Raw genomic sequence first — 113862 nt, 5'->3', positions numbered from 1 at the left:
CAGGTGCTTCACCCCTTCCGGGATCTCGTAGAACGTCGGGTGCCGGTAGGGCTTGTCACCGGCCGGCTCGAAGAAGGAATCCTTCTCGTCCGGCGAGGAGGCCGTGACCTGTGCGGACGGGACCACCCAGATGGAGACTCCCTCGGAGCGGCGCGTGTACAGATCGCGTGCATTGCGCAGGGCCATTTCCGCGTCCGGGGCGTGCAGGCTGCCCGCGTGGGTGTGGGACAGCCCGCGGCGCGAACGCACGAACACCTCCCACAGCGGCCATTCGGTCGAGCTGTTCATGCCGTCGCCTCCCCGTTCCTCGGTGCTGTGTGCTTCTCGGCGTACGCGGTCGCCGCGTCCCGGACCCAGGCCCCCTCCTCGTGCGCCCGGCGGCGCTGGGTGAGGCGCTGCTCATTGCAGGGGCCGTTGCCCTTGAGGACTTCCTGGAACTCCTTCCAGTCGATCGCTCCGAAGTCGTGCTGCGCGCGCTCCTCGTTCCACCGGAGATCCGGGTCAGGAAGGGAGAGTCCCAGCGCTTCGGCCTGTGGGACACAGATGTCCACGAAGCGCTGCCGCAGTTCGTCGTTGGAGTGCCGCTTGATCTTCCAGGTCATCGACTGCGCCGAGTGCGCCGATGCGTCGTCCGGCGGACCGAACATCATCAGGGACGGCCACCACCAGCGGTTCACCGCGTCCTGCGCCATTTCGTGCTGTGCCGGGGTGCCGCGGCTGAGGGCGAGCAGCAGCTCGTACCCCTGGCGCTGGTGAAAGGACTCCTCCTTGCAGATGCGCACCATCGCCCGGGCGTACGGGCCGTAGGAGCAACGGCAGAGAGGTACCTGATTGGTGATCGCGGCGCCGTCCACCAGCCAGCCGATCGCTCCGACGTCCGCCCAGGTCAGCGTCGGGTAATTGAAGATCGATGAATATCTCTGGCGGCCCGCGTGGAGCTTGTCGAGCAGCTCCTCACGGCTGGTGCCGAGTGTTTCCGTGGCGCTGTACAGATAGAGCCCGTGTCCGGCCTCGTCCTGAACCTTGGCCATGAGGATCGCCTTGCGGCGCAGCGAGGGTGCCCGCGAGATCCAGTTGGCCTCCGGCTGCATTCCGATGATTTCGGAGTGGGCGTGCTGGGCCATTTGCCTGACCAGCGAGGCACGGTACGCATCCGGCATCCAGTCACGGGGCTCGATGCGCTCGTCCGCCGCGACCGCGGCGTCGAAGCCCGCCTCCAGGGCCTCGTCCGTCCCTTCGGGCCCGCCTGCTCCCGCCTGCGCCGCCTGGCTCGCAGTCACTGCCGTCATCCCGGACTCCCTACCGACCGACCGATCGTTCGGTTCAATGTCTTCAATGGTGAGTCGGCGGCCCGTAGGGTGTCAACCCTGTGGATGACGGACCGGGGATCGACGGGGATCGGGGCGGGATGGATTCGTACGACGACAGGAGCGTCGAAGACGGGAACGGGAGCGCCGGGCCGGGGTCGGGGCGGGGCGAGAACACGGCGTCCGACGTCGTTCAGGGGCAGACGCAGACGCAGACGCAGACGCAGACGCAGGCGCAGGGTGCTCGCGCCGGTATGGCCGCCCTGTCGCTTCCGTACCAGATAGCCGCCGCGATCGCGCTGTCCGTCATCGGGCTGGTCGCCTGCGTTCAGCTGGCCATGGTGTTCCTCCATGTCGCACCCTCCAACACGCTGACGAAACAGCACGGCGAAGCGGTCGACGAATGGATCTACCCCGAGTTCGAACAGAACTGGAAGCTCTTCGCTCCGAATCCGCTTCAGCAGAACGTGGCCGTTCATGTGCGGGCCGAGATAGTCGGCGCCGACGGCCGCCGCACCACACCCTGGATGAGCCTTTCTGCCGAGGACGGCCGCGCGATACGCGGCAACCTGCTCCCCAGCCACATCCACCAGAACGAGCTGCGTCGCGGCTGGGACTTCTACATCGGCTCCCACGACAACGAGAACCGGGCGAACGGCCTGCGCGGTGAGCTGTCCGAGCGCTACATGCGCCGAATAGCGATGGCGCGCCTGAGCGAGCACGACTACGGCGGCACCGTCGAGCGCATCCAGATCCGTTCCGAGACGCGGTCGGTGGGGGCGCCCGACTGGAGCGAGGAGAAGATCAGCACGAAGCCGTCCTACCGGGTGCTGCCCTGGTGGACCGTGAATCCCGCCGACCTTCCCGAGAACGCCGAGGGGGCGGGCAAGTGAGTACATTCGCCTTCGATCGCAAGCTCGCCCGCGGTATCCAGCGCATCACCTCCTCGGCTCTCGGCCCGTACCAGAGCGCCGTCATCCGGATCGGATTCTCCGCCACCTATCTGCTGTTCCTGCTGCGCGAAGTGCCGCATCGCCACGCGATGTACGGCCCCGACGGCCCATGGGGCTGGGACATGGCGAAGCAGCTCATATCGGGCAATCAGTCCTTCACCGTGCTCATGTGGTCGGACGGTGCGGTCTGGTTCGAGATCGTGTACGCGGTGGCACTGCTCTCCGCCGCGCTGCTGATGGTCGGCTGGCACACCCGTGCCACGTCGGTCCTGTTCATGGTCGGTGTGCTCTCCCTCCAGAACCGCAGCATCTTCATGGGTGACGGCGGCGACAACGTCATCCATCTGATGGCGATCTACCTCGTGCTGACGCGCTGCGCACAGGTCTGGTCGTTGGACGCCCGGCGCGCGGCTCGTGCGGCCCGTGCGGCGGAGACGGACGGCGGAGCGGAAGCGGGTGAGGACGCGGAAGCGGCAGTGGACGTCGTTGATCCTCGGCGCTCGGTGCGGGGGGACGTGGCCGGTCCGGTTCTCTGGGGGCTGCTGGGTCTGGTCCTGATCGTGGCCACCGTGACGGACGGTCTCGGCGGCACCTGGTGGCTGCCGGTTCTCTTCTGGATCCTCTGGGTCGGCCAGGGCGTCTGGTGGGCCGTGAACCGCCGCGCGCCGCACAGCGAGGCGCGCACTCTGCTCGACGTCATCGCCAACCTCGCCCACAATGCGACCCTCGTCGTGATCATGGCTGAGGTCTGTCTGATCTATGCGACGGCGGGTTGGTACAAGATCCAGGGGTCGCGGTGGCAGGACGGCACAGCGCTGTACTACCCGCTCAAGCTCGACTACTTCACGCCCTGGCCCGCGCTGTCGGACATCCTCGCCTCCAACAGTGTGATGGTGATGCTGCTGACGTACGGCACGGTCGTCGTGCAGGTCGCCTTCCCCTTCACGCTGTTCAACCGGCGGGTCAAGAACATCCTGCTCGTCGTCATGATGTGCGAGCACGCCGGAATCGCCCTGCTGCTCGGGCTGCCCTTCTTCTCGATGGCGATGATCGCCGCCGACTCCGTCTTCCTGCCGACCGTCTTCCTCGTGTGGCTCGGCGGCCGGGTGACGCTCGGGCGGGAACTGCTGTTCTCGCGCGAGGGCAAGGTGCCCGGGCCGCGGCGGGCCGTCGATGACGAGGAGGCCCCGCAGCACAGCGGCGACGGGGGCCATACGCTCGTCGGGTGAGTAGTGAGAGCGGCAGCAGCACTGGTGGCATCGGCGGCCCCGGCGGGAAAACGTCGACCGGGGAGTTTGCGGGGTTGGAACCGTCCGGCACATCCGTTCCGACGGCAGATCCTGGTCGGGCCGCGGAACCGATGCAGTACGACGAAGGATTCGGAACGGAGATCGGCGTCGGGCCGCACCCGCTGCCTTGGCCCGCGGACGAGCGGTACGACCCCGAGCTGCTTGCCGACGGCGACCGGCGCAATGTGGGCGACGCCTACCGGTACTGGACGCGGGAGGCGATCGTCGCCGATCTGGACCTGCGGCGGCATGACTTCCACGTGGCGGTCGAGAACTGGGGCCACGACTTCAACATCGGCTCCGTGGTGCGCACCGCGAACGCCTTCCTCGCCAAGGAGATCCACATTGTGGGGCGGCGGCGCTGGAACCGGCGCGGCGCGATGGTCACCGACCGGTACCAGCATGTGCGGCACCACCCCGACACGGAGTCGCTGACGACGTGGGCGGCGGCGGAGGGGCTGCCGATCATCGGGATCGACAATCTGCCGGGGGCGGTGCCGCTGGAGCGGACCGAGCTGCCGCGGCGGTGTGTGCTGCTCTTCGGGCAGGAAGGGCCCGGACTGACCGACGAGGCCCGCAAGCACGCGGCCATGGTGTGCTCCATCGCTCAGTTCGGGTCGACGCGGTCGATCAACGCGGGGGCCGCGGCCGCGATCGCCATGCACGCGTGGGTGCAGAGGTATGCGGCGATTCCGGGGGACGGACGGAAACCGGGGGCCTGACGCCGGCGGCGCGGTAAGGGTACGGGTACGTGCACGGACGGGGCATTGGGCACCCGGTCGCGTGCTGTCCCCGCCACCCGCCCCTTCACATGGGCGAGGGCCCTGGGGCCGGGGCCCCGCCCCGGCCCCAGGGCGCGGATATCCGGCGCGGACGGGGAGGGGCGGGCCGATGGCTCGGAACGCGGGCTACGCCTGGCGGCGGACTTCCACCATGCGGAAGCGGTTTGATACGAAGGCCCCGTCGCACAGGGCTGCGTTCGCAGCCGGGTTGCCCCCCGAGCCGTGGAAGTCGGAGAACGCCGCGGTCTGGTTGACGTACACCCCACCGGTCAGATTCAGCGAGAGCTGGGCCGACTCGTCCAGGCAGACGTCCTCCACCGCGCGCTCCACCTCCGGTGAGGTGGTGTACGCGCCCACCGTCATAGCGCCCTTGTCACGGATCGTGCGGCGGAGCAGTTCCACGGCGTCGGCGGTCGAGTCGACCGCCACCGCGAAGGAGACCGGCCCGAAGCACTCCGACAGGTAGTGCTCCTCGTCGTCCGGCTTGGTGCCGTCCAGTTTGACGACGACAGGGGTGCGGACCACGGCGTCGGGGAATTCCGGGTTGGCCACCTCGCGGGAAGACAGGGCGACCTCCCCCAGCTCCGCGGCCGCGTCCAGACGGGCCTTCACATCGGGGTTGACCAGGGCGCCGAGCAGCGCGTTCGCCCGGGAGTCGTCGCCCAGCAGTCCGCTGACCGCGGCCGCGATGTCGTCGACGAGCTCGTCGTACGTCTTGTCGCCGGCATCGGTGGTGATGCCGTCCCGGGGGATCAGCAGATTCTGCGGGGTCGTACACATCTGGCCGCTGTACAGAGAGAGGGAGAACGCCAGGTTGGCGAGCATCCCCTGGTAGTTGTCGGTGGAGTCGAGAACGATCGTGTTGACTCCGGCCTTCTCGGTGTAGACCTGGGCCTGGCGGGCGTTGGCCTCCAGCCAGTCGCCGAAGGCGGTGGATCCGGTGTAGTCGATGATCTTGATCTCGGGGCGGACCGCCAGGGTCTTCGCGATGCCCTCACCCGGTCGTTCGGTGGCCAGAGCGACCAGGTTGGCGTCGAAGCCCGCCTCGGCGAGCACCTCGCGCGCCACCTGCACCGTGAGCGCCAGCGGGAGCACGGCGCGCGGATGCGGTTTGACCAGGACCGGATTGCCGGTGGCCAGGGAGGCGAAGAGCCCGGGATAGCCGTTCCACGTGGGGAACGTGTTGCAGCCGATCAGGAGCGAGATGCCACGGGGTGCCGCGACGAACGACTTGTGCAGCCGGAGCGGATCGCGCTTGCCCTGGGGCTTGGACCAGTCGGCGCTTTGCGGAGTGCGGATCTGCTCCTCGTACGCGTACGCCACCGCTTCCAGGCCGCGGTCCTGGGCGTGCGGGCCGCCCGCCTGGAACGCCATCATGAAGGCCTGGCCGCTGGTGTGCATCACCGCGTGGCCGAACTCATGGGTCCGGGCACTGATGCGCGCGAGGATCTCCAGGCAGACCAGGGCCCTGGTCTCGGGGCCCGCCGCGCGCCAGGCGGCCATGCCCGTACGCATCGCGGGAAGCAGGACGTCCAGGTCGGCGTGCGGGTACTCGACGCCCAGCTCGGGCCCGTACGGAGAGATCTCTCCGCCCGTCCAGCCGTCGGTGCCCGGCTGGCCGAGGTCGAGCCGGGTGTGCAGCGCGGCGTCGAAGGCGGCCTTGCCCTCGGCGGCGCCCAGACTGCCGGGGGCACCGCCCTCGCCGTACGCCTTCGGGTGCTCGGGGTGCGGGGACCAGTAGGCGCGCGTACGGATCGCGTCGAGGGCCTGGTCGAGCGTGGGGCGGTGCTTCTCGGACAGCAGGTGCGGGGAGAGCTCGGCGGCCATGACGGACCAACTCCTCATCGAGCTGGGCAGGGACGGGCGGACAGAGTTAGAGTAACCGAACGATCGGTCGGGACAAGGGGGCCCGCCAAACCTGTGGACAACTCGTAGGGGAGGATCGCGGACATGACCACGGCCAAGCGGGACACGTACACCCCGGAGACTCTGCTCACCGTCGCCGTCCGTGTCTTCAACGAGCGCGGCTACGACGGCACGTCCATGGAGCATCTCTCCAGGGCGGCGGGCATCTCCAAGTCGTCCATCTACCACCATGTCGCGGGCAAGGAGGAACTGCTCCGCCGTGCGGTGAGCCGGGCGCTGGACGGCCTCTTCGGGATTCTCGACGAGCCGGGGGCGACGCAGGGACGTGCGATCGAGCAGGTCGAGTACGTCACCCGGCGTACCGTCGATGTGCTCATAGCCGAACTGCCCTACGTCACGCTGCTGCTGCGCGTAAGGGGAAACACGAAGACCGAGCGCTGGGCCATGGAACGCCGCCGCGAGTTCGATCACCGGGTGACCGATCTGCTGCGAGCGGCGGTCGCGGACGGCGATCTCCGCTCCGACGTGGACATACGGCTGGTGACACGGCTGCTCTTCGGAATGGTCAACTCGCTGGTGGAGTGGTACCGCCCGCAACCGGACGGTGGTTTCGACGGGGAGCGGCTGGCCGACACGCTCGTCCGGGTCGCCTTCGACGGGATGCGGTCCAGCCGCTGAACGGTTGTCGCCGGGAGAGGGCCGGGGCACCGTCCTGCGGCGCGACCGCTTTGCTGCGTTCGCCCGGGTTCCTGTCCGTCGGCACGGCTTCTGAAGGGATTCCGTGCGTGAGCGGGTTGCGCGCGTGAACGAGCCCCGCGGCGGGGCGAGTTGTGTTCCCGGTTCGGATTCCGGTTTCCGTCACGTGAGCTCGGTCGGCCGGTCCGGCCCCGGGGCGAGGTCCGTCTCCTCGAACACCAGGAGTGTGCGGGTGGAGAGCACCTCCGGGATGGCCTGGATCCTGGTCAGGACCAGCTCGCGCAGTGACCGGTTGTCCGGGGTGTGCACCAGCAGCAGGACGTCGAAGTCGCCGCTGACGAGCGCGATGTGCGTGGCCCCCGGCAGCGCTTGGAGCTGCTCGCGAACAGTGCGCCAGGAATTCTGGACGATCTTGAGCGTGATGTACGCGGAGGCGCCCTGCCCCGCCCGTTCATGGTTCACCCGCGCGCTGAAACCGCGGATCACGCCGTCCTCGACGAGCCGGTTGATCCGGGCGTACGCGTTGGCCCGGGACACGTGGACGCGATCGGCCACCGAGCGTATCGAGGCGCGGCCGTCCGTCTGGAGCAGCCGCAGGATGTCGCGGTCGATGGCGTCGAGCGGGCGCGCGGGCGGAACCTGGCCGGAGCCCTCGCCCCCATCGGCCATTTGTTCAGCTGACATGTGCCCGCGCCTCCCTGTCCTGGACGACCTGCCCCTATCCCAGGCTGTGGAGAACCGTTTGTCCACAGGCTGAAGGCGCCTGTAGCCAAAATGCGCTCGCGACCGAACAATCGGTAGGTGAGGCACACCACATCCGTGCCTCGGACAGCGCTCGACATTTCGATGCATTTCGACACCCTCGGCATCGGACGACCCCCGATGCCGCCAGACGCCGCTCGAAACCCTCGATGCCAGGAGGTGCTTGTCATGACGGTCCAAGAGCTGCCCGGCGCGGCTGCTTACCGGCCCACGCCGCCCCCGGCCTGGAAGCCGCTCACGGATCCCGCGCCGCTGCTCCCGGACCCCGAGCCGTACCGCGTGCTCGGCACGGACGCCGCGGCCGATGCCGACCCCGAGCTTCTGCGGCGGCTCTACAAGGAGCTGGTCCGCGGCCGGCGGTACAACGCACAGGCGACCGCTCTCACCAAGCAGGGCCGACTCGCCGTCTACCCGTCGAGCACGGGGCAGGAGGCCTGCGAGATAGCGGCCGCCCTGGTGCTGGAGGAGCGGGACTGGCTCTTTCCCAGCTATCGCGACACGCTGGCGGCCGTGGCGCGCGGCCTGGACCCGGTCGAGGCACTGACCCTGCTGCGCGGTGACCGGCACACCGGTTACGACCCGCGCGAGCACCGCATCGCACCACTGTGCACGCCCCTTGCCACCCAGCTGCCGCACGCCGTGGGCCTGGCGCACGCGGCGCGTCTGAAGGGCGACGACGTGGTGGCGCTGGCCATGGTCGGTGACGGCGGGACCAGTGAGGGCGATTTCCACGAGGCGCTGAATTTCGCGGCTGTCTGGCGGGCCCCGGTCGTCTTCCTCGTACAGAACAACGGTTTCGCGATCTCCGTACCGCTGGCGAAGCAGACCGCCGCGCCGTCCCTCGCGCACAAGGCCGTGGGGTACGGGATGCCGGGCCGGCTGGTGGACGGCAACGACGCGGCCGCCGTGCACCAGGTCCTCGGCGAGGCGGTCGCGCGGGCCCGGAGCGGTGGCGGTCCGACGCTCGTCGAGGCGGTGACGTACCGCATGGACGCCCATACGAACGCCGACGACGCCACTCGGTACCGCGTCGAGAGCGAAGTGGAGGCATGGCGTGCGCACGATCCGATCCAGCTCCTGGAGCGGGAGCTGACCGGGCGGGGGCTGCTCGGCGACGACGTGATCGAGGAGGCGCGCGTGGCCGCGGAGCGGATGGCGGCGGCTCTGCGCGAGCGGATGAACGCCGATCCGGTGCTCGACCCGATGGATCTCTTCGCCCATGTCTACGCGGAACAGACCACGCAACTCCGGGAGCAGGCAGCGCGGTTGCGTGTGGAGCTGGACGCCGAGCAGGAGCAGCACGGCCACAACGACGTGGAGGAAGGGCGATGACCACCGCAGCGGCGCCGGCCGGAGAGCGTACGGCGAAGGCCAAACCCGCCACCATGGCGCAGGCGCTCGGGCGAGCGCTGCGCGACTCGATGGCCGAGGATCCGACGGTGCACGTCCTCGGTGAGGATGTCGGCACACTCGGTGGCGTCTTCCGGATCACCGACGGCCTGGCGAAGGAGTTCGGCGAGGACCGTTGCACGGACACCCCGCTGGCCGAGGCGGGCATTCTCGGCACGGCTGTCGGCATGGCGATGTACGGGCTGAGGCCCGTGGTGGAGATGCAGTTCGACGCCTTCGCCTATCCCGCGTTCGAACAGCTCCTGAGCCATGTGGCCAAGATGCGGAACCGGACGGCCGGTGCCATGCCGTTGCCGATCACGGTGCGGGTGCCGTACGGCGGCGGGATCGGCGGGGTCGAGCACCACAGCGACTCCTCGGAGGCGTACTACATGGCGACGCCCGGCCTTCAGGTCGTCACGCCCGCCACCGTCGAGGACGCGTACGGGCTGCTGAGGGCCTCGATCGCCTCCGACGACCCGGTGGTCTTCCTGGAGCCGAAACGGCTCTACTGGTCGAAGGCCGACTGGTCGCCCGAGACTCCGGTGACGGTGGAACCGATCGGACGCGCCGTCGTCCGTCGACCCGGGCGCAGCGCGACGCTGATCACATACGGCCCGTCGCTGCCGGTCTGCATGGAGGCCGCGGAAGCGGCCGTCGAAGAGGGCTGGGATCTCGAAGTCGTCGATCTGCGCTCACTGGTGCCGTTCGACGACGAGACCGTGGCCGCTTCCGTGCGGCGTACGGGGCGCGCGGTGGTCGTCCATGAGTCCTCCGGTTTCGGCGGTCCGGGCGGCGAGATCGCGGCCCGGATCACCGAGCGTTGCTTCCACCATCTGGAGGCGCCGGTGCTACGGGTCACCGGGTTCGACATTCCGTATCCGCCGCCGATGCAGGAGCGGCACCATCTGCCGGGCGTGGACCGGGTGCTCGACGCGGTTGCCCGTTTGCAGTGGGAGGCGGAGAGCTGATGCCTCAGGTACTCGAATTCAAGCTGCCGGACCTCGGCGAGGGGCTGACCGAGGCGGAGATCGTGCGCTGGCTGGTGGAGGTCGGTGATGTCGTCGCCATCGACCAGCCGGTCGTCGAGGTGGAGACGGCCAAGGCGATGGTGGAGGTGCCGTGCCCGTACGGCGGCGTGGTGACCGCGCGGTTCGGCGAGGAGGGCGTGGAGCTTCCGGTCGGGGCGCCGCTGCTGACGGTGGCGGTGGGAACCGAGGGAGTCGTGGGGTCTGAGGGAGCCTCGGGGTCCGGGGGAGCGGCGGTCGCGGGGACGGGCACGGGCTCGGGTTCGGGCTCGGTCACGGGGGCCGGGGCCGCGGTGGCGGCGTCGGCTGCGGGGCCGGGATTCGGCTCGGGCGGGGCGGAGTCGTCCGGGAATGTGCTGGTCGGGTACGGGACGAGCGCACCATCGGCGCGCCGTCGGCGGGTTCGTCCCGAGGCGATGGGGGCGCCTGCTGCCCCACCTGCGACGGCTGAGGCCGCGAGTTCCGCACCTGTGCCGGACGCGGACCCGGTGCGGGGGCCGGTGGCCGTGGTCTCCCCGCTGGTACGGAAGCTGGCGCGGCAGCACGACCTCGACCTGCGGCAACTGGCGGGGTCCGGGCCCGACGGGCTGATCCTGCGGGCCGATGTCGAGTCCGCGATCAGGGCGAAGGACGAACAGAGGGCGGCTCCTCCGCCGACCACGGTCCCGGTCTCGGTTCCGGTGCCGGGATCGGTGCCGGGGGCGGTTTCGGAACCCTCGTTGCGGCCCCCGGTGGCGCGGGGGGTGGCCGGCCCGGCCGTGGAGCGGATCCCGTTGCGTGGGGTACGCGGCGCGGTGGCCGACAAGCTGGCGCGCAGCAGGCGGGAGATCCCCGATGCCACGTGCTGGGTCGACGTCGACGCCACCGAGCTGATGGCCGCCAGATCCGCGATGAACAGCACTGGTGGTCCGGCCGCCGGCCCCAAGGTGACGGTGCTCGCCCTGCTGGCGCGTATCTGCGTCGCCGCGCTGGCCCGCTTCCCCGAGCTCAACTCCACGGTGGACGCGGAGGCGCGGGAGGTCGTACGGCTGCCGGAGGTTCATCTCGGGTTCGCGGCCCAGACCGACAGGGGCCTGGTCGTTCCGGTCGTCCGGGATGCGCACGCCGGGAACGTGGACTCGATCGGTTCCGAGATCGCCCGGCTCACCGAGGCGGCCCGGAACGGCAGGCTGACCCCGGCGGAGCTGACCGGCGGCACGTTCACACTGAACAACTACGGGGTGTTCGGGGTCGACGGTTCGACCCCGATCATCAACCACCCGGAGGCGGCCATGCTGGGCGTCGGCCGGATCGTGCCCAAGCCGTGGGTGCACGGGGGCGAGCTGGCCGTACGCCAGGTCGTCCAGCTCTCGCTGACCTTCGACCACCGGGTCTGCGACGGCGGGACGGCGGGCGGTTTCCTGCGCTACGTGGCCGACTGCGTGGAGCAACCGGCGTTGCTGCTGCGCACGTTGTAGGCGAGATCGGCCGCGGGCTCTCGTTCTCTCCCCCGTCGATCCGCCGGATTGGGGACCGGGCGGATCGACGGGAGGCCGCGGCCCGCATACTCGGATGCATGACCGCGTATGACGCCATCGTTCTGGCCGGAGGAGCTGCCAAGCGGCTCGGCGGCGCCGACAAGCCGGGGATCCTGGTCGGTGGCCGTGCGCTGCTCGACCGGGTGCTGGCGTCCTGCACCGATGCCTCGGCCACCGTGGTGGTGGGTGGGCGGCGGCCCACGGTGCGCACAGTGATCTGGGCGCGCGAAGAACCGCAGGGCGGCGGCCCCTTGGCTGCGCTCGACGCCGGGGTTCGGCGTACCACCGCGGAGTGGGTCCTCGTCCTCTCGGCCGATCTGCCGTTCCTGGGGAAGGGCACCGTCGGAGCTCTGTTGGCCGCCGCCGGTGAAGGACAGCGCGACGGGGCCCTGTGCACCGATCAGGACGGTCGCGATCAGCCTCTCGTCGCCGTCTACCGTGCCGAACCGTTGCGCCGCGAGCTCGCCCTGCTCGCCGCCGAGCACGGCAGCCTGTCCGGGCTTCCCCTGCGGTTGCTGACGAATGAGCTCGACCTCGCCCGGGTGGAGGCCGGTCCTCTCGCCTCCTTCGACTGCGACACCTGGGAGGACATTGCGTCGGCCCGTGCCCGCATCAGAGAGCATGGAACCGTGCTGGATGAATGGATCACCGCAGTCAAGAGCGAACTGGGTATCGACCTCGACGTCGACACCGACGTCCTGCTCGACCTGGCCCGTGACGCCGCTCACGGCGTCGCCCGGCCCGCCGCGCCCCTGACGACCTTCCTGGTCGGCTACGCGGCGGCGAAGGCGAGCAGCGACGGTGATGGCCCGGCGGCGGTTGCCGAGGCCGCTCGCAGGGCCGCCGCGCTCGCCCTTCGGTGGGCTGACGAGAACGAGACGCAATGACGGCCGACGACAGCAGATCCGACCTGCCTCCTGCCGTCGACGTCGCGTCGACGGGCGCCGGTCCCTCAGCGAGCGCCGATCCCTCGATGGGGGTCGGTCCCTCGGCGGGGGTCGGGGCTTCGGCGGGTGTCGGGTCCTCTGTCCGCGACCGTCCGGCTTCGGCCGATCGTGGATCGGAGTCCGGCGACAGTTCTCCGGCGGCTGATCCGTTCTCGGCGGTCGGGGTGTCTCCGGCGGGTGGGGCGTCTTCGGAGGGCGACCGGTTTCTGTCCGCGCGTACGTCTTCGGCGGGCGGTTCGTCCTCGGTGGTCGGCTCACCCTCAGGAGGCGGACGCTCTCTGTCGGCGGATCGGGGACCGACCCCGGAGGAATTGCGGGCCGCCGAGGAGGAACGGGCCGTTGAACAGGCGCTCGCGCTGGTCGGGCGCCGGTCGCCGGCCGAGCCCTGGTCCACCACAGGGCGCTCTCATTCTGCGGACCAGTCCCACCTCGCCGGCCGGCCTCGGCCGGCGGACGAGCCCCACCGCGCGGACTCCCGTTCGTCGGAGCAGCCGTGTTCCCCGGACCGATCCCGCGCACCGGGGCAGCCGTATTTCATGAACCCGCCCCGGCCCGCGGAGGAGGGTGCGGGCACAGCTGCGGTCCCGCCCCCGGACCAGAGCGCCGACCGGCCCCGCGGACGTGAGCGGCACAGCCGGGCGACGCCCTGGCGAACGGCCCGCGCCCTGGCCGCACGTTCGGGCCGCGACGTCCCCGTCCGCGCCCGGCGGATCCCCCTCGATCAGGCAGTCGGACGCGTACTGGCCGAGCCGCTCGTGGCACTCACCGATCTACCGTCCTTCGACACCTCCGCCATGGACGGCTGGGTCGTCACCGGGCCGGGGCCGTGGATCATCCGCGAGTTCGACGAGCCCGGGGGCAGAGAGGGAGCCGGGAACAGGGACGGAGCCGACGACAGGGCGGGAGTCCGGGCCAAGGAGGGAACCCGGGACGGGAGTGCCGGCTCGTGCCCCGGCCAGGGTTTCGGCATCCTCGCCGGACACGGCGCCCCCGCCGTGCTCCCCGACGGGGCTGCCGTACGGATCGCCACCGGCGCGCGCATCCCGGCGGACGCCAACGCCGTGATCCGCAGCGAACACGCTCACGTGGACGAGGCCAAAGGGCTGCTTCACGCGAAACACCAGGTACTTCCCGGGCAGGACATCAGGCCTCGTGGCCAGGAATGCCGTTCCGGAGATCAACTCCTTCCCGCCGGAACCCTGGTGACGCCCGCCGTCCTCGGTCTGGCCGCCGCTGCCGGGTACGACGAGTTGCTCGCTGTCTCCCGCCCTCGTGTCGAGGTCCTCGTCCTCGGTGACGAACTGCTGACCAGCGGCCTGCCGCACGACGGGCTGATCCGTGACGCGCTCGGCCCGATGATCGGCCCCTGGCTGTCCGCGCTGGGCGCCGAGGTGTCCGCGCCGCAGCGACTCGGCGACGACGTGAACGCCCTCCGGCGGGCTCTCACCACGTCCGGCGCCGATCTGGTCATCACCACCGGCGGTACGGCATCGGGACCCGTCGACCACGTCCACCCGGTCCTTGCCGAGATCGGAGCCGAATTGCTGGTCGACGGAGTTGCCGTCCGCCCCGGCCATCCGATGCTGCTGGCCCGACTCAGGACGAAGGACTCCGACGCGGGCCCGTATCTCGTCGGGCTGCCCGGCAACCCCCTGGCCGCCGTATCCGGGCTCCTCACGCTTGCCGAACCGCTGCTCCGCGGGCTGACCGGACGGGCACTGGAGACATCGCACCGGGTCGTCGTGCGCGACGAGGTGCATGGGCACCCGCACGACACCCGTCTGGTGCCCGTCGTCCACCGAGCGGGCAGAGCGAGTACCGGCGCCGGCGGCTTCGGCAGCATGGGAGGCGGCAGCGGCGCCGAGCATGTCGTACCGCTGCATTACAACGGTCCGGCGATGCTTCGGGGGGTTGCTGTGGCGGACGGGCTGGCCGTCGTGCCACCTGGCGGGGTACGGTCCGGCACCGAGGTGGAGATCCTCGACCTACCGTGGGCCTCGGCGACGCCGTGGACGGAAGGGTGTTTCACGTGAAACTTCCCGGTCACGATGCGATGGCCAGGCGTGCCGACGAGTATGTCGCGCCCACGCGGGTGCTGCTCCCGCGCAGGGTCGTCCAGGGGCCGGCGCGTCAGGTGGCCAAGCGGCTGTTGATGGCCTTGATGGTGCTTGCCGTCACCGTGCTGATCGTCTGGCTCGACCGCGGCGGATACCACGATGCCGCAGATGACAACGTCGACCTGCTGGACGCGGTGTACTACGCGACGGTCACCCTCTCCACCACCGGCTACGGCGACATCACCCCGTACGGGGACGTCGCCAGGCTCACCAATGTGGTGCTCATTACACCGCTGCGGGTGCTCTTCCTGATCATCCTGGTCGGTACCACTCTTGAGGTCCTTACGGAACGGACCCGCGAGGACTTTCGGCTGAAGCGTTGGAGAACCAACTTGCGTGACCACACCGTTGTCGTCGGCTTCGGCACGAAGGGACGTTCGGCCATCCAGACCCTGCGCGCCACCGGCCTGAAGAAGGAACAGATCGTCATCGTCGACCCGGCGACCAAGGTGATAGAGATCGCCAATGCCGAGGGGTTCGTGGGAGTGGTCGGCGATGCGACCCGCAGCGAGGTGCTGTTGCGGGCCGAGCTCCAGAAGGCGCGGCAGATCATCATCGCCACTCAGCGCGATGACACGGCGGTGCTGGTGGCTCTGACGGCGCGACAGCTCAACCGCGGGGCGAAGATCGTCGCCGCGGTGCGCGAGGAGGAGAACGCTCCATTGCTGCGGCAGTCCGGTGCGGACGCCGTGATCACCAGCGCCAGCGCGGCGGGCCGGCTACTCGGCCTCTCCGTTCTCAGCCCCAGCGCGGGCACGGTGATGGAGGACCTGATCCAGCAGGGCAGCGGTCTCGATCTCGTCGAGCGGCCGGTGATAAAGGCCGAGGTGGGCAAGAACGTCCGGGAGACCGATGATCTCGTGGTCAGCGTGCTGCGCGGACATCGGCTGATCGGCTACGACGACCCGGCGGCCAGCCCACTGCAGTTGACGGACCGTTTGATCACCATCGTGCGTGCCTCGAACGAGCCGCCGGTGAGCAACCCGGTCACGGGGGGCCCGCTCTCGTAGGGGTGTCGCTCCGGTGCGGTTCGCCCCCGTCGCCGCGGCCCTTCGCTGCATGAGGTGGGCTCACGGCGTCCCGACGCCCCGACGCCCCGACGTCCCGGCGTCCCGACGCCCCGGTCATGGCCGTTCCGACGCCACGGCCGTCCGGCCCGCCGCCCGTCCCGCCACGGCCGTCCGGCCCCCTCCGCCGCCTCCCGGCTCACCGCCGCGACGCCGTCGTCCGGCCCGCGTCACGGAGTAGCCTCGCCGCCATGTATGCGATCACGATCCCCGAACCCGGTGGCCCCGAGGCGCTCGTATGGGCCGAGGTGCCCGATCCGGTAGCCGGCGAGGGCGAGGTCCTCATCGATGTCGTGTCCAGCGCGGTCAACCGCGCCGACGTGCTGCAGCGACAGGGGTTCTACAACCCGCCGCCCGGTGCGTCCCCGTACCCGGGCCTGGAGTGCGCGGGCCACGTCTCGGCGGTCGGGCCCGGTGTCACCGGCTGGTCGGTCGGCGACGAGGTATGTGCACTGCTCGCCGGCGGCGGTTACGCGGAGAAGGTCGCCGTACCCGCCGGACAGCTGTTGCCCGTACCCGCCGGTGTCGATCTGGCCTCGGCCGCCGCGCTGCCCGAGGTGACGGCCACCGTCTGGTCGAACGTGTTCATGGTGGCTCACCTTCGCCCCGGCGAGACGCTGTTGGTGCACGGCGGGTCCAGCGGCATCGGCACCATGGCGATCCAGCTCGCCAAGGCCGTGGGCGCACAGGTCGCGGTGACCGCCGGTGGCCCGATGAAGCTGGAGCGCTGCGCGGAACTCGGCGCCGACATCCTGATCGACTACCGGGAACAGGACTTCGTCGAGGAGCTGCGCAAGGCGACGGACGGGGCCGGCGCGGATGTCATCCTCGACATCGTCGGCGCGAAGTACCTGGACCGGAACGTGAAGGCGCTCGCCGTCAACGGCCGGCTGGCCATCATCGGCCTCCAGGGCGGCGTCAAGGGCGAGCTGAATCTGAGCGCCCTGCTGAACAAGCGTGCCGCCATCACCGCGACCTCGCTGCGCGGTCGCCCGCTCGTCGAGAAGGCCGCCATCGTCGCCGCCGTACGCGAGCACGTCTGGCCGTTGATCGCCGACGGCGTGGTCCGGCCGATCGTGGACCGCACGCTGCCGATGGCCGACGCCGCCGAGGCTCACCGGGTGCTGGAGTCCAGCGCGCACATCGGAAAAGTGCTTCTGCAGACCCCCGCCGGCTGACGCGCCGCCTGCCCGCTCCACATCCTCGCGGCACACGCTCCACGCCACATCCCGGCCCGTGCCTCCCGCATCGTGCGGGAAAAAGCCCGGCGCACAGGTCGTCGACCATGTGCGCCGGGCCCAGGACCTCTCGTTCGGATCACGCCGGGCTCGCGTGTCCCGGTGCCGCGCCTCGCCCCGGCACCGGAGAAGCGGCCCTAGTGCTGTGGCCGGAAAGGTTCACCGGCTCGCGGCGCCCGGTACGGCACCTCGCCGCGTTGTCGCATCACCCGAGTGCATCCAGCACGAGGGCGATCCTCCGCCTTGCGACGCACCACACCGGACGCCGCGAGCCTCCCGGCAAACCTTTCCGGCCACAGCACTAGAGATACGGGCCGGTCCTGATGGCCCCGTGCTGGTCCCCGCTGCCGTTCTCGTCCTCGTGACCGCTCCCCGGCGGAAGGGCGCGCCGCATCTGCTCCAGCTGTGCCCGCGCCGCCATCTGCTGGGCGAACAAAGCCGTCTGGATGCCGTGGAAGAGGCCCTCCAGCCAGCCCACCAACTGGGCCTGCGCGATCCGGAGTTCCGCCTCGGACGGCACCGACTCCTCGGTGAACGGCAGGGAGAGCCGCTCCAACTCCTCCACCAGCTCCGGCGCGAGGCCGTCCTCCAGCTCCTTCACGGAACTCGCGTGGATCTCCTTGAGCCTGACCCGGCTCGCTTCGTCGAGAGGAGCCGCCCTGACCTCTTCCAGGAGCTGCTTGATCATGCTGCCGATGCGCATGACCTTCGCGGGCTGTTCGACCATCTCCGTCACCGGGACCTCACGCGATTCGTCGTCAGTGCCACCGCCGCCGATCGCCATGCCGTCCTGCCCCACCACGAGGACTTGGGGGTGCTCCTGCGACCGTTCATTCCTCGGCATCTCCATGGCGTCATTGTCTCGCACACCTGCCGTACAACACGGTGGTGCCCCCGCAAACGGTTGATCCACCGTTCGCAGGGGCACCGAATCAGCCGGTCAGGCCGTTCACCGCACCGCCAGCGCGCTCATCCGGCCCGCCGCGCCAGCACCAGGCGCGACCGTGTGAACGCCGCCGCGAGCGCCCCGGCCAGCAGCGGAATGCCCACGACGAGCAGACCGATGGTCGCCCAGGGCAGCACGATCGGCGTGTACGCCGACTGTGTGGGGTCGATCTGCATCGCCTGCAGGGCCTCCCGCAGGTCGACGAAGCGCAGCGCCACCGCGGGCACCAGGCCGGCCAGGGTGCCGAGCACCACACCGGTGAGTGCCACCACCAGGCACTGGAAGCCGGACAGCTTCCGCCGTACGCCCGGAGGCGCGCCCACCGCGCTGAGGGTGTTGAGATCGGCCTCCGCGTCCGCCTTGGCGAGGCCCGTCGTGATCGCGGCCGCGCCGAGCGTCACCACGCCGGCGAACAGGGTCAGGATCAGCAGTACGGTGTTGTCCTGCCCGCCGAAGCCGTATTCGGACTGCACCCAGATTCCGCCGCCGGCCTGCGCGATGGTGCCGGAAACCCGCTGCTGCTCGGCGTTCGTCGGGGCATGGGCGACGGTATACACGCTCCCGGACAGCCTGGTGTGCAGGCCGAGCCGCTCCGCCGTCCCCTTCGGAAGGATCAGGCGGATTCCGGGGGTGGACGCGTACTTCGCCGGGGCGACGTACACCTTGAGCTTGTCCAGGGTGGTCCGTGCCTTGCCCGGGTGCAGCTTCCAGTTCTTCTTGTCCTTCTCGCTGTACCGATGGACCGACTTGACGGTGACCTCGCCGTTCTCGGCGTACACCGGGTTGAGCAGGACCGGTGTGCCCGCGGCCAGTGCCCTGGCGGCCGCGGGGTCGTGGAGCTTCACGTACGTGTCCAGCAGGGCCGCGTCCGCGACGACGATGTCGCTCCCGCCGCTGTTGAAGACTCCCGATGACATCTGGTCGCCGAGGCAGGCGGGGGAACGCATCAGCTTCTTGTGCTCGTCGGCGGAGAGCCGCGCGGCGAGTTCCTTGGCGCCTTGGCGGTTGAGCGGGCACGTGTGGGCCTTTCCGCCGGGCCTGACCAGTTCCAGCGAGCCGCACTGGTTCTCCTCGTAGCCGTAGCAGTCGGTTCCTGCCCAGACCCGCCGGAAGTCCGCGTGTCCGCTGGTGACGGCCATGCTCCGCTCCGCGGCCGCCCGCGCCCGCGGGAGCTCTTCGGCCGACTTCTCGTCGGAGGCCGAGACGATGATGGTCCCCGGGATGAGCGAGGGAGCGTAGTTGTACTCGGCCTGGGCCGTACTGCTGGCCATGTACGTGGCGATGCCCACCGAACCCGCGACGGCCGCCATCACCGCGGCGACGGCGGGAGCGGTACGGCCGCGGTTGCGGGCCGCGTCGCGCAGCGCCATCCGGGGCGCGAGAGGCAGCCTCCTGCCGAGCCGCCCGAGGAGGCCGACGATCACCGGGATGCAGCCGAGCAGACCGAGTTCGGCGACCATCGAGCCCCCGGCGACGAGTGTCGCGTTCCCGCTGGTGCCGCCGTAGAGGGCGGTCGCGGCGCCGAACGCCAGCACGCAGGCGCCCAGGACGGGCAGCACGCGCGAGGAGCGGCGTACGCCCCGGCGGCCGGTCAGCGACTCCAGTACGGACTGCCGGCTTGCCACGATCGCCGGGGCGAACGCCGCCAACAAACCGGTGATCAGACCGATCGCGGCGATGACCAGCAACTCCAGCGGCGCGATCGTCAGAGAGCCGAAGCGGTGTCCGGCCCAGTTCTCGATCATGGGCTGGAAAGCCGCGGTGAGCCCGAGGCCGAGCACGACACCCGTCACCGCTCCGATGCCGCCGAGCACCAGACCGCCACCCAGCACCACAGCCCTGACATGGCGTTTGTCTCCGCCGCAGGTGCCGAGGAGGCCGAGTTGACGGCGGGAACGGCGTGCACCGACGGCGAAGGCCGGCCCGGCGAGCAGCACGATCTCCAGGACCGCCATGGCGATCACGGTGACGAGTGCCGTGCTGAGCTCTCCGGAGCCCCCGTCGGCCATCCGCGGGTTCCTGGCCATCAGCGGGACCTCGGAGTCCGGCGGCGGGTCGAGGGCGACCTGCCGGGACGTGACGAGCACGCCCGACTTGTTGGCCTCCATGACGTCCGGCCAGGTCACACCGACCCCGGCGGGGCCTTTGACCAGCCAGTCCGTGGTCCCGGCGTTCGGCGGAAGCACCTTCTTGTCGTGGTCGGCCCTGTCCTGCCACGGCGCGATGACCGCACCGGGGTCGGCGTAGAGCGCCTCGGCCCTCAGATCGCCGGGCAGTTCGACCGCGCCGGTGATGGTGTACGTCCGACCGGTGTTGCGCACGGTGGTGGTCGAGCCGACGTGCAGCCCGGTCGCTTTCAGGAACGGTTCGGTGGCGGCCATCTCGGCCCTGCCGTGCGGGTAGGCGCCGCGCACGAGGTCGATCTTGCCGCGCGCCATCGCGTCCGACGTCCGGAACTCGACGATGTCGGTGTTCGTGACGCCGTACCGGGTGGTGACACTCGCCGGGACGGACTGGATGCTGATCGCCCGCGAACCCTTGGGGAATGTCGTCCTGATGTCGAGCGGGTCGCCGTTCTCCAGGGACGGTGCGTCGTCCACGCCCATGTAGACGTGGCTCACCGCCCCATCGGGGAGTTGCTCGATGGGCCCCATCATCTCGTCGCTGAACAGCGCGTCGGCGGAGCCCATTTCGCTGGTCAGCGTCTCGGCGACGGACGGATTCTCGCTGCGGTACGTCACATCGAGGGCCGTGACGCCGAGTACCGGTATCGCGATCATCGCGACCACCAGTGCGCTGCGGCCCTTGGCGCGCATCGCGTCGCGCCTGGCCATGCGGAGGGAGGCGCGCCAGCCCGTGAAGACGCTCACTCGGCGCCCTCGGCGGCCAGCAGCGAGTCGGCGTCGGAGGCGAGCGTCTGGTCGACGAGCGATCCGTCCCGGAGGAACACGACCCGGTCCGCCCAGGCCGCATACCGCGGCTCGTGCGTCACCATGACGCCGGCCGCGCCCTGGTCACAGCGCTTGCGCAGCAGCGCGAGCACGGCCTCGCCGGTCTCCGAGTCGAGCGCCCCGGTCGGTTCGTCGGCGAGCACGAGGCGCCGGTCCCCCACCAGCGCGCGGGCGATGGCGACACGCTGCTGCTGGCCGCCGGACATCTCGTCCGGGAACCGGTCGGCGATCTCCAGGAGCCTCATCTCCTCCAGCGCCGCCCGCGCCTCCTTGCGGGCCGCGCGCACGGAGACGCCGTCGAGCTCGCGCGGCAGGGCGATGTTCTCGGCGGCGGTGAGCGCCGGGATCAGGTTGTAGTCCTGGAAGACGTAGCCGATGCTGCGGCGGCGCAGGGCGGCGACGCCCTTGCGGCCGAGACCGGAGATGTCCTGGCCCTCGATGACGACCTGGCCGCTGGTCGCGGTGTCGAGACCGCCCGCGATGGTCAACAGGGTGGACTTGCCGGAGCCGGAAGGGCCCATCACGGCGACCAGTTCACCGGTGTGCACGGAGAGGTCGATGCCGCGCAGGGCGTGCACCTCGGCGATGCCGGTGCCGTGGGTGCGGGTGAGTGCTCGGAGTTCGAGCACCGGTGTGTCCGCGGCCGGCGGTGGGCCGGACGCGGATCGGGACGGGGCGCGCGAGGACATGGTGGTGGTTCCCCCCTTGGAACGGGTTCTGGGGCCGACGTCGGGGCGCCGAGGCGGTCCGACGCCGGACAGGGCGGGTACGCGGTGGTCCGTCGTGGCGACGGAAGCCGGGATGCGTACGCGCGGTGGTATGTGGTCAGCGCCGGCCGTGCGGGCGGGCGGCGCGGGCAGGAGTGCGGGCGGCCGGGGTGCGCCCGGTGGCGCGTACCCCGGGCTCCGGCTCCGTGGCGGCGGCCTCGGCGAGGCGGATCAGCCGGGACTCGCAGTGGTCCAGCCAGCGGGCCTCGGCCTCCGCCTGGAAGATCAGCTGTTCGAGCACGAGCAGCCAGGCGACCTCGTCGCGGTTGGCCGGGGCATCGGTGAGCGCCTGCGCCTTCAGGCGGGTGTAGTCCTGCATCGCCTTCACGGTGTGGCGGCGCTGGGACTGGATGACGGCGCGGATGTCCACACCGGGCGCGCCGACCGCCATGGCGAGCTTGATGGCCAGCTCGTCGCGCGGCGGACTGCTGCGGTCGACGGGCGTCTCGAACCAGCTCTGCAATTCGGTACGGCCGTCGTCGGTGATGGCGTAGAGGGCGTGCCCCTGGTCGTCCTCGTCGTCCTGGACGACCAGGCCGTCGCGCTCCAGCCGGTTCAGTGTCGTGTACACCTGACCGACGTTGAGCGGCCAGGTGGAGCCGGTGCGCGACTCGAATTCGGTACGGAGCTGGGAGCCGTATCTGGGGCCCCGCTCCAGCAGGGCCAGCAGCCCATGACGGATCGACATACTGAGTATGTATACCGAGTATGCTGGTGGACGCAACTGCCGGCCGGAGCGTGTGGGGGCTGCTGGGGAGGGGTGCGGGGCGTCTCAGTTCGAGCGGCGCATACGGAGCGCCAGGAAGCCGAGCCCCAGTCCTATCAGTGCGATTCCGGCGCCCAGCGACACGTGTCGGACCTGCCGCACGACGGGGCCGTCGAGGGCCTGGGGTGCGAGCCGGCCGGCTGCGGGGGACGTGTTCGCCGCCGGTGTCACGCTGGGTGCCGGCCCCGGATCGCTCGCCGCGGGGCGTGTGTCGGTCCCGTCGGGAGAACTGTCCGCGTGCGCGAGGTCCCACGGCGCGAGCGGCCGCCCGGGGCGCGGTCTGCCTTCCCCGGCCTCGCGCCCGGCGAGCGGGGGCTGGGCGTCGGGGGGCGCCGCCCCTTCGGCGGCCGAGGTGTCGGGGGGTGCGGAGGCGGGGGCGGGCGGATCGACGGAGGCGGAGGCGGAGGCGGAGGCGGAGAGGGAAGGGGAAGGGGGTCGAGAAGAGGGCGGGGAGGGCGCCGGGGGTGCGGGGGCGACCGAGGCGCCGTTTGTGGATATCGCCGAGGGTTCGGCCGAAGGGGTGGCAGAGGGGGTGGCCGAAGCATCGGCTGACGGTGTGGCACCGGGGTTCGTGGGGCGGGCGGAAGGTGTGTTTGGTGCGGCCGGGGGCGGCGTCATCGAGGCGCCGACCGCTCCGGGCGATCCGCCGGGTGCGCGCTGTTGGGCGTGCGCCTCGACCGGGGCGGCCCCCAGCGCGGCGCCCGCCGAGAATATGAGACCGACCACGCACCTCGTGGACCGTGAAGGGAGAAGTCCTGGAGCCATGAGGGCAGCGTCACATGTGACGATATGTCCGGCATCTCGGGTGTACGGCACCAACTGTGCTCGCGACACCCTCCTTGTGCTCGCGTCGATCCTGGGTCGTATCGATCCCGGGTCGCGTCGATCCCGGCTCGTGCCGATCTCGGTTCGCGTCGGTCCTGGCTCGTGTCGATCCTCGTTCGGGTCGATCCCTCAGAGCCACTGCTATGCGTACGTGGCCCGGAGAGCCGCCCTCACAAGTACCGGGCCGTCACTCGCGCCCGTTTCCTGCCCATGCCCCGGGTACCTCTGCCCCCGGGCGCCCGCGCATCCATGCCCCGCGCGTGCGCCCGCTCAGGCCGGGTCGCCCGTCGCGACGCGCAGCTCGAAGTGGGCGCCCGTCTTGTCGACGGCCGTCCCGGAGGTCGGGAACTGGTCGATGACCTGGTCCTCCGCGTACGCGTTCCCCGGCACCTTGATCTTCTTGAGGGTCCAGCCCGCCGCATCCGCGCAGGCCTTCGCGGAGAGGAAGTCCTTGTACAGGAACTTCGGTGCGTCCACCTTCTCCGGGTCGTTCGAATCCTCCAAGGCGTCCGTGCAGTCCTCGGTCCTCATCGTCCGGTTCCGCTCCGGATCCTTGTGCTCGCTCGCGGCCGGCGACTCGTTCGCGGAGGAGCCGCCCGAGGGCGGGTCCTCCTTCAGCGAGAGAACCGTGATCAGGCCGCCGATCGCGATCAGCGCGACCACGATCGCGCCGACGATCACCGGTGTGTTCCGCTTGGAGCCGCCGCCGGAGCCGCCATGCGTCTGTGTCCGGGACTGGACCGTGTACGGCGGGGTCTGCTGCTGCATCGGCGACATCGGGGCCTGGCCCTGGTACGCCGGAGCCGACTGCGGATATCCGTACGCCGGAGCCGGTGTGGGGGCCGGGGTCGGCGCACCGTACGGCCCCGACTGGTACGGGCCCGGCTGGTACGGCGTCTGGACGTTCTGCGGCGCCGGGATGGACTGGTCGACCGGCGGGAAGACTGCGGAACCGACACCCGAACCGCTGTTCGACGGTGCGCCGCCACCTGCGACGATCACCGGGGCGCCGGTCTGCCCGCCCGCGCTCAGCACGCGCGCGATCTCGTCCTGCATCGCCGCGGCGCTGGGAAAGCGCTCGTTCGGGTTCTTCCTCAGCGCGCGGGCCACGAGCGCGTCCATCGCCGGGGTGATGGACCGGTTGATGGTGGAGGGCGCGACCGGCTCCTCCTGGACATGCGCGTACGCGATGGCGAGAGGCGAGTCCGCGTCGAACGGGATGCGTCCGGTCAGCAGCTGGAACAGCATGATGCCGACCGAGTACAGGTCGGAGCGCGCGTCCACCCCGCGGCCCAGGGCCTGCTCGGGGGAGAGGTACTGCGGGGTGCCGACGACCATGCCGGTCTGCGTCATCGACGTGACGCCCGACTGCATGGCGCGGGCGATGCCGAAGTCCATGACCTTCACGACACCGCGCTTGGTCACCATCACGTTGCCGGGCTTGATGTCGCGGTGGACCAGCCCCATCTCGTGGCTGGTGTCCAGCGCGGCCAGCACGTCGGCCGTCACCTTGAGCGCCTTGTCGGCCGGCATCGCGCCGTAGCTCTGGACGTCCGCCTGGAGCACCGAGCCGAGCGGCTGCCCCTCCACGTACTCCATGACGATGTACGGCATCAGCGCGCCGCCGAGCTCGTCCTCACCGGTGTCGAAGACCGAGACGATGTTGGTGTGCTGCAGTTTGGCAACGGCCTGCGCCTCGCGCCGGAACCGCTCGCGGAAGGACTGCTCGCGTCCCAGCTCCGTGTGCAGCGTCTTGATCGCGACCTGGCGGTCCAGTGCGGAGTCGTACGCCAGGTATACGGATGCCATCCCGCCTTCGCCGAGCAGGTCGCGCAGCTGGTACCGGCCGCCGGCGACCGAACCGCCGGCATAGCGCCCCTGAGCGCCGTGTGCGCCGTCCTGGCTCATGACTTGCTTCCCCCTCGGCGCGCGACTGACGCGGTGATCCCTATTACGCGCCAAGTCTGCCCGAGGGGTACGACACGTCAAGCCAGGTGCCCGTTCCGTGACCCTACGCACAAGAAGCGTCTCGGAAGCGTTACAGGAAGCCCATGGAATTTGCGCGCGCGGCACGCCGGCCGGTTGGATGGCCCGTCCCTCTCGGAAACGGTGTGTCCGGCGGAGGCTGTAGCGTGACGTGGCAATGCAGCTAGACACCGTGAGAACCCGCGGACGCGCGGACAGATACGACGGCGAGGACTGATGGCACCCGATTCCGAAGCAAACGGCGGCGGAGTTTCGGATGGCACCGACTCCTGGGGCATCGGCGGCGTCGTCGGTGACGGGCGCTACCGGATGACCCACCGGCTCGGCCGGGGCGGCATGGCGGAGGTCTTCGCGGCCGAGGACGTCAGACTGGGACGGACGGTCGCGGTCAAGCTCCTGCGTTCCGATCTCGCCGAGGATCCGGTCTCCAAGGCCCGGTTCACGCGCGAGGCACAGTCGGTCGCCGGCCTCAACCACCACGCGATCGTCGCCGTGTACGACTCCGGCGAGGACGTCGTGGGCGGCCAGACCGTCCCCTACATCGTGATGGAGCTCGTCGAGGGCCGCACCATCCGCGATCTGCTGCTCAATGCCGAGGCCCCGCCGCCCGAGCAGGCACTGATCATCGTCTCGGGTGTGCTGGAAGCCCTCGCGTACTCGCACCAGCACGGCATCGTGCACCGTGACATCAAGCCCGCCAACGTGATCATCACGAACTCGGGTGCGGTCAAGGTGATGGACTTCGGCATCGCCCGTGCGCTGCACGGCGCGCAGTCGACGATGACGCAGACCGGCATGGTCATGGGCACGCCGCAGTACCTCTCCCCGGAGCAGGCGCTGGGCAAGGCCGTCGACCACCGCTCCGACCTCTACGCCACCGGCTGTCTGCTGTACGAGCTGCTGGCACTGCGGCCCCCGTTCACGGGTGAGACGCCGCTCTCCGTCGTGTACCAGCACGTGCAGGACATTCCGGTTCCGCCGTCCGACGTGCTGGAGGCGGCTCCGCCGGAGCTGGACGGGCTGGTCATGCGCTCGCTCGCGAAGGACCCGGACGACCGGTTCCAGAGCGCCGAGGAGATGCGCGGGCTCGTCCAGTACAGCCTGCAGATGCTTCAGGTGCAGGGTGGCCACACGGGTACGTGGAACACCGGCCCCGTAGCGATGCACGAAGGCGGACACACCCCGCCCATGGGCGTCGGCGGCGGCACGATGGCGATGGGGCACCCGCCGCACGGGGACACCTCGCAGGGCCCGATCCTGCCGCCGATGAACCCGGACGACGGTGGTTACGAGGGCGGACATCAGGGCGGCGGCGGCCGGGGCAAGCTGTGGCTCTTCGTCGTGCTCGCGCTGATCGCGATCGGGGTCGGCGTCGCCATCGCCGTCAACGCGGCGGGAAGCGACGACACCGGGCAGCAGAAGAAGCCCACGGAGACATCCAGCTCGTCGCCGTCGCCCGAGAGTTCGCCCTCGCCGAGCGACCGGCAGAGCGAGCAGGACCAACAGCCGGAGAACTCCACCGGCAACCAGCAGAACACGCCGCCGCGGCACTCCTACTCCCCGTCGCACACCCCGAGCCAGCCGGTCGAGCCGCCGCCGACCGAGCCGTCCACCCCGGCCACCGGCGGCACGTCCGACGGGGGTACGGGCACGACCGACGGCGGTACAGGTACGACCGACGGCGGCACGGGCACGACCGACGGCGGCACCGGTACGACCGAAGGCGGTACCGGGAACCCCAGCGGCGGCACGGGTACGGCCGACGGCGGTGCCGGTGGCGAGGCCGCCGGAACCACCACCGGCACGTCCACGGGGACCGGCAATGTGGCGGGCACCACCTCGTGACCGGCGTTGTGCGCCCCGTGCGGTGGCCCGCACGGGGCGGGCTCACCCCGTGAACGCCTCGCACACCGCCCGGTACTCGCGCGTCCACCAGACCGCCAGGGCCGACACCGCAGGGAACTGCGGGTCGGCCCTTCGGTCGTCCAGGCAGTACCGCCAGCGCAGTATCCAGAAGTCGTTGAGCCGTTCCCACCACACCCGGTGCACCGCCGCGGCGAGCTCCGCCGCCCCCGCCCCGGCCGCCCGCCGGTAGGCCCCCGCGTACGCCCGTACCTTCTCCAGCTCCAGCTTCCCGGCCGGCTGGACGAAGAAGATCGCCGCGGCCCGTACCGCCTCCTCCGCGCGCGGCTGGACACCGAGCCGGTCCCAGTCGAGGATCGCGACGGGGTCCGTGCCCCGGTAGAGGACGTTCAGCGGGTGGAAGTCGCCGTGCACCCAGCCGGTGGCCGGGACGTCGGGGGTGGGAGGCCTGCGGTCGGCGTGCTGTTCCAGCAGGGTGCGCCGTTCCAGGAGGCGGTGTTCGGCCAGCTCGTCGAAGGAGTCCCGGGGGCGGCGCCCGCGTGCGGCCGCCAGCAGGTCCTCGATCAGTGCGAAGGTGTCGACGGGGTCGGCGCTCCGGTGTCCGCCGGGCCGCACGGCAGGCCCCGAGCCCGTCCCCATGACCTGTTCGAGACCGGTGTGCACGGCCCCGAGCAGTGCTCCGAGCCGCTGCGACTGGGCGGTGGTGAGCTGGGCGCCGACCCGGTGCAGCCCGTCCACCCAGGGGTGCAGGGCGTAGCACCGGCCGGCGATCTCCGTGACCGTGCCGCCCTCGGTGTCCTCCAGGGGCGGTGCGACGGGCACACCGAGTGACTGCAGCCGCTGGGTGGCGCGGTGCTGGCGCACGATCGTGGCACGGTCGCCGGTGGAGTCGTCGAGGTGGTGCTTGAGGAAGTACGAGCCGCTGGTGGTGGAGACGCGGTAGCCGTGGTTGAGCAAACCCTGGGTCACGGGCTTGCAGGTGAGGGGCGTACCGGCGTTCGGATAGCGGCGCAGCACCTCGTCCACCGGAGGAACGGGCGGCCGGGGCACGGAGGAGCGGGGCACGGATGAGCACAGCACCTCGCCGGCCGGTGGAGCAGACGGAAGGGTTACAGATGAGCGCGGCACTCACCAGATGTTAGATCACGCTGCGTTGCCGATCGGCTGACTTGCGTGGAAGCCCAGAGTGTGCACGGAGACGAAGTGCGGGTCGACCCCGAGGAACGCGGGGGTGAAGGGCTCCCCGTTCACCCGGGTGGGGGCGATGCCGAAGCGGCCTTGCTGTTCGGCGGTCGGGTGCACGATCTCGGCGGGGCCGGTGAACTGCACGGACCACAGCTCGCCCTCGTCCCCCGAGGGCGCGGTGCTGAAGTTGTCCGCCCCGTACGCCACGACCGTGCCGTCGCAGGCGTCGTGGTAGCCGAGGCCACCGTGCATCCGCAGGACGACACGGCCGTCGACCACGATGTGGCGGGCCACCGCCAGTATCGGGAGGGCCCGCATGCTCGTCGCCAGCCGGCCGTAGGGGACACGGCCGAGCAGTTCGAGCGCGTGGAGTTGCTCAGAGGGCATGCCGTCCACTCTCCGTCACCGGAGAGTCCGTGGAAAGAGGCTGCGGCCCCAGGTGGTGCGGGACCAAAGTCCCGAAGATCACTCACCGGGGAGCGCGACCGCCCCGCCCGCGTCCGGGCCGCCGCCCAGCCTCCTCGGCAGGGAGAACTCCCCCTGCCCGCCGGGTGCGCGGTGTCCGGCCCGCCCGCGCCCGCCCGTCGTGCGCGCCGCTCAGCGCTTCTCCGCCTGCAGCCTGGCGACGTACGCGGCGGCCTGCGAGCGCCGTTCCATGCCCAGCTTGGAGAGCAGGCTGGAGACATAATTCTTGATCGTCTTCTCGGCGAGATGCAGCCGCTCGCCGATCACCCGGTTCGTCAGCCCCTCGCCGATCAGATCGAGGATCTTGCGCTCCTGATCGGTGAGGCTCGCGAGCTTGTCGTCGCCGCGGCCCTTCTTGCCGTCGCGCAGCCGCTCCAGCACCCGGGCGGTCGCGACCGGGTCCAGCAGGGACTTCCCGGCCGCCACGTCCCGTACCGCGTTCAGCAGTTCGTTGCCGCGGATCGCCTTCAGCACATATCCCGAGGCGCCCGCCATGATCGCGTCGAAGAGCGCCTCGTCATCGGCGTACGAGGTCAGCATCAGGCATTTGATGCTGTCGTCCTGGGAACGGATCTCCCGGCAGACCTCCACCCCGCTCCCGTCCGGCAGCCGTACGTCGAGCACCGCCACATCGGGCCGGGTCGCGGGAATGCGGACCAGCGCGTCGGCCGCCGTGCCGGCCTCGCCGACGACTTCGATGTCGGGCTCCACCGAGAGCAATTCATGGACCCCGCGCCGGACGACTTCGTGGTCGTCCAGCAGAAAAACAGTGATTTTTCCTTGTTCGCGCACAAAACGCAGTGTCACACACTCGCCTCTTCCCTGCCGCCGAACGGCGGGATAACGTGCCGTTGTTCCGGCGGCCTGCGAGGCTGTTCCCAGTGCTGTGACCAGCGAGAGTTCCCGACTTTTTCGATTTACTTGGAAATCCAAGCAAAATCGCAGGTCAGATAGGGTTTCGCAGTTAAGCGGCGTACTGGGTAACGTGCTTTTGGCAGGGCGCTCGCCGGGGCACCTGTCACGCCTGTTTCCGGACCGAGCGGCACCCACCCCGTGCACGGGTACGGACACAGGCGAGCCGCACTGGCTTCCCGGCAGACCCCGGGGGCCGGACCGACGGAGGAGCACGCACGTGACCGTGGAGAGCACTGCCGCGAGCAAACCGCGACGCAGCAGTAAGCGGACCAGCGCCGTTAAGACAGCCGCTAAGACGTCCGCCAAGGCGCCGGCCAGGACGTCCGCGAAGACGCCCGCCAGGACGCCGCAGAGTTCCGAGCCCGAGCTCGTACAGCTGCTGACGCCCGAGGGCGAGCGCGTGGAGCACCCGGACTACCGGATCGACCTGACCGCCGAGGAGCTGCGCGGTCTGTACCGGGACATGGTCCTGACCCGCCGCTTCGATGCCGAGGCCACCGCCCTGCAGCGCCAGGGCGAGCTGGGTCTGTGGGCCTCGCTGCTCGGCCAGGAGGCCGCCCAGATCGGCTCCGGCCGGGCCCTGCGTGACGACGACTACGTCTTCCCGACGTACCGCGAGCACGGCGTCGCCTGGTGCCGCGGGGTCGATCCGACCAATCTGCTCGGAATGTTCCGCGGTGTGAACCACGGGGGATGGGACCCCAACAGCAACAACTTCCACCTGTACACGATCGTCATCGGCTCGCAGACCCTGCACGCCACCGGCTACGCCATGGGCGTCGCCAAGGACGGCGCGGACTCGGCCGTGATCGCGTACTTCGGCGACGGTGCCTCCAGCCAGGGAGACGTCGCCGAGTCCTTCACCTTCTCCGCGGTCTACAACGCACCGGTCGTCTTCTTCTGCCAGAACAACCAGTGGGCGATCTCCGAGCCGACCGAGAAGCAGACCCGCGTCCCGCTCTACCAGCGCGCGCAGGGCTTCGGCTTCCCCGGTGTCCGGGTCGACGGCAACGACGTGCTCGCCTGCCTGGCCGTCACCAGGTCGGCGCTGGAGCGGGCCCGCCGGGGGGAAGGGCCCACGCTGGTCGAGGCCTTCACCTACCGCATGGGCGCGCACACCACCTCCGACGACCCCACGAAGTACCGGGCGGACGAGGAGCGCGCGGCCTGGGAGGCCAAGGACCCGATCCTGCGCCTGCGTACGTACCTGGAGAAGCAGGGCGCCGCCGACGAGGCGTTCTTCACCGCGCTGGAGGAGGAGAGCGAAGCCCTCGGCAAGCGGGTGCGTGAGGCGGTGCGGGCGATGCCCGATCCGGACCGGATGGCGATCTTCGACCACGTCTACGCCGACGGGAACCCCCTCGTCGACGAGGAGCGCGCCCAGTTCGCCGCGTACCAGGCATCGTTCGCGGACTCCGCCGAGGAAGGCAAGTAGCCATGGCCATGGAAAAGATGTCCATCGCGAAGGCGCTCAACGAGTCGCTGCGCAAGGCCCTCGACACCGACCCCAAGGTCCTCATCATGGGCGAGGACGTCGGCAAGCTGGGCGGCGTCTTCCGGATCACCGACGGACTCCAGAAGGACTTCGGCGAGGACCGGGTGATCGACACCCCGCTCGCCGAGTCCGGCATCGTCGGCACCGCGATCGGCCTGGCCCTGCGCGGCTACCGGCCCGTCGTGGAGATCCAGTTCGACGGCTTCGTCTTCCCCGCGTACGACCAGATCGTCACGCAGCTCGCCAAGATGCACGCGCGGGCGCTCGGCAAGATCAAGCTGCCGGTCGTCGTGCGGATTCCGTACGGCGGCGGCATCGGTGCCGTCGAGCACCACAGCGAGTCCCCCGAAGCCCTGTTCGCGCACGTCGCGGGCCTGAAGGTGGTCTCGCCCTCGAACGCGAGCGACGCCTACTGGATGATGCAGCAGGCCGTCCAGAGCGACGACCCGGTCATCTTCTTCGAGCCGAAGCGCCGCTACTGGGACAAGGGAGAGGTCGAGACCGACTCCATTCCCGGCCCGCTGCACCGGGCCACGGTGGCGCGCACCGGCTCCGACCTCACGCTCGTCGCCTACGGCCCGATGGTGAAGGTCTGCCTGGAAGCGGCCGCGGCCGCCCAGGAGGAGGGCAAGTCGATCGAGGTGCTGGACCTGCGGTCCATGTCCCCGATCGACTTCGACACCATCCAGACCTCGGTCGAGAAGACCGGACGGCTCGTGGTGGTCCACGAGGCACCGGTGTTCTACGGCTCCGGGGCCGAGATCGCCGCCCGGATCACCGAACGCTGCTTCTACCACCTGGAAGCACCGGTGCTGAGGGTCGGCGGCTACCACGCCCCGTACCCGCCGGCGCGGCTGGAGGACGAGTACCTGCCGGGTCTCGACCGTGTGCTCGACGCCGTCGACCGCGCGCTGGCGTACTGAGGACTGGGGCGTGACAACGATGACCGACACTTCCAACGCTGCTCGCTTCCGTGAGTTCAAGATGCCCGACGTGGGCGAGGGACTGACCGAGGCCGAGATCCTCAAGTGGTACGTCCAGCCCGGCGACACCGTCACCGACGGTCAGGTCGTATGCGAGGTCGAGACGGCCAAGGCGGCCGTGGAGCTGCCGATTCCGTTCGACGGGGTGGTGCATGAGCTGCGCTTCCCCGAGGGCACGACCGTGGACGTCGGCCAGGTGATCATCGCGGTGGACGTGGCACCGGGCAGCGGTGACGCCGCCCCGGCTGCCGTGCCCGTGCCGGCCGCGGAACCCGCCGCGGAACCGGAACCGGAGGCGCCGAAGGGCCGTCAGCCCGTTCTGGTGGGATACGGCGTCGCCGAGACCTCCACGAAGCGGCGCGCCCGCAAGGGCGCCGGGGCGGCGGTTCCCGCCGCGGCGGCGGCCATCCAGGGAGAGCTGAACGGGCACGGGTCCGTGGCCGCTCAGCGGAGCCGACCGCTGGCGAAGCCGCCGGTGCGCAAGCTGGCCAAGGACCTGGGCATCGACCTGGCGACGGTCGTGCCGACCGGTGAGGGCGGCATCATCACCCGCGCGGACGTGCACGCGGCGGCCACGCCCGTGCCGGCCCAGGCCCCCGCGCCCGTCGCTGCGGAGGCCGTCCCCGCTCCCGAGGCCCCGGCTCCGGCCGTGGTCACCACGGTGGGCGCCCGCGAGACCCGTATCCCGGTCAAGGGCGTACGGAAGGCCATCGCCCAGGCGATGGTCGGCAGCGCGTTCACGGCTCCGCACGTCACCGAGTTCGTCACCGTCGACGTGACGCGCACGATGAAGCTGGTGGCGGAGCTCAAGGAGGACAAGGACATGGCGGGGGTGCGGGTCAACCCGCTCCTGATCATTGCCAAGGCCCTCCTGGTCGCGATCAAGCGGAACCCGGAGGTCAACGCCGCCTGGGACGAGGCGAACCAGGAGATCGTGCAGAAGCACTACGTCAACCTGGGCATCGCCGCCGCCACCCCGCGCGGACTGATCGTCCCGAACATCAAGGATGCGCACGAGCAGACGCTCCCGCAACTGGCCGCGTCCCTGGGCGAGCTGGTCTCCACGGCCCGCGAGGGCAAGACGTCCCCGGCCGCGATGGCGGGCGGCACGGTGACCATCACCAACGTCGGCGTCTTCGGCGTCGACACGGGCACCCCGATCCTGAACCCGGGCGAGTCCGCGATCCTCGCGGTCGGTGCGATCAAGCTCCAGCCGTGGGTGCACAAGGGCAAGGTGAAGCCCCGTCAGGTCACCACGCTGGCCCTGTCGTTCGACCACCGCCTGGTCGACGGCGAGCTCGGCTCCAAGGTTCTGGCGGATGTCGCCGCGATCCTGGAACAGCCGAAGCGGCTGATCACCTGGGCCTGACGGCCTGACGGCCTGACGGCCTGACGGCCTGACGGCCTGACGGCCTGACGGCCCGACGGTCCGGGCTGACGGCCTCACCGCTCGGCCGCAATGAAGGAGGGGCCCCGCGTACCGCGGGGCCCCTCCTTCACGCTGTTGTCCGTGGCTCGGCCGGTACGGTCGGCCGTACTGCCGGACGGGACTACTTCTTGAAGCTGTAGTCCATGATCTTCTTCATGTCCGCGGTGCGGGTGGTCGCGCTCGTGGAGGAGAGCACCGTGCCGATGACCGTCTTGCCGTTGCGGGTCGCGGCGAAGACCAGGCAGTACTTGGCCGTCGGGCCGGAACCGGTCTTCACACCGATCGCCCCGCTGTAGCTGCTGAGCATGGCATTGGTGTTGGACCACGACATGTAGCGGTAACCGCCGGACTTCGTGGTGACCTTCTGCTTGGTCGACTTGGTCTTCACGACCGTGCGGAACGTGGAGTTCTTCATCGCGCTGCTGGCGATCTTCGTGAGGTCGCGCGGCGTCGAGTAGTTCGAGCCGTTCCCTATGCCGTCGAACGAGTCGAAGTGGGTGTTCTTCAGGCCGAGGGACTTCGCGGAGGCGTTCATCTTGCCGATGAAGGACTTCACGCGGGCCGCACGGGTGGTGCCGGAGCCGTACTTGTCGGCCAGCGCGTACGCGGCGTCGCAGCCGGACGGCAGCATCAGGCCGTACAGCAGCTGCCGGACCGTGACCTTGTCGCCCACGATCAGGTGGGCCGAGGAGGCGCCCTTGGAGACGATGTAGTCGCTGTACGCCTTCTGGATCGTGACCTTGGAGTCCAGGTTCAGATTCTTCTGCTCCAGGACGACCTTGGCGGTCATGATCTTGGTGGTGGAACCGGTGGAGCGACGGGTGTCCGCGGCCTTGGTGAACAGGGTCTTCGCGGTGCCGTTGTTCATCACGAAACCGCCCTTGGCGGTGATCGTGGGGGTGGGCGGCGTGGCTGCCTGCGCGGTGGAGGCGAACACGCTGCCCGCGATGACGGCACCCGCGGTGAGAGCCACGGTGGCAGTGGCGGAAACGCGGTTTATGCCCTTAATGCCGATTTTCAACTTGAACGCTCCAAATGCCCCTGGAATGCGGCCACATGAGGGTGCCGCTCGGTGGTGAGACTCATGAGACGGGTGGAAGGATGTGCTGATTCCTGGGGCAATTTCGGAGCAACGCAGGGTTCGGTTCGAGGGGCGCCCTCGCGAAAGCCCGGCAGGTGTCCCCGGAGGTTCGCTGCGGGGCTCCCTGAAAGCGCGGCGCGGATCTTCCCCGAAGTGTGGCGCGGGCCTCCCCCGGAGTGCGGCGCGGATCTTCCCCGAAGTGTGGCGCGAGTCTTCCCCGAAGTGCGACGCGGATCTTTTTCTGCGGCGGGGCCGGGTCTGTCCGGAAACAGGCAGGGGCCTGTCCGGATCCCGGACGGGCGCCGCGATGCACGCATCTTGTATCTATGCTGTGTACATGCCTGCCGCACCCCCAGCCGTGAAGCCCCCCGTGAAGTCCGCCGTGAAGCCGGCGAAGCCGACCGTCAAGCAGCCCCCCGCCGCCGAGCGCGTCTATACCCACATCAAGGAAGCGGTTCTGGACCGTCGCTACGAGGGCGGCACGCTCCTCACCGAAGGTGATCTCGCGGAGGCCGTCGGTGTCTCCCGTACGCCCGTGCGGGAGGCGCTGCTGCGGCTGGAGGTCGAGGGGCTGATCAAGCTGTATCCGAAGAAGGGCGCTCTCGTGCTCGCCGTCTCCGCGCAGGAGATCGCGGACGTGGTGGAGACCCGGCTGCTGGTCGAGGAGTTCGCGGCCCGCAAGGCCGTGCCCGCCTCCGCGCAGTTGATCGGACGGCTCGAAGAACTCCTTGAGGAGCAGCGTCGGTTGGCTCAGGCCGGGGATCTGGCCGCAGTGTCCGTGAAGGACCGCTGCTTCCACGCCGAGATCGTGCGCAACGCGGGCAACGACATTCTCTCGCGCCTCTACGACCAGCTGCGCGACCGGCAGTTGCGGATGGGCGTCGCCGTGATGGAGGCGCATCCGGGGAGGATCGCCGCGAACATCACCGAGCACGGCGAGCTGCTGGAGGCCATCCGGTCCGGTGACGCCGACGGTGCCGCGCAGGTCGTGCGACGTCATGTCAGCCGGGTCAAGGTGCTGGTCAGGGGTGAGGACCGGTGAGTTCCGCCGCCGCTCCCACCCTCTCCCTGCCCGGTGATCCACCCGGCGGCCGGCGTGCCGTGTGGGTGTGGGGCATCGGTGTCGCCGTCTACTTCGTCGCGATCATCTTCCGTACCAGCCTGGGCGTGGCCGGGCTCGACGCCGCCGACCGGTTCCACGTCAACGCCTCGGCGCTCTCCACCTTCTCCATCCTTCAGCTGCTCGTCTACGCGGGCATGCAGATACCCGTCGGCCTGATGGTCGACCGGCTCGGCACCAAGAAGGTCCTCACCCTCGGGGCCGTGCTGTTCACACTCGGGCAGCTCGGCTTCGCGTTCTCCCCCTCGTACGGCATGGCGCTGGCGTCCAGGGCGCTGCTCGGCTGCGGGGACGCGATGACGTTCATCAGCGTGCTGAGGCTCGGCGCGCGCTGGTTCCCGGCCCGGCGCGGTCCGCTGATCGGTCAGGTCGCCGCGCTCTTCGGGATGGCGGGCAACCTCGTCTCGACGCTCTTCATCGCGCGGGCCCTGCACGGATTCGGCTGGACCACCACGTTCGCCGGCAGCTCCGCTGCCGGGGTTCTCGTCCTCGTTCTGCTTCTGCTGTTCCTGAAGGATCACCCCGAGGGCCACGAGCCGCCGCCCGTCGAGCACGCGGGCGCCGCCTATGTGCGCAAGCAGATCGCCGCCGCCTGGCGGGAGCCCGGCACCCGGCTCGGCATGTGGGTGCACTTCACCACGCAGTTCCCGGCCATGGTCTTCCTGCTGCTGTGGGGTCTGCCGTTCCTGGTGGAGGCGCAGGGGCTGAGCCGGTCCGCGGCCGGTGAGCTGCTCACCCTGGTGGTGCTCTCCAACATGGCGTTCGGGCTGGTCTACGGGCAGATCATCGCCCGCCACCATGCGGCCCGCGCCCCGCTGGCCCTCGGTACGGTCACGGTGACGGCCCTGCTCTGGGCGTCGACCATCTTCTACCCGGGCGACCACGCGCCGATGTGGCTGCTGATCGTCCTGTGCGTGGTGCTCGGCGCGTGCGGTCCCGCCTCGATGATCGGCTTCGACTTCGCGCGGCCCGCCAACCCGCCGGAGCGCCAGGGCACCGCGTCGGGCATCGTCAACATGGGCGGCTTCGTCGCCTCGATGACCACACTGTTCGCCGTCGGTGTGCTGCTGGACGCGACCGGAGACAACTACCGGATCGCGTTCGCCTCGGTCTTCGTGCTGGAGACGCTCGGCGTCGTACAGATCCTGCGGCTGCACTCCCGGGCCACGCACCGCGAGCGGGACCACCATGTGATCAGCCGCGTGGAAGCCGTGCACGTACCCGCGTGACGCGTCTGTCGCGCCGGATCGGCGGCGCGCCCGTCCTCGCACGACGGGCGCCGCCGACCCACGGTGGCACGGCGCCGGGGCGCTACGGCCTCGGGACCTCAGGGCCTCGCAGCGTCACGGCGTCACGGCGAAGTTCTGCAGGATCGCCGCCGCCAGTTCCGGGTCGCCCTCGACCTTGACCCGGTCCGCGACCGCGCCGGCGCGCACCCGCCCGCAGGCGAGGCGGAAGTACGTCTCCCAGTCCATCGCGAGCGTCACCGCGGGCCCCAGCGACGGCGAGCCGTCCACCGAACCGCGTCCCTCCGCGTCGACCCTGACCGTGCGCAGGAACTCCATCGGCCCGTGCACATCGAGCACGACCGCCGAGTTGTTCGGCGCGCCCGCGTCCTTGGCGACCACCTTCGGCAGCGCGGCGAGCAGGGTGTCCCGGACGATGGAGGCGCCGGGAGAGTCCAGATTGCCGGGCTGCCCCAGCGTCGTCCGCAGATCCTGCTCATGCACCCAGACGTCGAAGGCGCGCATCCGCAGCGCGAGTTCGAGGGTCTGCTCGGCGCCCAGCGGCGCCCGGACCATGGTCTCGGGGTCACGCGTCTCGTTGCGCAGCTGACGTGCGCGGCGAATGATCGTGTACTCCAGCTCGGAGGTCATCTCCGGCGCGGTGTGGTGACGCCGCACATCGACCTGCATCTCCATGTAGCGAGCGAAGTCGCTCTGCACATGGAAGAGGTCGCGCGGCAGCGTGTGGATCGGACGCGGATCGCCGAGCTGCTCGGACTCCATGCCGATGATGTGCGAGACGATGTCGCGCACCGACCAGTTGGGGCACGGTGTACGGGCGTTCCACTCTCCCTCGGCGAGCGGCTTCACCAGCTCGGCTATCGACTCGATGGAGTGGGTCCAGGCATCGGCGTAGGTCTGGAGGCTGGGATGGACGGTCACGGGACCCCTCGTGCGGTTCTGCGGTGCATGGGCTGGAGTGCTGGGCGCGGGCGGTGGGCTGCGTGGGAGGTGCGGTCGCTCAGGGCGTCCGGTCACTGGGGGGTGGCGTCACGGGGCTGGGCACGCGCATCTGCGGCGTTGTCGTCGGTCGCCGACGCTCCGCGTTGACTCCCTCCGCCGCCTTGCAGCTGCACGCACCCGGCCCCGCTCCTTCTTCCACCCCCCAGTCGCCGGACGCTCTAAGTTACGCTGCGAGCAGGCACCCCGGCAGTGCTTTCGTGTGACGATCGTAGGCCCGTGTTGACGGCTCGAATGCCAGGACGGTGGTAGTGTGCGCGCCTCCCTCATCCAGATCGCAGTAGACCCGGACGAATCCGTCAATTCCCGCCGGGAGCGTGCGGCTTCGCTGATCGCGGACCAGCGCGGTGCGGATCTGGTGATTCTTCCCGAGCTCTGGCCCGTCGGCGCCTTCGCCTACACGGCCTTCGAGGCCGAGGCCGAACCCTTCCAGGGACCCACCCACGACATCATGGCGAAGGCCGCGGCAGACGCCGGGGTCTGGCTGCACGCGGGCTCCTTCGTCGAGCGCGCCGACGACGGCACTCTCTACAACACCGCGCTCGTCTTCACGCCCGAGGGCGAGCGGGCCGCCGCGTACCGCAAGATCCATCGCTTCGGCTTCGACCAGGGCGAGGCGGTCATGATGGGCGCCGGCGAGGAACTGGTCACGGTCGCGCTGCCGGAGACCACGCTGGGCCTTGCCACCTGTTACGACCTGCGCTTCCCGGAGATGTTCCGTGGTCTGGTCGACGCGGGCGCCGAGACGCTGATCGTCGCGGCGGGCTGGCCCGAGCGCCGCCGCTCCCACTGGACACTGCTGGCCCAGGCCCGTGCCGTCGAGAACCAGTCGTATGTGCTGGCCGTCGCCACCGCGGGCACCCACGCCGGAATCCAGCAGGCCGGACACAGCATCGTCGTCGATCCATGGGGCGAGGTGCTCGCCGAGGCGGGCGCGGACGAGGAGGTGCTGAGCGTGGAGTTCGACCCGTCGAAGGTCGCCGCCACGCGTGAGCAGTTCCCGGCGCTCAAGGACCGGCGGCTGGGGCTGGCCCCGCCCGAGACGGTCAAGTAGTCCCGTTTCACGTGAAACCGGGCCCGGCGCCGTCGTCGGGCCCGCCCACCGATGATTCCGCCCACGGTCCGCGGGTCCTCGACGGTTCCGGCCACAGTCCGCGGGTCCTCGACGGTTCCGGCCTCGATCCGCGGGTCCTCGACGGTTCCGGCCTCGATCCGCGGGTCCTCGACGGTTCCGGCCTCGATCCGCGGGTCCTCGACGGTTCCGGCCGCGCGGCCCCTCGGCTGCCTGACGGGCTCGGCCTCCGCGCCCGTCAGTCGTGCTCGCGCTCCTTGTCCGCGAGCACGATGACGCACACGGACACGGCGATCAGCAGCGCCATGTCGGCGTCCTCCCGTACGACGTCGATGCCGTACGTGTCCCGGACGGTCAGCCACCGTCGCGAGATCTGGGCCAGCAGTTCCCCGTCGTAGTCGATGGCGAACTCGCGGTCCAGGATCTTGCCGCTGACATCGAGCTCGGTGCCGTCCACCAGCGTGACCCGGTAGTGGTTGCGCAGCAGCGACAGCCGTTTGCGCTTGACCTCGGCGAGCTCCTCGCCCTCGCGCTCGATGAGCATCGTGTCGCGCAGACTGAGCAGCTTCTGCCGGATCTCGACCAGGATCCGGCCCTGCGCGTCCTTCAGCTCGAAGGTGTCACGCACCCGCAGGGCCTTGCCGTCGACGAGGAAGACCTTGCGGCCGTCCGTGTCCTCGATCCAGTAGTCGTCACCGACGGCGAAGAGCCGTTCACGTACCAGGAATCTCATGGCTCACAGGTTCCCCCAGGACTCCCCGGAATGCGTGGACCCTCAGGAATGCGCGCGGGCCACGGTGATGTTGACTGTTCACATGGCAACACGTGCGCGCGTCAGGGCCCCCGAGCTGATCGGCAAGGGCGGCTGGCTCAATACAGGCGACCAGCAGTACACCCTCGCTGACCTGCGGGGACGCATTGTGATCCTGGATTTTTGGACCTTCTGCTGTGTGAACTGTCTGCATGTCCTCGATGAGCTGCGCGAGCTGGAGGAGAAGCACCGCGACACCGTCGTGATCATCGGTGTGCACTCGCCGAAGTTCGTGCACGAGGCCGAGCACCAGGCGGTCGTCGACGCCGTCGAGCGGTACGAGGTCCACCATCCGGTCCTCGACGACCCGGAGCTGGCGACCTGGAAGCAGTACGCCGTACGGGCCTGGCCCACGCTCGTCGTCGTCGACCCCGAGGGTTATGTCGTCGCCCAGCACGCGGGTGAGGGACATGCGCACGCCATCGAGAAGCTGGTCGAGGAGCTGGAAGAGGAGCACGAGGCGAAGGGCACACTGCACCGCGGTGACGGCCCCTATGTCGCGCCCGAGCCGGTCGCCACGCATCTGCGCTTCCCCGGCAAGGCCCTGCTTCTGCCCGACGGCGGATTCCTGGTCTCCGACACCACCCGGCACCGCCTGGTCGAGATCGAACGTGACAGTGAAACGGTTCGCCGTCACGTCGGAACGGGGGACCGGGGATTCGCCGACGGCGCGCCCGACGAGGCCCGGTTCTCCGAGCCCCAGGGACTCGCCGTGCTGCCCGACGGCTGGATCGCGGTCGCCGACACGGTCAATCACGCCGTCCGCGCCCTCGACCTCACCACCGGGATCACGACGACCCTCGCCGGCACCGGCCGCCAGTGGTGGCAGGGTTCGCCGACGGCCGGCCCGGCCCGCGAGGTCGACCTCTCCTCCCCCTGGGACGTCGCCTGGTTCGCGGACCGGCTGTGGATCGCCATGGCGGGCGTGCACCAGCTGTGGACGTACGACCCCGGGACGGGGACCGTGCGTGTCGCGGCGGGCACGACCAACGAGGGCCTGGTCGACGGGCCCGCCGACGAAGCCTGGTTCGCCCAGCCGTCGGGGCTCGCCGTGTCGGCCGACGGGGAGCGGCTGTGGGTCGCCGACTCGGAGACGTCCGCCCTGCGGTACGTCGAACGCGACGGCACCGGCTTCGCCGTCCGCACGGCCGTGGGCACCGGCCTCTTCGACTTCGGGCACCGCGACGGCCGGGCGGATCAGGCACTGTTCCAGCACCCGCTGGGCGTGACCGCGCTGCCCGACGGGTCCGTCGCCGTCTGCGACACGTACAACCACGCGCTGCGACGCTACGACCCCGCGAGCGGCGAGGTCACCACCCTGGCCACGGATCTGCGTGAGCCCAGCGACGCGGTGCTGGTCGACGGCGATCTCGTCGTCGTCGAGTCCGCCCGGCACCGGCTGACCCGGCTGCGGCTCCCGGAGGAGGCCGTACGCGTCGCCGGCCAGGCACATCACACGCAGCGCGCAGCCACCGAGATCGCGCCGGGCACGCTCCGGCTCGATGTGGTCTTCCAGGCGCCCGCCGGACAGAAGCTGGACACCCGGTACGGTCCTTCGACCCGGCTGCTGGTCTCGGCGACCCCGCCCGAGCTGCTCGCGGAGGGTTCCGGTCCCGGTACCGACCTCTTCCGCGACCTGGTCCTGGCCGACGGCGTCACCGAGGGGGTCCTGCATGTGTCCGCCATGGCGGCGTCCTGCGACGACGACCCGGAGAACGAGTACCCGGCCTGCCATGTCCACCAACAGGACTGGGGCGTCCCCGTCCGCGTGAGTGCGGAGGGAACGCCCCGGCTGCCGCTGGTGCTGGCAGGCATGGACGAGCAGGCCTGACGGCGCGCGAAGTCCCGGAAGCGCGGTGGCGGAGGGGCTTGCGTGCCGGTGCGGTGTGTGCGGCGAGGGGGATTCGCCGTACACACCGCAGGCTCGTCGCGCGGCCTGGCCCAGCAGGTCAGGAGCCCGCCTGCTTCATGGAGCTCACCGCGTCGGCAACCGTGCTCCGGTACAGGCCCAGCTTCGGGGAACGCACCTTCACATCGGGGCCGAGCTCGAAGTTCTGCGTGTCGGCGTTGGGCATGTGGTCCCCGTCGGCGAGCACGTTCATCTCGTCGATCCAGGTCAGGCCGTTCGCACCGCTCGGGTTGAGGTCGATCACCGCGATGGCGGCCGTCTTGGGCTTCACCGGGTACGCGGGTGCGCCGCCCAGGCCGCCGGGAACGGCCGGCTGGATGTCGGAGCTGTGGTCCGAGGCCTTCGCGGCGCCCAGGCTGACCCGCGGGAAGTAGCTCAGGCCGCAGGAGTTCGCGCCGACGTTGTTGACCTCGATCACCTGCTGGGTGGCCGAACCCTCGCGGGGGTACACACGCACCGACAGGTCCCCGCTCTTGCACGGGTGCTTGTAGGCGTAGCTGTCGCTGGTGTCGCCGCTCGTCGTGGTGCCGCCGCCGGACGTGCCGGACTTCGAGGTGCCCGTCTTCGTGGCTCCGGCGTTCTGCGCGGTACCGCCGGTCTTCGCGGTGTTCGTGGTCGTCGCGTCGGCGGTCGACCGGGAGGAGTCCGTCGAAGCGGCGGCCGACGCGGCGTCGTTCGCCGGACCGGCGGACTTCGTGCCGGTGTCGTTCCCGCCGCAGGCGGTGAGGGCCAGGGCGAGCACGGCGGTGGTCGCGGCGGCGAGGGCGGCGGAGCGGTTGCGGAAGGTACTCATGGAAATTCCCCCGAGTGTGACGAGTGCGATGGGAGGCGGACGCCCGGTCATCCGGCGAACGCCTCTGACCTGCTGACATCCATGAGTCTGGGACCCGCCGCTCATGTTCCGCTGTCGTCCGGCTGACGTCCCGCTGACGTCTTCGGCCGTGTCCGCGGGCGTCCTCACGGAGGCCGGCACGGGTGCCTTCGCAGGTGGCCTCGTGGGTGTTCTCGCGGCCCCCGCCGTCCGGCCCGCGCGGCTCGAACACCGGTATCACTCGCCGCCCACGCCGGCCGGCATGGGGGACGCGGGGAACGCACGCGTCGGCGGCCCAGGGTTCAGCCGTCGTCGGCGAGCCGCCGGACCGCCTCTTCGTACCGTTTGCGGTACTCCGTGTGTGCCGTGACCCGCAGCAGCGCTTCGAGGGCCCGGACCGCGCCGTCGTCGTAACCCGCGTGTTCCGCCTCCCCGGCCGCCAGGTCCAGCAGCCGGATGCCCTCGTCCTCCTCGCCGAGCGCCAGCCGGGCCTCGCCGCTGACGGTCAGCAGCAGCACCCGGCGCGCGACCTCCTCGTGCTCGGGGCCGAGGTCGAGCGCCGTGCGGGCGGAGTGCAGCGCCTCCTGCGGGCGGTCGGCGGTGAGCTGCATCCGGGCGAGGTGCTGCAGGGCGAGCATCTCGGTGTGCGCGTCGGCTTCCTCGCGGGCCAGGTCGACGGCGCGCTCGCAGCCCTCCAGCGCCACGTCGAGCCCGCCCTGCTCGGCCTGCACGATGGCCAGGTTGATCAGCGCGGTCGCCTCGCCGAGCCGGTCGCCGGCCTGCCGGGCGAGGGCGGGCGAGCGCTCCAGCAGGGTGACGGCCTCGGTGGTCCTGCCCTCCTCGGTCAGCACCCAGCCCAGCAGATTGAGCACCCGTGACTCGGCGTAGGGATCGTGCTGGGTACGGGCCGAGTCCAGCGCCAGTTCCAGCAGCGGGGCCCAGCTGTCGCGTACCCGCCACACCACCTGCGGCCACTGGAGCAGGATGATCCGCCAGGTCCGGTCGTCGAGTCCGGCGGTCCGGGCCGCGAGGGCGGCCAGGGCCAGGTCGTCGCGCTCACCGGCCAGCCAGCGCATCGCAGCCTCCCGGTCGGTGAAGTCCCTGACGGCGGCGGGGCGGCGGAAGTCGTCCGGCAGGACGAAGCAGGGCTCACCGCCGGGCTCGGCCGTGTCGGCGGCGGCGAGCGCCGTCGCTATGTAGTGGTCGAGGACACCGATGAGGGCTTCGGACCCGGACGCGGGGTCCAAACCGCGCGCGTAGAGGCGTACCAGGTCGTGCAGGATCCAGCGGCCCGGCGCCGTCTCGGTGACGAGGTGCGCGGTGGAGAGCCGGTCCAGTGCGGCCGCCGCGACGACCGGGTCCGTACCGGCGAGCGCGGCGGCCGTGTACGGGTCGAAGTGGCTGCCGGGGTGGTGACCGAGCCGGGTGAACTGGTGGACGGCGTCCGGCGGCAGCTGCTGCACGGTCAGCCGGAGCGCGGCGGAGACGCCGGTGTCGTCCACGTCGAGGTACGTCAGCCGGCTGCGTTCGTCGGCGAGTTCGTCGGCCAGACCGGCCAGGGTCCGCTGCGGGCGCCCGGCCAGCCGGGCCGCGGTGACGCGCAGGGCGAGCGGCAGTCCTCCGCAGAGTCCGGCGAGCCGACGGGCGGCCACGGGTTCGGCGAGGACCCGTTCCTCGCCGAGCACACCGGCCAACAGGGCGGTGCCGTCCTGCGGTTCGAGTACGTCGAGCGGAACGGGACGGGCCGCGTCCGAGGCGATGAGGCCTTCCATCCGATGCCGACTGGTCACCAGCGTGACGCAGTCCGTGCCGCCCGGGAGCAGCTGCCTGACCAGGGCCGAATCACGGGCGTTGTCGAGAACGACGAGCAGCCGTCGCCGGTCGGTCAGGGACCGGAAGAGCGCTGCCGCTGCGGGGGCGGACTCCGGGACGCGGCGCGGCGCGACGCCGAGCGCCAGCAGGAACTCGCGCAGGACCTCGATGAGCGTCGGATCACCGGTGGCGCTGAATCCGCGCAGATCGGCGAAGAGCCGGCCGTCCGGGAAGGCGGCGGAGTTGCGGTGCGCCCACTGGAGGGCCAGCGCGGTCTTTCCCACGCCGGCCGGTCCGGTGACCAGGCAGATGGGTGCCTCGCCCGCCGCGGCCCGGCTGAGCGCGGCCAGTTCGGCGCCCCGGCCGTGGAAGCCGCGGGGCGCGCGGGGCAGCAGGTCGATGGGGTGCGGTTCGCCGACGAGGAGCTGCGGGGCCGGGGAGCGGGGAAGCGGCGGGCCGGGGGTGCTGTCCGTCCCTGCCTCCGTACCCGCCCCGGCCTCCGTGCCACCGGCCGGGCCGGCCGGCGCAGCCGGCCCGGGGTCGCCGCGCAGGATCAGCGCGTACGCGTCGGCGAGTTCGTGCCCCGGGTCGATCCCGAGCTCGTCGGCGAGCAGCCGCCTCGTGCGGTGGAACCAGTCCAGGGCCTCCGACTGACGCCCCGCCCGGTACAGCGCCGTCACCAGCGCCGCCGCCAGCGACTCCCGCAGCGGATGCGCGACCGCTTCCGCCCGCAGCACCGCCGCGGCCCGGCTGTGTTCCCCCAGCGCCGTGTAGGAGTGCGCCAGTTGCTCGACCGCCGCCAGCCGGGACTCCTCCAGCGAGTGCGCGGCGGCCTGCAGCGGCGGGCCGGCGAACGCGCCGGTGAGCGCCGGGCCCTGCCACAGGGACAGGGCCTCCTTGAGCATCAGTACGGAGTCGGCGGGGCTGCGCTGCTCCCGCGCCAGCACCAGCAGTTCCTCGAACCGCTGCGAGTCCAGCAGGGTCTCCGGCACCCGCAGCACGTACGCGTCGCCGAGCGTGATCAGTTCCACCCCGTACGCCTCCGCGTCCGCGCCCACCAGGAGGGCGCGGAGCCGGGAGACATGGCCCTGGATGACACTGCGGGCGTGCAGCGGCGGTTCGTCGTCCCACAGGGAGTTCGTCAACCGGGACACGGACACGGGTGTGTTGGCTGACAGCAGCAACGCGGCCAGCAGGCTGCGGCGTTTGGCCGGGCCGAGGGGCAGCGGCCCGGTGCGGGTGTCGACGGAGACGGTGCCGAGCAGCCGGAACTCCACGTACGGCTTCCCTTCCGGGCGAGTGCACCTGTGGTGGGGGCACAGGCAAAGTCCCAGGATATCGGGGGTGCCGCGGAGTCGGCGAGGGGTCACCACCGGGTCGGCGGGGCGCGATCCGGGAGTCGTCGTGGGGCAGGGGTGGTGGCGCTCGTCCCCGGGCACGACCTCGGTGCCGGGCGGGCCGGCGAACGCGCCGACACCGATGAGGACGATGCGCGCTCCGAGTCCCGTGATTCCCGCCGCCTCGACGGCCCGGCGGCTCCGGGCCGGTGTACGGATCGCGTACCCGGCCCGGTGACGACCATGCCCGGGACCGCGGTCGGGGCGGTGGGTGGCTCAGCCCGCCAGGAACGCCGCCAGCGCGTTGGCCAGCAGATACGGGTCGTCGGCGCCGCACAGCTCACGGGCGCTGTGCATCGAGAGGATCGCGACACCGATGTCCACGGTCTGGATGCCGTGCCGGGCGGCGGTGATCGGGCCGATCGTGGTGCCGCACGGCATCGAGTTGTTGGAGACGAACGTCTGCCACGCCACGCCGGCCTTCCGGCACGCCTCCGCGAACACGGCCCGGCCGCTGCCGTCGGTCGCGTACCGCATATTGACGTTGACCTTGAGGATCGGTCCGCCGTTGACCACCGGGTGGTGGGTCGGGTCGTGGCGCTCGGCGTAGTTGGGGTGGATCGCGTGGCCGGTGTCGGAGGAGAGACAGACGGTCCCGGCGAAGGCGCGGGCGCGGTCCTCGTACGTACCGCCGCGGGCGAAGACGGAACGCTCCAGGACCGTGCCGAGCAGCGGTCCGTCGGCGCCCGTGTCGGACTGCGAGCCGTTCTCCTCGTGGTCGAAGGCGGCCATGACCGGGATGTACGGCAGCTCGGCGTCCGGCTGCCCGGCGACGGCGGCGAGCGCGGCGGTCGCCGCGTGCACGGAGAGCAGGTTGTCCATCCTGGGCCCGGCCAGCAGCTCGCGGTCCCGGCCCAGGTAGGCGGGCGGCTCGACGGCGTGCGGCATCAGGTCCCAGCCGGTCACGTCCTCGGCGTCGACGCCCGCCTCCTCGGCGACGAACCGGATCAGGTCGCCCTCCTCGACCTCTCCGAGCCCCCAGATCGGCTGCATGTGCTTCTGCCGGTCCAGCTTCAGGCCGTCGGGGTTGGCCGACCGGTCCAGATGCACGGCCAGCTGCGGTACGCGCAGGAGCGGCCGGGCGATGTTCACCAGCCGGTGCGTGCCGTCGCGCAGCGAGATCCGGCCGGCGAGACCGAGGTCCCGGTCGAGCCAGGTGTTGAGGAGCGTCCCGCCGTAGATCTCCACGGCGACCTGGCGCCAGCCGTACGCGCCGGTGTCGGGCAGCGGCTTGACCCGCAGGTTCGGCGAGTCGGTGTGCGCCCCGACGATCCGGTACGGGGTGTGGGCCGACGCACCCTCGGGCACGTACCAGGCCACGATCGCGCCACCGCGCAGGACGTACTTCCCCCCGGTGGTGCCGTCCCAGGCCGCGGTTTCCTCGACCTGGCGGAACCCGGCCTTCTCCAGCCGCTCGGCCGCAGCGGCCACGGCGTGGTACGGGGAGGGGGAGGCCATCAGGAAGGCCATCAGATCGTCGGTGTGGCCGCGGTCGAAGCGGAGGGAGGAACTCATGTTCTTCACTGTAACGAGGCCGGACCGGCCGGATTCACCGTCGTCCCGGGGGCGGCGCCGTGGTGCGTCCGCGGAGGCCGGGGCGGATGCGGGGAGGCCGGGCCTACAGCTGGTCGATGGCGGTCAGGTCGATGTCGATGTCGTACGGGGCGGAGAGCTTCAGCCGGTCGTGGTGGACGCCGGTGGACACGTATTTCTTGTTGACCGGGTCCAGCTGGTACGTCCAGACCACGGGCCGGTCGTTCCCGCCCATCTCGGCGAGCCAGAAGTTCGGGATGCCCGCCCCTGCGTACTTGTGCGGCTTGGTGTCGCGGTCCCGGGCCTCGGAGTCGGGCGAGACGACCTCCACGGCGAGCAGGACGTCGGCGGCCTGGTAACGGGTCTGACGCTGATCCCCGTCCGCTTCGGCAGTCACCACGACGAGATCGGGCTCCGGGACATTGCGCTTGCCCAGCACGACGGCCATTTCACGGCGAACGCGCAGATCATCGGGTACGTGGCTGCGCAGGCCCTGTTCCAGCAGATACATCGCCAGCGTGTGGAACTTCCGCTGCGGACTCACGAAGACCAGGCTCCCGTCGATCAGCTCTGTGTGCGGCGGGAGGTCGTCAAGCGTGAACAGGTCGTCCGCGGTGTAGCCGTCCGGTGGCGGGACCGGCCACTTGGAATCGGCACGCCGCGACTGCGACGCCTTGGGCAGTGCCTCGGCGGTCATGGTTCCTCCCATGGACGGGATTCTGGGCCCTGCAGCCAGCGTACCCAGCTGATACGACAGCACCGCCACCCGAAAGCGTGTCCGGGTGACGGTGCGTGTTGACGATCGTGAGCGGGGCCGGAGGCTGGTGCTGTGGCCGGAAAGGTTCACCGGCTCACCTCTCCGGCCACAGCACTAGAACGCGGCCTCGTCCAGCTCCATCAGCGAGTTGTCGACGGATTCCGCGAGCGCGCGCTCGGTGGAGACGCCCGGCAGGACGTTCGCGGCGAAGAACTTCGCGGCGGCGATCTTGCCCTGGTAGAAGGCGACGTCCTTCGCCGTGGCGGTCGGCAGCTTCTCGGCCGCGACGGCCGCGCCCTTGAGCAGCAGGTAGCCGACGACCACATCGCCGGAGGCCATCAGCAGGCGGGTGGTGTTGAGGCCCACCTTGTAGATGTTCTTGATGTCCTCGCCGGTCGCGGTCAGGTCGGTGATCATCGTGCCGACGATCGCCTCCAGATCCACGGCAGCCTTGGCGAGCGAGTCCAGCGCGCCGGACAACTCCTCGTTGCCCTGGGCGCCGGCGAGGAACTTCTTGATCTCCTCGGAGAGGGCGTTCAGCGAGGCACCCTGGTCGCGGACGATCTTCCGGAAGAAGAAGTCCTGGCCCTGGATCGCCGTCGTGCCCTCGTACAGCGTGTCGATCTTGGCGTCACGGATGTACTGCTCGATCGGGTACTCCTGGAGGTACCCGGAGCCGCCGAACGTCTGGAGCGACTGCGCCAGCTGCTCGTAGGACTTCTCGGAGCCGTAGCCCTTCACGACCGGGAGCAGCAGGTCGTTGAGGCCGTGCAGCGCCTTGGCGTCCTCGCCCGCGGCCTCCTTCTCCTGGATCGCGTCCTGGACGGTGGCGGTGTACAGCACGAGGGAGCGCATGCCCTCCGCGTACGCCTTCTGCGTCATGAGCGCGCGGCGCACGTCGGGGTGGTGCGTGATGGTGACCTTGGGGGCGGCCTTGTCCATGAACTGCGAGAGGTCGGTGCCCTGGACGCGCTCCTTGGCGTACTCCAGCGCGTTCAGGTAGCCGGTGGACAGGGTCGCGATGGCCTTCGTGCCGACCATCATGCGGGCGAACTCGATGATGCGGAACATCTGGCGGATGCCGTCGTGCTTGTCGCCGATCAGCCAGCCCTTGGCCGGGTGCCGGTCGCCGAAGGTCATCTCGCAGGTGTTGGACGCCTTGAGGCCCATCTTGTGCTCGACGTTCGTCGCGTACACGCCGTTGCGCTCGCCCAGCTCGCCGGTGGTCCAGTCGAAGTGGAACTTCGGGACCATGAAGAGCGAGAGGCCCTTCGTGCCGGGACCGGCGCCCTCGGGGCGGGCCAGCACGTAGTGGATGATGTTCTCGGACATGTCGTGCTCGCCCGAGGTGATGAAGCGCTTCACGCCCTCGATGTGCCAGGAGCCGTCCTCCTGCTCGACGGCCTTCGTGCGGCCCGCGCCGACGTCCGAACCGGCGTCCGGCTCGGTCAGCACCATCGTCGAGCCCCACTGCTTCTCGACGGCGATCTCGGCGATCTTCTTCTGCGCCTCGTTGCCCTCCTCGAAGAGGATGCCGGCGAACGCCGGGCCCGAGGAGTACATCCACACGGCCGGGTTCGAGCCGAGCAGCAGCTCCGCGTAGGACCAGATCAGGGAGCGCGGCGAGGTGGTGCCGCCGATCTCCTCGGGCAGGCCCAGACGCCAGTACTCGGAGTCCATGAAGGCCTGGTACGACTTCCTGAAGGTCTCCGGGACCGGCGCGGTGTTGGTCTCCGGGTCGAAGACCGGCGGGTTGCGGTCGGCGTCGGCGAAGGATTCGGCCAGCTCGTTCTCCGCGAGACGGGCGACCTCGTCGAGGATGCTCTTCGCCGTCTCGACGTCCATCTCTGCGAACGGGCCGGTGCCGTACGTCTTGTCGCGCCCGAGGACCTCGAAGAGGTTGAACTCGATGTCGCGGAGATTCGACTTGTAGTGCCCCATGGAAGGCTCCGTAATCAATAGCAGTGGCGCGCAGCGCCCCGGGAGGGGGGTGTGGGCCGGGCGGGCGACGAGCTGGCGTGGGTATATCAGCTGACCTCTCCGATGATGCTACCCGCCAGTAATAAGATGCAACCCCTCAAGGGCCCGATGTGGCCGATTACTCTTTGCGGCATGTACGGCTACGACCAGAACCCGGGTGCACAGCAGCAGATGGGTGGCGGCTACGGCGAGCAGCCGCTGTATCCCGAACCCTCGCCGCCCTCCCTGGGGGACGCGGTACGTGCCTTCACCACCGGCTCGCTGTCCGCCGAGGACTTCCAGCAGATCTTCGCGACGTCGAAGGTCTACTGCCCGCGTGGCGACAATCCCGGCTTCCTCGCACTGCACAACACCCAGCAGCCGGTGATCCCGATGTTCACCACGCTCAAGGAGCTCCGGCTGTACGCGGGCAAGGAGTCCAAGTACTTCGTGATCACCGGGGCCGAGGTGATCGACCTGCTGCCGACCGGCTACGGCTTCGTCCTCGACATGGAGGGTGAGCACCGCATGGTCTTCGACGCGAAGGCCGTGGAGCAGATGGTCGACTTCGCGATGCGCCGTATGTACGGCTGAGATCCGCTCTTCGTTTCCCGAAGGGGCCCGTACCGCCAGGTACGGGCCCCTTCTCGTCGTCCGGCCGGAGCGCGGGAATGAATGACGCCTTGCAGGATGTTCACCGTTCAACTAAATTGGGCTCAGGACAAACCCGGAGGTGGCTCCCATGCCCGCAGTGACCGTCGAAAACCCGCTGACCCTGCCCAAGGTCGCCGCCTCGGGCGACGCCACGGCCCGTCCCGTGCTCGCCGTCACCACGGCGCCGAGCGGATTCGAGGGGGAGGGCTTCCCGGTTCGCCGTGCGTTCGCCGGGATCAACTACAAGTACCTCGACCCGTTCATCATGATGGACCAGATGGGCGAGGTGGAGTACGCGGCCGGAGAGCCGAAGGGCACCCCCTGGCACCCGCACCGCGGCTTCGAGACCGTCACGTACCTGATCGACGGAACCTTCGTCCACCAGGACTCCAACGGTGGCGGCGGCACCATCCGCAACGGTGACACCCAGTGGATGACCGCCGGGTCCGGCCTCCTCCACATCGAGGCCCCGCCGGAGTCCCTGGTGATGTCGGGCGGGCTCTTCCACGGCCTCCAGCTCTGGGTGAACCTGCCCAAGGCCGACAAGATGATGGCCCCCCGCTACCAGGACATCCGCGGCGGCCAGGTCCAGCTCCTCGCCTCCCCGGACGGCGGCGCGCTGCTCCGCGTCATCGCCGGTGAGCTCGACGGACATGAGGGTCCCGGCATCACCCACACCCCGATCACGATGATCCACGCCACGGTCCGTCCCGGCGCCGAGGTGACCCTGCCGTGGCGCGAGGACTTCAACGGACTCGCGTACGTGCTCGCCGGGCGCGGCACCGTCGGTGCGGAGCGACGTCCCGTCCACATGGGGCAGACCGCGGTCTTCGGCGCCGGCTCCTCGCTGACCGTCCGCGCGGACGAGAAGCAGGACGGCAACACCCCGGACCTGGAGGTCGTGCTGCTCGGCGGCCGTCCGATCCGCGAGCCCATGGCGCACTACGGGCCGTTCGTGATGAACAGCCAGGCCGAACTGAAGCAGGCCTTCGAGGACTTCCAGGCCGGCCGCCTCGGCACGGTGCCCGCCGTCCACGGGATGTGACCCCCGCGGCCGACGTGTGACAGTTCGTCACCCGTACGGCCACGCAAGCGGGACATCGCCCCCGCGCCGTGATCGGGTGGGAGGGTGCAGACCCCCAAGCCCCTCCTGCCCGACGGCGCGCGGCGTACCGCCGCCTGGTGCGGTGTCGTTCTCCTCGTCACCGGGGTCGCCGCGGTCGCCGTCTGGCTGTGCGTCATCTTCAAGACGGCGGTCACCCCCGTGCTGCTCGCGCTGCTCGGCACGGCGCTGCTCGGGCCGGTCCACCGCTGGCTGACCGGCCGCGGACTGAACCGCTCACTGGCCGCGGGGCTCACCTGCGCCCTGCTCGTCGCGGTGGTCGGCGGCGCCGGATACATCGTCGTCACCGCGCTCGTCGACTCCGGCGACCAGATCGTCCGCTCGCTGAAGGACACCGGGCAGTGGGTCGTCGACCACTTCGGGATCAGCAAGAACACCAATGTGGACGACCTCGTCGCCAACGCCCACAAACTCTTCCAGAAGTTCGGCGCGAGCGCGGCGGGCGGACTCCTTTCCGGGATCAGCCTGATCGGCTCGCTGATCGCCACGAGCGTGCTCGCCCTCCTGCTGACCTTCTTCTTCCTGCGCGACTCCGACCGGGCCGCGGGCCTCGCCCACTCGATCGCCCCGCGCGGCACCGGAGACCTGGTCGAGGCCATGGGGCGGCGGGCCTTCGAAGCCGTCCAGGGCTTCATGCGCGGCACCACCTTCATCGCGCTGATCGATGCGATCTGCATCACCGTCGGCCTGCTGATCCTGAGCGTCCCCGGCGCGGTGGGGCTCGGCGCGCTGGTCTTCGTCGGTGCCTACATCCCCTATCTCGGGGCTTTCATCTCCGGCACGGTCGCGGTGCTGGTCGCGCTCGCCGACCGGGGGTTCGTGATCGCGCTCTGGGCCCTGGGGGTGGTGCTCGCCGTTCAGGTGCTGGAGGGCCACGTCCTGCAGCCGATGATCCAGAGCCGTACGGTCCAGATGCACCCCGCCACCATCATGATCGCGATCACCGCGGGCGCCGGTGTGGCGGGACTGCTGGGCATGCTGCTCGCGGTGCCGGTCTGCGCGGCCGCCTTCGGCATCGTCGGCGAACTGCGGGGGGAGCGGGGAGCGGAGGGCGAGGGCGGCGAGCCCGATGGCCCGGCCCCGCCCGACGCCTGACCGGGGGCGTGCCCGTCCGCGCGGAAGCCCGGACGTGACGGCCCGACAGGCTCTCAGCCCTCCTCGTCCGGCCCCGGCTCGTACAGCTCGAACCAGATCGACTTCCCCACCCCCTGCGGATCCACCCCCCACGCATCGGCGAGCATCTCCATCAGCACCAGCCCCCGCCCGCTGGAAGCCATCTCCCCGGGCCGCCGACGGTGCGGCAGTTCGTCGCTGGTGTCCGCCACCTCCACCCGCAGCCGCCGCTCCCCGGGCTCCCCCGTCGCCTCGGCGACCATCAGCGCGTCCCCGTCCGTGTGGACGAGCACATTGGTGGCCATCTCGGAGATCATCAGCACCGCCGCGTCGACCTGCTCCGGATCGGCCCAGTCGTGGAGCAGTTCCCGCAGATGCTGCCGGGCCGCCGCGATGCGCTGCGGCTCCGCCTGCGCGATGGTCAGCGCGGTGCGCCGCGCGGTCTCCCTCGGCGTCCCTCCGTCGCGCCGCAGCAGCAGCACCGCTATGTCATCCTCCCGGCGGTCCGCCAGCGGCCCCGTCGTGTAGTGCGACGTCGGCCCGTGCACGGCCTGCACGAGGGCGTCGGCGAGCTTCTCCAGGTCGTCCGTGTGCTGTTCCAGGATCGGCCGCAGCCGGATCCAGCCGGTCGCCAGATCGTGGCCGCCGGTCTCGATCAGCCCGTCGGTGCAGAGCATGATCGTTTCTCCGGCCTCCAGGGTGATCCGGGTCGTCGGGTAGTCGGCGTCCGCCTCGATGCCGAGCGGCAGCCCGCCCTCGGTCCGGCGGATCATCGCGGTCCCGTCGGCGGTCATCACCACCGGATCGGGATGGCCGGCCCGCGCGATGTCGAGAACGCCGGTCTCCGGGTCGGCCTCCGCGTACAGACAGGTCGCGAAGCGCAGCCCCGTCCCCGCCCCGTCCTCGTACGCGTCGGTGAGGCCGGAGAGGAACCGGGACGCGCGGGAGAGCACCGCGTCCGGGCGATGCCCCTCGGAGGCGTACGCGCGCAGCGCGATCCGCAACTGACCCATCAGGCCCGCGGCACGCACGTCGTGGCCCTGGACGTCACCGATGACGAGCGCGATGCGGCCGTTGGGGAGGGGAATCAGGTCGTACCAGTCGCCGCCGACCTGGAGCCCGCCACCGGTCGGGACATAGCGGGCGGCGACCGTCATCCCCGGGATCTCGGGGCCGAGCGACGGCATCATCGAGCGCTGCAGCCCCAGCGACAGCTCGCGCTCCGTCTCGGCGACCCCGGCACGGGTCAGGGCCTGGGCGAGCATCCGGGCCACGGTCGTCAGTACGGCACGCTCGTCCGGCGAGAACGACACCGGGTGCCGGAAGCCTGCCATCCAGGCGCCTATGGTCCGCCCTGCCACGATCAGCGGCAGAAAGGCCCAGGAGCGGCGTCCGAAACGGCCGGCGAGCGGCCAGGTGGACGGGTAGCGGCGGCGGTACTCCTCGGGAGAGGGCAGGTAGATCGCGCGTCCCGTCCGTACGACCTCGGCGGCCGGATAGTCCGTTTCCAGCGGCATGCCGTTGAACGGGCCTTCGTCGCCCACGCTGTGCCCGTGGTGCCCGGTGATCGTCAGCCGCTCGCCCGAGATGCCGAAGACCGCCAGGCCGTCCGGCGAGAACCCGGGCATGGACAGCGAGGCGGCGACCCGCAGCACCTCCGCGGTCGACCGGGCCTCGGCCAGCGCCCGGCCCGCGTCCAGCAGGAACGCCTCACGGGAGCGGCGCCAGTCACCGGTGATGGGGGTGTGCGCCCCGGTGGTGCCCGGCTGCGGCTCGGCGACCTCCTGGAGCGTGCCGACCAGCACATAGGACGTGCCGGTCGGCGTCTCGGGCGGGAACGGCCTGGAACGGCTGCGCACGGTACGCAGCACCCGGCCGTGTTCGTCCACGATCCGCAGCCGGGCCTCGGCGAGGGTGCCCTCGGCGACCGCGAGATTCACCACTCCGTAGATCTCGTTCCAGTCGACCGGATGGAAACGGGAACGCACCGCGGACTCGCGGAAGACACCGGCTGCGGCGGGCAGCTCAAGCAGCCGGGCCGCCTCGGCATCGAGCGTGACGGTCCCGGCTGCGTTGTCCCAGCGCCACAGGCCGGTCGCGGTCGCGGCCAGGACGTCCTCGGTGCGCATTGCCCCACTTTAAGAAGATCTGCTCGGTAAATGCCACCGAGGACGGACGGCCGGGGCCCGCCGGGCACGGTCCCGGGCCGCCCGCCATGCCCCCGATGATCTTGAAATGTCAATGTCAATGAATCGGTGCGGGTGCGAGCGGTAGCCTGGGGAGGCTGAATCCACCCCGAATCGCGAAGACTGGATGAACGAGAATGCATCGGTACAGGTCACACACCTGCGGCGAGCTCCGCGCCTCTGACGTCGACACCGACGTCCGGCTGAGCGGCTGGCTGCACAATCGCCGAGACCTGGGCGGCATCCTCTTCATCGATCTGCGCGACCACTACGGTCTGGTGCAGCTCGTCGCCCGTCCCGGCACCCCCGGCAACGAGGCCCTGGCGAAGCTCACCAAGGAGACCGTCGTACGGATCGACGGCAAGGTCTCCGCGCGCGGCGCCGACAACGTGAACCCGGAGCTGCCGACCGGCGAGATCGAGATCGAGGTCACCGAGGTCGAGGTGCTGGGCGAGGCCGCCCCGCTGCCCTTCACGATCAACGCCGAGGACGGGGTCAACGAGGAGCGGCGCCTGGAGTACCGCTTCCTCGACCTGCGCCGTGAGCGCATGCACCGCAACATCATGCTGCGTTCGGCCGTCATCGCCTCCATCCGCGCCAAGATGGTGGCCCTCGGCTTCAACGAGATGGCGACCCCGATCCTCACGGCGACCTCTCCCGAGGGCGCGCGTGACTTCGTCGTCCCGTCCCGTCTGAACCCGGGCAAGTTCTACGCCCTGCCCCAGGCTCCGCAGCAGTTCAAGCAGCTGCTGATGATCTCCGGCTTCGACCGCTACTTCCAGATCGCGCCCTGCTTCCGCGACGAGGACGCCCGCGCCGACCGTTCGCCCGGCGAGTTCTACCAGCTCGACGTCGAGATGTCGTTCGTCGAGCAGGAGGACGTCTTCCGGCCGATCGAGAAGCTGATGACCGAGCTCTTCGAGGAGTTCGGCAACGGCCGTCACGTCACCTCGCCGTTCCCGCGGATCCCGTTCCGCGAGGCGATGCTGAAGTACGGCAACGACAAGCCGGACCTGCGCGCCCAGCTGGAACTGGTCGACATCTCCGACATCTTCGCCGACTCGGAGTTCAAGGCGTTCGCCGGCAAGCACGTCCGTGCCCTCCCGGTCCCGGACACCGCGGGCCAGTCCCGGAAGTTCTTCGACGGCCTCGGCGACTACGCCGTCCAGCACGGCGCCAAGGGCCTGGCCTGGGTCCGTGTCGGCGAGGACGGCGGCCTGACCGGCCCGATCGCCAAGTTCCTCACCGAGACCGACATCAAGACCCTCACCGAGCGTCTGTCGCTCGTCCCCGGCCACGCGGTCTTCTTCGGCGCGGGCGAGTTCGACGAGGTCTCCAAGATCATGTCCGCCGTCCGCGTCGAGGCCGCCAAGCGCGCCGGCCACTTCGAGGAGGGCGTCTTCCGGTTCTGCTGGGTCGTCGACTTCCCGATGTACGAGAAGGACGAGGACACCGGCAAGATCGACTTCTCGCACAACCCCTTCTCGATGCCCCAGGGCGGCATGAAGGACCTGGAGGAGAAGGACCCGCTGGACATCCTCGCCTGGCAGTACGACATCGTCTGCAACGGCATCGAGCTGTCCTCCGGCGCCATCCGTAACCACGAGCCCGACGTGATGCTCAAGGCCTTCGAGATCGCCGGTTACGAGCGCGAGACCGTCGAGCACGAGTTCGCGGGCATGCTCCGCGCCTTCCGCCTCGGCGCCCCGCCGCACGGCGGCATCGCCCCGGGCGTCGACCGCATCGTGATGCTGCTGGCCGACGAGCCGAACATCCGCGAGACGATCGCCTTCCCGCTCAACGGCAACGCCCAGGACCTGATGATGGGCGCCCCGACGGAGCTGGACGAGTCCCGCCTGCGCGAGCTGAACATCCAGCTCCGCAAGCCGGCGGCATCGGCGAAGGACAAGACGGAGAAGTAGCAGCCGCTCGTACTTCCTGGTTCCACGTGAAACAGCCCCCGGCCGGGTTCGGCCGGGGGCTGTCTCGCGCCTGGTGTCCGGCGTCCGCCCGGAGGGCCCGGCGCGATCCGGAACGAGAGTCCCTCGTGCGACCAGGTCGCGACAGGCGAGTTGATCGGTACGAGCCAGCAGGATCGACATCACCACGCTCAGCACCAGCAATACGGTGCCCGCAGCGATGAGCGGCACTCCCTCGTCGCCCCACGCCAGTGCGGTCCATACGGCGCCGAGGACGACCGAGCCGACCGCTTCGTCCCACGGCACTAGGTGCGGTGTCTCGGGACTTTGGTGGCACGAAGCCCTCGAAGGCGTTCACCGGGAGCCCCGGTATCTCAGGGCTCCCGCGTGAGCGGCTGTGCGTGGCGTCAGCGTGCGAACTTTTCGACAGCCGCCGGGGTGACGGGGGTGAAGAAGTTGACGAGATTGCCGTCGGGGTCGCGGAACAGCAGCGACCGGTTGCCCCAGGGCATCGTGGTGGGCTCGGTGACGAAGTCGGTGACGAAGCCGGTCAGGTTCTGGTGAACGCGGTCCACGTCGTCGACGAGGAACTCGGTGATCACGCTGTGGTTGTCCGCCGGGCGGGCAGAGCCCGGGGCGAACAGCGGGACGGTGCGGGTGCCGGCGATCGCGAGGGTGGCCCCCGGGGTCCTGAGTTCGGCGAAGTCCTCGGTGGCCCACGTCGCCCGCACTCCTGTGGCTCGCTCGTAGAACTCGACGAGGCGCGCTACGTCGCTGGTGATGATGCGGATCGAGACGAAGTCCATGGGGATCTCCTTGGCTGTGTGGAGGCGTGCACATCGCAGGCTAGGAGAAATAGTGGACAGAATCGGTCCTGTATTCGCGCTAGGTTGTGCACATGCCTCGACCCACCGGCCGCGTGCTGACACTCCTGGAGCTGCTGCAGTCGGGCGGCACCCGGACCGTGGCCGAACTCGCCGACCGGCTCGGCGTCGAAGGACGCACCGTGCGGCGGTATGTGGAGCATCTGATCGACCTCGACGTGCCCGTGGAATCGGTGCGCGGCCGCTACGGCGGGTACCGGCTCGCCCCCGGGTACCGCTTGCCTCCGCTCATGCTCAGCGACGACGAGGCGCTGGCCGTGCTGCTCGGCCTGGTCGCCGGCCGCCGGGCAGGGCTGACGACGGAGCACACGGCAAGCGAGACGGCATCGGCCAAGATCCGGCGGGTGCTGCCCAAGCACATCGCTCGCCGGCTCGACACACTCCTGGAATCCCTCGCCTTCACGGAACGGCCCGGAGAGTTCGACACCCCGGACGCCGGGGTCCTGCTCGCCATCGCCGATGCGGTGCGCCACCGCCGACCGGTCTCGATCCGCTACACCGACCGCGACGGCCGGCGCAGCGAACGCACGCTGCACGCGTACGGGATCGTCGCCCATTCGGGCCGGTGGTACGTCACGGGCACGGATCCCGGGATCGGCGAGGACCGAACCTTCCGGCTCGATCGGATCGCAGACGCGCGGACCCTGCCCGGCTCATTCGAAGCGCCCATGGGTCCCGGTCCGGCACAGCGCGTGCTGTCAGGGTTCGCCACGGCCGAGTACCAGCATGAGGTGACCTTGCGGATCCACGGGACGGTCGAGCAGATCCGCGCCCACCTTCCCGCCGGCGTCGCGAGCCTGAAGGAGGACGAGCCCGTGGCAGGCGAGGACCGCGCGGCCGAGCGCTGGCTGCGCGTCGAACTGCGGGCGGAGCGGCTCGACTGGTTGCCTCCGGTACTCGCCTCACTCGACCGGCCGTTCGTCATCGAGCGCCCCGATGAACTGCGCGACCTCGTCATCGAGCTCGCCGATCGCCTCGCGTCCTACGCCCGCCGCGCCTGACAGCGAGGAACCAATGCCATGAGAGGGCACAGCCAAGGGGTTGTGGGACAGCCCTTGGGCCGCACATCGAGGCAGCGTCGTGGGGTGGCACCGCGGCGGGCATCGAGCAGGGCCGTTCGCGATCGGCCTGGGGCGCAGAACCGCGATGTCCGTGTGGCGCCGCATGGTTGAACGTCACGAAGCCAAGAGTTCGCACCATACGAACTTTCCTGAATCGCCGGTGCTGCTGAGTGGATACCAGCCCCAGCCGTCCGTGCAGTTGCGGATCAGATCGAGGCCGCGCCCGTTCTCCGCTTCCGCGGCCGGGTGCAGGGGTGGCATCGGTGGGGTCGGGTCCGCGTCCCAGACGCCGATGCGCAGGACGCGGCCCGCCCACCGCAGGCGTAACGCGGCCGGGCCCTTGGTGTGGCGTACCGCGTTGCCCACCAGTTCGCCGGCGACGAGTTCGGCGGTCTCGGAGAGGGGCAGCAGGTCGTGCAGCGTGAGGATCAGGCGCAGGGTGCGGCGGGAGACCGTGACCGCGCGGGGATCGTGGGGGATGTAGAGCGTGTACTCCCAGGGGGCGTCTGCGCTCGCGGGCGAGTTCGGCATACGGGAACTCCGTTTGGTGCGTGAGTGGTTGTGGGGCGCGGCGGTCCGTGGGCGGTGGCATGTCGCACCCGCCATGGCAGGGCGGGGCGGTGCGCTTCCGGAGTCCCGGTGTTTCGCAGCGTGTGCGGCGCGTCACTGAAGGTAGGGCGAAAGTTTTCGCCCATGCAAGCCGTTGGCGTAATCTGGCACCCGAACGGGTTGCTCCAACAAGGCCCACGGAAAGCGCTGTTGGGGGAGGAGTTTGTATGACGGCGAGGAGTCGGCCGACCGCACGCCAGGTGCGCCTGGGTGCGGAGCTGCGCAAGCTGCGAGATGCGGCGGGCATGACGGCTCGGGAGCTGGCAGGACTTCTCGGAACCAACTCTGCTCAGATGAGCCAGATAGAGGCTGGGAACGCCGGTGTCGGTGAAGAGCGGCTTCGAAGGCTCGCGGCCCACTGCGCCTGCGCCGACAAAGAGTTGATCGACGCGCTCGCAATGATGGTGACCGACCGTACGCGTGGCTGGTGGGAGGAGTTCCGGGGCGTACTGCCGCCTGGTTTCCTGGATCTGTCGGAGCTGGAGCACCATGCCTCGTTCCGGCGCGATGTGGAGATCATCCACGTACCGGGCCTGCTGCAGACCGAGGACTACGCCCGCGCGGTCTTCTCGTACCTGCCCCCGGAGCTTCCGGAAGCTGAACTCGAAGCCAGGGTGGCCCACAGGATGGGGCGGAGGGCCATCTTCGAGAAAGATGCACCCGTGAAGTACCAGGCGGTGATCCATGAGGCGGCCCTGCGCATCCGGGTCGGTGACCGTGGGGCCTCTCGTGCCCAACTCGACCAGATTCTCGCCCTGTCCGACCGAGAGGGCGTGACGGTACGGGTTGTTCCCTTCGATACTGATGGCTTCGCGGGTGCCGGGAGCGCGATGGTGTACGCCGGTGGGCCGGTGCCTCGGCTGGACACGGTGGTACGGGACGCGCCTCACGGCACCGCGTTCCTTGATGCCGAGTCTCAGCTCGACCGATTTCGAGCACTCTTTCGCAAGCTGGAAGCGGCATCACTCGATCCCGGTAAGTCGCGCGATTTCATTCACCGGATGACCAAGGAATTGTGAGGCGGAGCATGTCCCACTCGATCAACTGGCAGAAGTCCTCGTTCTCGGGCGGCGGCGACGGGAACAGCTGCGTCGAGCTCGCCGCACACAACGGCCTGATACGGCTGCGCGAGAGCGATGAGCCCGGTACCGAGCTGGCGGTCACCCCGGATCAGCTGGCCCGGCTCCTGGGTCGTGTGAAGGGCGGGCAGCTCGGCGGAGCCTGACGTCCGGCCTCACAGCAACACACAGCCCACACTCATCTGTTTCCCAACTTCCCTTTCTAGCCTCGGCGTTCATGACAGAGACTGAAGGGCCCGCGCACAAGAAGGACATGTCCCGCCGTCGGGTGGTGCTCGCCGGAGGCGCGGTGATCATGGCCGCCGGGATCGGGGCCGGCGCCGTCGCCAGTGCCTCCGCCGACGAGGACACGGCCGGGGCGAAGAAGTCCGGAGGCGGACAGGGCGAGGAGTGTTACCGGCTCACCTCGGAGACCACCGAGGGGCCGTACTACATCGACGCCGACAAGATCCGGAAGGACATCACCGAGGACAAGGAGGGCATCCCCCTCACCCTCCGGCTCAAGGTGATCGACTCCGACACCTGCAAGCCGGTCGCGCACGCGGCCGTCGACATCTGGCACTGCGACGCACTCGGCGTCTACTCGGGTTACGAGGCGATGAGCTCCGGCGGGCCGGGGGGACCCGGCGGTCCCGGCGACGGGGGCACCCCGCCGACCGACGCCCCCACCGGCCCGCCGCCGTCCGGCGGCCCCGGCGGCGGGCACAGCGAGCCCACCGACGACGAGCGCTACCTGAGAGGCACCCAGCTCACCGACAAGCACGGGTACGTGGAGTTCAAGACGATCTTCCCAGGCTGGTACCAGGGGCGCTGCGTGCACATCCACACCAAGGTGCACGTCGGCGGGAAGATGACCACCGCCGGGTACGAAGGCGGGCACACCTGCCACACCGGACAGTTCTTCTTCGCGGAGTCCGCGGTCCTCGACTCGGCGAAGACCGAGCCGTACTCGACCAGCACCACCACCCGTACCACCCTCACCGAGGACACCATCTACGACCGGAGCGGCGTCACGGGCGGGCTGATGAAGCTCTCGTACCGCAAGCACCACATGGCGCGCGGCGTCATCGGCTCGATCACGATGGGCGTGGACCCGGACGAGACGCACGACGGCACGGACCTCTGATCGGGTCTCAGACCCTGTCGGGTGGCCTCGGACCGGACCGCGCCCGCCCGGTCGGCGGTCACCCGACAGGCTCTCAGCCGCCTGCTCTCCCCCACGGAGACGAAGGGCCCGGAACCCGCGTGGACGACCAGCGGTTCCGGGCCCTTCGCGCGGGCGTGCCCGGCCGGCGGTACAGCCGTATGGCCCTCGTGCGGATTCGCGCTCGCGAGTGGCGGCGTTAACTGGGTTCGGCGGGGCGATGCGTGACGGGGAGCCCGCCTGTGCCGCCCGCGCCCAACGACCGCTGAGGAGTGCCCGTGTCCGTGTACCGTCCGTCGGCCGCCCGGCGTCCCCCGTACGCCGTCCGCGCCGGCACCTGCGTCGCCGCGATCCTGCTGCTCACCGCCTGCGACAACACCTCCGAATCCGACATCGCCACCCGCAAGGTCCGGGCCTCCGCCTCGGCCTCCCCCTCGGTCTCCGCCGGTGTCGGAGGGCCGCAGGCCGACGGGATACGGGGAAAGGCCGCCCCCGCCCCGGCGGCCCCGCGCCTCCGCCCCCGGGAGATCCCCGCGCTGGGGCCGCAGATGCGGGCCGAGATCCCGGCGGACTCCCGGCAGGCGCTCGTCGTCACCGGCGATTTCTACAATTCCAGCCTGTCCACCGCGGTCCTCTACACCCGTGACGATCCCGCCCGGGGCTGGCGCGCGGCCACGGACCGCTGGCCCGCCCGCAACGCCCTGAACGGCTGGACGGACGAGCACTGGGAGGACGACCTCCGCACCCCGGTCGGGGTCTACGGGCTGACGGCCGCGGGCGGCCTGCTCGAACCCCCGGGCACCATGTTCCCGTACAACCAGAGCCCGGCGTTCGCCGTGAGCGGTGAGGGGTTCGACGGGGAGTCACTCGAAGGTTCCTTCAACTATGTCGTCGCCGTCGACTACAACCGGACGCCCGGCACCTCCCCCCTGGACCCGGAGCGTCCGCTGGGCAAGGAACGGGGTGGCGGGATCTGGATCCACGCGGACCACGGCGGGCCCACCCAGGGCTGTGTCTCCCTCCCCGAGAACCGGATGAGGGAACTGCTCCGCCTGCTCGATCCCCAGAAGAAGCCGGTCGTCGTGATGGGGGACGTGGAGGCGCTGGAGCGGTGAACCGGGTACGGGCCGGGCGGGGCGTCCGCAAGCTGGACGCAGCCCGGTTTCCCTCAGGAGGCAGTGATGAGTGTGGTTGAGGAGAGTGTGCTGACCCAGGAGGTCTTCGAGGACCTCGCCCGTCATGCCACACGTGCCGAAGAAGCGCCGCGCCTGGAGTTCGTGAACGGGAAACTGGGGGTCAAGGCTGCGCCGGACGGGGATCACGGGCGGATCATCGCCTGGCTGACGCGGATTTGTATGCAGTCGGATCCGGGCAACTGGCTCTTCGCCGAGCAGGGGCTGCGCATCGAGGCGTACCGCAAGGGCAACGCGCGCCCGGACGGTGTGCTCGTCCCGCTCGAAACCTTCGTCGGCCAGGGTGAGTGGGCCAGTCCCGACGGCGTCCTGATGGTCGTCGAGGTCACCTCGTACGACGAGGACACCGACCGCCGCGACCGCGTCGACAAGCCGCGCGCGTACGCCGAGACGGGCATCCCCGTCCACCTGCTCATCGACCGCGACACCTGTGAGGTCAAGGTGCACTCGCAGCCCGACGGCGTGCGGTACGAGCAGGTGGTGACGGTGCCGTACGGGAAGTCCGTGGAACTCCCCGGCCCCGTGGGCATCGAACTGGACACCGAGCCGCTGAAGAACTGGGTCCGCTGACCCGGAAGCGGCAGAGCAGCGGAAAGGGCCGGAACCCGAGTCGTGCGGTTCCGGCCCTTCCCCGTGCGTACGTCCCGGTTACGCCGGCTTCTCCTCCAGGCGGGGGAACAGCACCGCGCCCTTCGTCACCGTCGCGCCCGCCGGGAGCCGGCCCCAGGTGCCCGCGTCCTGTACGCGCTGGTCGGACAGCGCGCCCAGGGACGCCTCGGCGCCCAGGGAGTCCCACAGCTTCTGCGAGGTCTCCGGCATCACGGCGTTCAGCAGGACCGCGACACCGCGCAGCGACTCGGCGGCCGTGTAGAGGATCGTCGCGAGGCGGGCCTGGCCCTCGGGGGAGGTGTCCTTGGCGACCTTCCAGGGCTCCTGCTCCGTGATGTAGCCGTTGACCTGCTTCACGAAGTCGAAGATCGCCAGGATGCCGGCCTGGAAGTCCAGCTCCTCGCCGATCTTCTCGTCGGCCGTGGCGACGGCCTTCGCCAGCCCCTCCTGGACCGCCTTCTCGGCGTCGCCCGCGGCGGTGGCCTCGGGGAGTGCCCCGCCGAAGTACTTGCCGACCATGGCGGCGACGCGCGAGGCGAGGTTGCCGTAGTCGTTGGCGAGTTCGGAGGTGTAGCGGGCGGAGAAGTCCTCCCAGGAGAACGAGCCGTCGCTGCCGAACGCGATGGCGCGCAGGAAGTACCAGCGGTACGCGTCCACGCCGAAGTGCGAGGTCAGGTCCTGCGGCTTGATGCCGGTCAGGTTCGACTTCGACATCTTCTCGCCGCCGACCATCAGCCAGCCGTTGGCCGCGACCCGGCCCGGCAGCGGCAGCCCCTGCGCCATCAGCATCGCGGGCCAGATCACCGCGTGGAAGCGGAGGATGTCCTTGCCGACCAGGTGGACGTCGGCGGGGAAGGTCCCGTCGAACTTCTCCTGGTTGGCGCCGTAGCCGACCGCCGTGGCGTAGTTCAGCAGGGCGTCGACCCACACGTAGATGACGTGCTTCTCGTCCCACGGCACCGGGACGCCCCAGTCGAACGTCGAGCGGGAGATGGAGAGGTCCTGCAGACCCTGCTTGACGAAGTTCACGACCTCGTTGCGGGCCGACTCGGGCTGGATGAAGCCGGGGTTGTTCGCGTAGAACTCCATCAGCTTCGGGCCGTAGGCGCTCAGCTTGAAGAAGTAGTTCTCCTCCTTGAGGATCTCCACCGGCTTCTTGTGGATCGGGCACAGCTTGACGCCGTTCTCGTCCTCGATGAGGTCGCCGGGGAGCTTGTACTCCTCACAGCCCACGCAGTACGGGCCCTCGTACCCGCCCTTGTAGATCTCGCCCTTGTCGTACAGGTCCTGCACGAACTCCTGCACCCGGTCGGTGTGGCGCTTCTCCGTCGTACGGATGAAGTCGTCGTTCGCGATGTTCAGGTGCTTCCAGAGGGGCTTCCACGCCTCCTCGACGAGCTTGTCGCACCAGGCCTGCGGGGTGACGTTGTTCGCCTCGGCCGTGCGCATGATCTTCTGACCGTGCTCGTCCGTGCCGGTGAGGTACCACACCTTCTCGCCGCGCTGGCGGTGCCAGCGCGTGAGCACGTCGCCTGCGACGGTCGTGTAGGCGTGGCCCAGGTGAGGAGCGTCGTTGACGTAGTAAATGGGGGTCGAGACGTAGTACGCCGTCGCCCCCTGCTTCTCGGATCCAGTGGCCGCCATGGTCGAAATCCTAACGGCCAGCGGAAGATCGACTCACACCGATTACGGCCGGCGGCCCCCGGACCAGGGGAGGAAGGGATCCTCGACGAAGACCGAACAGGCGGGGAGATCCATCTCGCCGGCCGGTACGGGGGCGAGCGGGAGGGCGGTGCCGTCGACGTGGCCGGTACGGCAGCTCCTGAAGGGGCCGGTCACCGGGGGTGCGGAGACCTTTGCGAAACATCCCTTCCCGTAGCAAAGACGCATCCTGGGAGGGAGTGGACACGCATGCACGAGGCAAGGGACATCACGATGCGGGTACTGGTCGCCGAGGACGAGGAGATCCTGGCGGAGCTGGTCGCCACCGGGCTGCGGCGGGCGGGGTTCGCCGTCGACACGGTGTACAGCGGTGACGCCGCCCTCGCCTACCTGGGACTGCACGACTACGACGTCGTCGTTCTCGACCGCGACCTGCCACGGGTGCACGGCGACGACGTGGCACGCGGACTGGTCGCCTCCGGGTCCCGGACCAGGATTCTGATGCTCACCGCCGCCGTGTCCATGGAGGACCGGGTCGCGGGGCTCGATCTCGGCGCGGACGACTATCTGGGCAAGCCGTTCGAGTTCCCCGAGCTGGTGTCGCGGGTACGGGCGCTGCGGCGGCGCAGCGCCCGCCCCGTACCGCCGCAGCTGGAGCGGCACGGCATCCGGCTCGACACCGTACGGCGCACCGCTTCCCGGGAGGGGCGGGAGCTGGACCTCTCGCCGAAGGAGTTCTCGGTGCTCCAGCTGCTGCTGGAGGCCGACGGCGGGACCGTCAGCGCGGAGGAGCTGCTGGAGCGGGCCTGGGACGCCAACGCCGATCCGTTCACCGGCGCCGTCCGCGTCTGCATGAGCAAGCTGCGCGGCAAGCTCGGGGAGCCGGCCCTGATCCGTACGGTGCAGGGCGTGGGGTACGCCCTGTGAAGCGCCCGTCACGCTTCCCGCGCGTCCTGCGCGCCGCTCGCGTCCCGCACGTCCAGCACTCCACGATCCGGACCCGGATCGCGCTCGTGTACGGCGGGGTCTTCCTGGTGCTCGGGACGGCGCTGCTCGCCACCGTCAACCTCGCCTCGCGCGCGGGCACGGACTCCCAGGCGCGCGCCATCGCCCGCACGGCCGCGGTCGTGCAGCCCGGATACGCGGTGAACGGCCCCCTCATCACCCGGCGCAGTCTCGGACCGCCCACCGTCTACGACCTCACGGACCACGTCAGCGACGCGGCCGGTCACCAGCTGCTCATCTGGTCCGCCGCCGCGCTGCTCGTCATGACGGCCTGCGCGGTCGGCGTGGGGTGGTGGACCGCGGGCCGGGTGCTGCGGCCCGTCCACGCCATGACCGCCAAGGCGCGCCGGCTGTCCGAGCACACCCTGCACGAACGGATCGCGTCCAGCGGACCGGACGACGAGCTGAAGGAGCTCGGCGACACGCTCGACGCGCTGCTGGCCCGGCTGGAGAAGGCGTTCGACAGCCAGCGCCGGTTCATCGCCAACGCCTCCCACGAGCTGCGGACGCCGCTCGCCACCCAGCGGGCCGCGATCCAGATCGGTCTGGACGACCCGTCCCCCGACGATCTCGTACGGACCCGGCAGACGCTCCTGGACAACAACCGGCGCAGCGAACGGCTCATCGAGGGGCTGCTGGTGCTGGCGCGCAGCGAGCGCGGGCTGGCGACGGGCGAGCGGGAGGCGGTGGATCTCGCGCAGGTGGTGGCGGAGGAGACGGCCCGGCACCCGGGTGTGAAGGTCGACGCCGGGCCCTGTGCGGTGCGGGGGAACCGGATGCTGCTCGCCCAGCTCGTGGCGAATCTGCTGGCCAACGCCGTCACGTACAACGTGCCGGACGGGACGGTGGAGGTGGTCCTGGTGACGGCCGGGGACGGGGCGCTGCTGGAGGTGCGCAACACCGGGCCGGTGGTGGACGCGGCGGACATCCCAGGGCTGTTCGAGCCGTTCCGGCGGGGTGAGGGCAAGGACCGGATGGGGCCGGGATCGGGCCTCGGCCTCTCGATCGTGCGTTCTATCGCGGTGGCCCATGGCGGTACGGTCACGGCGGTGCCGGGCCCCGGGGGCGGGCTCGCCGTGACCGTACGCCTGCCGGCGGATCAGCTCTCGACGGCCGCTTCGCGGTCCGCGATCCAGGCGGGGAGGGCGGCGAGGACCTCGCGGTAGAACGTGGTGTCCGCGATCTCGCGGGGGGCGGGGCCCGCGTGGAAGAACCCGGCGTTCGGGACGTCCAGCTTCCGCAGGAAGTCGAAGCCCTTCGCGTCCTGTTCGCCGAACGCGACGAACTGGAAGAACAGCGGCAGCCGCGCGGCATCGGCGAGCGCCTGCTTGGCGGCCTGCTTGGCGTCCGGCGGGCCGTCCGTCTGGAAGATCACCAGAGCCGGGCCGGTCGCTTCCGACTTCTCGTAGTGCGCGACCACCTCTTCGACGGCGCGGTGGTAGTTCGTACGGCCGAGGCGGCCCAGGCCCGCGTTGAGTTCGTCGATCCGGCCCTCGTGGGCGGCGAGGTCGACCGTGCCGGTGCCGTCGATGTCCGTCGAGAAGAAGACGACGGGGACGGTGGCGCTCTCGTCCAGGTGCGCGGCGAGGGCCACGGTGCGGTCGCCCAGGTGCTGGGCGCTGCCGTCCTTGTAGAACGGCCGCATGGAGCCGGAGCGGTCGAGGACCAGGTAGACGGTGGCGCGCAGCCCGGTCAGCCCGTGTGCCTTCAGCCCGCTCTGAGCGGCCTTGTACGAGTCGACGAGCCCGGGGGCACGGGACTTGACCCGCGCGAGGGGGAGGGCGGGCTTGCCGGCGGCGTCCGGTGCGGCTTCGGTGACCGGCGAGGCTTCGGGCTCCGGTGCGGCTTCGGCGGCCGGTGCGGCTTCGGGCTCCGGCGCGGCTTCGGCGGCCGGTGCCGGTGCTGATTCGGGGGCCGTCTCGGAGGCTGCCACCGTTGCTGCTTCGGGGGTTGTGCCAGCTGCGGGGGCGGGTGCGGGCTCCGCAGCCGGTTCGGGCGTGGCGTCGGCCGTGGGTTCCGGTTCCGTTTCGGGTTCCGGTTCGGGCGTGGCGCCGGCCGTGGGTGCGAGTTCCGTTTCCGGTTCGGGCGTGGCGTCGGCTGCGGGCGCGGCTTCCGGTTCCGCTTCGGGCTCCGGGTCCGTTTCGACAGTGATCGGGGCGTGCTCGGCCGGGGCCTCGGCGGCGACGGGCTCGGGCGTGGAGTCAGTGGCCACGGGCTCGGGCTCGGGCTTCGGCTCGGCTTCGCGCTCGGGCGTGGTCTCGGCCTCCGCGACGGAGGGCGCGGCCTCCGGCTCCGCGGCTTCGGCCTCGTCGGCCTTCGCGGCAACCGGTTCGGCCTCGGCGGCCTCCGGCTCCGTGACCTCGGCCCGCGGCTTCTCCGGCTCCTCGGCGTCCGGCTCCGCGGCTTCGGCCTTGTCGGCCTTCGCGGCAACCGGTTCGGCCTCGACGGCCTCCGGCTCCGGCCCCGTGACCTCGGCCTCGGCGGCCTCCGGTTCGGCGACTGCGGCCTCCGTCGGCTCCGTCGGCTCCACCGGTTCCACCGGCTTCGACTTCGGGGCGGAGCCCTGTGCCGGGACCGTGGGGAGGGACGCCTTGTCGAAGGCCGCCGCCACCAGGTCCGACGCCAGGCCGCTTTCGCCGATGGAGGACCGGGGAGAAGCGGGGGCCGGTACCGAGGCTTTGGTGACCGGGGCGGTTTCGCGCACCGAGGCGGTCTCCGCAGCCGGCTCGTCCACCGTGGCCGCGACCGGCTCCGACTCCGCGGACGCGGTGCGTTCGGTCTGGGGCGGGACCGTGGCCGTCGGCGCCGGCGCCGACGCGTCCTGCTCCGCGCGGTCGCGGCCGAACACCTTGCGCAGCAAGCTCCGAATGCCCATGGGCGAGGCCTTTCGCGTGAGTTGGGTGCGATAAATGTCCGACCTGCGGGATTCATCCCTGGCCAGGACGGATACGTAAGGTTAGCGGCCGGATCCGGCCGTTCGGTGGCGCGGCCCGCCCGTGGGACAACTGTGCCGCAACCGAGCACGGGCCAAGTCCTGCGCGTGCCGGACGGACCCGACGTACTGCGATCGCATGGGCCTGTTCGGTCCCGGGGTGCCTTGCCGGTGCGAGTGGCCGATGTGTCTGACAAGCGGTCGGTCACATCGTTGTTCCGCCTCGCGGTTGTTCCGCCTCGTGCACGCGTCCGGGGCGTGCGGGCGTGAGGCGGACAGCCGTAACCAGGTTGAGAATATCGACGACTTCGGCCGGTCCCGGCCCGATCTGCTCCCGGCCCGGCCCGATTTCGACCCGACCGACGCGTGCGCCGCACCAAGGGGTGTCCCGTGACCCTTGGCGGGCGCGCGACGACAGTTGCGGTACCTCGCCGCGTTGTCGGGACGTCCGCAGGCATCCGGTGTGCGGACGTCCCTGCGCCTTGCGATGCACCGCATCCGACGCCGTGCGCTGCTCCACCAGGGACTACGGGACACCCCGTAGAGTCGGTTGCATGGTTTCCGGTGAGGCGCCGCAGGCGGAGGGAAGCGTTCGGGTCGACGTCTGGATCTGGTCGGTCCGGTTGACGAAGACCCGTTCGCAGGCCGCTGCCGCCTGCCGCGCGGGTCATGTGAAGGTCGGCGGCGAGCGCGCCAAGCCCGCCCAGACACTGCGTGTCGGCGACGAGGTACGGCTCCGGCACGCGGGCCGGGACCGGATCGTCGTCGTGTCGAAGATCGTCAAGAAGAGGGTCGGGCCCCCGGTGGCGGCGGAGTGCTTCGTGGACAACAGTCCGCCCCCGCCGCCGCGCGAGGCGGCGATCCAGGTTCCGGTACGGGACCGGGGCGCGGGGCGGCCGACGAAGCGGGACCGACGGGAGATGGAGCGGCTGCGGGGATCGGGTCCGACGGGCTGACGGCGGGCACCGCGAGGTACGGGAGACGGCGACCGCGGTTACGGCTGCGGGCACCGCGAGGTACGGGAGACGGCGACCGCGGTTACGGCTGCGGGCACCGCGAGGCCACGGGGGACGGCGACCGCGGTTACGGCTGCGGTGACGCGATGGCACGCGCCGCCGCGACCTCCCGGCGCAGCGGAGCCAGTACCCCCTCCTCGTCGCCCCGCAGTTCGGCGCGCACGCCGACCAGGACCTCGCTCGCACGGATGCCGTCCGCGAGTTCCCGCAACTGCCGTTGGACCTCGGCGACCTCCGCGGCGGGTGGCTCCGGTGCTCCGTGGTCGACGCGGACCCGGGCGGCCGTCGTCGCGTCCACGATGCGCTCGACCGAGACGACCAGCGGCCACCACGCGGCGGCCCGGGTGCCGACCGGGGGCGGCTCCGTCAGGGCGCGTTGGAATTCGGAGCGCACGACCGACAGATCGCGGTAGATGCGGCGCCGGGCCCGCACCCGTTCCGCCCGGTCGCCGGAGCCGCCGGGTTCGAACGCGCACGCCACGTAGTCGGCGATGTCCGTGACCGCGTCCGCCAGTCGGTGCCCGACCCGGACGTGCCAGCTCTCCGGCCACAGCAGATAGCCCGCCACCAGCACGACGGCGCAGCCGATCAGACTGTCCAGGAAGCGCGGCCAGACCAGATGGAAGCCCTGGTGGTTCAGCAGGTCGGACAGGAGCAGGATGACCGGGGTGATGGCCGCCGTCTGGAAGGCGTACCCCTTTGCCGTGAGCGCCGGGATCAGCGCCGCGAGCACCACCATCACCGGCACGTCCCACCAGCCGATCGGTACCGCGGCGAGCACCGGCGCGGCGATCACGAGACCGGCCGCCGTGCCCACCGAGCGCAGTACGGCGCGCGAGAACACCGAGCCGAAGTCGGGCTTGAGGACGAACGTGACGGTCAGCGCGACCCAGTAGGAGCGCGGCACCGGGATCAGCGAGGTCAGTGCCTGTGCCAGGCCGATGCAGAGGGCGAGGCGCAGCCCGTACCGCCAGGAGGCCCCGGAGAGCAGCACGTCGCGGGTCGTCCGCCGGATCCGCACCCCGAGCGCGGCGGGGCGTCCGAGCCGGTCGTCGACGTTGTACGGATCGGGGTCGGCCTTGTGCACGACGACCGCCGCGTGCCGCAGCGCGCCGTCGACCGCCCTGGTCGCGGGCGAGTCCGGTGCGGGCAGGGTGAGTTCGGCACCGCCGGTGCGGCTCTCCTCGACGGCGGCGGCCAGTTCACGTACCGCCGCCGGGATCTCGTCCGGGAGCGGGTGCCGCCGGACGTGCACGGCGGGCGCCGCCTCGACGAGCGGGATGACGACGTTGAGCTGCGCGAGCAGCCGCACCCCGGCGTTGCTGCGGCCGTGGTAGCGGGCCCGGCGGGCCAGGATCAGGTCGTAGGAGGTGTTGAGGGACTGGGTGACGGCCTGTCGTCGTTCCTCGTAGGCGTCGGTCCCCGCGGCGGCGAGCAGGTCGGCGACCGCGAGGTAGGTGCCCGCGACCGCGACCCGTTCGGGCAGCTTCCGCCGCAGCGGCCACGCCAGCAGGGTCATGGTGAGGACGAACAGTCCGCCGACCGTCAGCAGCAGCGGCGCCACCCACCAGGGGTTCGGCATCGGGAGTCCGGCACCGACGACCGCGTTGAGCAGGAGCAGCAGCCCGGACACGGAGGCGACGGCGCCGATCGTCGACATCATTCCGGAGACCAGACCGACCAGGGACAGCGCGGCGACGGCTGTCCAGCCGGCCCCGTACACCAGCGTGCCGAGCATGATGCCGAGTGCGCCGAAGAGCTGCGGTACGGCGATGTTGAGGATGCGCATCCGGTACGCGTCGGCGGTGTCGCCGATGACGCCGGAGAGCGCGCCCATGGAGACGAGAGCGCCGTACGCGGGCCGGTCCAGCGCGAAGCCGACGGCGAGCGGCGCGGCCAGGGCGATGGAGGCGCGGACGACCGCGGCCCAGGCGATGGGGGTGGACGGCTGGGGGCGAAGTCCGCTGAGGAGCCAGGGCGGTGGGGCGGTACGCCTGCGTCCGGAACCGGCCTCCGTGTCGGTCAACGCGTCCCCCTGTGTCGCTCGGTCAGCCCTGGTAGCCCTCGACCTCGGCGGGCGGCCGGACCTTCGCCGCGGACGGGTCCTCGCCGAACTCGCTGAGGGCGCGGCGCTGTCGCAGCAGGTCCCAGCACTGGTCGAGCCGGACCTCCACCGTACGCAGGCGGATCCGTTCGTCCGCGGTGAGGCCCGATTCCCGGTCGGAGCGGTTGCGCAGGTCCCGTTCCTCGGAGACGAGTCCGCCGATGCTGTCGATGATGTCGTGCTCGATCTCCCGCTCGATGTCGCGTTCCCGGTCGTCCATGACGCCTCCTTCGGTCGTGCGCGCGGGGTGGGCTTCAGAGCGCGATGACGGTCTTGCCGCGCGCGCCGCCCGTCCGGTTGCGGTCGAGGGCCTGCGGGGCCTTCTCCAGCGGGACCTCGATGTCGATGGGCACGCGCAGTACGCCCTCGGCGGCGCCCGCGGCCAGGACGTCCAGCAGTACCGGGGAGGGGTCGAGCCGGAAGTCGATGCCGGTCACGCCCGGGGGGAGAGCGGCGTCGGCGGCGACGCCCCGGGTGGTGAGGGCGATGCCGCGGTCGCGTACGAGCGCGGCGTGGGCGGCGAAGTCGTCCGGGGTGGTGGAGACCAGGTCGACCAGCGCGTCGACGCCGTCCGGGAAACCTTCCCGTACCGCCGCTTCGAGGGGGCGGTCCGTGGTGTCGATCGTGGCGGTGGCGCCCAGGGCCGCCATCCGTCCGTGCTCGTCGCCGCGCACGGCCGCGACGACGCGTACGTCGCGGGCCGCCGCGAGCTGGGTCAGACAGCTGCCGACGCCGCCCGCGGCCCCGATGACCAGCAGGCTCTCGTGGCCGCGGAGCACCGCGGTCTCCAGGATCTGGGCGGCCGCCATCCCGGCGGACGGCAGCGCCGCGGCGGTGCGCAGGGAGAGACCGGGCGGCACGAGGGTGATGGCGGAGTCCTGCGGTACGGACACGTAGTCGCAGTACGTACCGGAACCGGCGCCGGCCGCCGACCCGGGGACCCGGCCGAAGACCTGGTCACCGACCCGGAACCGGTTGCCGCCGCTGCCGATCATGTCGACCCGGCCCGCGAAGTCCACACCGACCACCAGTGGGAACACCCGCGGGGCGGGTTCGTCGTCCGGGGAGTCGTGGGCGGTCTGCCAGTCGCACGGGTTGAGCGCGGCGTACTCGATCCGGACCCGCACCTCACCGGCTTCCGGCTCGGGCTTGGGCATCTCGACCAGTTCGGGGTCGGCCCGGAACGCGCCGACGGCTATGGCTCGCATACGGAAGACCTCTCAGTCGTCCTCGGTCCGGCGGTCACGAGAACCACTCTTCCCCGGCCGGTCCCCCGCCGCACGTCGAACCCCGGCCCGCCCGTACGCGGCCCGTGCCGTTACGGAGCCGTGCGCCGCCGTACCGCCCACAGCCGCCCGAGCAGCGCGCCCAGCGCGACCGCCAGCCCCGCACCGAGCACGATCCACGCGGTCGTGCGCAGTGAGCTCGTCAGCGCGTCGTACACCGCCGCCGCACCGCCCGTCTCGCTCTCCGGCACCTCGGCGAGCACCCGGGCGCGGGCGACCGCGACCACCGCGCGCAGGACGAGTGCCCCGAGTGCGAAGCCGAGCCCGGTCACCGCCGTGGCCGAGAGCGCGGCGAGCGCGGAGCGCCCGCGCCCCGGTCCGCCACGCAGCCAGGCCACGACCACGGCCAGGGCGGCGAGGACGACCGTGCCCACGGCGGGCCAGATGCTGCCGGCCCGCAGCAACCGGAAGCTCTGGCGCAGTTGGTCGGCGCGGTCGGCGGAGATGAGCGTGATGTCGGTGTGCTGAACCGGAATCCGGTCGGCGAACGGCACCCCGTCGTCCTCCAGGTTCCGTTTGACCTGCTCGGTCACGGGGGCCAGATCGATGGTCACGGCCTCGCCGGTGTTGCCGTTCAGTGCTGCGGTGACGGCCTGGTGGGCGGTGCGGTTGGCGGCGTTCCACGCGTTCTGGAAGGCGTCGGTGGTGGTGAAGGACATGACCGCCTGGTGGAGGAAGTCCCGCACGGTGTTCTGGAGCGGCCCCGCCTCGATCTGCTTCATCGTCGCGTCGGTGATGAGGTCACTGACGGTGTTCCGCACCTCGGGGTCGGAGGCGAGCGGGGCCACCGCGGCGACGTAACGGTCCGTGTTGTCGATCTCCAGATCCACCCAGGCGGCGAGCGCGCTCAGCGGGACGAGCACGGCGAGCAGCACCAGCACCGCCGCCGCCAGAGCCGTCGAGAGATACGTCCGCACCCCTCCAGGGAATCCCGTACGGGAGCGGTACGCCCCGGGCCGTACGCCATCCGAGTTGCCGGGCGGCACGGCCGGGTGTGCTCTGGAGGGAAAAGGGGCGACGGAAGGAGTTCTCCGCCATGGCCACTCATGCAGCGTTGCGGACCCACCGACGGGCCCGGCCCGGGGCACGGACAGGGCGGCACGGTGCGCGCGCCTGGGCCGTTCCCGCCACGCTCGGCGCGGCGTACGGCCTCTACGCCTCGTTCATCCTCCGCAACCACGGCGCGAGCGGCGGCCGGCAGTTCTGGTACGGCCTGATCGGCGCGGTGGTGCTCGCCGCCCTCTGCTTCGGGCTGGGGCGCATCCAGCACGCCATGCTGCCCCTGGTCCGGGCGGTGGCGTACGGCGCGCTGACGGCCGCGGCGATCGGCCTGCTGGTCGGACTGACCGATTCCAGTGTGCTGCGGTCCTCGGCGCTGGGACTGGCGGTCGGCCTCGGGATGTTCATCACGACGTTCTACATCTTCTACACACGGGAAGACGTGGGCGCCCCGAAGCGGCAGAGGGCGTAGCCCCGGCGCATCGGACACGGGAACGGGCCCACGCTCGGCGCGCGGGCCCGTTCCCGTGTCCTGTCCTGACCTGCACGCTGCCGTGCTCAGTCGCGTACGACCGTCACCGGGCACGGTGCGTGCTGGGTGACATGGAGGCTGACCGAGCCGAGCAGGGTCGCCTTGAAGCCGCTGTAACCGCGTGCCCCGACCACCAGCAGGTTCGCGCCCTTGGCGCGCTCCAGCAGGGACTGGGCCGGGTTGCCGATCACCACGATCTTGCTGACCGCGGCCGCGCCCTCGGCTCCCAGGGCCTCCTCCAGCGTCTCGGTGAGGGCCACGGTCGCGACCGCCTGCGGGTCGAAGTCCTCCGGCATGCCCGGCATCATGGACGCCCAGCTGGTCGCGGGGTACTCCCAGCTGTTGACGGCCTCGACGGTGTCACCGGTCAGCTCCGCCTGGCGTACGGCCCAGTGCAGCGCCTTGACCGACGACTCGGAGCCGTCAACGCCCACCACGATCCTGCCCATCTCTGCCTCCAGCTCGGTTCGGCTCAGTGTGCAGAGGCGTCGTGCGGGACTCCTGAGGGAGAACGCCGCACGACGCGTCTTTCAGTCCAACTCTAGTCAAACCGGACAGTTCTTCAGGTGGTAGGGCCTCCCGGCCCCTGTCCGGGGGGCCGATCAGTCCAGTCGGAGGTCGGCGAGCTGCTGCTCGAACGGCACGACCTCGTCGTCGAGCCCAGGGGTCCTCGGCGCCCTGGAGGCCGCCCGGCCGCCCGCGACCATGGCCGCGAGCTCGCCGCCAGCGCGCCGGATGCGGGACGGCAGGCCGTCGGTGTACTCGTCGCCGGACGAGCCCCAGTCCTCCGACGCCGCGTACACGGAGGTCGGTACGACGGTGGCCCGCAGGTAGGCGAAGAGCGGACGCATCGCGTGTTCCAGGACCAGCGAGTGGCGGGCGGTGCCGCCCGTCGCCGCGATGACGACGGGCTTGCCGGTCAGTGCCGTGTTGTCGATCAGGTCGAAGAACGACTTGAACAGTCCGCTGTACGAGGCGGTGAAGACGGGCGAGACGGCGATCAGCCCGTCCGCCTCCGTCACCTCCTTGATCGCCTCGTCCAGCGCGCCCGGCGGGAATCCGGTGACCAGGTGATGGGCGATGTCGACCGCCAGGTCACGCAGGTCGATCACCCGCACCTCGACCGCGCGGTCCTGCTCGGCCAGCAGGCGCTCGCGGGCGGCGCCGGCCAGCCGCTCGGCCAGCAGCCGGGTCGAGGACGGCCGGCTGAGTCCGGCCGAGACGGCGACGATCCTCAGGGGCTCGGTGGCGAACACGCCGGGCGTGGTGGACACGGTGGTCAGCCCTCCTTCGTGGTGGTGCGGGCGGCGACGGCCGGGTGGACGGGGGCGGAGTCCGGGACCCCGGCCGGCCGCAGGTTGGCGAACTCCTTGCGCAGCACCGGGACGACCTCCTCACCGAGGATGTCGAGCTGCTCCAGGACCGTCTTCAGCGGCAGTCCCGCGTGGTCCATCAGGAACAGCTGGCGCTGGTAGTCGCCGACGGCGTCCCGGAAGGACAGGGTCCGCTCGATGACCTCCTGCGGGGAGCCGACGGTCAGCGGGGTCTGCTGGGAGAAGTCCTCCAGGGAAGGACCGTGCCCGTAGACCGGCGCGTTGTCGAAGTACGGGCGGAACTCCCGTACCGCGTCCTGCGAGTTCTTCCGCATGAACACCTGGCCGCCGAGTCCGACGATGGCCTGCTCGGCGGTGCCGTGCCCGTAGTGCGCGTACCGCTGGCGGTAGAGGTTCACCATCTTCTTGGTGTGCTCGATGGGCCAGAAGATGTTGTTGTGGAAGAAGCCGTCGCCGTAGTACGCGGCCTGCTCGGCGATCTCCGGGGAGCGGATCGAGCCGTGCCACACGAACGGCGGGACGCCGTCCAGCGGGCGCGGGGTCGCGGTGAAGGACTGCAGCGGCGTACGGAACTTGCCCTCCCAGTCCACGACGTCCTCGCGCCACAGCTTGTGCAGCAGGGCGTAGTTCTCGATGGCGAGCGGGATGCCCTGGCGGATGTCCTTGCCGAACCAGGGGTAGACCGGTCCGGTGTTGCCGCGCCCCATCATCAGGTCGACGCGGCCGTCCGCGAGGTGCTGGAGCGTCGCGTAGTCCTCGGCGATCTTCACCGGGTCGTTGGTGGTGATCAGCGTCGTGGACGTGGACAGGATGATCCGGTCGGTGCGGGCGGCGAGGTAGCCGAGCGTGGTCGTCGGCGAGGACGGGACGAACGGCGGGTTGTGGTGCTCGCCGGTCGCGAAGACGTCCAGACCGACCTCCTCCGCCTTCTGCGCGATGGCGATGGTGGCCTTGATCCGCTCGTGCTCGCTCGGTGTCCTGCCGGTCGTCGGGTCCGTGGTCACGTCTCCGACGGTGAAGATCCCGAACTCCATGGCGCCCGCCTCCAGAAGCAAGTTGGTTGAACGTTGAACTATGTTAACACGTCCTGCAACGGAGCGCCCCCGTGATCTATTCCGTGGGGGAGAACGGGGGTGTGCGTACCCTGGACGCGTCGCGGAGGCCTGGAGCGCCTTCGCCGGACGGAGGCGGGCCGTGAGCGAGGGCAGCGAGAGCGAGCGCTGGAAGGAGCGCGGCGTCGCCCTGCGCGTCTTCGTGTACGTCTTCGCCACGCACCTCTTCGCGGGCTTCGTCTGGATCCTCTTCTACGTGGGCGGGCACGCCGAGAAGTGAGGTGAGCGGGGCGGGGGACCGGGTCCCGGGGACCAGGACCATCCGCGTATGCCGCGTAATGGCGCGGTGCCGCAGCCCCGTCCGTGAGATGGGGGAATGCACCGTGACCGGGCCGCCGCGGGCGCTACCATCGGTCCATGACCTCCGTACCGTGCCGGAATTGGTGGCGCTCCTCCTAGGAGCGGCCGCCTCATCTGCACGGAACCAGGGCCGTTCGACATGGACGGCCCTTTTCTCTGCCCTCGTACGGGTACGGATGCCGACCCGGCGGGCCGTCCTCCACGCAACCAGCACCCGCGAGGAGAGAGCCCCATGAACACAGCCACCACCACCGTCGCATCCATCGCCACCGCGCCCGCCCGGCGCCGCAGTGCCGAGCTGGAGCGGCTGATCCGGCAGGAACCCGGACGGTTCCGGGTGATGACCGGGGACCGTCCCACCGGAGTGCTCCACCTGGGGCACTACTTCGGCACCCTCCACAACCGCGTCCGGCTCCAAGACCTCGGGGTGGACGTCTTCGTGATCATCGCCGACTACCAGGTGCTGACCGACCGGGACGTGGCCGAACGGCTCACCGGGATCACGGAGGAGCTGCTGCTGGACTACCTGGCCGTCGGGATCGACCCGGAACGCTCGACGATCTTCAACCACAGCGCCGTGCCCGCGCTCAACCAGCTGATGCTGCCCTTCCTCAGTCTCGTCTCCGTCGCCGAACTGAACCGCAACCCCACCGTCAAGGACGAGATCGCGCACTCCCGGCAGTCCACCGTCAGCGGGCTGATGTTCACCTATCCCGTGCACCAGGCGGCCGACATCCTGTTCTGCAAGGGCAACCTCGTCCCCGTCGGGCAGGACCAGCTGCCGCACCTCGAAGTGACACGGACCGTCGCCCGGCGCTTCAACGAGCGGTACGGGGCGGTCTTCCCGGAACCGGACGCCCTGCTCTCCGCCGCGCCGCTCCTCCTCGGCACGGACGGCACCAAGATGAGCAAGAGCCGCGCCAACTCCATCGCGCTGGGCGCCGACGCGGACGAGACGGCGCGGCTGATCAAGGGCGCGAAGACGGATGCCGAGCGGCACATCACCTACGACCCCGAGGGGCGCCCCGGGGTGTCCGGGCTGGTGCTGCTGGCCGCGCTCTGCCTGGACCGGGACCCGTACGCGGTGGCGGAGGACGCGGGCGGCGGGGGCGCCGCCGCCCTCAAACGGACGGTGACCGAGGCCGTCAACAGCAGGATGGCGCCGATCCGGGCCCGGCGGGAGGAGTACGCGCGGGACATGGGGTATGTGCGGTCGGTGCTGCGGGCGGGGAACGAGCGGGCCAACGCCGTGGCCGACGCGACGCTGACGCAGGTGCGGGAGGCCATGGGGGGCCTCCTCTGAGAGCCTGTCGGGTGACCTCCGACCGGGCGGACGCGGTCCGGCACGCACGCTTCCCGCATTGTCGTCCCGCTGGTCATCGGCACCGCTGCGGTGCTCGCCGTGGGCACCGGCCCGGTCGTGGTGGCCCGCCGCCGCTCCGGGCGGGCCTGACCCCCGGGGCCCCGCCTGCTCGGGCGGGGCCCCGCCGCCGCTCCGGGCGGACCCGGAAACCGTGACCCGGCCGGCTCAGCGGTGCGTCAACGAGACGCGTCGGCGCAGGAGTTCGGCCAGGCCGCGGCGGGTCGCGGCGATCACCACCCGGTCCTGGGGGCGCAGCACGTACCCCGGGTGCAGGTCCCAGACCAGTCCCGACGGACGGCCGGTGGAGACGGGTGCGGGCACCGCCAGGTCCGGGCGGCGGTCCTCGGGCGGGGTGGCGTCCAGCGCCAGCACCCGCCAGGCGCCCGCCCGGAACGCCTGCTCCACCGTGCGGCCCTCCAACTGCGGGTGCCCCGCGACCTCGACCGCCGCGAACAGCATCACCTTCCGCTCGACCGGGATCGCGCCCAGGATCTGCCGCCCCATCATGGCGACCGCGAAGGACGGGGCGGCCAGGTGGGACACGGAGCGGGAGCGGGTGAGGGCCTGCGGGTGGGCGGCGCGCAGGGTGCGGTAGACGGCCGTGGCGAACTCGTCGTCGAACAGACGCAGGGAGACGCGCAGGTTCGGCTCGACCGAGCGGGCATACAGCGCGGCCTCCAGGTTGGTGGTGTCGATGCTGGTCAGGGCGAGGAGCGCGCGGGCGCGCTGGATCTTCGCCGCCTCCAGCACGCCCTCCTGGGTGACATCGCCGAGCACCACCGGCACGTGCAGCCGCCGGGCCACGGCGATGCCGCGCGCGTCCGGGTCGTCCTCCACGCACACCACGGGAATGCCGAGCTCACGCAGCCGGACCAGGACCCGCGTACCGATCTTGCCGAGACCGAGCAGCACCACATGACCGGAGAGACCGCGCGGCGGACGGCGCAGCGACGAGGCCGTACGGAGCGAACCGAAGGCCTCCAGCACGGCCGCCACGAGCAGGGGGAGCAGCATCAGACCGGCCACTCCGGACAGGAGTTGCAGTACCTGACGGGCCGTCGGATCACCGATCGCCGGGTCGCCCATCGCGAACAGGTCCAGCAGTGTCAGATACGCGGCGTGCGCCGGATGGTCGCCGGTGGTGATCCATGAGGCGACGGCGAGGCCGAGGACGGCGAGCCCGACCCCCAGCGCCGACCAGCGCAGCCGCCGGGAGAAGACCTGGCCGAGCGGTGCGCCCCGGCCGCCCATCCGGGGCGGCGGACCGGCCGGGCCCGACTGGCTGACCGCCTCCAGCACCACCGTGCCACGGCCCGTCGCCGCGGCCACCTGGCTTGCGTCGGGCAGGAGTTGAGGCCCCTCGTCGCCGCTGCTGTCGGATCCCTCGGTGCCCGCCGGGTCATGGGTGGTGGAGGAGAGCAGCGCGAGGGTGCACAGGCCGGGGTCGGCGACCTGGCCGTCCCCGGGCGGGGTGCGTTCGGCGGCGCGCAGCAGCAGGCCCTCCGCCTGGATGACCTTGCTGGAGCCGGTGAGGGCGGTCGCCGCGAGGGCGGGCGCGGCGGTGTCCGCGTCGGACAGGACGGTGGTCGAGGCGTCCAGCGCGGCCGGGTCGAGGCCGGGCGCGGAGACGGCGGCGGCCTGGTCGAGCAGGGTCTCCAAGTACTGGCCCAGCTTGCGGTTGTAGAGCCGGATGACCAGCCGGACCCGGGGGTTGAGGCGGCGGGCGGTCAGCGCGGCGCGAATGTTGCGCTCGTCGTCGTCGTAGACCAGGGCCAGCGCGGCGGCCGATTCGACGCCCGCCTCCTCGAAGACCTCGTCGGAGGGCTCCGGCGCCTCCAGGATGCGTACCGCCTCGACCCCGGCGTTGGTGTCGCCGTCCCCGGCGCCCGCGGCTCCGTTTCCGCCGTTGCGGTTCATCGCCTGCGACATCCGGCCGAACAGGGCCGCCGCCCGGCCCCGCCCGGTCAGCGGCAGTTCGGGCCGGCGCGCGTCGCGTCGGGGCGGCAGGACGAGGGTGACCCTCTCCCCGTACACATAGCGCAGTTCCACGGCGAGCCGCTGGGCCAGTGCGTCGTCACCGCAGACGACCATGTGTCCGCTGAACGGGGAGCGTTGGGGTTGCTGGGGAAATGGAGGCACGGGACCCAGCATGCCTTGCTCCTCTCGGCCGTACCCGGACTGTCAGTGATCTTCCTGTGGAACACCGGGCGGCGGCGCCGCGTGCCGGGGCGGCGGGCCCGCGAGCAGATGGCGGGGGTCGGCGACCCGGACGATCGCCGACTCCACCGCCGCGATGCGGTCCGCGAGCAGCCCCAGTGCGGCGACCGCCCGTGTCATGGGGTCGCCGTCCGGGCCGCCGAGCGTCTGCGTGCGGACGTAGGAGGCGGTGACCGCGGACCAGCGCGCGGACTGCTCGGCGGTGAGACGGCCGCGCAGCGCCGCGAGCTTCAGCAGGTTGGACTCGGCGCCGGTGGTCAGCGTCTGGGCCTCGCCCGCGTAGTGGTCGTCGATGACGGCGAGGAGCTCCGCGTCGTTCATCACCGGCACGATCCGTTCGGCGATCTTGTTCATGTTGCGGTACGAGCCCTGCAGCCGGAACGGCGGTTCGGTGCGCGTCGCGTCCGTCTGCGCGGCCGAGGCGATGTACGCGGCGTTCACGGCCAGTACCGTGTCCCGCGCGGTCAGCAGATGGCGCAGGACCGAGACGATCCGCTCCACCTCGGCGGGCGCGTACGGATGGTCGAACCGGTCCGCGCCGACCGCGGGCGCCGTGCCGGAGGCGAGCCGCAGGAACCGGGCGAGATCCTCGCGGGAACGCCCGGCGAGCGGCGCCAGCACCGGGTTGGCGGTCAGCGCGTTCTCGACGAAGCTCAGCGCGAAGACGTCCTCCCGGCCGCTCAGCACCTCGCCGAGATTCCACACGTCGGCCCGGTTGGCGAGCATGTCGGGGACCCGGAACCGCGTCCCCGACTCGGTGTACGGATTGCCCGCCATGCACACCGCGAACCGCTTGCCCCGCAGGTCGTAGCTGCGCGGCTCGCCGTCCCGCACGCCCTCGATCCGGCGGGTGGCGTCGCAGAGCGGAATGAACTTCTGGAGCAGTTCGGGCGAGGTGTGCTGGATGTCGTCGAGATAGAGCAGCGTGTTGTTGCCCGTCTCCAGAGCGAAGTTGATCTTCTCGATCTCCTGGCGGGCGGTCGCGGTGCGCGCCTGCGCCGGGTCGAGGGAGGTCACGTCGTGGCCGAGGTTCGGCCCGCTGATCTTGACGAGGACCAGTCCGAGCCGGTCGGCCACGTACTCCATGAGCGTCGTCTTGCCGTAGCCGGGCGGCGACACCAGCAGCAGCAGGCCCTGCGAGTCGGTGCGCCGGTCGGCGTCGGCGGTGCCGAGCTGCTTGGCGAGGCTGTCGCCGATCAGCGGCAGATACACCTCGTCCAGGAGGCGGTTGCGGACGAACGCCGACATGACGCGCGGCCGGTGGTCGTCCAGCCGCAGCCGGGCGCGTTCGGCGGCCACGAGTGCGGTGCGCCGGCGCTGGTAGGCCCGGAACCCGGGAACGGCGGCGGTGCGGAACTCGGCCGTACGGGCGAGGAGTTCGTCGATGCGGACGGTCAGCCGGCCCCGGTCGATGCGTGGATGGGTGCCGAGCAGGCCGTCCACGGTCGCGGTGAGCGGCGCCTCGCACTCGTACCGGTCGAGCAGCGGCTCCGGGCACAGTTCCACGGCGACGGCCTCCGCCAGATCGCCCGCGTCGATCTCGTTGCCGCTCGCGGCGGCGTACGGGACGAGCCAGCCCTCGACCAGCTGACGCCGGGCAGGGAGGTCGTCGTGGAGGGCGGCGAGATCCTCGTCGTACGCCGAAGAGCCGGTGGCGCGACGGAACTTGTCCAGGAACGTGCGCACGGTGGCGCTCGTGACGAATCCGGCCGGTCCGCTCGTCAGCTCCTCGAAGAGGTACGCGGCGACGGCTCCGGCGTCCGTGCCCCGGACGCCGGAGCCCCCGGATTCCTCGGCCCGGATGGCGTCCGCCCACTCCTCCTGGAGCGCCCGGACGGCCGGGGCGAGGCCGAACGTCTCACGGGCGCGGGCCAGCGAGAGGGCCCGCCGGGTCCAGGAGGTGCGCCGGGCCTCGTCCGTCCCGTACGCCCAGAACAGCTGCGCCGCCGCTCGTACGGCGGGCGGGCGTCGCAGCAGTCCGGCCCCGGCGTGCAGCCCGAGCAGGGCGGTGAGGATCGCGGTGGCGTCCTCGTCGTGGACACCGCGCTGGTGGCCCTCGTCATACGCGGCGGCGGCCGACTCCCGTACCAGGGAGGTGAGTTCCGAGGCGCCCAGGGCGGCGAGGGCGTCGGCGCCGTGCTCGTCCAGGAGCCGGGCCGCCAGGTGCTCGGCGCGGTAGACGTGGCGGGACTCCGAGGGCAGCGTCTGGTCCCAGTACGGGCGGGTGGCCTCGAACTCCGGGTCGGTGACCGGCGCCCGGTAGTCCGTGCCGGTGAGCGCGAACGCGAGCCGGTCCCCGTGCGGGACGAGCGTCAGGTCGAAGGGCTGGGTGTTCACCGCGAACCGGTGCCGGCCGAGCCGGATCGTGGCGCCGCCGTCCGCGTACAGCTCCCCGCGGTCGCGCAGGGCCCGCCCGGCCTCCTGCCGGGCGGCCACCAGCCGGCCGTCGAGCTCCTCGGCGCGCACCGGGTCGCCGAGCTCGCGCAGTTCGTCCGCGGTGCGGCGGACCTTCGCGACCATCGGGTCGGAGCCGAAGTACGTGTGGACGGCGTCCAGGTCGGGCAGCGCGGCCAGCCGCCGGGAGACCGTCTCCAGGACCCGGGCCGCCGAATCCGCCAGCCGCTCGGCCCGCCGGGCACGGGCGTCCTGCAGGGTCTGCTTGCGCGCCGAGAACGCCTCGTACACCTCCGTGCGCCGCTCGGCCAGCTCGGCGAGGAAGTCGTCGAACTCCGCGAACCGCGACTCCAGGTTCTCCAACTGGAGCAGCAGCCGGGACAGTTGGTCGTCGCAGGCGTCCGGGGTGTCCGCGGCGGCCAGCGCCCCTGTGACGGCCTGCCCGAGCAGCGCGAACTCGGCGGCGAACTCGGCGCGGCCCTCGTGGTCGAGGAGCTCGCGGCGTCGCGCGTCGAGGACGGCGCGGGCCCGGTTGACCCCGCCGAGGACCTCGGCGATCCGCTCCAGGATCGACGTACGGACCGTCGCGTCACCGATGTCGAGCCCGGCGACCACGTCGGTGACGGTGCCCAGGCCCTCCGTCATCTCCGTCAGCCGGTCGCCGAGCGCCGAGGCGTCCACGACGGTGGTGAGCGCGGCGGCCTCGGCGGCCAGGCGGGCGATGTCCTCGTGGTAGCCGGCGAACGCGTCGTCCCGGCCGAGGAACGCCACCGCGCGCCGGCCGGCCGCGTCGATGTCGTCGGCCGTGGTGGTGGTCAGCTCGGCGATCCGCCCGGTGTCCGCGTACCGCATCTCGGCGAGGGTCGCCAGATGACCGTGCGCCCGGCGCAGTTCGGTGAGCCGGTCCACCCAGGCGGCGGCCGTGCGCGGGGCCTCGCCGCGGATGCGGCGGACGAGCGCGGTGAGCCGGTCGGCCGTCGCGGTGAGGGCGTCGGCGGCCTGCCGGGTCAGCTCCCGCACCGTCTCGAACTCGGCGAGGACCTGCTGGGCGGTGTCCCGCAGCTCCGCCAGCGGGGCGGCGAGCGCGCCGAGGTCGGGATCGGTGAGCCAGTGGTAGCGGTCGGTGGCGCGGGTGCAGTCCGCGACCAGCTGGGCGTAGACGGCGGCGGTCGGGGTCGTCTCGGCGGCGCTGTGCGCGAGTGCCAGGCAGTCGGAGATGCCGCGCACCAGATCGGCGTTGCCGACCCGGGCGAGCGGACCGGAACCGGCGGGACGGGAGGCGGCGTGGGTGTCGGAGACGTAGGGGGTCAGCCAGCGCTGCACCGGGTGGACCCGGGCCGGTTCGTCACCCGTGGCGGTGGAGCGCAGCAGGACCAGCGTGCCGTCGTCGAGCAGGGCGTGGCCGCGGCCCTGGAGCGGGGTGGCGACCTCCTGCCGGATCAGGTTGTAGGGCAGGAGCAGCCCGCGGCCGTCGTCGGGGGAGCGGAAGACGTACAGGACGTCCTCGCCGTTCGGGGAGCGGACCATGCCCTCGAAGACCGGGTCGGTGAGCGGCTCGGCGATGTCGAAGGTCTTCACGGTGCCGGTGGTGAGGTAGTAGCCGCCGGGGAAGATGATCCCCTGGTCCTCCGGCAGCCGGTGGCAGGCGGGCCCGATGCCGTCCAGGCGCAGGACCGTGCCGAGCAGCGTGTTGAAGACCAGGTACCGCCACGACTCCTCGTTGTACGGGCGCACGCGGAGCAGGACCAGCGGTCCGATCGCGGCATGCTCGACATCCGCGTCGGCGAGGGACTGGAGGGGCTCGGTGACCGGCTCCTCGTAGATCCCGTCCGGGGTGTCGGTGTCGTCGACCGTCTTGACGGTGAGGGTGCCGCCGAGCGTGTCGACGAACAGGGGGGCGCCCGTGCCGTCCGCGTCCCCGCCCACCGCGATGTGCGGGTGCCGGCCCAGGACGTGGGACTCGCGGCCCGCGACGGTCCAGGTGAAGTCGTGCGACGGGGGGAAGACGTGGTCGCGGTCGCCGCGCGCGTCGAGGAAGGCGCCGGGCGAACCGTCCGGGGCGAGCGCCCAGCGCAGTACGCGGATGCCGTCGGCGCTCTCGCCGGTACGGAAGACGGCGAGTAGCCTGCCGTCCACGCGGCGCAGCCGCAGCAGGCGGGCGTCGCGGTAGTAGCGGTGCAGCGCGGTGAATTCGCGTACGAAGGCCTCGTCGCCGAGCAGACCGCCCCGGACCGGGGCGGTCAACTCCGGGTCGTACAGTGCGAGTACGTCCGCCATCTCGGGCGGCTGCGCGGCCCCCGGGCCCCGCTCGAAGCCGAACAGCAGCCGGCCGCCGACGGCCACCAGGTCGCGGGGTACGGACGCCTGCTCGGTACGGATCCGCTCGGAGCCGGTGAGCCGCAGCTCGGTCGAGCCGAACTCCTCGGTGCGCCGCGCGTTGAGCGCCTCGGCGCGGCTCGCGAGTTCGGCGGCCCGGTCGGCCAGCCGGCGGCGCAGCACGTCGTACGTCCCCGCGTCCACGGGGCCGCCGGCGGGCGGTGCGGTCGTGGTGTCGGTTTCCATACGTACGGCCTTCCCTACGAGGTCTGTGGTGCGGGTGGTGCGGGCCCGCCCGGTGCTGGGGACGGGGAGCGGTCACCGGACGGGCCCGGGGTCGCCCGGGGCCGGGCCCTGCCGCCCGGCCCCGGGTGCCGCTGGGGTTCTTCGTCCGGATCGGGCCGGATCAGGATCCGAGCCCGGCGTGATCCGGACGAGAGGCCCTACGCGACCGGCGACCCGTTCCGTGCGGCGGGTACGTCCGAGCCACCCGCCGCCCCGGTCAGCGAGGACACCGGCACATCGGCCAGGCCCAGTTCCTGGACCGTCGTCAGCAGCTTCTGCGCCTGTCCCGGCGCGAGCCCCGCGCCCGGCGTCCGCATCATCCGCATCAGCAGCGCCGACACCGTGAGGTTCTGCACGTCCCCCGTCGACACCGAGCCCAGCACCCGTGTCAGATCGTCCGTGAACGACGAGGTGCCGTTCAGCCACGGACCCGCGAGCGCCTTCGCCGTGTCCGAGTTCTCCACGAAGCCGTCGAAGCTCTTGCCCATCGAGATGGACGAGACGAGGCGGTCGAAGAAGACCGACTCCCCGCCGACGATGTCGATGTCGGCGTTCTCCAGCCCCGTGGCCAGCACCGTCGCCTGCGCCTCGGCGACCTGCCGCTGCACATCGAGCCCGGCCAGCCGGATCTCCTTCTCCGCGGCGAGCCGCAGCCGGTACTCCTCGTGGCCGCGCGAGGCGTCGTCCAGCGCCGCCATCGCGGCCGCCTTCTCGGTGAGTCCCGCGGCCTCGGCCTTCAGCTTCTCGCCGATCATCGCCGCGTCGGCGGCCGCCTGGGCCTGGGTGCCCTCCGCGGTGGCCAGCGCCTTGAGCCTGGCTCCCTCCGCCTCGGCCCTCAGCCGGGCGGACGCGGCCTCGGCCTCGGCGAGCCCCTTCTTCTCGATGACGTCGGCCTCCGCGTCGCGCACCTGGACCTCCGCGAGGCCGGGCGCCGCGGACTCCGCCTGGATGCCCTCGGCCAGCCGCAGCTTCGCCTGGGCGTCCAGGTCCGCGGTCTTCAGCCGGGCCTCGGCGAGCGTCAGCTGCTCGGCCGCCAGGTGGCCGGCCGCCGCCTCCGCCGCCTCCGCGGCCTTGATGTCCTTGACCAGCTTCTCCTGGGCCTCCGCCTCGGCGGCGATGACGACCGACTTGCGGGTGCGCTCCGACTCCTCGACGGCCCGCAGGGTCTTGATGGACTCCTCCTGCTCGGCGACCGTGCGGTCCACGGCGATCCGCTCCCGGATCACATCGGCGACCTCGCGGCGCTCGGCCTCGACCTCCTTCGTCGCGGCGATCCGGTCGAGTTCGGTCTGCCGCTCGCGCCCGATGACCTCGATCAGCCGGTCCTTCTCGATGCGCTCGTTCTCCACGGCGATGACCCGCTCGCGGTTCTTCTGCGCGACGGCGATCTCCCGCGCCTGGTTCTCGCGCTGGATGCCGAGCTGCTCCTCGGTGCGGATGAACGCGGCCTGGGCGCCGAGGCGTTCCTCCTCCTGGACCCTGGCCGTCGCGGCCTCCTCGCGGGCCCGCAGCGTCTCGACCTCGCGGCGCTGCTTGATCTCGGCCTCGGCCTGCCGGCGCTCCAGCTCCAGGATGGTCTCGCGGGCGTCGACGTTCTGCCGGGTGATCTCCTTCTGCTCGGTGCGCTGGTACTCGTTGGTGCGCACGTGCTCGATCGCCGTCAGCTCGGTGATCTTGCGGATGCCCTGGGCGTCGAGGATGTTGGCGCCGTCGAGCTGCGCCATGGGCGTCTGCTCCAGGAAGTCGATCGCCGCGTCGTCGAGGTGGTAGCCGTTCAGGTCCGTGCCGATGACCCGGATGATCCGGTCCCGGAACTCCTCGCGCTTGGTGTACAGATCGACGAAGTCCAGCTGCTTGCCGACGGTCTTGAGCGCCTCGGCGAACTTCGCGGCGAAGAACTCCTGGATCGCCACCTTGTCGCTGGCCCGCTCCGTGCCGATGGACTGGGCGACCTTGATGACGTCCTCGACGGTCTTGTTGACGCGTACGAAGAAGTTGATGTGGATGTCGGCGCGGATGTTGTCCTGGCAGATCAGGCCCTCGCGCCCGGTGCGGCGGATCTCGATGGTCTTCACCGAGATGTCCATGTACTCGGCCTTGTGCAGCACCGGCAGGACGACGGCCCCGGTGAAGGTGACATCGACCTTCTTGGTCTTGGAGATGATCAGTGCCTTGCCCTGTTCCACCTTGCGGAAGAGCCGGCTGATGACGAGAAGCAGGGCGACGGCGATGAGCAGGACGACGGCTACGAGCACACCGAAGCCCAGGGTGATGGCATCCATGACAGTCCTTGACGGCTGGTGAGGAAGGTGGAGAGGAAGAGGGGCCCGGACGGGCGGCCGGGCGGTCGTCGGACGCGGCTGCGACCGCGACGGGTACGGGCGGGACGGGTCAGCCGGCGCGACGCGGCGTCCGGCGCGCACCGGGACCGGTGTCCGGGCGCGGGCCCGTGCCCGGTTTCGGCGGTCCCGGGTCCAGCGCCTTGTCGTACGGCGAGACCCAGAAGAACTCGCCCTCGTCGTCGTACGCGTAGAGAAGCCCCGCACTGCCCGAGACGAGAACCGCGCCGTCCGTGGCACGCGTATCGTCCGCGGTCTGCGGGCCGTCCGTCGGACGCAACAGCCTGACCTGGACGATCGCGGTGGAGCCGTCGGCCGCGGCGACCTCGGCCTGGCCGAAGTCGGCGCTGACGGAACCGGTACGGATCGTGCAGACCCGGCCGAGGAAGTCCTGCCGCGACGGAGGGGGCTCGTCCGGGAACCGCCGGCGCACCCAGTGCACCAGCATCCGCATCACGGCCCAGGCGATCAGCAGCGCCCCGGCGAGCACGGCACAGGCCAGCCCGGCGCGGGTGAGGCCGGTGGCACCGCTGCGGTGCAGCAGGACCGTACCGGCCAGGCTCGTGAACCAGCCGACGACGACCATCACGGACACCGAGACGGTGACCGGCACTCCGCCGATCCCGGCCATGCCGGTGTCGAGGTCCCCGTCGAAGGAATGGTGATCGGCCGCACCGGCCAGCACGAGGAGCCAGAAGAAGACGACCACGACCAGCGCGGCGGCGAACAGGACGGCCGGGAAGGCGGTTGCCGCGCTCAGGAACTCCCGCATCGTCCACCCCCTCCCTGTCGTCGGGGGCGGCTTCGGCGGTGGTTCCGGTGGTGACTTCGGCGGCGATTGCCGGTGCTGCGGCCCGCGGACAGCGGCGCCGCAGCAGCCGGATCTTCCCCCGTATCCCCCGTATTCCCCCGTGTTCCCCCGGTTGGTGCTGACCTGATCCTGTCATTCGAGGCCATGACTTCGCACTGCCGGAGTCCGGCAATGTTTCCAGGTGCTCGATGCCGGGCACCGGCAGCGGCCGTTGTGCGTTGAGGTGAGTGTCGAGGTCGCGTCAGGACTGGAGGAGTACGCGTGGCGGTGCCGGAGGTTTCCGACGAGTATCTGGGGGACTACGTCCGCATCCTGGCCGATGTCGCCGCCACCGGGCGCCGATTGACCCGGGACGAGCTGGACACCCGCCGACTCCTGGGCCGGGAGGCGGCCGAGGCCGGATGCCAGCTGCGAGCCCTGGTCGGCCTCCATCTCGCCGCGACCCGCACCGACTGGCCGCGCGCCGCTTCGGCCGACGAAGCGTCGGCCGACTCCGTGCTGGCCGCGGTCGAGCAGGCCGTCGACGCCTTCGCCGAGGGCTTCGAGCGGGCCCAGCGGCTCACCGTGCGGCGCGAGGAGGCGGCCCGCCGAGAGTTCATCGACGATCTGCTGTACGGGCGAAGCGACTTGGGCCGGCTCGCCGAGCGGGCCACCCGGTTCGGGCTGCGCCTCTCACGCGCCCACGCGGTCGCGGTGGCGAGCGGCCCGGAGGCGTACACCGAGACGGACTCCGTACCGCGCGCCGTGGAGGCGGCGCTGCTCACGCGGTTCAGCGGCCGGAAGATCCTGATCACGACGAAGGACGGGCGGCTGGTCTGCATCGCTCCCGGCAGCCAGCCCGATGTCCTGCGGTACTTCGCCAAGCAGTCCCACGCGGCGACGGACGGCGGCCGGGTCGCCGTCGGCCGCCCGCACCGGGGCCCCGGCGGCGTGGTCCAGTCCTACGACGAGGCGCTCGACGCACTGGATCTCGCGGAGCGGATGGATCTGGACGACCCGGTGCTGTACTCGGCCGACCTGCTGGTCTATCCGGTGCTGACCCGGGACCGGCAGGCGATGGCCGATCTGGTGCGCAGCCAACTGGGCCCGCTCCAGCAGGCGCGCGGCGGCGCCGAACCCCTGCTGCGGACGCTCGACGTCTACTTCGACTCGGGCTGTGTGGCCGCCGAGACGGCGCGTCGGCTGTCGCTGAGCGTGCGGGCGCTGACCTACCGGCTGGAGCGGATCCATCAGCTGACGGGTGCCGACCCGTCCGACCCGATGCACCGTTACACGCTGCAGACGGCGGTCATAGGCGCCCGGCTGCTGGACTGGCCGGCCAAGGATCTGTGACCCGCTCCACACCGACCGCGCCGCGCCCGTGCGGGCGCCGGGTTCCGCCCGACCGGTCGTCAACGCCCGCAACGGGTGGCGGCGGTGGGGCCCGACCTCGGGTACGGGCCGGGCCGGCGCACCCTGGCCGTGGCAGCGGGGACGGCCCGTCCGGGGGCCTGTGCGGTCAGTTGGGGATCGACGGTGAGGACGGTGACCCCGAGCGGTGTGCCGAGCGCGCGCAGGGCCGGCTCGGAGAGCCTGATCCAGGGCTGGCCGTTGCCCAGGGTGGCGGCCAGCCGATGCGCGGAGGTGAAACCGACGGCCGTGCGGTCGCCCAGCGGCGTACGGAAGAAACGGGCCGTCCACCCGGTGGCGAGGCCGACCGGTCCCGGCCGGACGGGGACGAAGAGCGGTCCGGCCGGGCCGGGTTCAAGAGGTTCGGGATCGTCCGTTCCGCTGCGCTCGGACATGGTGTGCCTCCTCGGCGGGCGGGCTCTGCGGCTGTGCTGCGCCCTCCACGTTATGCCCCCGGCGGAGGGACTCCGGGAGGGCCTTGACGCGCATGTGACGCGAAACCCCGCCGCCGTTACGCGATGCTGACGCGTGACGGCGGCGGGGTCTCGGAAGAAAGCGGCCGGGGATGCGCATCGGGGGAGTAGCGCATCCCCGGCCTGCCGGGCGCGGACCGGTGGTCGGTCGGTCCGCGGTCGTCCCGGCGGTACGGAGGGCGGGCCGGGAGGCCGGTCCGCGGGGGATACATCGGGTCTTTTGTCCGGATCGGGCGGGATCGGCCACCGGGGCACACGAGCCCGGCCTGATCCGGACGAGAGGTCCTACAGGTCGAACTCGTGCGGCGGAAGGTCGAGTGCGAAGCACGCCTCGCGCACGACGGCCTGCTCCGTCTTGTCGAAGTCGCCGTCGGCGCCGCCGATGACGATGCCGATCTGGATGACGGCACGCGCCTCGGCGGGCTTCTTCTTCGCCTTGCCGATCTCCTGGAGCACGCTGACCTTGCCGAAGGCGAAGTCGGCGGTGAGCTTGTTCACATACTCGTTGAAGCGGCGCTGCAGATCGTCCGCCGGGAAGTTCTGGAGAACCTCGTTGGTGGCGATCAGTGAGGCGACACGCTGGCGTTCGGACGGATCGATGGAACCGTCGGCGGCGGCGACCAGGGCGCACATCGCCATGCTCGCATCGCGGAACGCACCGCTCTTCAGGTCGTTCTTCTTCGCTTCCAGCTGCGACTGCATCGACGAAGCGGATTCCTTGATCCGATCCCACAGTGCCATGTCGTCTCCATACGTTGCGTTGCGTTGTGTTGCCGGAACGAAATCCAACTCTACAGACGTGTAGAAGTTAGCAGGACGGGTGCCCGCTGTGTCCGGAAACGGTGGTAACGGCCCGCACCGGGCCGTAAGCCCGATGTCGTGGGCGCGGGGCCCGTGCGTCGTCCGGAGACCCGGGCCGCAACGTCGTCCCGGTCGCTTCGCCCGACAGACTCTCAGTCGGCGGACGAGGCGAACTCCTCCTGCGCGGCGGGTGCCGGACGGGCCGCGGGAATCCGGGCGCTGCCCGTGGTGTCCCCGCCGTCCCGGCCGCGCCAGGCCTGGACGCGCGCCACGACCGGCTGGGTCCAGCGGGCGGTGAGCGGTCCGACGATGACGAGGATGAGGACGTACGCGGTGGCGATGGGCCCGATACGGGGCTCGGTCGCCACGGCCAGGCCGGCGATGACGATGGAGAACTCACCGCGGGCGACGAGCGTTCCGCCGGCCCGCCACCGTCCGCGCGAACCGATCCCGGCCCGCCGGGCCGCGTACCAGCCGGTGCCGATCTTGGTGAAGACGGTGACGATCGCCAGCAGCGCCGCCGGAAGCAGCACCGGAGGAATCGCGGAGGGGTCGGTGGAGAGTCCGAAGAACACGAAGAAGACGGCGGCGAACAGATCCCGCAGCGGGGTCAGCAGCTTGCGCGCCCCCTCGGCGACCTCGCCCGACAGCGCGATCCCGACCAGGAACGCCCCGACGGCCGCGGACACCTGCAGCTCCTGTGCCACACCGGCCACCAGGACGGTCAGGCCGAGCACGACCAGGAGCAGCATCTCCGGATTGTCGGAGGACACGGCCCGGCTGATCAGCCGTCCGTGCCGCAGCGCCAGATAGAGCACGAACCCCACGGTGCCGAGCGCGACGAGCAGCGCGATGCTGCCTCCGGCGAGTCCCACTCCCGCGAGCATCGCGGTGAGCAGCGGCAGGTACACGGCCATCGACAGGTCCTCGATGACCAGGACACCCAGGATGACGGGTGTCTCCCGGTTCCCCAGCCGTCCCAGATCGGTGAGCACCTTCGCGATCACCCCGGACGACGAGATCCAGGTGACGCCGGCCAGCGCCACGGCTCCCACGGGCCCCCAGCCGAGCAGCAGCGCCGCCACCGCCCCGGGGGTCGCGTTGAGCACGAAGTCCACGGCTCCGGACGGGTATTGCGTCTTGAGACTGGTCACCAGCTCCGAGGCGCTGTACTCCAGGCCGAGCAGGAGCAGCAGAAGGATGACGCCGATCTCGGCGCCGACGGCGGTGAATTCCTCACTGGCCCCCAGCGGCAGCAGCCCGCCGTCCCCGAAGGCGAGTCCCGCCAGGAGGTACAGCGGGATCGGCGAGAGCCCTATTCGCCCGGCGAAGCGTCCGATGATGCCGAGTCCCAGAATGACGGAGCCGAGCTCCACCAGCAGCGCGGTCGTGTCGTGCACGGTCAGCCCTCCGAAATGATCTCGGAGAGCGCGTCGACGCCCTCCCTCGTACCTACGACGACGAGCGTGTCCCCGATGGCCAGCCGGAAGTCCGGCCCGGGAGACGGATGCGCACTGTGCGTCCGGAGCACGGCCACGATCGAGGCCCCCGTCCGCGTCCGCGCCTTCGTGTCCCCGAGCAGCCGCCCGCCGTACGGGGAGCGGGTTCCGAGCGGTATGTGCTCGGTGACGAGATCGATGCCCTCGGTGCGTACCGCGTCGATGGGCGCGGAGTCGATGAGGTGCGCGAGGCCGGTGGCCTCCTGCGGTGTCAGGGGTACCGAGAGGCGGCACGAATCAGGGTCGTCCTGGTCGTAGAAGCCGATGAACCGCCGCCCGTCGTGGTGGACGACGACGGAGATGTGCTGTCCCGACTCGGTCGTGTAGTCGTACTGCACACCGACTCCGGGCAGCGTGGTGCGGTGGGTTCCCATGACGTCCTCCCGAAGGGTGCGGCGGTGCGGCGACGCACTTGGTGATCTCTTTAGGTTCCCATTACTTTATCCGGAGGCTTCCGCCGCCTTCGGGTGCAAGGCCGCCGGACGCGCCCCGCGAACCCGGCCCGAGCCGGATGCAGGCCCCAGTGCTGCGACCGGAGAGGTTCACCGGCTCGCGACGCCCGGCACGGCACCTCGCCGCGTTGTCGCATCACCCGAGTACGTCCCGTACGAGGGCGATCCTCCGCCTTGCGAAGCACCGCACCGGACGCCGCGAGCTTTTCGGCAAACCTTTCCGGCCACAGCACTAGACTCGCCGGGCCGAGGGCGGCCGGGGCCGCCCTCGGCGCGACCACGGCGACCGTCGGAAGGGCCAGGATGCCGCGCAGTCGAGAGCTCAAGTTCCGGGCGGTCACGGCGTTCCAGCGGCATGTCGCCAACCCGCTCACCAGACGGTTGCCGTCGCAGACCCTCCTGGAGACGACGGGCCGCACCTCGGGCCTTCCGCGCCCCACCCCGGTGGGCGGCCGACGCGTGGGCCGGGAGTTCTGGCTGGTGTCGGAGTACGGCGAGAAGTCGCACTACATCCGCAACATCCAGGCCGATCCCCGGGTCCGGGTCAGGATCAAGGGACGGTGGCACACCGGTACCGCCCACCTCCTGCCCGAGGACGACGCCCGTGCCCGGCTCAAGAAGCTGCCGCGGGGCAACAGCGCCGCGGTGCGGGCGCTGGGGACGGACCTGCTGACGGTGCGGGTGGATCTGGCGGACTGACGCCGGCCCCCACCGGTCCGGACGTGCGCGTGCCCGGCCGGTGCGGTGCCGGCCGGGCACGGGCGGGGGTGCGGTCCGGGTCAGCCGGTGATCTCGATCTTCCCGTCGGGGGTCGCGGCGGGCGCGTCCGCGGCCCGGTCGGGAAGTCCGGCCGAAGTCGCTCCGGCGGCGCCGCCCTTGAGGTTCTTCAGCAGCGCGGCCAGGTCGACACCCGTGGCGGAGCTGAGGAGTTCCATGCCCTGCGCGACGTTGTCCGTGACGGTACGCGACACCCGGCTCGCGCCGTCCGTCGAGATCACGGTCATCTTGTCGATGGCGCCCAGCGGTTCGGACGCCTTGGCGACGACCTGCGGCAGCACCTCGACCAGCATCTGGAGCACGGCCGCGTCGCCGTAGCGGTCGAACGCGTCCGCCTTCTTCTGCATGGCCTCGGCCTCGGCCGCACCCTTGGCCGCGATGGCCGCGGCCTCCGCCTCGCCCTCGATGCGTACGGCGTCGGCGAGTGCCGAACGGTGCAGCTTCTCACCCTGACCGGTCAGCCGGGAGCGCTCGGCGTCCGCCTCGGCCTCCTTGACCTGGGCGATCCGGCGGGCCTCGGCCTCCTGCTCGGCCTGGTAGCGGGCGGCGTCGGCGGGCTTGCGGACCTTGGTGTCGAGCTCGCGGTCGGTCAGTGCGGCCTGGCGCTCGGCGACCTTCTCCTGCTCCTGGAGGACTTCCTGCTGACGCGCGGCCTCGGCGAGCGGGCCCGCCGCGTTGGCCTTGGCCGCGGCGGCCTCCGTCTCGGCCTTGATCTCGGCCTGCTTGAGGTAGAAGGTCCGCTCGGCGATGGCGATCTCCTCGGCCGCCTTGAGCCGGGCCTGCTCGGAGGCGCGCTTGGCGATCGCCTCGGCGATGTCCGCCTCCTGCTTGGCGCGGGCGGCCTCGGGGCGACCGAGGTCTTCGAGGTAGGAGCCCTCGGTGGTGATGTCCTGGATCTGGAAGGCGTCCAGGATCAGGCCCTGGCCGGAGAGGCTGGCCTCGGCCTCCTCCGCGACCTGGCCGGCGAACGCGGCGCGGTCGCGGATGATGTCCTCGACCGACATCCGGCCGACGATGGCGCGCAGGGCGCCGGAGAGCACTTCCTGGGTGAAGCCGACGATGCCGTCCTGCTGCTGGAGGAATCGCTGGGCGGCGGCCCGGATCGCTTCCTCGCTGCCGCCGACCTTGACGATCGCGACGCCTTCGAGGTTGGACTTCACACCCCGCAGGGTGACGGCTCCGCGCACGGCCACCGGGATGTGCCGGCTGGACAGGTCCAGGGTGAACTTCTGCTGGACGAACGGGACGACGAAGACGCCGCCGCCGACGACGACCTTCTGGCCGCTGTTGTCGATGCTGGTACGGCCGGTCACCGGGTCGGTCGACTTCTTGCCGCGGCGTCCGGTGATGATGAACGCCTCGCTGGGCCCGGCGACCTTGTAGCGGGTGATGACGACGAGGGCGAGCAGCACCAGGAGTACGACGACTCCGACGACTGCGGTCACGACTGGGCTCATAAGGGTGTCCCCCCTGCCTCCCTGCGGGGAAGGCAGCTTGTTTTCGGACGGTGTGACGGCTGACGGTGCTCAGCGCTCGACGGGGCGCACCGCGACCGAGGTGGTCGACAGCGCCGCCTCCACCCAGATCTCGGTGCCGCGTGCGACCGGCACCGGGCTCTTCGCCGCCAGCTTCACGGGCTGGCCCGCGAGCCGCAGGAGGACCTCGCCGTAGCCGTCGGCCGGGATGGCCGTGACGACCGACCCGGACGTGCCGACGAGATCCTCGCCGCGTGGTGTGGTGCTGGTCTGGTCCCTCATCAGGGCCTGGCTGAACTTCCAGGTCAGCCAGGCCGCGACGATTCCCGCCAGCACTCCGGCCGCGGTGGCGACGACCGTGCCCGCGCCGGTGGTGCCGAGCACGATCGCGCCGCCGAAGCCGAGCATGGAGAGGAATCCGGCGATGACGGGGAGGGACAGGAGGCCGTCGAAGAGGCCGTCCAGTACGCCTCCGAAAAGCCCTTCGAGGATCCCGTCGAAGATCAGGGACAGGGCGAGCAGGACGATTCCCGCGATTCCGAGACCGAGAAACAACGTCACGTGATCACCTTCCCCGGTCCCCGGAATCCCCCGCGCATGTCTCCCCCGAACATTTCCGTCGAACTGGCTGCATGCTCCCATACGCGCCCGGCAACGGACACTGCCGGGTTCCGGCAATCTTTATGCGGTTTTGATGCCGGACAGCTGTTCGGCCAACGTGTCCAGGGACTGGAACGTGGCTCCGAGGAGCGCCACATGCTTCCAGCGCACTACGCCGTCCGGCCCGATGAGGAAGACCGCGCGGCGCACCCCGATCCCGGGCGCCGCGACGCCGTACGCGCGGGCGGTCTCCCGTCCGGCGTCCGCGAGCAGCGGCATCCGCAGTCCGTGGGCGCGGGCGAAGGACTCATGACTGTCCACACCCTGTGGACTGATTCCCCAGACCTCCGCGTCGAGTCCCTCGAAGGTCTGCATGCCCGAGGAGTACGAGCAGAGCTGCTTGGTGCACACGGCCGTGTTGTCGCCCGGGTAGAACGCGAGGACCACGGCACGCCCCCGCGCCGCGGAGAGGGTGTGGTCGCGGCGCTCGAACGTCTCGCCGGTGAGCGTGCCGCCCGGCAGCGTGAAGTCCGGTGCGGTCCGGCCGATTTGCGGTGACGATCCCATGTCGGTTCCTCCGAGGTTCGGTGCTGCGGAAGTGTTCCGGGTGGTGCTCCGTACAGCATGCTCGTCACGGGACCGGCCCCCCGCACCAGGAGGTACCCATGCCAGACCGACGACCACCCTCCGCCGCCGTGCTCCTGCTGCACGGCGGCCGTGAGACGGGCCTGGGCCCGCCCCCGCCCGGCCCGCTGAACCTGCCCGCCGCGCGGATGCGTCCCTTCGCGCGGGCCCTCGCCGGGGCGACGGGCGACGGCGCGGCGGACATCCTCGTACGCCCCGCCCGCTACACCCACCGCGGCTGGAACGGCCCCCGCGAGGACCCGTACCACGACGCCGTACGCGCGCTCGACGCCCTGCGCCGCGAGGCCGGTGAGATCCCGGTGGTCCTGGTCGGCCACTCGATGGGCGCCCGCGCCGCCCTGCGCGCCGCCGGCCATCCGCTGGTACGCGGCGTGGTGGGCCTCGCCCCGTGGTGTCCGGCCGACGATCCGGTCACCCAGCTCGCCGGCCGCGATGTCGTTCTGCTGCACAGCACCCGCGACCGGGTCACCAGTCCCCGGGAGTCCCAGTCCTTCACCGCCCGTGCCCGCCGGGCCGGTGCCCACGCCTGTCTGATCGCGATCCGGGGCAGCGACCACGCGATGCTGCGGCGCGCCGGTGCCTGGCACGAGCTGACGACATGTGTCGTCACCGGTCTGCTGGGCCTGGGCCCGCTGCCCGGCGCGGTCACGACGGCGCTCCGCCTGCCCCTGGCCGCCCCCGCGACGGACGGGACCCTCGACCTGGACCGGCTCGATCTCGGCCGACGGGACCACGCCCCGTCCGGACGCGGGCGGCCGGGGTCCGGGGCGTGACGGCTCGCGGCGCCGGGGTCACGCTCGTTTCCGGGGGCGGCGCCGTGGTGCAGGGGCGGGGGAACGGGCGCACCCTGGTAGGGAGGTGATCGTCATGGTGCAGACAACTGTCGGGTGGCATGTGGACCTGGAATTCGAGGAGGACACCCACCGCACCCGCGCGGCCGCTCTGGTCCGGCTTCCGGACGGGAACGAGGTGCGGGCCCACGGGTATGCGAGCCGTCACCCCTCCGACAAGGATCAGCCGCGGGTGGGCGAGGAGATCGCGGGAGCCAGAGCGCTCAATGAGCTGGCGATGAAGATGCTGACGAAGGCGCACGACGAGATAGACGAGGCGTCCGGCCGGACATCGCACCCGCTCACCTGAGCCGCGACTGCCGGAATCCCCGCCGCCGGAGTTCCGGGCGTGCACGCGCCCGGGGCCCGGCGGCCATGTGCGGGCCGTTCCCCGCGGGAGGCGCCGCGTGCACGCGGGAGGGCGGCCGGGCCCGCCCGGCGGACGAGGGCGCGGCGGGATCCGGCTGCGGATGCGCCGCGCGGGTGGGCGGCCGACGATTGAAGGCCGGGCTGCGGGAGGCCCGTGCCCCCGCCCCAGGAGGTCGACGTGCAGACCGATGCGTACGCCCACGGCGCCATGCCGTTCGACCCGGCGAGCCTGGTGGCTCTGGTCGAGGACACCATGGCCGGGGTGGGTGTCCTCGACTTGGGGCTGCGGTATCTGTACGTCAACCCCGCCCTCGAACGGCTCAACGGGGTTCCGGCCGCCGAACACCTCGGACGCACCGTCTCCGAGGTCCTGCCCGGGGTCGACGCCGGCGAGGACATGATGCGGGCCGTGCTCGCCGACGGGAAACCCCGTGAGATCACCTCCAGCGGATTCACCGCCGCGGCGGGCACCGGCCGACGGTACTGGCACGGGGTGTACCACCGGCTGGAGGTCGGCGGGCGGATCGTGGGCCTGGCCGGGATCATGCTGGAGATCATGACCTCGGACCGGGGACGGGAGGAGCTGGCGCAGGCCCGGCGGCACCTGACCCTGCTCGACATGGCGGCCACCCGGATCGGCACCACGCTCGACATGGACACCACCTGCTCGGAACTCGTCGACCTCGTCGTACCGGGCCTGGCGGACCTCGCCACGGTCGAGGTGTTCCCGCCCGATATCGCCGCTCCGGTACGCCCCGCGCCCGCCGGTGTGCTGCGGCTGCGCAGGGCGGCGCTGACGGCGGTGACCGGGCTGCGCGCCGAGCTGCCGGCGTTCGGGCTGACCGGTGAGTACATCGACTACCAGGAAGGCGCGGCCGTACAGCGCTGTCTGGCGACCAACCAGCCGGTCGTGGAGAACCGCACCACCGACGAACAGCTCAGGCGCTCCGCCCCCGCTCCCGACCGGGTCGCCGCCTACCGTGCCCTCGGGATGCATTCGGCGGTCATCGTGCCCCTCACCGTACGCAGCCGTCCGCTCGGCATCCTCGGCCTGATCCGGGCGGGGAACTCACCGGACTTCACGGACGAGGACGTGGTGGTCGCCCGGGAACTCGCCGGCCGCGCCGCCGTCGACCTCGACCACGCCCGCCGGTTCGGCCACGAGCACACCATCGCTCTGGAGCTGCAGCGCGCCCTGCTGTCCGAGCCGCGCCCGCCGCACCCGCACATCGAGATCGCCACCCGCTATCTGCCGGCCGACCGGAGCGTGATGGTCGGCGGCGACTGGTTCGACGTGATCCCGCTGCGGGACGGACGGCATCTGAAGGCGATGGGCGATGTGATGGGCCACGGGGTGGAGGCGGCGGTCGCCATGAGCCACTACCGCTCGCTGCTGCGGATGTTCGCCGACGACGAGCTGCCGCCGCACCGCATCCTGGAGCAACTGGACCGGATGGTCGAGCGGTCCGGACTGGACCGGGCGGCGACCTGTCTGCTGGCCGTCGTCGACCGGGACGGCGGGGCGTGCGAGGTGGCGAGCGCCGGTCATCTGCCGCCGGTGCTCATCGATCCGGGAGCAGCGGGAACCAGGGTGTGCGACGAGGTGCCGGTGGGACCGCCGCTCGGTACCGGGTTCGGCGGGTACCGGACGACATCCGTGGAGTTCGGGCCGGGCACGGTGCTGTTCCTGTACACCGACGGCCTGGTGGAGCGGCGCGGGGAGGACATCGACGTCTCCGTCGCCCGCCTCAGGGAACTGACGCTGCCCGCGGGCGGGAGCCTCGACGAACTGCTGGACGGCGTCCTGCGGCGGTTCGGGCCGGGCGCGGAGGACGACATAGCCGTGCTGGCCTCGCGCACCCGGCCCCGCACCACCCCCTGACCCGGGACGCCGCCCGGCACCCGGGGCCGGTCAGCCCAGCTCCAGGCTGGTGATGCCGAACAGGCCGGTGTGGTCGACATCCGGTGACGGGCCCGTGTACATCCGGGCGGTCTCGAACGAGGGGGTGAGCCCCAGCTGTTCCGCGAGGCGCACGGCCGCCGGGTTGACGTCGGGTACGTCGATCGCCACCGGGGTGTCCGGATCGGTGGCCGCGAGCGCGCTGACGAGGGCAGCGGCCACCTCGGGCGACCGGGCGTACACGGGACCGATGCGGGACGACGTACGGCAGGGGCGCGTCACGGCGAGGCCCTGCAGCTCCCCGTCGCGGACGGCGGCGAGCGAGGTGCGCCCGGGACCGGCGATCCACGGGGCGAGGAAGCTGTCGCGGTCGGCGGGGAAGAAGCGGCGGTCGTAGGAGGCCAGCCGGTCGAACGGGACGGAGCGGGCGTCGACCAGGGCGGTGCCGGGCGGGACGGGCAGCCCGGCGGGCGGCCGGCCCTCGTAACGCATGTTCGTCCAGACGGAACGGAAGCCGGATCTGCGGTAGTTGGGCTGTTGGGCCACGACACCGTCCAGCCCGACGTTGCGCCCGTCCAGCCGTGCCATGCCGGCCCGCCACAGCCGGCTGCCGTAGCCCTGGCCGCGCAGCTCGGGGCGGGTGAGGTAGAAACCCAGGAACCCGAAGTCGCGGCCGTAGCGGACCACGGAGACGCAGGAGACCGGAGTGCCGTCGAGCCGGCCGACAAGGAAGCCGCGCGGGTCCGTGGCGAAGAAGGCGTGACGGTCGGTCAGCCCGGGGTTCCAGCTCTCCTCGTGGGCCCATTCGGCCAGCATCGTGAGGTCGTCGGCGCTTGCGGTGGTGATCTCGAAGTTCGGCACGGGGCACCTGTACCCCGGGGGCGGTCGGTTCAACGGTGGTCCTTGCGTCATCACCCGGTCCGTGGCCGGGCCGTGCCGTCGAACGCCGCTCAGAGCCTGTCGGGTGACCTCCGGCCGGGCGGACGCGGTCACCCGACAGGCTCTCAGACGAACAGGAACGTGCCCGCCGTCGCGGCCCCCAGCAACGCTCCGGCGACCGTCTGCGCCACCGAGTGGTACCCGAGCGCGACACGCGACCAGCACACCGCGACGGTCATCGCGTACGCGAGCAGCCACCACGGGGAGTGGACCACGGCGGGCAGCGCGACGACGGCCGAGGCGACGGCGGCGTCCACCGAGATCTTCCAGACGGTGTTGACGGCCAGCAGGATCACCGTCATCGCCCAGAGGGCGAGCATCGCCACGAGGATGCCGGTGGGGGCGTGGCCCAGGACCATCACCAGTGAACCGGTGCCTATGGAGCCGAGGATGACGAAGAAGATCGGGGCCCGTTTGGTGCGGTCGACGACATGACGGTCGCCCCAGGTGCCGCGCCCCCGCTCCCATTCGATGTACCCGGCGGGAATGATCCCGGCGCACAGGGCGCCGAGCAGGCCCCACAGGAGTCCGGTCCAGTGACCGGCGGCGGCCAGGCCGATGCCGAGCATGCCGACCAGCAGCAGATTGCGCGGCTGGAAGACGTCGGTGACGGTGCGCGCGGTGCCGGTGCGCGGTGAGGCGGCGGCGTCGGTCGCACCGGTGGGACCGGCCGTTGCTGTGGTGTCGGTGGACGTCATGCTGTCTCCTCCAGGGACGGGGTGCGGGCGGTGGTTCCGGTGTCCGCCGCGGACTGCGCGGATTCTGCCGACGCGGCGGACACGGCACGGGCCAGCACCTGCTCCGCCCGGTCCTGAGTGACCGTCCGGTAGGCGGCGGCCACCCGGACCAGCCAGGCCACCTCGCCGTCCTGGTCGGTGGCGTGCTGGTCCTCGACGGTCGCGGCGCCCGAGGCGGGCGCTCCGCTGCTCCTGGCCCGCAGCGCCGCCTTGATCCAGTACGCCTCGGCGAGCGGTCCGGCCCTCCCGTCGTCCGGGCCGTCGGCGCGGGTGCCGTCCGCGGCGGCGGCCCTGGCGGCCGGGAGCAGGGTGTCGGGGACGTAGTGGCGCAGCTTCTCGACGGCGTCCGCGATATCGGCGGCCCAGCGGTCGACTCGCAGGTCCGCGGGGGTGTCGAAGCGGGTCAGCTCGCGGGCCAGCGAGGCCGGCGGGTCGAAGGGCTGCTCGGGGAAGGCCGTCATCAACTCGGACCAGAGGCCGTGCAGTTCGACCTGGGCCCGCCACAGTTTCGCGCGCCGCTGTCCCCTGCTGAGGGCGGGAATGGAGGCACCCACCGCGAAGAGGGCGAAGAGCACCACCTGCGCCGCCTCGGTGATCTCGTCGAACTTCAGGGCGAAGTCCTCGCTCGGGGTGTCGACGACACCGACCCACAGGAACAGGGTCCGGCTGACGGTGTACCCGACCCCGATGAACATGGCGGAGGTCATCATCCCGAGGCCCACGCGCAGATGGCGCAGCCCGGCACCGGCGGTGGCCAGCGCCCACTGGTAGGCGCAGACGGCGGACGCGGTGCCCAGGTAGAGGTAGAACACGCTCATGTACAGGGTGGCGCCCCACTGTCCCGCGTGGTCGGCGACGAAGCGGTCCGAGGGTACGGAACGGTCGACGACGGTGAAGAACAGCACGGTCAGCAGGATCAGCGTGGCGACCGACGCCTTGGCCGCCACCCGCTGGATGGTGCGGGCGAAGCGCACATGGCGCGGAACGGCTCCGGCGTCGGGGTACCGGCCGTAGATCGCGACGATGTAGCTGAGGATCGCCAGGATCGCGATCGTCGCCGTGTAGTGCTTGATGAGCACGGCGAGGTCGGTGACGGCGCTGTCGTTGAGGGCGATGCGCACGGCCCGGGTCTTGGTCCACAGGGCCGCGGCGAATCCCGCGTAGCAGCCCCACAGGGCCCGGCGGCGCTTGTCTTCCTCGTCGCCCCACAGGGCGGCCGGCATGCGCCACAGGGCGACGGCCGTCATCAGAGCCGCTACGAGATAGCCGGCGAGATCGAGCGGGGTCACGGCGGAATCCTCGGGAGTGGGGGGCTGGGGACCGTTCGGTGTCAGGTGCGGCGGAACAGACCGCGGCGGCGGTTGGCGACGGGCCGGGAGAGGGAGTTCGCCAGGCGCCCCACCATGTCGTCGCTCGTCACGTCCCGGGCCATGCGGGGAATGAGCGAGGCGCCGAACTCGGCCATGCGTTCGTCGTGGGTGTCGTACTGCGCGCGGGCCTGCACGGTGCCGTCGCCCGAGCGGAGAGCGTCGGCGATCGTGGCGGCCACCGGCCGCGGAGCACCGGCGGCCGCGGGGGGCCGCGGCGGGGCCTCGGTGCCGAGGACCCGGGTGATCAGCGAGGTGTCGAAGACCGGCAGCAGCCGCCGGAGCTGTTCCGGATCGAGGGAGGTGCCGTGGTCGAACCACTCGTGGCACAACTCGTGCAGGATGACGTGCTGGGTCTGGTACGCGGTCGGGCGGCGCCGGTAGAGCACGAAGCTGGTCCCGCCGGTCTTCAGCCGCAGACCGCAGGCGGCGTTGACGCGGGCCAGCCGGTCGGGCATCTCGTGCAGCACGATGGTGCGGCCGCGGGCCGCCTCCATGTTCGCCACCAGTGCGTCGATGGAGAAGGGGGCGGGGATGGGCAGGTCGGCCAGCCCGGCCTCGCACTCCTTGCGCAGTTGGCGCAGCGACATGAGGACCTACTTCTCCGGCTCGCCGAAGGGGGCGCCGCCACCGTCGGCGGTGTTCCGCCGCCCCTTGGCGTCCTCCAGCAGGGAGAGCGCGAACTGCAGCAGCTCCGGCGGGAGTCCGTCCTCGTCGAGGCCGCGCCCGGCCAGTCCGCTGATCTCCCCCGTACGCCGCTTCGCGAGGAACTGGAGTCCGGCGACGACGTCGTCGACGACCTCGGACTCCTCCTTGAAGAACCGCCAGTCCACGCCGAAGCCCAGACCGAGCGCCTTGAGGATGTCCTCGGAGGGCTGGGTGACCTTTCCGGCGAGAATGTTGGAGAAGTAGCTGTGCGAGAGGGAACCGCCGCGTTCCCTGACCAGATCGGCGAAGACCCGTCCCGAGACCTTCTGGCCGGGGAACGTCTTCTCCACCATGTACTCGACCTTCTGCTGCAACGTCCGCAGCTCCGGCACACGTTCCTTGCCGCCGTCCATCCGGTCCCCCACGTATCCGCACGCCCGACCGGCGCCGCGCGGTCTGTGATTCGGTCAACGGGCTCGTACTGTAACGAACCCTGACGGGGCGTCCTGAGTGCGGTCGGTGGTACGGGAGCGGGCTTGCGCAAACACTCTACGTCACTGTTAACTCGAAAAAACACGGGCAGGGAACCGCGAGGGGAGTCCCCTGCCCGTGAAGTCTGCATGAGTAAAAGGGGCATGCTTCGCATAGTGGTGTAGCCCTTCACGACGGGGGATGCGTGAAGGGCTACACCAGCATTATGACCGCTGGTCAGGCCACCATCAACTGACCGGTGGGTCAGTGAGTGTGAGGCGTGTCGCGGCGCGTGGCCCCGACGGCGGCCCGTGGCCCTCCCGTCACCGTCCGCCCGCGACCCGGAGCACCGCTCCGGTCACATAGGACGCCTCGGGGGACAGCAGCCACGCGATGGCGGCCGCGATCTCCGGGGCGGCTCCGACGCGGCCGAGCGGGATGCCGGGCACGGCGGCGTCCGCGCGGCCCGGGTCGCCCGCCGTGGTGTGCATGTCGGTGTCGATCATTCCCGGGGCGACCGCGTTGACCCGGATGCCGTCGGCCCCCAGTTCCTTGGACAGCCCGATCGTCAGGGTGTCCGTCGCCCCCTTCGTCGCGGCGTAGTGGACGAAGTCCCCGGGGCTGCCGAGGGTGGCGGCGGCCGAGGAGACATTGACGATCGCTCCGGAACCGGTGGCCGCCATGTCCTTGGCGGCCCGGCGGCAGCACAGCAGATAGCCGAGGACGTTCACGTCGAGGACCTGACGCAGCGTCCGGGCGGAGGTGTCGACGAGCCGCCCCAGAGGTCCCGTCACTCCCGCGTTGTTGACCAGCCCGGTGACGGGGCCGAGCTGCGCGGCGGCGGTGTCGAAGAGCCGTTCCACGTCGGCCTCCACGGAGGTGTCCACCCGCACCGTGACGCAGCGTGCCCCCGCGGCCCGGACCGCCGCCGCGGTCCGCTCGGCGGCCTCGGCGTCGCTCACGAAGCCCAGGGCGAGGTCATGCCCCTCGGACGCGAGGCGGACACAGGTCGCGGCACCGATGCCGCGGCTGCCACCGGTGACGACGGTGACGGGTCGCGACGACGCGGTGGTGCTGTTGACTGACACTGGAGGAACCTCTCGTTCGGGCCATGCCTGTCACGCCGTACGCGGATTGTACGGAGAGCGCCTGCGGGGGAGCCCTTGCGTCCGAAGGCCACCCACGGGGGACGACCGGGCCCGTGCACGCCCCGCCGCCTGCTGTTGGAGTGGTGCCGGACGGGCCGTTGGCGTGGTGTGCGGCACGGGGCGGGCGGGGTGCCTAGGGTCGACGGCTGACGGACCGCTGCCGGCGTGGACCGGGTTGAATCGCCCGACGCCCGGTGACGGCCCCTCCTCAACGGCGTTCCTCTGCCATCGCCTCGCATTGCGGTGGCAGGGGACGCCGACCGTCGTCGCCGGCGTCCGGTCGCGGGGCCGGGTGCGCGACCCGCTGTTCTCGCGGTGAATTCCCGGCAGGGTCAACCACCGGTTCCTGGGCGGGAGTCCGGGGGGTAGCCCCACCGTTCGCCGTCGTGTCTCCCGGATGGGCCGGGGCCCTCGGTTCGACAAGGCTTGCAGCATGACGACCCACCGCAGATCCGCAGCGTTCATCGCCCTGTCCGTCACCGTTGCCGCCACCGCTCTCACCGGAGCCGCGGCCCCGCCGGCCCACGCCGGTGGCGCCTTACCCGCACTCGACTGGCGGCCCTGCGCCGAGTCCGGCGGCCCCGCCGCGCAGGAGTGCGCCGAGCTGCCCGTACCGCTCGACTACCGGTCCCCGGACGGTCCGCAGCTCACCCTCGCCGTGACCCGGCTGCGCAGCGACCGTCCCTCGGCCCGGCGCGGCACGCTGCTGGTGATCCCCGGCGGCCCCGGCTCGTCCGGGGTGCAGCGGGTGACACAGAAGGGGGAGGAGCTGCGGCGGGAGACGGCCGGGCAGTACGACATCGTGAGCCTCGACCCGCGCGGCGTCGGCGGCAGCACGAAGGCGAGCTGCGGGCTCGCCCCGGAGGACCGGGAGATGGTGAACCTGCGGTCCTGGCCCGCCGCCGACGGTTCGATCACCGAGAACGTGGAGCGGTCGCGGCGGATCGCACAAGCGTGTGCCCGCAACGGGGGAGCGGTGCTGCGGAGCCTGACCACGGCCAACGAGGTGCGGGACATCGACCGCTTCCGGCAGGCGCTGGGCGAGGAGAAGCTGTCGGCCTGGGGGTCCTCGTACGGCACGTATGTGGGCGCCGTGTACGCCCAGAAGTACGGGCGGCACACGGACCGCCTGGTGCTGGACAGCAGCGGCGACCCCGACCCGTCCCGCGTCGAGAAGGGCTGGCTGGCGAACATGGCGGTGGGCGCGGACGACCGCTTCCCCGATTTCGCGCGATGGGCCGCGGATCCGGCCCGGGAGGCGGAGGGGCTGCGGCTGGCCGAACGCGCCGAGGACGTGCGGCCGTTGGTCCTGGAGCTGGCGGCGCGACTGGACCGCGAGCCGAAGGAGTCCACCACGGCGGGCGTCCCGCTGACCGGCAACCGGCTGCGGCAGGCGATCCAGCTCGCCCTGTACAGGGACAGCGCCTTCGCCCGGTTGGCCGGGCTCGTCCAGGAGGCCCGGGACGCGTCGTTGAAGCCCGTCCTGCCTGCCGAACTGGCCGGGCCGATGCCGGACCGGGACGCGGCGGTCACGGTCGGCGTGATCTGCAACGACGTGCGCTGGCCGGGCAGCGTCCCGTCGTACCGGCGCGCCGTCGCCGCCGACCGCGTGAAGCACCCGCTCACCGCCGGAATGACGGCGAACATCACTCCGTGCGCCTTCTGGAAGGACGCCCCCGTGGACCGGCCGACCAGGATCACGGACGAGGGGCCGTCCAACATCCTGATGATCCAGGGCCTGCGCGACCCGGCGACCCCGTATTCCGGCGCCCTGAAGATGCGTGAGGCCCTCGGCGACCGGGCCCGCCTCGTCGCCGTCGACCACGGAGGACACAGTGTCTACCTGGGCAACGGCAACGCCTGTGGCGACAGGGCGGTCACCACGTTCCTGACGACGGGGGTGCGGCCGGAGCGGGACGCGTACTGCGCGGACTGAGCGGGAGGAGCAGGCCGAAGGTCATCCGACAGGCTCCGAGCGGTCCGGGGCGACGCGATGAGCGGGCCGGGCGGCGCGGCCCCGGCCCGCTGCCCCGTGGCCCGCTCTCCCGGCCGGCTGATGGTGTCCCGTTCTCCCGGCCCGCTATCCCCCGGCGGACTCCGGCAGGGCCGCCGTGACCAGCCCCCGGATCTCCTCGCGGGACACGTCCCCGCCGCCGACCAGCCGGTCGAAGACCAGTCCGTCCACGCATGCCAGCAGGGTGAGGGTGCGGCCCTCGACGTCGGCGACACCGTGTGCGGCCAGGAACTCCCGCACACGGTCCCGGGCCGCGTTCTCGCGCGGCACGAGGATCTCGCGCAGCTCCGGATGGCGCACGCTCTCGACGGCGCAGGCGTGGCGCGCGATCGTCCGCCGCCGCCCCTCCCCCGAGAGCCGCCGCTCGACGAACGCGGCGAGCCCGTCCGTCAGTTCGTCCGCGTCCCGTGGCGCCGGTGCGTCCTCCCCGGCCGTGCGGAGCTCCGCCTGGTCGATGGCGACGAGCCGGCGGACGAGCGCGGTGAGCAGCGCCCGGCGCGTGCGGAAGTACGCCGAGGTCGTCCCGGGCGGCAGGCCCGCCGCCCGGTCCACGGCCCGGTGGGTCAGGCCCCGCATCCCGGAATCGGCCAGCACGCCGATGGCCGCGTCGGCGAGGACGGTTCGTCGATCTGTTGTCACCACCCCTTTCTACACCTGTAGAGAGCGGGCGGTATCCTCTTTCTACAGCTGTAGAAAGCCGTGGTGCGGCGGACGAGGGGACCTGACATGGGCAAGAGCGCGGTGGTCGTCGGCGGCGGAATCGGCGGTCTCTCGGCCGCGATCGGACTGCGTCTCATCGGCTGGGAGGTGACGGTCGTCGAACGCTCCCGGGTCCTCGACGACGCGGGCGCGGGCATCTCCCTGCACGCGAACGGCATCCGGGCCCTGGACGTGCTCGGCGTGGGCGAGGCGGTACGCGCGGCCGCGCGGCCCCAGTACACCGGGGGCACCCGCACCCCCGATGGCCGCCGGCTCGCGGGGATGGACGGGGCCGCGCTGGAGCGCGAGCTGGGAACCCCGATCGTCGGCATCCCCCGCGCCACGCTCCACCGCCTGCTGCGCGAGGCCCTGCCGCCCGGATCCCTGGTCGTCGGAGCCGAGGTGAGGAGCGTCGAGGGGACCGGGCCCGGACGGGTGCGGGCGCGCTTCGGCGAGGCCGCCCTCGACGCGGATCTGGTGGTGGCCGCCGACGGCGTGTCCAGCCGGCTGCGCGGTCAGCTCTTCCCCGGCCACCCCGGCCCCGTCCACAGCGGGTCGACCGTCCTGCGCGCCATCACCGAGCGCCCCGTCGATCTGCGGAGCGACTTCGAACTGACCTGGGGCCGGGGCGCCGAGTTCGGCCACATCGCCTTCGCCGACGGCCGGGCCGAGTGGCACGCGGTGCTCAACGCGCCCGCCGGTGTGCGCCACCCGGACCCCCTCGCCGAGGTGCGCCGTCGGTTCGGCGGCTGGCACGCCCCCGTCCCCGCCCTGCTGGAGGCGACAAGGCCCGACGCCGTCCTGCACCACGACGTGACCGAGCTGGTGACCCCGCTGCCCGCCTACACCGCCGGTCGCGTCGTCCTCCTGGGCGACGCCGCCCATGCCATGACGCCCCATCTAGGCCAGGGGGCCTGCCAGGCGCTGGAGGACGCGGTGACGCTGGCCGCCGCGCTGTCGGCCGAGGACACCGTCGAGGCCGCACTGCTGCGTTACGACGCCGAGCGCCGGCCCCGCAGCCAGTCGGTCGCCCGCGCCGCGCGCCGGGCCGGACGGATGGGCCAGCAGCTGAGCCATCCGGTCGCGGTCGCCGTGCGCAACACCGCGCTCCGGCTGGCGCCGTCCGGCGCGACGGTCCGCACGATCCTGCGCCATGCCGCGTGGACGCCTCCGGAGCTGGTCCGCCGGGGCGCGTGACCCCGCCCGACGCCGGACTCCGACCCCGGTCCCCGGGGGCGGTCCGGGGCGGTTCGAGAGCCGCGCGCGGGCACGGGGGAGCGATGCCGGGTGTCGGCCGGTCGTCGGTCGCTCAGTCGGTGCCCGGCGTCGCGTGTCCGCTGTACTCGGCCTGGGCCAGCAGGGAGACGACCTCCTCGTCGGAGGTCTGCGAGAAGTCGCGGTACCACTCGCCGACGGCGTAGAACAGGTGCGGCGTCGACAGGCACACCACTTCGTCCGCGGTCTCCCGCAGCCGGGCGACCGCGTCGGGCGGCGCCACCGGTACGGCCGCCACCAGGCGCGCCGGATGCTGGGCCCGTACGACCCGGCAGGCCGCCGCGGCCGTCGCACCGGTCGCGACGCCGTCGTCCACGACGATCACGGTCCGGCCTTCGAGCGGAGTCCGCGGCCGGCCCGCGCGGTAGGTCTGCGCCCGTCGTGCGAGCTCCGCCGTCTCGACCCGTTCGATCGCCGCGAGGTCCTGCTTCCCGACCCGGACATGACCGACGACGTCCTCGTTGATGACCCGTACCCCGCCCTCGCCGATGGCGCCGAACGCCACCTCCTCGTGGTGCGGCACACCGAGCTTGCGGACCACGATCACATCGAGTCGGGCGCCGAGCATCTGTGCCACCTGGAACGCCACCGGGACGCCGCCGCGGGGCAGACCCAGCACGACGGGGTTCTCCCGCTCCAGATGCCGCAGCGCCTCGGCCAGTTGCGCTCCCGCGTCCACGCGGTCGGCGAACAGCACGACGGTTTCACCCCCAACCGGGGGAGTCGGGGCCGCATGGGTACGCGCCCCCACCTGCTCCCCACTTCGAAACAACCCCATGTGCGGTGGCGGCGCAACTCGGGCAGGGTCGACCGTATGGAAGGAATCGGTGCGGTCCTGATCGACATCGACGGTGTGCTCACCGTGTCCTGGAGGCCCCTGCCCGGCACCGTGGCGGCCATGGAACGGCTGCGCGAGGCGGGTATCCCGCTGGCGCTGGTCACCAACACCACCTCCCGCACCCGCGCCTCGATCGCCGCGAAGCTGGTGGGCGAGGGCTTCCCCGTCTCCGCCGACGACATCCTCACCGCCCCCGCCGTCACCGCCGCTCATCTGCGGGAACACCATCCCGGGGCCCGCTGCCTGCTGATCGGCGCCGGTGACGTCCGGGACGATCTGACAGGCGTGACACTCGTGGACGGGGACGAGGAGGACGCCGTCGACGGCGGGGCCCCGGACGTGGTGATCCTCGGCGGGGCCGGGGACGCCTTCAGCTACGCGGCGCTCAACCGCGCCTTCCGTCATGTGCTGCGCGGTGCCCGGCTCGTCGCCATGCACCGGAGCATGTACTGGCGCACGGCCGCCGGGCTCGACCTCGACACCGGGGCCTTCCTCCTGGGGCTGGAGCGGGCCGCCCGCGTCGAGGCGGAGATCACCGGCAAACCCGCCGGGTCGTTCTTCGCCACGGCCCTGGCACACCTCGGCGCCACCGCGCCCCACGCCCTGATGGTCGGCGACGACATCGAGTCCGACGTCCTGGCGGCCCAGCGCGCCGGGCTCACCGGTGTACTCGTCAGGACCGGCAAGTACCTCCCCGAGACGCACCGGGCGGCCGGCGGCACCCCGGACCATGTGATCGACTCCTTCGCCGATCTCCCGGCCCTGCTGGAACGCCTGGGGACGTCAGAACCGTGAGGAACCGGCGGGACCACGCGAACGCCGGGGCCCCGCACCGGCCCGCACCGCGGGGGAGCCGGGACCCGGACGGTGATCCCGGCGATCCCGGCGATCCCGTCGGGTCAGGACACCGGTGACGTCTCGGGCACCTCGCCCTCGGTCGTGTGGACGTCGATCACGGAGAACGCCGCGCCCTGCGGGTCCGTCAGCGCGGCGAAACGGCCGAACGGGATGGTCATCGGGCCGAACCGCAGGATCGCGCCGCGCTCGGTCGCCTTCGCCACGGCGGCGTCGCAGTCCGCGACGGTGAAGTACACGTTCATGTGCGGTGGCACCTCGGGCGGGAATTCGTCGCCCATCCTCATCCGCCCCATGACCGTCCTGTCGCCCAGGTTGAACATCCTGAAGTCGATCTGCTCGTCCGCGATCTTCACCATGCTGTACGGGAAGACGGCGGAGAAGAAGGCGTCGGACTTCTCCGGCTCCCGGGTGAACACCTCGGCCCAGCAGAACGCACCGGGCACCCTCTCGGCCTCGAAGCCCTCGTGCGTGCCCGCCTGCCACACGCCGAAGACGACACCGCTCGGGTCGCGGGCCAGCAGCATCGTGCCGAACTCACCGACCTGCATGGGATCCATCAGCGTCTCGCCGCCGTTCTCGCGGATCCTAGCGGCGGTGGCCGCGGCGTCCGGTGAGGCGAGGTACAGGCACCAGGCCGACGGGCCCTCCTGGCCGGGCATCGGAGGTACGACGGCGGCGACCGCCCTGCCGTCGGCGTACGCCTGCGTGTAGTCGCCGAACTCGGACGAGGACTCGCCGAACGTCCAGCCCAGCACATCACTGTAGAAACGCTTCGCGCCGTCGAGGTCGGGGAACATCGCGTCGGCCCAGCACGGCGTGCCCTCCGGTTGTACAGCCATGACGTCGACTCCTTCGTGCTCGGCGGGTCGCCCGGTGTTTTCGCCGAGGGCTGTCCCGTAGTCCCTGGCGGGCGCACGACGACAGCTACGGCATCTCGCCGCGTTGTCTGAAACGTCCGCATACATCCAGTATGCGGACGTCTCTCCGCCTTGCGATGTGCCGCATCCGACGCCGCGCGCCGCTCCACCGGGGGCTGCGGGACAGCCTTCAGCCGGCCGACCGCCCGCACGCGCGCCGGAGCGGGGCCGCCGAACTGCGGCCGTACGCCGTACGTCATGGCGCGCGCACAGCGCGCGGCGATCCTCATGACCGTCACCGACCGGCCCGTGGGCGAGGGTGTGCTCGGGGGCTGAGGAACATCGGAACGAACACTGGCGCTGAGCCTCCGTCGGCCCTGGCGGGCGGCCGGCGGAGCGTCGGCGGCCGGACCTGGCTGAAGTCGTTCGCCGGCCCCTGTCGGCTGCTCAGTCGGGCGGGACGGCCGGGTCGATGATCCGATACCCCACGCCGGGTGTGGTGGCGATGACCGGGGGGTCGCCGAGTTTGCGGCGCAGGCGGCTGATGGTCACCGCGACGGTGTTGGTGAACGGGTCGGCGTGTTCGTCCCAGACCTGTTCGAGGAGGTCCTCCGTGCTGAGGAAGGCGGGGCTCGCGTTCAGGAGGGCTTCGAGTACCGCGAATTCCTTGACGGAGAGGTCGAGTTGGCGGCCGTCGCGGCTGGTGGTGCGGCGCACCGGGTCGAGTTCGATGCCCGCCGTGCTCAGGGTGCGGGACCGGGCGGCGGGGCGGCGGCGGGCCAGGGCACGGATGCGCAGGACGAGTTCGGGAAAGTGGAAGGGCTTGGCGAGGTAATCGTCGGCACCCAGGGTCAGGCCGCTGACGCGGTCGCCGGGTGAAACGGCGGCGGTCAGCATCAGGACCATCACGTGGCCGTCCCGCTCGGTGATCATTTGGCAGAGGGTGTCGCCGTGGATGCCTGGCAGGTCGCGGTCGAGCACGACGACGTCGTACGCGTTGACGTCCAGCTTGGCCGCGGCGTCGAGCCCGTCGTGGGCCACGTCCACGGCCATGCCCTGGTCGCGCAGTCCCTCGGCGACGACTTCGGCCAGAGGGCGGGCGTCCTCGACCACCAGGACTCTCAACGCGCCACGCCCGTCTCCGTGTCGGGGGCCTCCGCCGTCGCCCTGCCGTCCGT

The 113862-nt window shown here is 71.3% G+C and carries 97 protein-coding genes and 1 pseudogene (3 of these 98 cut by a window edge); 43 read left to right on the top strand and 55 right to left on the bottom strand.

Annotation, left to right across the window (positions count from 1 at the left end; genetic code table 11):
- Window position 1, bottom strand: partial view of a 1,2-phenylacetyl-CoA epoxidase subunit PaaC gene (gene paaC / locus ACIQCZ_RS17785; protein ID WP_402283250.1) — a 1-nt sliver only. The gene continues 701 nt to the left of window position 1, outside the view; only 1 of the gene's 702 nt is visible here; its start codon straddles the left edge of the window (only 1 of its three bases is visible, at window position 1); the stop codon falls past the left edge of the window.
- Window positions 1-288: the 5' portion of a 1,2-phenylacetyl-CoA epoxidase subunit PaaB gene (gene paaB, locus ACIQCZ_RS17780; RefSeq protein ID WP_327368469.1), read on the bottom strand. 3 nt of this gene lie to the left of the window's left edge; the window shows 288 of its 291 coding nt (coding positions 1-288); the start codon lies at window positions 286-288; the stop codon falls past the left edge of the window. The genes paaC and paaB overlap by 4 nt, the downstream gene beginning before the upstream one ends.
- Entirely contained in the window at window positions 285-1289 is a 1005-nt protein-coding gene (gene paaA, locus ACIQCZ_RS17775; RefSeq protein ID WP_402283249.1) for a 1,2-phenylacetyl-CoA epoxidase subunit PaaA, read from the bottom strand. Before paaA ends, paaB begins: the two co-directional genes overlap by 4 nt.
- Window positions 1290-1408: 119 nt before the next feature.
- On the opposite strand from paaA, the gene ACIQCZ_RS17770 reads away from it, so the two are divergent.
- The 3 genes from ACIQCZ_RS17770 (at window position 1409) to ACIQCZ_RS17760 (ending at window position 4271) form a co-directional block, all read left to right on the top strand.
- Window positions 1409-2200 carry a DUF5819 family protein gene (locus ACIQCZ_RS17770; protein ID WP_402283247.1) on the top strand — a complete coding sequence of 264 codons (792 nt, stop codon included), beginning with the start codon at window positions 1409-1411 and terminating at the stop codon, window positions 2198-2200.
- Window positions 2197-3489 carry an HTTM domain-containing protein gene (locus ACIQCZ_RS17765; protein WP_402283246.1) on the top strand — a complete coding sequence of 431 codons (1293 nt, stop codon included), beginning with the start codon at window positions 2197-2199 and terminating at the stop codon, window positions 3487-3489. Before ACIQCZ_RS17770 ends, ACIQCZ_RS17765 begins: the two co-directional genes overlap by 4 nt.
- A 131-nt stretch (window positions 3490-3620) precedes the next feature.
- Window positions 3621-4271 carry a TrmH family RNA methyltransferase gene (locus ACIQCZ_RS17760; RefSeq protein WP_402283244.1) on the top strand — a complete coding sequence of 217 codons (651 nt, stop codon included), beginning with the start codon at window positions 3621-3623 and terminating at the stop codon, window positions 4269-4271.
- A gap of 186 nt (window positions 4272-4457) precedes the next feature.
- Here the strand turns inward: ACIQCZ_RS17760 and paaN are convergent, their stop codons facing one another.
- Window positions 4458-6158, bottom strand: coding sequence for a phenylacetic acid degradation protein PaaN (gene paaN / locus ACIQCZ_RS17755; protein ID WP_402283243.1), 1701 nt, complete (start codon window positions 6156-6158; stop codon window positions 4458-4460).
- 123 nt (window positions 6159-6281) lie between these two features.
- Here paaN and ACIQCZ_RS17750 point away from each other — a divergent pair, with 123 nt between their 5' ends.
- Entirely contained in the window at window positions 6282-6875 is a 594-nt protein-coding gene (locus tag ACIQCZ_RS17750; protein ID WP_402283242.1) for a TetR/AcrR family transcriptional regulator, read from the top strand.
- A 180-nt stretch (window positions 6876-7055) separates the two neighbouring features.
- Here the strand turns inward: ACIQCZ_RS17750 and ACIQCZ_RS17745 are convergent, their stop codons facing one another.
- Window positions 7056-7562 (bottom strand): Lrp/AsnC family transcriptional regulator, encoded by a 507-nt coding sequence (locus ACIQCZ_RS17745; RefSeq protein WP_391741521.1) that lies wholly within the window; start codon window positions 7560-7562, stop codon window positions 7056-7058.
- A 261-nt stretch (window positions 7563-7823) separates the two neighbouring features.
- Here ACIQCZ_RS17745 and pdhA (ACIQCZ_RS17740) point away from each other — a divergent pair, with 261 nt between their 5' ends.
- The 7 genes from pdhA (ACIQCZ_RS17740) (at window position 7824) to ACIQCZ_RS17710 (ending at window position 16898) form a co-directional block, all read left to right on the top strand.
- Window positions 7824-8987 carry a pyruvate dehydrogenase (acetyl-transferring) E1 component subunit alpha gene (pdhA, locus tag ACIQCZ_RS17740; protein WP_402283241.1) on the top strand — a complete coding sequence of 388 codons (1164 nt, stop codon included), beginning with the start codon at window positions 7824-7826 and terminating at the stop codon, window positions 8985-8987.
- A complete protein-coding gene (locus ACIQCZ_RS17735) occupies window positions 8984-10015 on the top strand; it encodes an alpha-ketoacid dehydrogenase subunit beta (RefSeq protein WP_402283239.1) in 1032 nt (343 codons plus the stop codon). Before pdhA (ACIQCZ_RS17740) ends, ACIQCZ_RS17735 begins: the two co-directional genes overlap by 4 nt.
- Entirely contained in the window at window positions 10015-11529 is a 1515-nt protein-coding gene (locus ACIQCZ_RS17730; protein ID WP_402283238.1) for a dihydrolipoamide acetyltransferase family protein, read from the top strand. The genes ACIQCZ_RS17735 and ACIQCZ_RS17730 overlap by 1 nt, the downstream gene beginning before the upstream one ends.
- Window positions 11530-11627: 98 nt before the next feature.
- Window positions 11628-12476 carry an NTP transferase domain-containing protein gene (locus ACIQCZ_RS17725; protein ID WP_402283236.1) on the top strand — a complete coding sequence of 283 codons (849 nt, stop codon included), beginning with the start codon at window positions 11628-11630 and terminating at the stop codon, window positions 12474-12476.
- A 596-nt stretch (window positions 12477-13072) separates the two neighbouring features.
- On the top strand, window positions 13073-14569 hold the full coding sequence (locus ACIQCZ_RS17720) for a molybdopterin molybdotransferase MoeA (RefSeq protein ID WP_402283235.1): 1497 nt from the start codon (window positions 13073-13075) through the stop codon (window positions 14567-14569).
- The gene (locus ACIQCZ_RS17715; protein WP_402283233.1) at window positions 14527-15663 is read left to right on the top strand and encodes a potassium channel family protein; all 1137 of its coding nucleotides are present in this window, start codon (window positions 14527-14529) and stop codon (window positions 15661-15663) included. Before ACIQCZ_RS17720 ends, ACIQCZ_RS17715 begins: the two co-directional genes overlap by 43 nt.
- Window positions 15664-15911: 248 nt before the next feature.
- A complete protein-coding gene (locus tag ACIQCZ_RS17710; RefSeq protein ID WP_402283231.1) occupies window positions 15912-16898 on the top strand; it encodes an NAD(P)H-quinone oxidoreductase in 987 nt (328 codons plus the stop codon).
- 361 nt (window positions 16899-17259) lie between these two features.
- On the opposite strand, the gene ACIQCZ_RS17705 is transcribed toward ACIQCZ_RS17710, so the two are convergent.
- From ACIQCZ_RS17705 to ACIQCZ_RS17685, 5 genes are all read right to left on the bottom strand, one after another.
- Window positions 17260-17808 carry a bacterial proteasome activator family protein gene (locus tag ACIQCZ_RS17705; protein ID WP_402283229.1) on the bottom strand — a complete coding sequence of 183 codons (549 nt, stop codon included), beginning with the start codon at window positions 17806-17808 and terminating at the stop codon, window positions 17260-17262.
- Between the two features lie 119 nt (window positions 17809-17927).
- Window positions 17928-20774 (bottom strand): FtsX-like permease family protein, encoded by a 2847-nt coding sequence (locus ACIQCZ_RS17700; protein WP_402283228.1) that lies wholly within the window; start codon window positions 20772-20774, stop codon window positions 17928-17930.
- On the bottom strand, window positions 20771-21544 hold the full coding sequence (locus ACIQCZ_RS17695) for an ABC transporter ATP-binding protein (protein ID WP_402283226.1): 774 nt from the start codon (window positions 21542-21544) through the stop codon (window positions 20771-20773). Before ACIQCZ_RS17695 ends, ACIQCZ_RS17700 begins: the two co-directional genes overlap by 4 nt.
- Before the next feature lie 136 nt (window positions 21545-21680).
- Window positions 21681-22310: a PadR family transcriptional regulator gene (locus tag ACIQCZ_RS17690; RefSeq protein ID WP_402283224.1), complete on the bottom strand. Its 630-nt coding sequence runs from the start codon at window positions 22308-22310 to the stop codon at window positions 21681-21683.
- 1173 nt (window positions 22311-23483) lie between these two features.
- Window positions 23484-25121 (bottom strand): protein kinase, encoded by a 1638-nt coding sequence (locus ACIQCZ_RS17685; protein ID WP_402283222.1) that lies wholly within the window; start codon window positions 25119-25121, stop codon window positions 23484-23486.
- Between the two features lie 294 nt (window positions 25122-25415).
- Between ACIQCZ_RS17685 and ACIQCZ_RS17680 the strand changes: the two genes are divergently transcribed.
- Complete coding sequence (locus tag ACIQCZ_RS17680) at window positions 25416-27044, top strand: protein kinase (protein WP_402283220.1); 1629 nt, start codon at window positions 25416-25418, stop codon at window positions 27042-27044.
- 42 nt (window positions 27045-27086) lie between these two features.
- On the opposite strand, the gene ACIQCZ_RS17675 is transcribed toward ACIQCZ_RS17680, so the two are convergent.
- The 3 genes from ACIQCZ_RS17675 to ACIQCZ_RS17665 all read right to left on the bottom strand — a co-directional run bounded on the left by ACIQCZ_RS17675 (window position 27087) and on the right by ACIQCZ_RS17665 (window position 29504).
- Window positions 27087-28079, bottom strand: coding sequence for a phosphotransferase (locus ACIQCZ_RS17675; protein WP_402283554.1), 993 nt, complete (start codon window positions 28077-28079; stop codon window positions 27087-27089).
- 126 nt (window positions 28080-28205) lie between these two features.
- Window positions 28206-28634 (bottom strand): pyridoxamine 5'-phosphate oxidase family protein, encoded by a 429-nt coding sequence (locus tag ACIQCZ_RS17670; protein WP_402283218.1) that lies wholly within the window; start codon window positions 28632-28634, stop codon window positions 28206-28208.
- A gap of 210 nt (window positions 28635-28844) precedes the next feature.
- On the bottom strand, window positions 28845-29504 hold the full coding sequence (locus ACIQCZ_RS17665; protein ID WP_376276609.1) for a response regulator: 660 nt from the start codon (window positions 29502-29504) through the stop codon (window positions 28845-28847).
- Between the two features lie 340 nt (window positions 29505-29844).
- Here ACIQCZ_RS17665 and pdhA (ACIQCZ_RS17660) point away from each other — a divergent pair, with 340 nt between their 5' ends.
- From pdhA (ACIQCZ_RS17660) to ACIQCZ_RS17650, 3 genes are read left to right on the top strand one after another with little or no spacing between them, the layout of a single operon-like run.
- Window positions 29845-31062 carry a pyruvate dehydrogenase (acetyl-transferring) E1 component subunit alpha gene (gene pdhA / locus ACIQCZ_RS17660; protein ID WP_402283216.1) on the top strand — a complete coding sequence of 406 codons (1218 nt, stop codon included), beginning with the start codon at window positions 29845-29847 and terminating at the stop codon, window positions 31060-31062.
- 2 nt (window positions 31063-31064) lie between these two features.
- Entirely contained in the window at window positions 31065-32045 is a 981-nt protein-coding gene (locus tag ACIQCZ_RS17655; protein WP_376209159.1) for an alpha-ketoacid dehydrogenase subunit beta, read from the top strand.
- Between the two features lie 10 nt (window positions 32046-32055).
- Window positions 32056-33474, top strand: a complete 1419-nt coding sequence (locus tag ACIQCZ_RS17650) for a dihydrolipoamide acetyltransferase family protein (RefSeq protein WP_402283214.1) — start codon at window positions 32056-32058, stop codon at window positions 33472-33474.
- A gap of 181 nt (window positions 33475-33655) precedes the next feature.
- Here the strand turns inward: ACIQCZ_RS17650 and ACIQCZ_RS17645 are convergent, their stop codons facing one another.
- Window positions 33656-34555 carry a D-alanyl-D-alanine carboxypeptidase family protein gene (locus tag ACIQCZ_RS17645; RefSeq protein WP_402283213.1) on the bottom strand — a complete coding sequence of 300 codons (900 nt, stop codon included), beginning with the start codon at window positions 34553-34555 and terminating at the stop codon, window positions 33656-33658.
- Window positions 34556-34952: 397 nt separating this feature from the next.
- Between ACIQCZ_RS17645 and ACIQCZ_RS17640 the strand changes: the two genes are divergently transcribed.
- Entirely contained in the window at window positions 34953-35657 is a 705-nt protein-coding gene (locus ACIQCZ_RS17640; protein WP_402283212.1) for a GntR family transcriptional regulator, read from the top strand.
- Window positions 35654-36964, top strand: coding sequence for a nitrate/nitrite transporter (locus ACIQCZ_RS17635; RefSeq protein ID WP_402283210.1), 1311 nt, complete (start codon window positions 35654-35656; stop codon window positions 36962-36964). The genes ACIQCZ_RS17640 and ACIQCZ_RS17635 overlap by 4 nt, the downstream gene beginning before the upstream one ends.
- Window positions 36965-37078: 114 nt before the next feature.
- Here the strand turns inward: ACIQCZ_RS17635 and ACIQCZ_RS17630 are convergent, their stop codons facing one another.
- Complete coding sequence (locus tag ACIQCZ_RS17630; protein ID WP_402283209.1) at window positions 37079-37903, bottom strand: maleylpyruvate isomerase family mycothiol-dependent enzyme; 825 nt, start codon at window positions 37901-37903, stop codon at window positions 37079-37081.
- Between the two features lie 331 nt (window positions 37904-38234).
- Between ACIQCZ_RS17630 and ACIQCZ_RS17625 the strand changes: the two genes are divergently transcribed.
- Window positions 38235-39035, top strand: a complete 801-nt coding sequence (locus ACIQCZ_RS17625; protein WP_402283208.1) for a carbon-nitrogen family hydrolase — start codon at window positions 38235-38237, stop codon at window positions 39033-39035.
- A gap of 256 nt (window positions 39036-39291) precedes the next feature.
- On the opposite strand, the gene ACIQCZ_RS17620 is transcribed toward ACIQCZ_RS17625, so the two are convergent.
- The gene (locus ACIQCZ_RS17620) at window positions 39292-39786 is read right to left on the bottom strand and encodes an LURP-one-related/scramblase family protein (protein ID WP_402283207.1); all 495 of its coding nucleotides are present in this window, start codon (window positions 39784-39786) and stop codon (window positions 39292-39294) included.
- Between the two features lie 82 nt (window positions 39787-39868).
- On the opposite strand from ACIQCZ_RS17620, the gene ACIQCZ_RS17615 reads away from it, so the two are divergent.
- Complete coding sequence (locus ACIQCZ_RS17615; protein ID WP_402283206.1) at window positions 39869-41695, top strand: NHL domain-containing thioredoxin family protein; 1827 nt, start codon at window positions 39869-39871, stop codon at window positions 41693-41695.
- Between the two features lie 118 nt (window positions 41696-41813).
- Here ACIQCZ_RS17615 and ACIQCZ_RS17610 read toward each other — a convergent pair whose 3' ends face one another.
- The 5 genes from ACIQCZ_RS17610 to ACIQCZ_RS17590 all read right to left on the bottom strand — a co-directional run bounded on the left by ACIQCZ_RS17610 (window position 41814) and on the right by ACIQCZ_RS17590 (window position 50024).
- Entirely contained in the window at window positions 41814-42566 is a 753-nt protein-coding gene (locus ACIQCZ_RS17610) for a DUF4232 domain-containing protein (protein ID WP_402283205.1), read from the bottom strand.
- Window positions 42567-42886: 320 nt separating this feature from the next.
- Window positions 42887-45673: an AfsR/SARP family transcriptional regulator gene (locus tag ACIQCZ_RS17605; RefSeq protein ID WP_402283204.1), complete on the bottom strand. Its 2787-nt coding sequence runs from the start codon at window positions 45671-45673 to the stop codon at window positions 42887-42889.
- 336 nt (window positions 45674-46009) lie between these two features.
- Entirely contained in the window at window positions 46010-47308 is a 1299-nt protein-coding gene (locus ACIQCZ_RS17600; RefSeq protein ID WP_402283202.1) for a M18 family aminopeptidase, read from the bottom strand.
- 103 nt (window positions 47309-47411) lie between these two features.
- Window positions 47412-48035, bottom strand: coding sequence for a Uma2 family endonuclease (locus ACIQCZ_RS17595; RefSeq protein ID WP_402283200.1), 624 nt, complete (start codon window positions 48033-48035; stop codon window positions 47412-47414).
- A gap of 162 nt (window positions 48036-48197) precedes the next feature.
- Entirely contained in the window at window positions 48198-50024 is a 1827-nt protein-coding gene (locus ACIQCZ_RS17590; RefSeq protein WP_402283198.1) for an acyl-CoA dehydrogenase, read from the bottom strand.
- A 171-nt stretch (window positions 50025-50195) separates the two neighbouring features.
- On the opposite strand from ACIQCZ_RS17590, the gene ACIQCZ_RS17585 reads away from it, so the two are divergent.
- From ACIQCZ_RS17585 to ACIQCZ_RS17575, 3 genes are all read left to right on the top strand, one after another.
- On the top strand, window positions 50196-50636 hold the full coding sequence (locus tag ACIQCZ_RS17585) for an SseB family protein (protein WP_072487501.1): 441 nt from the start codon (window positions 50196-50198) through the stop codon (window positions 50634-50636).
- 148 nt (window positions 50637-50784) lie between these two features.
- Window positions 50785-51741: a pirin family protein gene (locus ACIQCZ_RS17580; protein WP_351071882.1), complete on the top strand. Its 957-nt coding sequence runs from the start codon at window positions 50785-50787 to the stop codon at window positions 51739-51741.
- 84 nt (window positions 51742-51825) lie between these two features.
- Window positions 51826-52914, top strand: coding sequence for an AI-2E family transporter (locus tag ACIQCZ_RS17575; RefSeq protein ID WP_402283196.1), 1089 nt, complete (start codon window positions 51826-51828; stop codon window positions 52912-52914).
- A 53-nt stretch (window positions 52915-52967) separates the two neighbouring features.
- On the opposite strand, the gene ACIQCZ_RS17570 is transcribed toward ACIQCZ_RS17575, so the two are convergent.
- On the bottom strand, window positions 52968-55061 hold the full coding sequence (locus ACIQCZ_RS17570; protein WP_402283194.1) for a SpoIIE family protein phosphatase: 2094 nt from the start codon (window positions 55059-55061) through the stop codon (window positions 52968-52970).
- A 194-nt stretch (window positions 55062-55255) separates the two neighbouring features.
- Here ACIQCZ_RS17570 and aspS point away from each other — a divergent pair, with 194 nt between their 5' ends.
- Window positions 55256-57040: an aspartate--tRNA ligase gene (gene aspS / locus ACIQCZ_RS17565; protein ID WP_402283192.1), complete on the top strand. Its 1785-nt coding sequence runs from the start codon at window positions 55256-55258 to the stop codon at window positions 57038-57040.
- Between the two features lie 404 nt (window positions 57041-57444).
- Here aspS and ACIQCZ_RS17560 read toward each other — a convergent pair whose 3' ends face one another.
- Window positions 57445-57843, bottom strand: coding sequence for a VOC family protein (locus tag ACIQCZ_RS17560; protein WP_376284907.1), 399 nt, complete (start codon window positions 57841-57843; stop codon window positions 57445-57447).
- A gap of 92 nt (window positions 57844-57935) precedes the next feature.
- On the opposite strand from ACIQCZ_RS17560, the gene ACIQCZ_RS17555 reads away from it, so the two are divergent.
- Complete coding sequence (locus ACIQCZ_RS17555) at window positions 57936-58922, top strand: helix-turn-helix transcriptional regulator (protein WP_402283190.1); 987 nt, start codon at window positions 57936-57938, stop codon at window positions 58920-58922.
- Between the two features lie 174 nt (window positions 58923-59096).
- On the opposite strand, the gene ACIQCZ_RS17550 is transcribed toward ACIQCZ_RS17555, so the two are convergent.
- Complete coding sequence (locus tag ACIQCZ_RS17550) at window positions 59097-59513, bottom strand: ATP-binding protein (RefSeq protein WP_402283188.1); 417 nt, start codon at window positions 59511-59513, stop codon at window positions 59097-59099.
- A gap of 245 nt (window positions 59514-59758) precedes the next feature.
- On the opposite strand from ACIQCZ_RS17550, the gene ACIQCZ_RS17545 reads away from it, so the two are divergent.
- The 5 genes from ACIQCZ_RS17545 to ACIQCZ_RS17525 all read left to right on the top strand — a co-directional run bounded on the left by ACIQCZ_RS17545 (window position 59759) and on the right by ACIQCZ_RS17525 (window position 63577).
- Window positions 59759-60610, top strand: coding sequence for a helix-turn-helix domain-containing protein (locus ACIQCZ_RS17545; protein WP_402283187.1), 852 nt, complete (start codon window positions 59759-59761; stop codon window positions 60608-60610).
- Window positions 60611-60618: 8 nt separating this feature from the next.
- Window positions 60619-60816, top strand: a complete 198-nt coding sequence (locus tag ACIQCZ_RS17540; protein WP_402283186.1) for a DUF397 domain-containing protein — start codon at window positions 60619-60621, stop codon at window positions 60814-60816.
- Window positions 60817-60887: 71 nt separating this feature from the next.
- Entirely contained in the window at window positions 60888-61796 is a 909-nt protein-coding gene (locus tag ACIQCZ_RS17535) for an intradiol ring-cleavage dioxygenase (protein WP_402283184.1), read from the top strand.
- Window positions 61797-62092: 296 nt separating this feature from the next.
- Window positions 62093-62929, top strand: a complete 837-nt coding sequence (locus tag ACIQCZ_RS17530) for a L,D-transpeptidase family protein (protein ID WP_402283183.1) — start codon at window positions 62093-62095, stop codon at window positions 62927-62929.
- A 66-nt stretch (window positions 62930-62995) separates the two neighbouring features.
- Entirely contained in the window at window positions 62996-63577 is a 582-nt protein-coding gene (locus tag ACIQCZ_RS17525; RefSeq protein ID WP_402283182.1) for a Uma2 family endonuclease, read from the top strand.
- A gap of 78 nt (window positions 63578-63655) precedes the next feature.
- On the opposite strand, the gene metG is transcribed toward ACIQCZ_RS17525, so the two are convergent.
- Entirely contained in the window at window positions 63656-65260 is a 1605-nt protein-coding gene (metG, locus tag ACIQCZ_RS17520; RefSeq protein WP_402283180.1) for a methionine--tRNA ligase, read from the bottom strand.
- A gap of 291 nt (window positions 65261-65551) precedes the next feature.
- Here metG and ACIQCZ_RS17515 point away from each other — a divergent pair, with 291 nt between their 5' ends.
- Entirely contained in the window at window positions 65552-66205 is a 654-nt protein-coding gene (locus ACIQCZ_RS17515) for a response regulator transcription factor (RefSeq protein ID WP_376209250.1), read from the top strand.
- Window positions 66202-67449 carry a sensor histidine kinase gene (locus tag ACIQCZ_RS17510; RefSeq protein ID WP_402283178.1) on the top strand — a complete coding sequence of 416 codons (1248 nt, stop codon included), beginning with the start codon at window positions 66202-66204 and terminating at the stop codon, window positions 67447-67449. The genes ACIQCZ_RS17515 and ACIQCZ_RS17510 overlap by 4 nt, the downstream gene beginning before the upstream one ends.
- On the opposite strand, the gene ACIQCZ_RS17505 is transcribed toward ACIQCZ_RS17510, so the two are convergent.
- Window positions 67383-69158, bottom strand: a complete 1776-nt coding sequence (locus ACIQCZ_RS17505) for a VWA domain-containing protein (RefSeq protein ID WP_402283177.1) — start codon at window positions 69156-69158, stop codon at window positions 67383-67385. The genes ACIQCZ_RS17510 and ACIQCZ_RS17505 overlap by 67 nt on opposite strands.
- A 611-nt stretch (window positions 69159-69769) precedes the next feature.
- Between ACIQCZ_RS17505 and ACIQCZ_RS17500 the strand changes: the two genes are divergently transcribed.
- Window positions 69770-70171, top strand: coding sequence for an RNA-binding S4 domain-containing protein (locus tag ACIQCZ_RS17500; protein WP_402283175.1), 402 nt, complete (start codon window positions 69770-69772; stop codon window positions 70169-70171).
- A 127-nt stretch (window positions 70172-70298) separates the two neighbouring features.
- Here ACIQCZ_RS17500 and ACIQCZ_RS17495 read toward each other — a convergent pair whose 3' ends face one another.
- From ACIQCZ_RS17495 to ACIQCZ_RS17480, 4 genes are all read right to left on the bottom strand, one after another.
- Complete coding sequence (locus ACIQCZ_RS17495) at window positions 70299-72257, bottom strand: FUSC family protein (protein WP_402283174.1); 1959 nt, start codon at window positions 72255-72257, stop codon at window positions 70299-70301.
- A 22-nt stretch (window positions 72258-72279) separates the two neighbouring features.
- On the bottom strand, window positions 72280-72555 hold the full coding sequence (locus ACIQCZ_RS17490; protein ID WP_351071835.1) for a DUF2630 family protein: 276 nt from the start codon (window positions 72553-72555) through the stop codon (window positions 72280-72282).
- Window positions 72556-72589: 34 nt separating this feature from the next.
- Complete coding sequence (locus ACIQCZ_RS17485) at window positions 72590-73543, bottom strand: NADP-dependent oxidoreductase (RefSeq protein ID WP_402283172.1); 954 nt, start codon at window positions 73541-73543, stop codon at window positions 72590-72592.
- Window positions 73544-73653: 110 nt separating this feature from the next.
- Window positions 73654-74538 (bottom strand): hypothetical protein, encoded by an 885-nt coding sequence (locus ACIQCZ_RS17480; protein WP_402283170.1) that lies wholly within the window; start codon window positions 74536-74538, stop codon window positions 73654-73656.
- A 119-nt stretch (window positions 74539-74657) separates the two neighbouring features.
- On the opposite strand from ACIQCZ_RS17480, the gene ACIQCZ_RS17475 reads away from it, so the two are divergent.
- Window positions 74658-75092 carry a hypothetical protein gene (locus ACIQCZ_RS17475; protein WP_402283168.1) on the top strand — a complete coding sequence of 145 codons (435 nt, stop codon included), beginning with the start codon at window positions 74658-74660 and terminating at the stop codon, window positions 75090-75092.
- Between the two features lie 86 nt (window positions 75093-75178).
- On the opposite strand, the gene ACIQCZ_RS17470 is transcribed toward ACIQCZ_RS17475, so the two are convergent.
- From ACIQCZ_RS17470 to ACIQCZ_RS17460, 3 genes are all read right to left on the bottom strand, one after another.
- A complete protein-coding gene (locus tag ACIQCZ_RS17470) occupies window positions 75179-75601 on the bottom strand; it encodes a universal stress protein (protein ID WP_402283166.1) in 423 nt (140 codons plus the stop codon).
- Between the two features lie 153 nt (window positions 75602-75754).
- Window positions 75755-76408, bottom strand: coding sequence for an FMN reductase (locus ACIQCZ_RS17465; RefSeq protein WP_402283551.1), 654 nt, complete (start codon window positions 76406-76408; stop codon window positions 75755-75757).
- A gap of 23 nt (window positions 76409-76431) precedes the next feature.
- Window positions 76432-77520 (bottom strand): LLM class flavin-dependent oxidoreductase, encoded by a 1089-nt coding sequence (locus tag ACIQCZ_RS17460; RefSeq protein ID WP_402283164.1) that lies wholly within the window; start codon window positions 77518-77520, stop codon window positions 76432-76434.
- 160 nt (window positions 77521-77680) lie between these two features.
- Here ACIQCZ_RS17460 and ACIQCZ_RS17455 point away from each other — a divergent pair, with 160 nt between their 5' ends.
- Together ACIQCZ_RS17455 and trpS are read left to right on the top strand one after the other, a co-directional pair.
- Window positions 77681-77818 carry a DUF6126 family protein gene (locus ACIQCZ_RS17455; protein WP_402283163.1) on the top strand — a complete coding sequence of 46 codons (138 nt, stop codon included), beginning with the start codon at window positions 77681-77683 and terminating at the stop codon, window positions 77816-77818.
- A 312-nt stretch (window positions 77819-78130) separates the two neighbouring features.
- On the top strand, window positions 78131-79201 hold the full coding sequence (gene trpS, locus ACIQCZ_RS17450; protein ID WP_402283162.1) for a tryptophan--tRNA ligase: 1071 nt from the start codon (window positions 78131-78133) through the stop codon (window positions 79199-79201).
- Window positions 79202-79426: 225 nt separating this feature from the next.
- Here trpS and ACIQCZ_RS17445 read toward each other — a convergent pair whose 3' ends face one another.
- The 4 genes from ACIQCZ_RS17445 to ACIQCZ_RS17430 form a co-directional block, all read right to left on the bottom strand.
- A complete protein-coding gene (locus tag ACIQCZ_RS17445) occupies window positions 79427-81412 on the bottom strand; it encodes an NAD-binding protein (RefSeq protein WP_402283161.1) in 1986 nt (661 codons plus the stop codon).
- Between the two features lie 30 nt (window positions 81413-81442).
- A complete protein-coding gene (locus ACIQCZ_RS17440; protein WP_402283159.1) occupies window positions 81443-86434 on the bottom strand; it encodes a DNA repair ATPase in 4992 nt (1663 codons plus the stop codon).
- A 197-nt stretch (window positions 86435-86631) separates the two neighbouring features.
- Window positions 86632-88755, bottom strand: a complete 2124-nt coding sequence (locus tag ACIQCZ_RS17435) for a flotillin family protein (protein WP_402283157.1) — start codon at window positions 88753-88755, stop codon at window positions 86632-86634.
- 109 nt (window positions 88756-88864) lie between these two features.
- Window positions 88865-89584, bottom strand: a complete 720-nt coding sequence (locus ACIQCZ_RS17430; RefSeq protein WP_402283156.1) for a hypothetical protein — start codon at window positions 89582-89584, stop codon at window positions 88865-88867.
- A gap of 300 nt (window positions 89585-89884) precedes the next feature.
- Between ACIQCZ_RS17430 and ACIQCZ_RS17425 the strand changes: the two genes are divergently transcribed.
- Window positions 89885-90955 carry a PucR family transcriptional regulator gene (locus tag ACIQCZ_RS17425; RefSeq protein WP_402283155.1) on the top strand — a complete coding sequence of 357 codons (1071 nt, stop codon included), beginning with the start codon at window positions 89885-89887 and terminating at the stop codon, window positions 90953-90955.
- Between the two features lie 59 nt (window positions 90956-91014).
- Here ACIQCZ_RS17425 and ACIQCZ_RS17420 read toward each other — a convergent pair whose 3' ends face one another.
- The 4 genes from ACIQCZ_RS17420 to ACIQCZ_RS17405 form a co-directional block, all read right to left on the bottom strand.
- A complete protein-coding gene (locus tag ACIQCZ_RS17420; protein ID WP_402283154.1) occupies window positions 91015-91407 on the bottom strand; it encodes an SAV_915 family protein in 393 nt (130 codons plus the stop codon).
- A 363-nt stretch (window positions 91408-91770) separates the two neighbouring features.
- Window positions 91771-92226: a TerB family tellurite resistance protein gene (locus tag ACIQCZ_RS17415; protein ID WP_351071801.1), complete on the bottom strand. Its 456-nt coding sequence runs from the start codon at window positions 92224-92226 to the stop codon at window positions 91771-91773.
- Window positions 92227-92438: 212 nt separating this feature from the next.
- On the bottom strand, window positions 92439-93686 hold the full coding sequence (locus ACIQCZ_RS17410) for a cation:proton antiporter (RefSeq protein WP_402283152.1): 1248 nt from the start codon (window positions 93684-93686) through the stop codon (window positions 92439-92441).
- Window positions 93687-93688: 2 nt separating this feature from the next.
- The gene (locus ACIQCZ_RS17405; RefSeq protein ID WP_351071796.1) at window positions 93689-94159 is read right to left on the bottom strand and encodes a TrkA C-terminal domain-containing protein; all 471 of its coding nucleotides are present in this window, start codon (window positions 94157-94159) and stop codon (window positions 93689-93691) included.
- A 381-nt stretch (window positions 94160-94540) separates the two neighbouring features.
- Between ACIQCZ_RS17405 and ACIQCZ_RS17400 the strand changes: the two genes are divergently transcribed.
- Window positions 94541-94936 (top strand): nitroreductase/quinone reductase family protein, encoded by a 396-nt coding sequence (locus tag ACIQCZ_RS17400; RefSeq protein WP_402283151.1) that lies wholly within the window; start codon window positions 94541-94543, stop codon window positions 94934-94936.
- Between the two features lie 80 nt (window positions 94937-95016).
- Here the strand turns inward: ACIQCZ_RS17400 and ACIQCZ_RS17395 are convergent, their stop codons facing one another.
- From ACIQCZ_RS17395 to ACIQCZ_RS17385, 3 genes are all read right to left on the bottom strand, one after another.
- On the bottom strand, window positions 95017-96471 hold the full coding sequence (locus ACIQCZ_RS17395; RefSeq protein WP_402283150.1) for a flotillin family protein: 1455 nt from the start codon (window positions 96469-96471) through the stop codon (window positions 95017-95019).
- Window positions 96472-96540: 69 nt separating this feature from the next.
- Window positions 96541-97050 (bottom strand): hypothetical protein, encoded by a 510-nt coding sequence (locus ACIQCZ_RS17390; protein WP_402283148.1) that lies wholly within the window; start codon window positions 97048-97050, stop codon window positions 96541-96543.
- 120 nt (window positions 97051-97170) lie between these two features.
- Window positions 97171-97656 carry a peroxiredoxin family protein gene (locus ACIQCZ_RS17385; RefSeq protein ID WP_402283146.1) on the bottom strand — a complete coding sequence of 162 codons (486 nt, stop codon included), beginning with the start codon at window positions 97654-97656 and terminating at the stop codon, window positions 97171-97173.
- 98 nt (window positions 97657-97754) lie between these two features.
- On the opposite strand from ACIQCZ_RS17385, the gene ACIQCZ_RS17380 reads away from it, so the two are divergent.
- The 3 genes from ACIQCZ_RS17380 (at window position 97755) to ACIQCZ_RS17370 (ending at window position 100815) form a co-directional block, all read left to right on the top strand.
- Complete coding sequence (locus ACIQCZ_RS17380) at window positions 97755-98507, top strand: alpha/beta fold hydrolase (protein ID WP_402283145.1); 753 nt, start codon at window positions 97755-97757, stop codon at window positions 98505-98507.
- Between the two features lie 94 nt (window positions 98508-98601).
- On the top strand, window positions 98602-98874 hold the full coding sequence (locus tag ACIQCZ_RS17375; protein WP_351071777.1) for a DUF1876 domain-containing protein: 273 nt from the start codon (window positions 98602-98604) through the stop codon (window positions 98872-98874).
- Window positions 98875-99141: 267 nt separating this feature from the next.
- The gene (locus tag ACIQCZ_RS17370; protein ID WP_402283549.1) at window positions 99142-100815 is read left to right on the top strand and encodes a SpoIIE family protein phosphatase; all 1674 of its coding nucleotides are present in this window, start codon (window positions 99142-99144) and stop codon (window positions 100813-100815) included.
- Window positions 100816-100845: 30 nt separating this feature from the next.
- Here ACIQCZ_RS17370 and ACIQCZ_RS17365 read toward each other — a convergent pair whose 3' ends face one another.
- The 6 genes from ACIQCZ_RS17365 to ACIQCZ_RS17340 form a co-directional block, all read right to left on the bottom strand.
- On the bottom strand, window positions 100846-101694 hold the full coding sequence (locus ACIQCZ_RS17365; RefSeq protein WP_402283143.1) for a GNAT family N-acetyltransferase: 849 nt from the start codon (window positions 101692-101694) through the stop codon (window positions 100846-100848).
- Between the two features lie 143 nt (window positions 101695-101837).
- Window positions 101838-102470, bottom strand: a complete 633-nt coding sequence (locus ACIQCZ_RS17360) for a hypothetical protein (RefSeq protein WP_402283141.1) — start codon at window positions 102468-102470, stop codon at window positions 101838-101840.
- Window positions 102467-103798, bottom strand: coding sequence for an MAB_1171c family putative transporter (locus ACIQCZ_RS17355; protein ID WP_402283139.1), 1332 nt, complete (start codon window positions 103796-103798; stop codon window positions 102467-102469). Before ACIQCZ_RS17355 ends, ACIQCZ_RS17360 begins: the two co-directional genes overlap by 4 nt.
- 41 nt (window positions 103799-103839) lie before the next feature.
- Window positions 103840-104466, bottom strand: a complete 627-nt coding sequence (locus ACIQCZ_RS17350; protein WP_402283138.1) for a toxin — start codon at window positions 104464-104466, stop codon at window positions 103840-103842.
- A 6-nt stretch (window positions 104467-104472) separates the two neighbouring features.
- The gene (locus ACIQCZ_RS17345) at window positions 104473-104937 is read right to left on the bottom strand and encodes a hypothetical protein (RefSeq protein WP_402283137.1); all 465 of its coding nucleotides are present in this window, start codon (window positions 104935-104937) and stop codon (window positions 104473-104475) included.
- Window positions 104938-105318: 381 nt separating this feature from the next.
- The gene (locus ACIQCZ_RS17340) at window positions 105319-106083 is read right to left on the bottom strand and encodes an SDR family oxidoreductase (RefSeq protein WP_402283136.1); all 765 of its coding nucleotides are present in this window, start codon (window positions 106081-106083) and stop codon (window positions 105319-105321) included.
- Between the two features lie 493 nt (window positions 106084-106576).
- Here ACIQCZ_RS17340 and ACIQCZ_RS17335 point away from each other — a divergent pair, with 493 nt between their 5' ends.
- Complete coding sequence (locus ACIQCZ_RS17335; RefSeq protein ID WP_402283134.1) at window positions 106577-108079, top strand: alpha/beta hydrolase; 1503 nt, start codon at window positions 106577-106579, stop codon at window positions 108077-108079.
- 144 nt (window positions 108080-108223) lie between these two features.
- On the opposite strand, the gene ACIQCZ_RS17330 is transcribed toward ACIQCZ_RS17335, so the two are convergent.
- The gene (locus ACIQCZ_RS17330; RefSeq protein WP_402283132.1) at window positions 108224-108796 is read right to left on the bottom strand and encodes a TetR/AcrR family transcriptional regulator; all 573 of its coding nucleotides are present in this window, start codon (window positions 108794-108796) and stop codon (window positions 108224-108226) included.
- Window positions 108797-108883: 87 nt separating this feature from the next.
- Here ACIQCZ_RS17330 and ACIQCZ_RS17325 point away from each other — a divergent pair, with 87 nt between their 5' ends.
- Entirely contained in the window at window positions 108884-110053 is a 1170-nt protein-coding gene (locus tag ACIQCZ_RS17325; RefSeq protein ID WP_402283131.1) for an FAD-dependent monooxygenase, read from the top strand.
- A 148-nt stretch (window positions 110054-110201) separates the two neighbouring features.
- On the opposite strand, the pseudogene ACIQCZ_RS17320 reads toward ACIQCZ_RS17325, so the two are convergent.
- Window positions 110202-110828, bottom strand: a pseudogene (locus tag ACIQCZ_RS17320) (phosphoribosyltransferase); the annotation flags it as partial.
- 117 nt (window positions 110829-110945) lie between these two features.
- On the opposite strand from ACIQCZ_RS17320, the gene ACIQCZ_RS17315 reads away from it, so the two are divergent.
- Window positions 110946-111764 carry an HAD-IIA family hydrolase gene (locus ACIQCZ_RS17315; protein WP_402283129.1) on the top strand — a complete coding sequence of 273 codons (819 nt, stop codon included), beginning with the start codon at window positions 110946-110948 and terminating at the stop codon, window positions 111762-111764.
- Window positions 111765-111868: 104 nt separating this feature from the next.
- Here the strand turns inward: ACIQCZ_RS17315 and ACIQCZ_RS17310 are convergent, their stop codons facing one another.
- From ACIQCZ_RS17310 to ACIQCZ_RS17300, 3 genes are all read right to left on the bottom strand, one after another.
- Window positions 111869-112666, bottom strand: a complete 798-nt coding sequence (locus tag ACIQCZ_RS17310) for a VOC family protein (protein WP_402283128.1) — start codon at window positions 112664-112666, stop codon at window positions 111869-111871.
- Between the two features lie 465 nt (window positions 112667-113131).
- The gene (locus ACIQCZ_RS17305; protein WP_402283126.1) at window positions 113132-113809 is read right to left on the bottom strand and encodes a response regulator transcription factor; all 678 of its coding nucleotides are present in this window, start codon (window positions 113807-113809) and stop codon (window positions 113132-113134) included.
- On the bottom strand, window positions 113806-113862 hold the 3' end of the coding sequence (locus ACIQCZ_RS17300) for a sensor histidine kinase (RefSeq protein WP_402283125.1). 1197 nt of this gene lie beyond the right edge of the window; 57 of the gene's 1254 nt are visible here — the last part of the coding sequence; its start codon lies beyond the right edge, outside the window; it ends in the stop codon at window positions 113806-113808. Before ACIQCZ_RS17300 ends, ACIQCZ_RS17305 begins: the two co-directional genes overlap by 4 nt.

The sequence above is a fragment of the Streptomyces sp. NPDC093149 genome, from assembly GCF_044754145.1.
In the GTDB taxonomy this organism is placed as follows: Bacteria; Actinomycetota; Actinomycetes; order Streptomycetales; family Streptomycetaceae; genus Streptomyces.
The sequence above is the reverse complement of the archived record's forward strand: the minus strand, read 5'-3'. Positions and strand labels throughout refer to the sequence as shown.

Coding starts and splice junctions, on each gene's coding strand:
- paaA (WP_402283249.1), bottom strand. CDS start 1,289: ATGACGGCAGTGACTGCGAGCCAGGCGGCGCAGGCGGGAGCAGGCGGG.
- trpS (WP_402283162.1), top strand. CDS start 78,131: ATGAACACAGCCACCACCACCGTCGCATCCATCGCCACCGCGCCCGCC.
- ACIQCZ_RS17560 (WP_376284907.1), bottom strand. CDS start 57,843: ATGGACTTCGTCTCGATCCGCATCATCACCAGCGACGTAGCGCGCCTC.
- ACIQCZ_RS17685 (WP_402283222.1), bottom strand. CDS start 25,121: ATGAGCCAGGACGGCGCACACGGCGCTCAGGGGCGCTATGCCGGCGGT.
- ACIQCZ_RS17735 (WP_402283239.1), top strand. CDS start 8,984: ATGACCACCGCAGCGGCGCCGGCCGGAGAGCGTACGGCGAAGGCCAAA.
- ACIQCZ_RS17550 (WP_402283188.1), bottom strand. CDS start 59,513: ATGCCGAACTCGCCCGCGAGCGCAGACGCCCCCTGGGAGTACACGCTC.
- ACIQCZ_RS17400 (WP_402283151.1), top strand. CDS start 94,541: ATGCCGCGCAGTCGAGAGCTCAAGTTCCGGGCGGTCACGGCGTTCCAG.
- ACIQCZ_RS17750 (WP_402283242.1), top strand. CDS start 6,282: ATGACCACGGCCAAGCGGGACACGTACACCCCGGAGACTCTGCTCACC.
- ACIQCZ_RS17395 (WP_402283150.1), bottom strand. CDS start 96,471: ATGAGCCCAGTCGTGACCGCAGTCGTCGGAGTCGTCGTACTCCTGGTG.
- ACIQCZ_RS17555 (WP_402283190.1), top strand. CDS start 57,936: ATGCCTCGACCCACCGGCCGCGTGCTGACACTCCTGGAGCTGCTGCAG.
- ACIQCZ_RS17535 (WP_402283184.1), top strand. CDS start 60,888: ATGACAGAGACTGAAGGGCCCGCGCACAAGAAGGACATGTCCCGCCGT.
- ACIQCZ_RS17760 (WP_402283244.1), top strand. CDS start 3,621: ATGCAGTACGACGAAGGATTCGGAACGGAGATCGGCGTCGGGCCGCAC.
- ACIQCZ_RS17515 (WP_376209250.1), top strand. CDS start 65,552: ATGCGGGTACTGGTCGCCGAGGACGAGGAGATCCTGGCGGAGCTGGTC.
- ACIQCZ_RS17490 (WP_351071835.1), bottom strand. CDS start 72,555: ATGGACGACCGGGAACGCGACATCGAGCGGGAGATCGAGCACGACATC.
- paaN (WP_402283243.1), bottom strand. CDS start 6,158: ATGGCCGCCGAGCTCTCCCCGCACCTGCTGTCCGAGAAGCACCGCCCC.
- ACIQCZ_RS17370 (WP_402283549.1), top strand. CDS start 99,142: ATGCCGTTCGACCCGGCGAGCCTGGTGGCTCTGGTCGAGGACACCATG.
- ACIQCZ_RS17570 (WP_402283194.1), bottom strand. CDS start 55,061: ATGCGCACCGAGGACGTCCTGGCCGCGACCGCGACCGGCCTGTGGCGC.
- ACIQCZ_RS17485 (WP_402283172.1), bottom strand. CDS start 73,543: ATGCGAGCCATAGCCGTCGGCGCGTTCCGGGCCGACCCCGAACTGGTC.
- ACIQCZ_RS17705 (WP_402283229.1), bottom strand. CDS start 17,808: ATGGAGATGCCGAGGAATGAACGGTCGCAGGAGCACCCCCAAGTCCTC.
- ACIQCZ_RS17615 (WP_402283206.1), top strand. CDS start 39,869: ATGGCAACACGTGCGCGCGTCAGGGCCCCCGAGCTGATCGGCAAGGGC.
- ACIQCZ_RS17770 (WP_402283247.1), top strand. CDS start 1,409: ATGGATTCGTACGACGACAGGAGCGTCGAAGACGGGAACGGGAGCGCC.
- ACIQCZ_RS17525 (WP_402283182.1), top strand. CDS start 62,996: ATGAGTGTGGTTGAGGAGAGTGTGCTGACCCAGGAGGTCTTCGAGGAC.
- ACIQCZ_RS17590 (WP_402283198.1), bottom strand. CDS start 50,024: ATGGGGCACTACAAGTCGAATCTCCGCGACATCGAGTTCAACCTCTTC.
- ACIQCZ_RS17430 (WP_402283156.1), bottom strand. CDS start 89,584: ATGCGGGAGTTCCTGAGCGCGGCAACCGCCTTCCCGGCCGTCCTGTTC.
- ACIQCZ_RS17360 (WP_402283141.1), bottom strand. CDS start 102,470: ATGACGTCCACCGACACCACAGCAACGGCCGGTCCCACCGGTGCGACC.
- ACIQCZ_RS17655 (WP_376209159.1), top strand. CDS start 31,065: ATGGCCATGGAAAAGATGTCCATCGCGAAGGCGCTCAACGAGTCGCTG.
- ACIQCZ_RS17380 (WP_402283145.1), top strand. CDS start 97,755: ATGCCAGACCGACGACCACCCTCCGCCGCCGTGCTCCTGCTGCACGGC.
- ACIQCZ_RS17690 (WP_402283224.1), bottom strand. CDS start 22,310: ATGTCGATCCGTCATGGGCTGCTGGCCCTGCTGGAGCGGGGCCCCAGA.
- ACIQCZ_RS17445 (WP_402283161.1), bottom strand. CDS start 81,412: ATGCTGGGTCCCGTGCCTCCATTTCCCCAGCAACCCCAACGCTCCCCG.
- ACIQCZ_RS17545 (WP_402283187.1), top strand. CDS start 59,759: ATGACGGCGAGGAGTCGGCCGACCGCACGCCAGGTGCGCCTGGGTGCG.
- ACIQCZ_RS17610 (WP_402283205.1), bottom strand. CDS start 42,566: ATGAGTACCTTCCGCAACCGCTCCGCCGCCCTCGCCGCCGCGACCACC.
- ACIQCZ_RS17345 (WP_402283137.1), bottom strand. CDS start 104,937: ATGGACGGCGGCAAGGAACGTGTGCCGGAGCTGCGGACGTTGCAGCAG.
- ACIQCZ_RS17580 (WP_351071882.1), top strand. CDS start 50,785: ATGCCCGCAGTGACCGTCGAAAACCCGCTGACCCTGCCCAAGGTCGCC.
- ACIQCZ_RS17440 (WP_402283159.1), bottom strand. CDS start 86,434: ATGGAAACCGACACCACGACCGCACCGCCCGCCGGCGGCCCCGTGGAC.
- ACIQCZ_RS17460 (WP_402283164.1), bottom strand. CDS start 77,520: ATGGAGTTCGGGATCTTCACCGTCGGAGACGTGACCACGGACCCGACG.
- ACIQCZ_RS17325 (WP_402283131.1), top strand. CDS start 108,884: ATGGGCAAGAGCGCGGTGGTCGTCGGCGGCGGAATCGGCGGTCTCTCG.
- ACIQCZ_RS17350 (WP_402283138.1), bottom strand. CDS start 104,466: ATGTCGCTGCGCCAACTGCGCAAGGAGTGCGAGGCCGGGCTGGCCGAC.
- ACIQCZ_RS17680 (WP_402283220.1), top strand. CDS start 25,416: ATGGCACCCGATTCCGAAGCAAACGGCGGCGGAGTTTCGGATGGCACC.
- ACIQCZ_RS17310 (WP_402283128.1), bottom strand. CDS start 112,666: ATGGCTGTACAACCGGAGGGCACGCCGTGCTGGGCCGACGCGATGTTC.
- ACIQCZ_RS17710 (WP_402283231.1), top strand. CDS start 15,912: ATGTATGCGATCACGATCCCCGAACCCGGTGGCCCCGAGGCGCTCGTA.
- ACIQCZ_RS17670 (WP_402283218.1), bottom strand. CDS start 28,634: ATGCCCTCTGAGCAACTCCACGCGCTCGAACTGCTCGGCCGTGTCCCC.
- aspS (WP_402283192.1), top strand. CDS start 55,256: ATGCATCGGTACAGGTCACACACCTGCGGCGAGCTCCGCGCCTCTGAC.
- ACIQCZ_RS17435 (WP_402283157.1), bottom strand. CDS start 88,755: ATGGATGCCATCACCCTGGGCTTCGGTGTGCTCGTAGCCGTCGTCCTG.
- ACIQCZ_RS17725 (WP_402283236.1), top strand. CDS start 11,628: ATGACCGCGTATGACGCCATCGTTCTGGCCGGAGGAGCTGCCAAGCGG.
- ACIQCZ_RS17720 (WP_402283235.1), top strand. CDS start 13,073: ATGAACCCGCCCCGGCCCGCGGAGGAGGGTGCGGGCACAGCTGCGGTC.
- ACIQCZ_RS17505 (WP_402283177.1), bottom strand. CDS start 69,158: ATGGGCATTCGGAGCTTGCTGCGCAAGGTGTTCGGCCGCGACCGCGCG.
- ACIQCZ_RS17375 (WP_351071777.1), top strand. CDS start 98,602: ATGGTGCAGACAACTGTCGGGTGGCATGTGGACCTGGAATTCGAGGAG.
- ACIQCZ_RS17620 (WP_402283207.1), bottom strand. CDS start 39,786: ATGAGATTCCTGGTACGTGAACGGCTCTTCGCCGTCGGTGACGACTAC.
- ACIQCZ_RS17470 (WP_402283166.1), bottom strand. CDS start 75,601: ATGGGCAGGATCGTGGTGGGCGTTGACGGCTCCGAGTCGTCGGTCAAG.
- ACIQCZ_RS17415 (WP_351071801.1), bottom strand. CDS start 92,226: ATGGCACTGTGGGATCGGATCAAGGAATCCGCTTCGTCGATGCAGTCG.
- ACIQCZ_RS17600 (WP_402283202.1), bottom strand. CDS start 47,308: ATGAGTTCCTCCCTCCGCTTCGACCGCGGCCACACCGACGATCTGATG.
- ACIQCZ_RS17315 (WP_402283129.1), top strand. CDS start 110,946: ATGGAAGGAATCGGTGCGGTCCTGATCGACATCGACGGTGTGCTCACC.
- ACIQCZ_RS17540 (WP_402283186.1), top strand. CDS start 60,619: ATGTCCCACTCGATCAACTGGCAGAAGTCCTCGTTCTCGGGCGGCGGC.
- metG (WP_402283180.1), bottom strand. CDS start 65,260: ATGGCGGCCACTGGATCCGAGAAGCAGGGGGCGACGGCGTACTACGTC.
- ACIQCZ_RS17475 (WP_402283168.1), top strand. CDS start 74,658: ATGGCCACTCATGCAGCGTTGCGGACCCACCGACGGGCCCGGCCCGGG.
- pdhA (WP_402283241.1), top strand. CDS start 7,824: ATGACGGTCCAAGAGCTGCCCGGCGCGGCTGCTTACCGGCCCACGCCG.
- ACIQCZ_RS17595 (WP_402283200.1), bottom strand. CDS start 48,035: ATGGGAGGAACCATGACCGCCGAGGCACTGCCCAAGGCGTCGCAGTCG.
- ACIQCZ_RS17695 (WP_402283226.1), bottom strand. CDS start 21,544: ATGTCCTCGCGCGCCCCGTCCCGATCCGCGTCCGGCCCACCGCCGGCC.
- ACIQCZ_RS17640 (WP_402283212.1), top strand. CDS start 34,953: ATGCCTGCCGCACCCCCAGCCGTGAAGCCCCCCGTGAAGTCCGCCGTG.
- ACIQCZ_RS17420 (WP_402283154.1), bottom strand. CDS start 91,407: ATGTCCGAGCGCAGCGGAACGGACGATCCCGAACCTCTTGAACCCGGC.
- ACIQCZ_RS17730 (WP_402283238.1), top strand. CDS start 10,015: ATGCCTCAGGTACTCGAATTCAAGCTGCCGGACCTCGGCGAGGGGCTG.
- ACIQCZ_RS17385 (WP_402283146.1), bottom strand. CDS start 97,656: ATGGGATCGTCACCGCAAATCGGCCGGACCGCACCGGACTTCACGCTG.
- ACIQCZ_RS17585 (WP_072487501.1), top strand. CDS start 50,196: ATGTACGGCTACGACCAGAACCCGGGTGCACAGCAGCAGATGGGTGGC.
- ACIQCZ_RS17405 (WP_351071796.1), bottom strand. CDS start 94,159: ATGGGAACCCACCGCACCACGCTGCCCGGAGTCGGTGTGCAGTACGAC.
- ACIQCZ_RS17335 (WP_402283134.1), top strand. CDS start 106,577: ATGACGACCCACCGCAGATCCGCAGCGTTCATCGCCCTGTCCGTCACC.
- ACIQCZ_RS17745 (WP_391741521.1), bottom strand. CDS start 7,562: ATGGCCGATGGGGGCGAGGGCTCCGGCCAGGTTCCGCCCGCGCGCCCG.
- ACIQCZ_RS17500 (WP_402283175.1), top strand. CDS start 69,770: ATGGTTTCCGGTGAGGCGCCGCAGGCGGAGGGAAGCGTTCGGGTCGAC.